We start from the raw sequence: 115343 nt of genomic DNA, 5'->3' as shown, positions 1-115343 counted from the left end.
ACCGGTTGCTTCAGCGTGCCCAGTTGTTGCCGCTAGCCCGCAGTGTCGAAGCCGATAAAGGGCGCATTCAGCTGGCGTACACCACCGAAGTGGTCGGCAGCGTTCTGGCATTGCTGCAGGACAGCGGCATTGCGGCGGAAATCAAGCTGCGGGATGGATTCTCGATGGTGGCGGTGGTGGGGGCCGGAGTGGTGAACAATGCCGTGCACTGTTACGGCTTCTATCAGCAGCTCAAGCGCCAGCCGGTGGAATTTATTGCCGAGTCGGAGTCTGGCCTGAGTTTGGTGGGCGTGTTGCGCCAGACTGACCTCGACCGTTTGATCCAGCAGATTCACCAGCATTTGTTCCAGGCGCAGAAACAGATTGGTCTGGTGCTGTGCGGTAAGGGCAATATTGGCAGCCGCTGGCTGGAGTTGTTTGCCCGGGAGAAGGTGGCGCTGGAAAAGCGGCACGGGATGTCATTTACCCTGATTGGGGTGGTGGACAGCCGCCGCTACTGGATTGATACCCGCGGGATTAACCCCGAGCAGGCGCTGACGGCCTATGAGGATGAAGCGGTGGAATCTGCCGCGTCTGGCGAATGGCTGAGTGTGCTGGCCAGCCACCCTTACGATGATGTGATTGTGCTGGATGTAACGGCCAGCAGCGAGTTGGCAGCGCGCTATCCGGCCATTGCCGAGGCGGGCTTTCACCTGATTTCGGCCAACAAGGTCGCCGGGTCGGCTTCCGGCGAGCAGTATCACGCGGTACAGGATGCCTTTGCCAAAAGCAGCCGTTTCTGGCTTTACAACGCCACCGTTGGTGCCGGCTTGCCGGTGAACCACACCGTTCGTGACCTGTGTGACAGCGGCGACACCATTATTGCCCTGTCGGGGATTTTCTCCGGAACGCTGTCCTGGCTGTTCCAGCAGTATGACGGTTCCGTGCCGTTTTCTCAGCTGGTGGAGCAGGCGTGGCAGCAGGGGCTGACCGAGCCGGATCCACGCAGTGACCTTGACGGCAGTGATGTGATGCGCAAGCTGGTGATCCTGGCCCGGGAGTCTGGGTTGGTACTGGAGCCGGAGCAGGTCAGGGTGGAAACCCTGGTGCCGGAAGCTCTGGCTGAGCTTAGTCTGGATGGGTTCTTTGAACAGGCTGCGGTACTGGATAACATCCTGGCGGAACGGCTCAGTAAGGCGCAGAAGGAAGACAAGGTGTTACGCTATATCGCCCGGCTGGATCGCCACGGTAAGGCCGTGGTCGGGGTCGAAGCGCTTTCTCGGGAGCATGCGCTGGCTAATCTGCTGCCGTGCGACAACATCTTTGCTATCGAAAGCCGCTGGTACCGTGATAACCCGCTGGTGATCCGGGGGCCGGGGGCCGGTCGTGACGTCACGGCCGGGGCGCTGCTGTCGGACATCAACCGGATGGCGACTATGCTTTAGGTGAGTGGGAGAAAGTGCGACCGAGACAGGTTATGCGGATCATGCTGCTTGTCAGGTTGCACGTGGTGCGATTCACTGACAATTTAATCAATGGTAGTAACGTGTGCTATCGAGCGCGAAAATAACCGGAAAAGCCCGCAAGTGCGGGCTTTTTGCGTTTTTGGCCTGCTTGAAGATCCTGCAATTATCAGTTGAGAAATATTCATGATCATCGTGTTGACATTAAATTGGTTACAAGACATTCTGTAGACATATAGACGTCTAAATGGATATTTCAGGACGTTACGGTTAAGGGAAAGGCCAAGGGGCCGAAAGAGGAAGGATTGGATTATGGGATATTCTTACGCAGGCCACTTGGATGCACTAAACCAGAATATTGCTGACCTGAATGGCAACATCAATGTGTCTTTTGAGTTTTTCCCGCCGAGCAGCGAGCAAATGGAGCAAACCCTGTGGCAATCCATTCATCGCCTGAAAACCCTGAAACCGAAGTTTGTGTCAGTGACCTACGGGGCTAACTCCGGCGAGCGGGATCGGACACACTCCATCATCAAAGACATTAAAGATCAGACCGGCCTGATTGCAGCGCCGCACCTGACCTGCATCGATGCCAGCCGCGATGAACTGCGGACCATCGCCCGCGATTACTGGAACAACGGTATTCGCCATATTGTCGCTCTGCGGGGTGACCTGCCAGAGAAAGGCATCAAGCCGGATATGTATGCGGTGGATCTGGTGGAACTGCTGCGCGCGGAAGCGGATTTCGATATCTCAGTGGCGGCTTACCCGGAAGTACACCCGGAAGCCAAAAGCGCACAGGCCGATCTGATTAACCTCAAGCGTAAAGTGGATGCCGGAGCAAGCCGGGCGATCACTCAGTTCTTCTTCGATGTGGAAAGCTACCTGCGTTTTCGCGACCGCTGTGTGGCGGCCGGGATTGATGTAGAGATTGTCCCAGGCATTCTGCCGGTGTCGAACATGAAGCAGGCCAAGCGCTTTGCCAGCACCAATAATGTAAAAATTCCGGGCTGGCTGGAGAAGCAGTACGAAGGGCTGGATGATGATCTGCTCAGCCGCCAGATGGTTGGGGCGAGCAATGCAATTGACATGGTGCGTGTCCTGAGCCGCGAAGGGGTAAAAGATTTCCACTTCTACACCCTGAACCGTGCAGAGCTGACCTACGCCATTTGCCATACTTTGGGTGTGCGGGCGGAAACGGCCTGATGTGACACCACATGGCTGACCGTTCGCCAGTGGCGTTGTCCGGGGCGGGGAACCAGCCAGATAAGCATAAAAAAGCCGCTGCATGTGCAGCGGCTTGTGTTTGTGGCGGGCTGCCGTCGGGCGGCGTTCGCGCGATATCGTATGAGCTTACAGGGCTACCGGGCTGTTAGGGGCATCCATGTCTTTCAGCTCGACCAGTACCTCTTCTGCCCAGTCGATCCATGCCTGACGATTATGGATAGCACGGCGCAGTGTCAGTCGGTCAAGACGGGACTGGCGATCCATGTTTTTGTAATCGGCGAAATGGACTTTTTCCAGCTCGGCATAGTGGTTCAGCAGCGTGTGTGATTCTTCAATCAGGCCTTCCAGCTGACGCTGCATCGGCTCAGAGTTGTGCACACTGCATACCACCAGTTTCGCAGAAAACTCATCGCGAATGGTTGGGTTACGTGCCGGCTCCTGGAACCACTCGAACAGCGCCTGGCGACCCAGATCCGTGATCGAGTACACCTTACGGTCCGGTTTGCCTTCCTGAGGTTCAAGCTTGCAAGTGACCTGATCGTTACCGGCCATCTTGTTCAGCTCACGGTAAACCTGCTGGTGGCTGGCTTTCCAGAAATAGCCGATACTGTTGGAAAACTCTTTAGTAATATCGTAGCCCGTTGCGTCGCGGTTGCTCAGCACGGTCAAAATAACGTGTGGTAGTGACATCTCTTCTATCCGTTAAAATACAACAAAAAGATAAAACCAATCAGACCTTTTACCCTTCGCTCTATGGCGTATTTATAATCGTGTTGTTGCAGTGCCTGATCGGGATCACGTAGCATACACATCAATTGACGACATTTCGACATCGGAGCGTGATATCGCAAAATAAAGATGCAACCAATTGTGAGTCTTGTGACGATTGTCTACATATTGACAAGGTTAAGAGTAAAAATGCACTGCACACGGTTTTGCTTCACCTGTGTTCACTGCATAAACATTAGCTGATGAGCGATCACAGGACTTGTCTCAAAGATGAGTCACTGGGCAGATTGACGGGAATAGCAAAAAGAAAAGGCCACATGACTGTGGCCTTTTTTGGATCTTCAGGGGCATTAACCGGTGTTACGCATCCCGGTTGCGATGCCGGCGATGGTAATCATCAAGGCTTCTTCCAGCATTGGTGAACCGCCGTCCTGCTGACGGGTCCGGTACAGCAGCTCAGCCTGCAACATGTTCAGCGGTTCCACGTAGATGTTACGCAGGCGGATAGACTCGGCCCCCCACGGGTTCTGCTCCATCAGGTGGGCGCTGTTTTCCACATTCAGCACCGCTTTAATATCGCTTTGCAGTTGCCCGCGCAGTTTCTGACCCAATGGCCACAGTGACTTGTCGGTCAGACGCTGGTCGTAGTATTCCGCAATGCCGATATTGGTTTTGGTGAACACCATTTCCAGCATACCAAGACGGGTGGAGAAGAACGGCCATTCGCGGCACATTTCCTCCAGCTGAGGTGCGTGGCCTTGGTCAATGGCGTGCTGGATGGCTTCACCGGCACCCAGCCAGGCTGGCAGCAGCAGGCGGTTCTGGCTCCAGGCGAAAATCCATGGGATGGCGCGCAGGCTCTCGACGCCGCCTTGCGGGTTACGTTTCGCCGGACGGGAACCCAGTGGCAGTTTACCCAGCTCCAGTTCCGGAGTGGCGGCGCGGAAGTAAGGCACAAAATCCGGTGTACCGCGCACCACGGCACGGTATGCCTCGCAGGAGACGTCCGACAGCATATCCATCACCTGGCGCCAGTTCTGTTTCGGCTCCGGTGGCGGCAGCAGGTTGGCTTCCAGGATTGCACTGGCGTACAGGCTCAGGCTGTTGATCGCCACTTCCGGCAGGCCGAGTTTAAAGCGAATCATTTCTCCCTGCTCCGTTACTCGCAGGCCACCTTTCAGGCTGCGCGGCGGCTGGGACAGCAGGGCGGCATGTGCCGGTGCGCCGCCCCGGCCGAGAGAGCCGCCGCGACCGTGGAACAGGGTCAGGTCGACACCGGCTTCATCACACACGGCCACCAGTGCTTCCATTGCGCGGTACTGCGCCCAGCCTGCGGCCATTACCCCGGCGTCTTTTGCCGAGTCTGAATAGCCAATCATCACCATCTGGTGATTCTGGATAAAGCCGCGATACCAGTCGATGTGCATCAGTTGCTTGATCACGGCTTCGGCGTTGTTAAGGTCGTCGAGGGTTTCGAACAGCGGGCAGACATCCATCCGGAAGCGGCAACCGGCTTCCTGCAGCAGCAGGTGCACGGCCAGGACATCAGAGGCGGTACGGGCCATGGAAATTACATAGGCCCCCAGCGCTTCGCGCGGTTGTTCGGCAATCGCTTTGCAGGTCTCGATGACTTCGCGAACTTCAGCGGACGGCTCCCAGTCGCGTGGCAGGAGCGGGCGCTTGGACGACAGCTCGCGCACCAGGAAGGCGATCTTATCCTGCTCGTTCCACTGATCGTAATCACCCAGACCCAGATAGCGGGTCAGCTCGGAAATCACGTTGCTGTGACGGGTACTTTCTTGACGGATATCAAGCCGTACCAGGTGGACACCGAAACATTTAATGCGGCGCAGCACATCCAGCAGCAGGCCGTCGGCAATAATGCCCATGCCACATTCGTGCAGCGACTGGTAACAGGCGTGCAGCGGGATCCACAGTTGATCGACATGGTCGATGATACCGGTGCTCGGTACATCCTGCCCTTTAATCCGGGCATCGAGTACGTCACGGGTGTTGGTCAGGCGGGTGCGCAGATCTTTGAGGATGGCACGGTACGGTTCGTGCTCCTCACCGGCCAGGGCGCGGACCGCGTCATTGCATTTGACCATCGACAGCTCGCTGACCAGCTCCTGGATATCCTGCAGATACAGATCGGCGGCTTTCCAGCGCGACAGCAGCAGGACTTCACGGGTCACGTCGGAGGTCACAAATGGGTTACCGTCGCGGTCTCCCCCCATCCAGGAGGAAAAAGTCACCGGGGCGGCATCAATCGGTAGCCCTTCGCCAAATTGCTCGGTCAGCTTTTCGTCGAATTGGCGCAGAAACTCGGGTACGGCCTGCCACAGGGAGTTTTCGACCACGGCAAAGCCCCATTTGGCCTCATCAAGCGGAGTCGGACGCTGTTGGCGGATGACATCTGAGTGCCAGGCCTGAGCAATCAGCTGCTCCAGGCGACGCTCAACCCGCTGGCGCTCACGAGGCGAGAGCTCGCTCAGTTCCAGCTTGGACAGGCAGTTGTTGATTTGCACCAGTTTGTGAATCATGGTGCGTCGGGCAATTTCAGTCGGGTGTGCGGTCAGTACCAGATCGATGTTGAGATCTCGTACCGCCTGAATGGTGTCAAACTGAGAAATGTCCTGGTTGCTGAGTTTGGCAAACAGGCCTTCCAGGGCGTCCGGTGTGCTGACATATTCCTCGCAGTGACGGGAGACCGTGTGGTACTGCTCGGCAATATTGGTCAGGTTCAGGAACTGGCTGAAGGCGCGGGCAACCGGGAGCAGCTCATCGTCAGGCAGGTTTTGCAGCTCTTCGATCAGCTTGGCGCGATCATCCTGATTTCCTGCGCGGGCAGATTTAGACAGTTTTCGAATGGCCTCGACTTTGTCGAGCAACTCTTCACCGTGCGCATCTTTAATGGTGGTGCCCAGCATGTGGCCAAGCATACTGACATTGCTACGCAGCGCGCTGTACTTTTCGTTCATATCGCATCCATCTCGTAAATTAATTACATCCAATTCATCCTGTATGAGGACAATCTAGCTGTGATCCCACTTTAAGGTCAACACGGATTGTATTTACCGGTAATAAAGCAACACTGCTTTGATATTTGTCATGCTATGCGACCTGTTTTGTAACAAATTTCCAAAAAAATGCCGTAATTGAGCACAAAGAACGCGTGCTGCTTATACGATCTGTGGTTTATCTGTCCACCTTGTCATTACGACAGAGCGATCTGCTGAAGCGAAAAGCTGGTGGCTTTGCGCTCCTGCCTGAATATCCCCTCGAAAACAGACTTTTTTTCTTTCAGCGGTTGACAGAGTAGGGAATTATAGGTAAACATACAAATGCAAAATAAATGAATACAAATTCCATTTGTATTTTTTCACGGACAACGTACTGAAGCAGCCACTTTCAGCCCAGTTAAGTAGGAAGTTGTTAACATGAGCCAAGCGAGCCTTCACAATCTGAATTCCCTCCGACGACGCTAAGTCTCATCGCTTGGTGCCATACCGTGCACCCCTCTATCTAGGTGGCAGCCCGTCTGCACATCGACCCGATATACATCATCACAAACGGATTAACTATGTTGAACACCCTGATTATTGGTGCCAGCGGCTATACCGGCGCAGAACTGGCAAAAATGGTGCACGTGCATCCTCATCTGGCACTCGCGGGTTTGTATGTCTCGGCGAACAGCGTAGATGCCCACAAACCAATCAGTGAACTGCATGGCCAGTTGAAAGGCATTGTTGATATGCCACTGCAGCCTCTGACGGATCCGGCAGAAATTGCGACTCAGGCGGACATTGTCCTGCTGGCAACAGCCCATGAAGTCAGCCACGACTTGGCGCCGGTTTTCCTGGCCGCCGGTTGTCAGGTGTTTGATCTGTCGGGTGCATTCCGGGTGCAGGGTGATGATTTTTATCCTCAGTATTACGGTTTCAGTCATCAACACCCGCAGTGGCTGGATCATGCGGTGTACGGCTTGGCCGAATGGAATGGCGCCGCTATTGCGCAGGCTCAGCTGATTGCGGTACCGGGTTGTTATCCGACAGCGTCGCAACTGGCGTTAAAGCCATTGATTGAACAAGGTCTGCTGGACGGCTCCATGCTGCCGGTGATCAATGCGGTTAGCGGTGTGTCCGGGGCTGGACGCAAAGCCAGCATGACTAACAGCTTTTGCGAAGTCAGCCTGCAGGCCTACGGGATTTTCTCCCACCGGCACCAGCCGGAAATTGCCAGTCACCTGGGACAGGACGTGATCTTCACGCCGCATCTGGGCAACTTTAAGCGCGGGATCCTGGCCACTATTACGGCCAAGCTGGCACCAGGGGTGACAGCGGCGCACGTAGCCGACGCGATGCAGAACGCTTACCCGACATCGGCAGACCCGCATGCAGTGCGTTTGCTCGGTGAGCAGGCGGCCAAACTGCAGAATGTTGTGAATACCTGCTTCTGCGATATTGGCTGGAAGATACAGCAAGAACACATCATTTTAACATCAGCAATCGATAATTTGCTGAAAGGTGCATCGTCGCAAGCGATGCAGTGCATAAATATTCGTAATGGTTTTCCGCAATTGACGGCATTGGTTTAGGAGAGTTGGCATGAATCAGGTTCCTTTGGTGATCAAACTCGGCGGGGCAGTGCTGTCTTGTGCTGAGACCCTGGAAAAGTTGTTTGGGGCTATCAGCCAGTATCAGGTAAAGGCACAGCGCCCGCTGGTGCTGGTACACGGTGGCGGGTCACTGGTTGATGACCTGATGACCAAGCTGCAGTTACCAACCGTGAAGAAGGAAGGGCTGCGGGTCACACCGGTTGAGCATATTCCATATATCGCCGGCGCGCTGGCCGGAACGGCAAACAAGCTGCTGCAGGGACAGGCGCTGAAATGCGGTGTCGCGGCAGTGGGCCTGAGCCTGGCTGACGGCGGCCTGTGTCAGGTGACTGAGCTGGATCCTGAGTTGGGGGCTGTCGGTAAGGCGGCACCGGGCAACAGCCAGCTGATTCACACCATGCTGGCGGCCGGTTACGTACCTATCATCAGTTCGATCGGGCTCGACAGCCAGGGACTGCTGATGAATGTCAACGCGGATCAGGCCGCGGTGGCGGTGGCTGCAGCACTTGATGCTGAGCTGGTGCTGCTGTCTGACGTCAGCGGGGTACTGGACGGCAAGGGTCGCTTAATCAGCAAGTTGACTGAGAAGGAAGCGGAAGCCCTGATTGCCCAGGCGGTGATCACCGACGGCATGATTGTCAAAGTCCGGGCCGCGTTTGAGGCGGCCAATGCGCTCGGTCGGCCGATTGAAATCGCGACCTGGCGTTACCCGGATAAGCTGGCGGCCCTGTTTGACGGCCAGAGTATCGGCACCAAATTTACGCCTCAGGCGGCATAGCCTGACCTTTCTTTAGACACGGATTTTTTCAATACCCATTTTAGAGCCATACGCCTGAGCGGGATGACCGCCGAGCGGGCAAGCAGGAGAAGTATTATGAGCAAGGTAAATAAAGTTGTTTTAGCCTATTCCGGCGGTCTGGATACATCGGCCATCATTCCTTGGCTGAAAGAAAACTATGACTGTGAAGTGATTGCGTTCGTGGCCGATGTGGGTCAGGGCGAAGAAGAGCTGGTTGGCATCGAAGAGAAAGCGCTGGCATCTGGGGCATCTGCCTGCTACATCGCTGATCTTAAAGAAGAGATGGTGAAAGACTACATTTTCCCAAGCCTGAAAACTGGCGCGGTGTATGAAGGTAAATACCTGCTGGGTACCTCCATGGCGCGTCCGATCATTGCCAAAGCGCAGGTTGAGTGTGCACTGGAAGTGGGGGCTGACGCTTTGTGCCACGGCTGTACCGGTAAAGGTAACGATCAGGTGCGTTTTGAAAGTGCCTATGCCGCACTGGCGCCGCAGTTGACTGTGATTGCGCCTTGGCGTGAGTGGGATCTGCGTAGTCGTGAAGCGCTGCTGGCGTACCTGGCCGAGCGTAACATTCCGACCACGGCGACCCTGGAAAAAATCTACTCCCGTGATGCGAACGCCTGGCATATCTCAACCGAAGGTGGCGTACTGGAAGATACCTGGAATCAGCCAAATGAGCTGTGTTGGGTGTGGACCAAAGATCCTGAGCAAGCCCCGGATCAGCCGGAGCTGGTATCCCTGACGGTTGAAAAAGGCGAAGTAGTCGCGGTGGACGGTCAGGCGATGAGCCCATATCAGGCACTGGTAGCGCTGAACCAGAAAGGCGCGGAGCACGGCGTGGGTCGTATCGACATCGTTGAGAACCGTCTGGTCGGCATCAAGTCTCGCGGCTGTTACGAAACCCCGGGAGGCACCATTATGATGGAAGCCCTGCGTGCGGTAGAGCAGCTGGTACTGGATAAAGATGCGTTTGAGTTCCGTGAAACGCTGGGCCTGAAAGCCTCTCACCTGATCTACGACGGCCGTTGGTTTACCCCGCTGTGTAAATCTTTGTTGTCTGCGGCAGAAGAACTGGCGCAGGATGTGAGCGGTGAGGTTGTCGTGAAGCTGTATAAAGGTCAAGCTACCGTTGTGCAGAAGCGTTCGGTGAACAGTCTGTACTCGGAAGAGTTTGCGACCTTCGGGGAAGACGAAGTGTATGACCACAGCCATGCTGGTGGCTTCATCCGTCTGTACTCGCTGGCCAGCCGTATCCGTGCGCTCAATGCACAGAAAAAACAGTAATCGCAACCTGACACAATAACAAACGAGCAAGTCGAGCAAGCAGCAAAGGAGAAGTACCATGGCACTCTGGGGCGGACGGTTCAGCCAGGCAGCTGACACAAGATTTAAGCAATTCAACGACTCATTGCGTTTTGACTACCGCCTGGCGGAGCAGGACATCGTGGGTTCCATTGCCTGGTCAAAGGCGCTGCGCCAGGTGGATGTACTGACCGAAGAAGAGCAACAGCGACTGGAGTTGGCGCTCAACGAGCTGAAGCTGGCGGTGATGGAAGATCCGGCGCAGATTCTGCAGTCGGATGCCGAAGACATTCATAGCTGGGTTGAGCAGCAGCTGATCAACAAAGTGGGCGACTTGGGCAAGAAACTGCATACCGGCCGTTCCCGTAATGATCAGGTGGCGACAGACCTGAAGCTTTGGTGCCGTCAGCAAGGTCAGCAACTGCTGCTGATGCTCGACCAGCTGCAAAATCAGTTGGTCACGGTGGCGCGCCAGCACCAGAACACGGTGCTGCCGGGTTATACCCACCTGCAGCGGGCGCAACCGGTGACGTTTGCGCACTGGAGCCTGGCGTACGTGGAAATGTTCGAGCGGGATTACTCCCGTCTGACTGACGCATTGGAGCGACTGGATACTTGTCCGCTTGGCTCCGGGGCGCTGGCCGGTACCGCGTACCCGATTGATCGGGAACAGCTGGCGCACAGCTTGGGTTTCCATCGGGCGACCCGCAACAGTCTGGATTCGGTGTCTGACCGGGATCACGTGATGGAGCTGCTTTCGACGGCGTCAATTTCGATGCTGCACCTGTCGCGGATGGCAGAAGATCTGATTTTCTACAATTCGGGCGAGTCCAATTTCATTGAACTGGCGGATACGGTGACTTCCGGGTCGTCGCTGATGCCACAGAAGAAAAATCCGGATGCCCTGGAGCTGATCCGGGGCAAGTGCGGCCGGGTGTATGGTTCGATGGCCGGGATGATGATGACAGTCAAAGCCCTGCCGCTGGCCTACAACAAAGACATGCAGGAAGACAAAGAAGGGCTGTTTGACGCGCTGGACACCTGGTATGAGTGCATGGAGATGGCCGCGCTGTGCTTTGATGGCATCAAAGTGAATCAGGAGCGGACGCTGGAAGCGGCGATGCAGGGTTACTCGAATGCTACCGAGCTGGCGGACTATTTGGTTGCCAAAGGCATCCCGTTCCGTGAAGCGCACCATATCGTCGGGGTCGCGGTTGTCGCGGCGATCGCGAAGGGATGTGCACTGGAAGAGCTGTCGCTGGAAGAAATGAAGGCATTTTCGGCTGTGATTGATGCGGATGTCTACCCGATCCTGACCATTGAATCCTGCCTTGAGAAGCGTTGTGCGCTAGGCGGGGTGGCCCCGAACCAGGTGGATTACGCTATCGGTCAGGCCGAGAAGCGGTTGGAAAAACGTTACACGCCGGGCGTTAAAGTGCGGGGCGCTCGTCTGACGGATCTGGATGCCATTGAAGGTATGGTGGCGTACTGGGCCGGACTGGGGGAAAACCTGCCCCGGATGCGTAACGAACTGGTGCGGGATATCGGCTCCTTCGCGGTGGCAGAGCATCATGGCACCGTCACCGGTTGTGCTTCGCTGTATGTCTATGACTCCGGGTTGGCAGAAATCCGCTCGCTGGGAGTGGAGGCCGGATGGCAACATCAGGGGCAGGGCAAGGCGATAGTCGAGCACTTGATTGAAAAAGCCGGCCAGATGGCGATTAAAAAGGTGTTTGTTCTGACTCGGGTGCCGGAGTTTTTCATGAAGCAGGGCTTTGTTCCAACGTCCAAAACACTGCTGCCGGAAAAAGTGATGAAAGACTGCGACCGTTGTCCGCGCCAGCATGCCTGTGATGAAGTGGCACTGGAAGTCCGACTGGATCAGGAGCAGATGATTCCGACCGTCAACGTGGCGTGAATAGCACTTTGATTGGTACTGTAAATAAACCACACCCGGCCTTTGTGCCGGGTGTTTTTTTGGTGTGGTTTGTGGGTATGAGTGATCGGCGGGTTTAACGCCAGCCCGGGAGCCGCGTATTTCTCGCCCTTTGGCCTATATTCTCTCATCGCTCACACTCATCTATCAACAGTCACAGCTGCGCCCGGAATTGCACTTGCTGGTCAGGATTCAGGGATGATCGTTGTCTGGTCGTGGCGTTGGGGGTGTACGTGGAGAGGCAGCGTGCCGGGATGCCGCACGGTGTAGTTGGCGGGCCCGAACTCCGTGTGCCAGCAGCAACAGGCTGAAACCGCTGGCTGCGACCAGCAGAGTAATGGCATTCAGGGTATGCGGGGTCTCGCGGTACAGCAGCCACCAGGCCAGCCAGCTGAGCGGCGCCAGCACTGACAACTGCACCATGCACCGGCGACAGCGGCCCAGTTTCTGGAAAAACACGGATGAGCGGCACGGTTGGCAGGCCATGCTGAGTCCTTACAGTGGTAATCGGAAAGCAAAATCCTAGCACTTGGCAACGTGCTGGGAAAGCGATGTCGGGATGGCTGGGGGATTGAGGCAGAACCCGGAACGAAAAAAGCCCTCCGTCAGGAGGGCGTGTCGGTAGTGCAAGAATATTGCAGGAGAGAGGGGGATTAACAGCCCGGACCGCAGTCCAGACAGTGCTTAATCATTTCAGGTCCCAGGTGCAGCTTGGCATTCAGGTCACGCAGGGCGGTACGAACTCCTTCCTCGATAACCGGATGGTAGAACGGCATGTCCAGCATCTGGGCAATGGTCATCTTGTTCTGGTGCGCCCAGGCCAGCAGGTGTGCCAGGTGCTCTGCGTTAGGACCCATCATTTCAGCGCCCAGGAAGCGGCCGGTACCGTGTTCGCCGTACACATGTAGCATCCCTTTGTTGCGCAGCATGACGCGGGAGCGGCCCTGATTTTCAAATGAAACTTCACCGGTTTCGAAACAGCCGCAGTTACCCAGGCGGTTGCTGATTTCGCGGTATGTTTCGCCAACCATTGCAATTTGCGGGTCGGAGAACACGGCAGAGATTTTCGAGCGACGCAGACCGGCGCGGATATCCGGAAAGCGACCAGCGTTGTCACCGGCAATACGGCCTTGATCTGCTGCTTCATGCAGCAGGGGGAGCTGGTTGCTGGCATCGCCTGCGATGAAAATCGAAGCCACAGATGTTTGTAGGGTGTAGTAATCCGCCATCGGGACGCCGCGCTGATCCAGCTCCAGATCCGTGTTCTCAATAGCCAGTTTGTCAACGTTTGGACGGCGGCCGGTCGCTGCCAGCACATAGTCCACGGTGATGGTGTCCAGGATGCCTTCTTTATTCAGGTACTGGATTTCCACGCTGTCGCCGATGCGCTTCATGCTTTCGACTTTAACGTCAGCGTCCAGATAAAACTCTTCATTAAAGGCTTTATCGGCGTAAGCCATGATTGCCGGATCAGTCAGTGGGCCGACCTGGCCACCCAGGCCAAACATCACGACTTCCACGCCCAGGCGTTTCAGTGCCTGGCCCAGTTCCAGACCAATGACGCCAGGCCCGAACACGGCCACTGACTGTGGCAGGTCATCCCACTCGAACACATCATCGTTGATGATCAGGCGATCGCCCAGCTCATTCCAGACTGCCGGGTAGGCAGGACGGGAGCCGGTGGCAATCACAATACGCTCGGCATGAATCAGGGTGTGGTCATCGACCTGTAGGGTATTGTTATCGATAAATTTGGCATAACCGGCAATTTTGTCTTCTGCCGGGATTTCATCCACCCCTTCCAGAACGAAGCCAACGAAACGGTCACGTTCACGCTTCACGCGGTCCATGACTTCACGACCATTGATGTGGATTTCACCTTGCGGGTAAACACCAAAAGCCGGGGCTTTTTCGATCTGGTGAACGCTTTCCGCTGCGGCAATCAGCAGTTTGGACGGCATACAGCCGACGCGGGCACAGGTGGTACCGTAAGGGCCGCCTTCAATCATGACGACATGCGGGGTGTGTGCTTTCGCCGCACGGTATGCGCCCAGTCCGGCAGTGCCTCCGCCGATAACAGCAACATCAACATTCAGGGTTTTCATAACATCTCTCCAATCAAATCTTGCCTGTCGGGCCCGTCGCGGCGGGCCCTGTTATCTTTGTAGGGGGCGCGATTTAGCCCAGGTACGCTTCCAGCTCTTCGCTGCCGCCGATGTGTTTACCACCGATAAATACCTGAGGCACAGTGCTGCGGCCGGTGACTGCGCGCAGAGATACGGTAGTCGCATCTTTACCCAGAATCACTTCTTCAAACTGCAGGCCTTTATCGATCAGGTTCTGCTTAGCTTTGGCACAGAACGGACAACCTGGCTTGGTGAACACTGAAATGGACTCCTGCAGCTGGACGCTCGGGGCGATGTATTTCAGCATAGTATCTGCATCAGAGACTTTGAACGGGTCTCCCGGCTCTTGGTTCTCGATGAACATTTTTTCAATCACGCCGTTCTTCACCAGCATGCTGTAGCGCCATGAACGCGGCCCAAAGCCCAGCTCTTCTTTCTCAACCAGCATCCCCATGCCTTTCGAGAACTCACCGTTACCGTCCGGGATGAACGTGATGTTGTCTGCTTCCTGATCGGCTTTCCACGCGTTCATCACAAACGTATCGTTCACAGAGACACACAGAATGTCATCAACACCGTGCTCAGCAAACACCGATGCCAGCTCGTTGTAGCGCGGCAGGTGGCTGGATGAACACGTTGGCGTGAACGCACCCGGCAGGCTGAAAACAATCACGGTTTTGTTGGCAAACAGATCCTGAGTCGTGACATCTACCCACTGGTCGCCTTGGCGAGTGTGGAACGTGACTTGTGGGACTGCGTGACCTTCTTTTGCTACGAACATAATTCTTATCCTTTTGTTTCAATCAGTAATGAGTGGTTATTGCAACCGGAGACTTATGCATTTGCTTGCTCCCTGTTGATGTGATGATTATGTGTTTTTGCGCTTGATAGTTCTAATCGTTTGCTGCTATGGTTTTGATAGTTTTTATCTATTGATTGGTGGTGAGCGATGAACATCCGCGATCTGGAGTATCTGGTTGCGCTTTCAGAGCATAAGCATTTTCGTAAGGCGGCTGAGGCCTGCTTTGTCAGCCAGCCCACCCTGAGCGGTCAAATCCGCAAGCTGGAAGATGAGCTGGGGGTTATTCTGCTGGAGCGAACCAGTCGCAAGGTACTGTTTACGGATGCCGGACTCAGCCTGGTGGCGCAGGCACAAAAGGTTTTGCTGGAAATAAAGGTGCTGACCGAGCTGGCCAGCCAGCAGGGCGGAAGCATGACCGGACCGCTGCATATCGGGTTTATCCCGACGGTCGGACCGTACCTGTTGCCGCTGATTATTCCGCATATCAAGGCGCAGTTTCCGGAACTGGAGTTGTTCCTGCACGAAGCACAGACTCATCAGTTGGTGCAGCAGCTGGAAGAAGGCAAGCTTGACTGTATCGTGCTGGCGGCGGTGAAAGAGTCGGAACCCTTTATCGAACTGCCGTTGTATCACGAACCGATGGTGCTGGCAGTCCCGGAAGATCACCCGTGGGCCGGGCAGGAGAGCCTGGCGATGGACAAGCTGAATGGTTCGACACTGCTGATGCTGGGTGACGGGCACTGTTTGCGGGATCAGGCGATGGGCTTCTGCTTTGCCGCCGGAGCGGCGGAAGACGGCAGTTTCAAGGCGACCAGCCTGGAAACCCTGCGCAATATGGTGGCGGCCGGCAGCGGGATTACCCTGTTGCCTAAGCTTGCCACTCCGAGTGAACGGCAGCGGGATGGAGTGTGCTACCTGCGGGCGGAAGATCCGGTGCCAAGCCGGTTGATCACACTGGCGTACCGGCCAGGGTCACCGCTCAAGGAGCGTTATGAGAAGCTGGCTGAGCTGATTCAGCAGCACATTGCCGCCAGCCATAATCTCTCCTGAGCCGCTGTGGTGCCCGCTGTGATGTCCGCTATGGTATATACGTAGTGTCTTGAGTTGTGATGCCCGAAGTTGTGATGTCTGTAGGCGCGGTATCTGTAGTGACAACCAGACCTCACAACAGGCTAAGTGGTCGCCGGTAAACTATCGGTCGCAGCGGGTCACAGGTGGAAAGAATCAGAAGCCGAGAATAAAAAAGAGCGCCTTGCGGCGCTCTTTGTCGTTGCGGGATTCGCTTAGTACGAATCGGAGCTGGGTCAGAACAGCTCGTCAGAGGCGTCGGACTCGAAAATGCCTTCTGAGGCGGTATCGCTGACCATTTCTTTCGGCTCGGTGCCTTCTTCGAAGTACTCAAACATTGACGACGCATCATTGCGGTTGCTGAGCTTGCCGCTTTCACGGTCAATCCGAACCTGAACAATATCGTCCGGCAGCTCTTTGCGCTGCTCCGGCACATCTTCCAGCGCCTTCTGCATGAATGCAATCCAGGCCGGCTGGGCGGTTTTCGCCCCTGCTTCGGTGCCTGAGGTCTGCTCTTTGCTCATGTTGTTGTTCCAGGCTACTTTACCCAGCTCACGGCTGTGCTTGTCAAAGCCCACCCAGACCGTAGCCACAATACCCGGCCCGAAGCCAGCGTACCATGCATCTTTTGAATCGTTAGTGGTACCGGTTTTACCGCCGATATCACGGCGTTTCAGCACCTGCCCACGCCAGCCGGTGCCGTTCCAGCCGCTGCCGTTGCGCCAGTCGCCGCCACCCCAGATGTTGCTTTCCAGCATTTCACGAACCAGGAAGGCGTTCTGCTCGGTGATCACCTGCGGTGCGAAGTGCGATGTCGGATCTTCCGGGCTGGTGTAGCCATCGTCGTTGCTCAGGGTCTCTTCACTCAGCGCAATGCCTTGCAGCACAGCACTGGTTGGCGCCGGCGCGGAAGCGGTCTGGCTGACCTGCTCGCGGCGGCAGGATTTGTTACAGGCCAGGCTTGGTGCTGCTTCGTACACGACATTGCCATAGGCATCTTCCACCCGCTCAATAAAGTACGGCTGCACGTAGTAGCCACCGTTGGCAAACACCGAGAAACCTTGTGCCATCTCCAGCGGGGTCAGGCTGCCAGCACCCAGCGCCAGCGGCTCCGCGCGAGGCAGATCTTTGCGTTTGAAACCGAAGCGGGTCAGGTAGCTGATGGTTTCATCCAGGCCGACACTTTGCAGCACGCGAACGGCCATCACGTTTTTCGACTGAGCCAGACCAATACGCAGGCGGGTAGGGCCGTTGTAGGTCGGTGGCGAGTTCTTCGGACGCCATGCGGTGCCCATGCTCTGATCCCAACGGTTAATCGGCGCGTCGTTGACCAATGTGGCCAGCGTCATGCCGTTATCCAGACCGGCAGAATAGATGAACGGTTTGATGCTCGAGCCCACCTGACGGACAGACTGTGTGGCACGGTTGAACTTGCTGTGCGTGAAGTTAAACCCGCCGACCATCGCTTTGACGGCTCCGTCCTGAGGCGATACCGCCACAAATGCTGTGTTGGCTTCCGGTACCTGACTCAGCACCCAATGCTCGTCTTTAGGCTGCACCCAGATCTGCTGACCGGCTGCCAGAATTTCCGTGGCCGAACGTGGCGCGCTGCCCTGGCGGTTGTCACTGATGAATTTACGCGCCCACTTCACACCGTCCCAGTCGAGGGTATGCTGGGCACCGTCTTTGGCAATGACCGCCGCCGATTTGGCGTCGACCTGGGTCACGACCGCCGGCATGAGATCGCCGTAAGTTGGTTGCTTGGCCAGGTGATCAAGAATTTGGGTCTGGGTCCAGGCCTGCTCGCCCTGTTTCCACAGTGTGGCTTCCGCTCCCCGGTAACCGTGGCGCTGATCGTATTCCATCAGGTTGTTGATCGCTGCTTGCTGGGCGGCGGCCTGCAGTTTCGGATCAACGGTGGTGTAAATGCGCATCCCGGAGGTGTAGGCATCTTCGCCGTAGCGGTTCACCATCCAGGCACGGGCCTGCTCGGCAAAGTACGGAGCACTCAGTTCGATTTCTGCCCCGTGGTAGCGGGATTTAATCGGTTCATTGCGGGCCTGATCGTATTCTGACTGGCTGATGTAGCCTTCCGCCAGCATCCGGCTCAGTACCACATTGCGGCGGTGAGTTGCTCGGTCCAGCGAGTAGATCGGGTTCATGGTCGACGGCGCTTTCGGCAGGCCGGCGATTGTTGCGATTTCACTCAGGGTCAGCTGGCCGACCTCTTTACCAAAGTAAACCTGTGCGGCAGCACCGACACCGTATGCACGGTAGCCGAGGTAAATCTTGTTGAGGTACAGCTCTAGGATCTCATCTTTGCTCAGCAGTTGCTCAATGTGTACGGCGATAAAAATCTCTTTCACCTTACGCATGATCTTCTTCTCGTTCGACAGGAAGAAGTTACGGGCAAGCTGCTGAGTAATGGTACTAGCCCCTTGCTTGGCACTGCCGGAAACCGCGACCACGAAGGCGGCCCGTGCGATACCGATCGGGTCAACACCCGGGTGCTCGTAGTAACGGCTGTCTTCGGTCGCGATGACCGCATTGATCATCTGCTGCGGGATCTCATTAAGAGAAAGAGGGATGCGACGCTTTTCGCCAAATTGGGAAATGAGTTTACCGTCGTGACTGAAAACTTGCATAGGTGTTTGTAATTCAACATTTTTCAGTGTCGCAACATCCGGTAACTCTGGTTTTACATAGAGGTAAAAACCAAAAATTGTAGTGACTCCAAGAATTATGCAAATTATTGCAAGTATAAGTAATCGCTTTATGAACTTCACTTGAGATTTCCCGTTACACCAACATTTCAGCGTTCAATAACTTAGCACCAATAGTATAAAGATAACGCTCAAAAATTAACGCTATAACCTGGTGTTTAAATAAATAACTTAGTTTGCTTTTCCGCTTACAGGGAGCATAGCACGGTATGTTTCGAAACCCACTCACTATTGGGATTGATATTGGTCATCACAGCATTAAGGCTGTTGTTTTGCGACAGAAGAAGACCTCGCTGGAACTGGCGGCTTTTGCCGAGGAGGTGCTGCCGACATCGGTGATCAATGAGCAGCATAGCGTGAATGCCCCGGGGTTGTTGTCAGCGATGCGTAAATTAAAAAAGCAGCTGCCGTTTGCTGCCCGTCACACGGTTTTGGCATTGCCGGACAGTGCCGTGATCAGCAAGGTGGTCCAGCTCGACAGTAACCTCAGCGATGAAGAGACGGTGTTTGCCATTGAGCAGGCCATGAGCGCGGCGTCACCGTTTCCGGTGGATGAGCTGCGGATGGACTTTTTCCCGGTCAACACGGACACCTTTGCCGTTGCCGGTCAGACCCGGCCGTATCAGGTCTTTGCCGCCCGGCGGGAAACCGTGGACAGCCGGGTTGATGCCCTGCGTAAAGTACGGCTTCAGCCCAAAGTGGTGGAGTTGCAGACCCATGCCCTGTTGTGGCTGGAGCAGTATCTGGCGGAACAGCTGGCTGTCGAAGGGCAGTGGGGAGTGGTGGATGTCGGTCAGCGGCGGACCGCATTTTGTGTCAACCCCGTTGGCGGCACTGCCTACCACCGCGAACTGGCATTCGGCTGTGAACAGTTTGCCCCTCGCAGTGATGAGCCCTCGCTGGAAGCCCTGTCGCCGGAGCAAATGGAAGTTTTTACTAAGCAGTTGGTCGACAATCTCAAACGGCAGTTGCAGCTGTATCAATCCACCCATCCCCGCGCAACGCTGCAGGGAGTCTGGCTCAGTGGTGGCGGCCAGAGCTGGGTGGTGGCCGATATCGTAGAACGTATGCTGGGACTGGAAGTGCGCTGGATGCACCCGCTGGCTTCATTTAACCGAGGACCCAAAATGGATGCCGAAATTGAACAAGGCAGTCTGGGACAATATGCCGTTGCGGCTGGTCTGGCCATACGGGGAGGACAACCGACATGATAGCCAAGCTGAATTTACTGCCTTGGCGTGAAGAAAAGAAACGGCTTCATCGTCAGCGTTTTGTTGGCCTGCTGGCCGCCTCTGCGGTAGCGGCGGCATTCGTGGTCCTGGGCGCGGGGAGTTTCATTGAGCGCCAGCAATCTATCCAGCACGCTCGCAACGCGCAAATCCAGCAGGAAATTCAGGCTCTTGAACACAAGCTGGCCATGCTGCCGGAAATGGATCGTCAGCGCGAGGCCCTAGTGCAGCGGCTGGCGGTGATCACCGACATTCAGAAAGGGCGCAACCACGTCACCCGGCTGATGAGCCTGATGCCGGGTATCGTGCCGCAGGGCGTGTATCTGGATGGGGTGTCTATGACCGGCAGTCTGGTCAAACTGGGCGGCGCAGGGGATTCCAATGGTCGCCTGGCAACCCTGCTGTCCAATGGCGAAACCTCGGAGTGGGTTGAGGATATAACCATGCACTCGATTGTAACCAAAACAGAAAAACAGAAGGAGCAAACTAACTTTAACGCTTCTTTTATTTTGCTGTCGCCGCCTCAGCGCACTGAAGAGGGAGGACGAGATGGCTGATTGGCAGGATCTGGAACTGGATGAAATGCTGGAATGGCCATTGCCCGCGCAGGGCGTGGTGGTGTTCTTGGTGGCGTGCGTGGTCGCGGCGCTGGGTTACTGGTACTGGATCATCCCGATGCAGGACGAGTTGGAAGGGTTGAAGCAGCAGGAGACCAGCTTGCGTCAGGATTTAATCCGGCGGGCCAACCAGGTGGCAGCCCTGCCGAAAGTGCAGGCGCAGGTTGAAGCGCTGCAGGCGCAATATCAGCAGGTTATTCGTCAGCTACCGGAAGAGCAGGAACTGGCCAGCCTACTGGCTGATGTGAATGACATTGGGGTGCGTAACGGGCTGTCTTTCCAGCGGATTGAGTGGGCTCCCCGGATTGATCATCCATTGTATATCGAATTGCCGATCAGCATCGAGCTGACCGGGGAATATGAAGACATCGGCAAGTTTGCCGAAGAGATTGCCAGCTTGTCGCGAATTGTGTCACTGAAAGATATTGATTTAAAAAGAATTGAAGAACAGCAGGAATTGCTGAGGCTGAAAGTGTCGGCCACGACCTATCGCTTCAAAGCACCGGCCAAGGAGCGCGCATGAACCTGAAATGGAGTGTGTGCAGCCTGTGCCTGTTGCTGGTGGGGTGTCAGGCCAATGATGATTCGATCGCGCAGTTTATCAACCAAACCCATCAACAGGCACAGGCAACCGTTGAGCCTTTGCTGGAGCAGCCAACGTTTGTCGCAGAAGCATTTGTCATGACCAGTCCGCGTTCACCGTTTATTCGTCCTCGGCCAGAACAAAGCGACATGCTTGCAGGTGACGGCGCCTGTTGGCAGCCGGATGAGCGGACCAACCGCTCCGCGCTGGAAAGTTACCCGATTGAACAGCTCAGTATGCGTGGAGTGATGGGAGATACCAAACAGTTGTGGGCATTGATATATACCCCTGAGGGCAAGCTGGTCAAAGTACGGGAAGGGCACTTCCTCGGGCTGAATCATGGCCGGGTATTGTCGGTGAGTCCGAAGAGCATCGATGTAGAAGAAGTATTACCGGATGGCGAAGGGTGCTGGCTGAAGCGGCCAATCAAACTCACCCTGGCGCAGCAAGCAGAAAAAGCAGTTTAAAAAGAGAAGTAGCAGGATATGGCAAGGAAGGCATTGCAAGTCAGTAAATGGGGATGGAGCAGAACGCTCCATTGGGGCGGGCTGATGTTATGGGCCCTGATGCAAAGTTCAGTCTCATTTGCTGCCGCAGAAAACCGAATTCAGGCAATCGACTTTACACGCAGTACGGCCGGGCACGGGGTCCTGAAAGTCGATCTGGCAAACGCCCGTTCCGTGGTCGATATGCGCCGGGCTGGCGAGAAGCTGTATGTTGATGTGCATGACACGGAGATTCCGGAGGACATGATTTATACCCTCGACGTGAAAGAGTTCGCGACCCGGGTACAAACCATCGAAACCTTCCGAACCGAGCGGGGGGTGCGTTTGGTGCTCTCAATGAACGGCACTTATGCCTATGACTACACCAGCAAGGATAAAGTGCTGACGGTGACCGTCGAGAAAGTGGCAAAACCAAGCTCAGCCAAGGCCGCGCCGTCATCGATTTCTTATAACAGCAAACCCATCTCTATCAACTTCCAGGATGTGCCAGTGCGAAACGTGCTGCAGCTGATCGCTGAGTACAACGATTTCAACCTGGTGGTCTCGGATTCGGTGCAGGGCAACCTGACGCTGCGGTTGGACGACGTACCATGGAAGCAGGTGCTGGATATCATTTTGAAATCCAAAGGGCTGGACAAGCGTGAACAGGGCAGTGTGGTCATGATTGCCCCGAAAGAAGAGCTGGCGCGAGAAGAGCAGAAGCAGCTGGAGTCGAAGCGTAAAGAAGAGGAACTGGCTTCACTGCGCTCGGAGATTATCCAGATTAACTACGCCAAGGCATCGGAGCTGGGCGAGCTGCTGCAGGGCAGCGGTGAAGGGGTGAGCATGTTGTCACCGCGTGGCTCACTGCATATTGATGAACGAACTAACTCTCTGATCATTAATGATATTGCTGAAAGTCTGGCGAATATCCGCGATATCGTGACGGCGCTCGATATCCCAGTGCAGCAGGTCCAAATTGAAGCCCGGGTGGTCACGGTGAACGAAGGTGATATTGACGAGTTGGGGGTTCGCTGGGGGATGCTGAGTCGTAATGGCAACAATACGATCGGTAGCTCCATTGAAGGCAATTTGGTGTCGGAAGGGCTGCTTGATCTGGCAGATAACCGGGTGGATCAGGTCGGGGATTTCCTCAATGTTAATTTGGGAGCCACCAAAGCGGGGGCGTCAAGCATCGCTTTCCAGGTCGCCAAAATCGGCGATGTGTTACTGGATCTGGAATTATCGGCCCTGCAGGCGGAGCAGAAAGCGGAAATCATTTCCAGTCCGCGCCTGATGACCACCAATAAAAAAATGGCCTATATCGAGCAGGGAACCGAAATTCCGTACTTGGAAGCATCATCCAGCGGCGCGGTATCGGTGGGCTTTAAAAAGGCCGTGCTCAGTCTGATGGTGACCCCGCAGATTACTCCGGACGGCAAGCTGGTGCTGGATTTGGTCGTTACCCAGGATAAGAAGGGGGATGTCGTAAAAACCGGGACCGGCGAAGCGATTGCGATTGATACCCAGCGTATCGGGACCCAGGTTCTGGTTGAAAATGGCGAGACCGTTGTTTTGGGGGGAATCTACCAGCATTCGCTGACAAACATGGTGCGTAAAGTGCCATTGCTGGGGGATTTACCGGTATTAGGCGCCTTGTTCCGCCATAAGCTGGAAGAGCTGGGCAAGCGTGAATTGCTGATTTTTGTGACGCCAAAGATTATTAATCAATAGGTTACCCCCATTGTTGACGGCGCCGCTACCTGGCTTAGCGGTGCCGACTCGGAATTAATCCCCCTCTAGCTATTGCCAAAAGAGGCTTTGTCCTGAGATAATTTTCGGTCTTAATCACGAATTAAAAGTGAGGAAGTTGGCGCCTCGGGCTTCATTTTGAAATAAGCCTGCGGGCGGTGTCGTTTTATTAACCGCGCGTAAATATTGCTAAACATGGCTGAAAAACGAAATATTTTCCTGGTCGGCCCAATGGGTGCCGGCAAAAGTACTATCGGTAGACACCTTGCACAGCAACTGCACATGGAATTCTTCGATTCTGACACTGAAATCGAGCAACGTACCGGTGCAGACATCAGCTGGGTATTTGATGTAGAAGGTGAAGATGGTTTCCGTGCTCGTGAAGAGAGCGTAATTGACGATCTGTCTCAGAAGCAGGGTATTGTCCTGGCGACGGGTGGTGGTTCGGTCAAGAGTAAGGAGAGCCGTAATCGTCTGTCTGCTCGTGGTATTGTTGTGTACCTGGAGACGACTATCGAAAAACAGCTTGCTCGTACTCAGCGCGATAAAAAGCGTCCTCTGCTTCAGACAGATACACCACGTGAAGTGCTGGAAGCACTTGCAGAAGAGCGCAATCCATTGTATGAAGAAGTAGCTGACTATGTAGTACGCACTGATGATCAGAGTGCTAAAGTGGTCGCGAACGAAATCATTAAAATGCTAGATGAGCGCTAATTCAATATAGAGAGCTGGCCATGGAACGGATCAACGTCAACCTTGGTGACAGAAGTTACCCAATCTCCATCGGCGCCGAGTTATTTGATAACCCGGCGCTCTTTTCCTCTGCCATTCCGGCAGGCCGACGTGTTGTCGTGGTCAGCAATGAAACGGTAGCCCCGCTCTATGCCGAGCAGGTGATCGGGACTATCCGTTCACTTCCTTGCGAAGTGTCCCTGCTGTCTTTAGCAGACGGTGAGCAGTACAAGACCCTTGATACCCTGAACCAAATCATGACTTTCCTGCTGGAAGGCAACTACGGGCGCGATGTGATCATCGTGGCGCTGGGTGGCGGTGTGATTGGTGACGTGGTGGGCTTTGCCGCATCCTGCTATCACCGCGGGGTCGATTTCATTCAGGTGCCAACAACGCTGCTTTCCCAGGTTGATTCTTCGGTGGGCGGTAAAACCGCGGTGAACCACCCGCTGGGCAAAAACATGATCGGGGCGTTTTATCAGCCGAAAGCCGTAGTGATTGACACTCACTGCCTGCGTACTCTGCCGGAGCGGGAATTTGCTGCGGGGATGGCGGAAGTGATCAAATACGGCATCATCGCGGATGCTGAATTTTTTACTTGGCTGGAAGAGAACGTGGAGCGCCTGCAGGCACTGGATACGGAAGCGCTGGGCTATGCCATTGCCCGTTGCTGTCAGATCAAAGCTGATGTCGTGGCTGCCGATGAGAAAGAATCCGGTGTGCGTGCCCTGCTGAATCTGGGCCATACTTTTGGCCATGCGATTGAAGCGGAAATGGGCTACGGTAACTGGCTCCATGGTGAAGCCGTGGCTGCCGGTACGGTTCAGGCTGCCCGTACGGCCCAGATCCAAGGGCTGATGAGCGAGCAGGATGTCGAGCGTATTATCCGTCTGTTGGAGCGAGCGAACCTGCCGGTTTCTGGCCCGCAGGGGATGGATTTTGACGCGTACCGTAAACACATGATGCGTGACAAAAAAGTGCTGGCGGGACAGTTGCGCCTGATTCTGCCAACCGGTATCGGTCAGGCTGAGGTCGTCGCGGGAGTACCTGAAGACGTGCTTCGTCGCGCGATTCAGGTTGCGTAACGATTTTCTATGAGTGCTGCGCTGCACCTCTCATCGTTGGACCTGGACTCCCAGGTCCAGTTGCTTTCCCGCTTACAGTTTCTTACCCGATTCAGTTCCCACCTTGTTCAAGTCACCGGCCCTGAGGGGGCAGGTAAAACCTGGCTGTCACAGCGTTATCTGGAGCACTGGGCGGATGCCGTACATCAGGCTCTGCTGATTTGTCATTCGAACCAAACAGACAGTCAGCATCGTCATTTTATCCTGCAGCAATTGGCACCCCGGGCGGTATTTAATGATCAGGATCCGTTGCAGGACAGTATCGAGCGCATTCTGGGCCACAGCCCGCTGAATGCCCTGATTGTGGTGGATGATGCTCATTTGCTGAGTCCGGTGCTGGTTGCCGAGTTATGGGCTCTGGTTCAGCAGGCAGCGCAGTTGCCCGGTTGGCAGGTCAATGTGGTGTTATTCAGTGTGCCGGGGCGATTAAATAAATCCCTGAGCCAGGTGTCCCATGGTCAAGCTGGTGCGCCGCTGGAGCTGGAAATCAGCCCGTTGGCGGAACCGGAAGTACAGACGTTTGTCGAAGTCATGGTTGCCGATGAGCCGCTGGATGCCCAGGGGCGACGCTGGTACCGAGAACAGGCTGCCCGTTGCCTGCCGCTACCGGGCGAACTTATCAAGCTGGAAGCCGAAGGGAGTTGTGACATGGAAACACAAGATGCACGCCGTTTATCACCCACTGTTATGCTGGTTGCGCTGATTGTTCTGATTGCGGCAGGTACGGCCTGGGTATTCTGGCCGGCTTCGTCACCGGAATCGGAGCGTCAGGCGCTTCCGCTGGATAATGCTGTGATGGTGCCGTTGTCAGACACCCCAGTGACAGAGCGTCCGGTTATCGAGGATGACAGTCAGAACCTGCCGCCGGAAGTCGCCTCTGAAGGGCTGACCGTCGGTCGCAGTGACGGGCAGCAACGTGTTGTCGTCCCGGCGGAGGTGGTGGATGCTATGCTGGATGAGCAGTCACTGGGTGGTTCCGGCGAGCAAGCCGTCGCCGACAACCAGGCCAGATTGCAGCCTGCATTGCCGGAAGGTGCAGTTGCGAGTCAGTCGACACAGGTCGCGTCACCATCGGTACCGACAGCGACAACTTCAGAAGCTTCGGCGCCTGACCAGAATGTTTCCGATGCCAAGCCTGAAGCTAAGCAGGCGGCAGTCCGTCAGCCTGCCAGCCCGACAATCAAGGAACGCGGCCATCAACTGCGTGCCGTTCCGGCGTCCCATTACGCCTTGCAATTGGCGGCCATGCACAGCATGACAGCGGCGAACCAGTTTTTGGCTGACTATCAGGTGGCGAATCTGGCGACTGTGTATCAGACCCGCCGCAGCGGAGAAATCTGGTATATCGTGGTAGCGGGCAATTATCCGAATGTGGCAGCGGCCCGTCGTGCCGTACAGCAGTTGCCGGCTAAAGTGCAAGGCGTGCAGCCGTGGGTAAAATCTTACCGGCAAATTCATCAGGAGATGGATCGGGCAAATTAAGCGGCCCCGATTGGGAGATATTTCCCCTCCAGCGGTATCAGAAACCGTATGAAATGGTGTACAATCCGCCACCTTTCGAAACAAAGTCGGTATTGGTGGTTAGCTGAATGAAAAAGCATCGTGCATTCCTGAAATGGGCTGGGGGAAAATATTCTCTGGTTGAGGAGATAAAGCACCGCCTGCCGCCTGCACGTAAACTGGTTGAACCTTTTGTGGGCGCCGGCTCGGTTTTTCTTAATACTGACTACGAGCAGTACCTGCTGGCAGACATCAATCCCGATCTGATCAACCTGTACAATATCCTGAAAACCCAGCCTGAGCAGTATGTCAAAGACAGCAAAGCCCTGTTTACGCCGGAGTACAACAAAAAAGGGGCGTATCTGGAGATCCGCGCGACATTCAACGCGACTCGCGATCCTTACCTGCGTTCCCTGTATTTTCTGTATATGAACCGCCACGGTTTTAATGGGTTGTGCCGCTACAATAAGCAGGGCGGTTTCAATGTCCCGTTTGGTTCCTACAAACGTCCGTACTTTCCGGAAGAGGAAATGTTTGTGTTTGCAGAGAAAGCCAAGCGCGCGATGTTTGTCTGCGAAGGCTACCAGCAGACTTTTTCTCGTGCCCGCAAAGGCAGCGTGATTTATTGTGATCCGCCGTATGCACCGCTGTCGACGACGGCGAACTTTACCTCGTATGCCGGTAATGGATTTAGTCTCGATGATCAGGCGGCCCTGGCCGATGTGGCTGAACGAGCCGCCACAGAGCGTCAGATCCCGGTCCTGATTTCCAATCACGACACCACGCTGACCCGTCGCCTGTATCACGGGGCCGACCTGTCCGTGGTCAAGGTCAAGCGCACCATTAGCCGTAATGGCAGTGGCCGCAACAAGGTCGATGAGTTGCTGGCCCTGTTTAAACCGACGACCGAAAGCTGACCCTTGCCTGAGGGGCCTGCTTTGTGTTCCTCATACCGACTTCCTCAAACTCAGCGTCATAGCGCCACGGTATCAGGCACTGACCCACTGACTGATCGCGATCAGAATCGCAACAAACAGCGCAATCGCCACCACTCCGGCCACAATAAACGGCAGGGGGTTGGGCTGATTGAAGTCGATTTCACGGTTGCGCTCTGACTGTATCCCAAACAGGGCACCGGCAATGCTCTTGCACAAATTCGGCGAGCGATGAGCCCTCGGTGGCTGGTCACGGGATGACGGCGGCTGGGTTTCTGTCTGGGTTGCTACCTGAGTGGGTGCGGTCGATTTCGTTTTTGTCATTGCTTCGTCCTTAGTTTTATTTCGTCCTTTTTTGGCCTCGTCCTTAGCATTATTGCCTCCTGACTGACGTTCCCCTGAATGCGACCTCTTCTTTAGTGTAGTGCCTTGTGCAGATTGTTTCGGCGAATCCGGTAAGGCAATTGTGGTAAGACAACACTGCCTGGATCGGGTAGAATTGCGCCAATTTCCGATATCGTTTTCGTAAATACCGTATAGAGGCTGAACATGAAGGATTTTTTGATCGCTCCATCTATCTTGTCTGCTGACTTTGCCCGTCTGGGGGAAGATGTTGAGAAGGTGCTGGCAGCGGGTGCGGATGTTGTGCACTTTGATGTGATGGATAACCACTACGTGCCTAACCTGACGTTCGGTGCGCCGATCTGTAAAGCACTGCGTGATTACGGTATTACGGCCCCGATTGATGTTCACCTGATGGTGAAACCGGTTGACCGCATCATTCCGGACTTTGCCAAAGCCGGTGCGACCATGATCACCGTGCACGCCGAAGCGACAGAGCACCTGGATCGCACCCTGCAGCTGATCAAAGAGCACGGCTGTCAGGCCGGTGTGGTGTTTAACCCGGCGACTCCGCTGCACTACTTGGACTACATCATGGATAAAGTGGACATGATTCTGCTGATGTCGGTCAACCCGGGCTTTGGCGGCCAGTCTTTCATCCCGGCCACGCTGGACAAGCTGCGTGAGGTGCGTAAACGCATCGATGCGACTGGCCGTACTATTCGCCTGGAAATTGATGGCGGCGTCAAGGTCGAAAACATCCGTGAAATTGCCGAAGCGGGTGCCGACATGTTTGTGGCAGGCTCGGCGATTTTCGGCCAGCCCGATTACAAAGCTGTGATTGATGAAATGCGCGCCGAGCTGGCGAAGGTGGCTCGTTAATGACGCAGTTCAACGACATTAAGTTCATCGCATTTGATCTGGACGGTACGTTGCTTGACAGCGTTCCGGATCTGGCTGATGCGGCGGAAAAAACCATGCAGGCGCTGGGACGTCCTTCAGTGACCGCCGAGCAGGTTACGACCTGGATTGGCAACGGTGCCGATATTCTGATTGGCCGTTGCCTGAGCCAGTCTCTGGACATCGACCCCGAGTTGGATCCGGCCCTGCACCGGGACGCACGTCAGCTGTTTGATCGCTTCTACGAAGAGGGCGGTCATCAGAAAAGTGCCCTGTACCCGGGCGTTAAAGAGACCCTGGCTGCGTTTCATGCTGCCGGTGTCCCGATGGCCATCGTCACCAATAAACCGGCGCAGTTCGTGCCTCATCTGCTGGAAGAGCACGGTATTGCCGGCTTCTTTGTGGACGTCATTGGCGGCGATACCTTCCCGAAGAAAAAACCGGATCCGTTTGCCCTGCACTGGTTGATGGAAAAACATCAGCTGGCAGCCCGCGATATGCTGATGGTCGGTGACTCGCGCAATGACATTCTGGCAGCTAAAGCAGCCACATGTTATGTTGTCGGTCTGACATATGGTTACAACTACGGCCAGCCAATCAGTGCCAGTGATCCCGATATTGTGCTGGATCACTTTAGCCAGCTGGCAGAAGTGGTTACACTAGGCAGCTAGTACAGTCAGCTGCCCTGACTGATCCCCGTTTTGATTTTAACAGCGGCCTCTGGCCGCTGCTTACTTGAGTGACATAGGATAATCTCATCATGACCAAACCCATTGTATTGAGTGGCGTCCAGCCTTCAGGCGAATTGAGTATCGGTAACTATCTGGGTGCGCTGCGTCAGTGGGAACAGATGCAGGATGATTATGATTGCCAGTACTGTGTGGTTGACCTGCACGCGATTACTGTCCGTCAGGATCCGAACGAGCTGCGTGAAGCGACCCTGGATGCGCTGGCAGTGTGTCTGGCGGTCGGTGTTGATCCGAAGAAAAGTACGCTGTTTGTGCAGTCCCATGTACCTGAGCACGCACAACTTGGCTGGTTGCTGAACTGCTACACCCAGATGGGTGAGCTGAGCCGCATGACCCAGTTCAAAGACAAGTCGCAGCGCCACGCGAATGATGTCAATGTGGGTCTGTTTGACTACCCGGTGCTGATGGCGGCCGATATCCTGCTGTACGGTGCCAACCAAGTGCCGGTGGGCAGTGACCAGAAACAGCACTTGGAGTTGGCGCGTGATATCGCGGTGCGCTTCAACAACATCTATACGCCGGATAACCCGATTTTCACCGTGCCTGAGCCTTACATCCCAACGGTTAATGCCCGCGTGATGAGTCTGCAGGACGCGACCAAGAAAATGTCGAAATCGGATGATAACCGTAAGAACGTGATCACCCTGCTGGAAGACCCGAAATCGATCCTGAAGAAGATCAATAAGGCCCAGACCGACACGGAAACACCGCCGCGTATTGCGCATGACATCGAGAACAAGGCCGGTATTTCTAACCTGATGGGCCTGTACTCGGCCGCGACTGGGATGAGTTTTGCTGAGATTGAAGCAAAATACCAGGGCGTGGAAATGTACGGTCCGTTCAAGAAGGATGTGGGTGAAGCTGTTGTGGCGATGCTGGAGCCAATTCAGGCTGAGTACCAGCGTATTCGTGAAGATCGCGCATACCTGGATGCTGTGATGAAAGCCGGTGCTGAAAAAGCCTCTGCCCGAGCGGCGGTGACGCTGAAAAAAGCTTTCGAAGCCGTAGGCTTTGTCGCTCGCCCGTAAGAGGCGTGCGGCGTAAGCTGGTAAGTGGTAGTGTGTCAGCCGGTATTGTGAATCAGCACCATGATTGTCAGTACCACGCTGATAAGTACCAGAGTTAATCAGTACCAGAATTAAGAAGAACCGGCCACTGGCCGGTTTTTTTTGGCCAAACCTTGCCTTTCTCCCTCTCTGCTGCACAATAGGCGCCTGAATTTTTCAGGGAGCTGATGTACCCATGCTGTTGATGATCGACAATTACGATTCTTTTACCTACAACCTTTACCAGTACTTCTGTGAGCTGGGGGCGGAAGTGAAAGTGGTGCGCAATGATGAAATCGACATCGCCGGGATTGAAGCACTGGCTCCGACGCACCTGGTGATCTCGCCGGGCCCCTGTACCCCGAATGAAGCCGGGATCTCGCTGGCGGCGATTCACCACTTCGCTGGTCAACTGCCGATTCTCGGGGTTTGCCTGGGGCACCAGTCGATTGCGCAGGTGTTTGGCGGCGATGTGGTCCGTGCCCGTCAGGTGATGCACGGTAAAACGTCCCCGGTGGTTCATACCAACCGCAGCGTGTTTGTTGGTCTTAACAACCCATTGACCGTCACCCGTTATCATTCCCTGGTGGTGAAAGCCGAGACTCTGCCGGATTGTTTTGAAATTACGGCCTGGACTGAACGTGACGGCCAACGGGATGAAATCATGGGAATTGCGCACAAATCACTGCCCATTGAAGGGGTTCAGTTTCATCCGGAAAGCATTCTGACCGAGCAGGGGCATCAGCTGCTGGCGAACTTTCTCAGTCGTAAGGTCTGATTATTTTGCCTAGGTAGCATTTTCTGCTGCCTGTTTCCCTTGATTTTCTCCCAAACAGGTTTTTTGTAGTTTTGTCGCACAAAAAACCTTGCTGTTCCCCGCCTCAAATGACGCCTTCGGCGCGATCTTTGTCACCTTTTTTAACATTTGCTTATTTTTTTCAACGCCAAGTGCGGAGAAAGATTATGCAAATATTGACCTCTGTCGCGATTTATTTCCTCGCAGGAAAAACACTTTTCCGCGCATAGGCCTTAATAAGTTTTCCCAAGTAGCGCATAAATATGTCTGAGCCAGAGGAATTGCCAGTCAAATAGCGGGAATAAAAAAATTTTCTGCTATTGGAATTGGTTAATAAAATGTAAATACTATGCTTAGGGCAAAAATGATAGAAGGAAAAGATAATGGCAAAGGAACACAACGTAGATCGTCAGCTATTTGATGAGGTCATGGTGCCTTGTTACGCGCCTATGCAGATGATTCCTGTTAAAGGTAAAGGTTCTCGTGTCTGGGACCAGGACGATCGCGAATATGTCGATTTTGCCGGCGGTATTGCGGTTAGCTGTCTGGGTCACTGTCACCCAGTAATGGTCAATGCCCTGAAGGAGCAGGCCGATAAGCTATGGCATTTGAGTAATGTCATGACCAATGAGCCGGCTCTGCGTTTGGCTAAGCTGCTGACTGAGCACAGCTTTGCCGAGAAAGTCTTTTTCGCCAACTCCGGTGCGGAAGCCAACGAAGCGGCGCTGAAACTGGCGCGTCGTTATGCGGCAGATAAATTCGGTCCGGAAAAATCTGAAATTATTTCATTCAAACAAGGTTTCCACGGTCGTACGTTCTTTACCGTCACCGTTGGTGGTCAGGCGGCATACTCTGACGGTTTCGGTCCGAAGCCGGGTGATGTAACGCATCTGCCATACAACGACCTGGAAGCGTTGGCGAGCCACATCTCTGATCGCACGTGTGCGGTGATGATGGAACCGCTGCAGGGTGAAGGTGGCATTGTATCGCCAACGCCGGAATTTATTCAGGGTGTTCGTGAACTGTGTGACAAACACAACGCGCTGCTGGTGTTTGATGAAGTGCAGACCGGTAACGGCCGTACTGGTGATTTCTACGCGTACCAGGGCCTGGGCGTCACGCCGGACATCCTGAGCACGGCCAAGTCGCTGGGTGGCGGTTTCCCTATCGGTGCCATGCTGACGACTACCGAGCTGGCGCAACACATGAAGGTCGGGACACACGGTTCGACTTACGGCGGTAACCCACTGGCATGTGCAGTGGCAGAAGCGGTGGTGTCTGAAGTGACTAAACCGGAAGTCATGGCTGGCGTGAAACAGCGTGAGCAATGGTTCCGTGACGGTCTGGCTGCCATCAATGCCAAATACCCAATCTTCGCGGAAGTGCGTGGTAAAGGCCTGCTGCTGGGTGCGGCACTGACAGAAGAGTGGCAAGGTCGCGCACGTGATGTGCTGCTGGCTGCAGGTGAAGAAGGCCTGATGATTCTGGTCGCCGGTGCCAACGTTGTGCGCTTCACACCGTCTTTGGTGATTGACAAAGCGGACATCGATGAAGGTATGGCTCGTCTGGAACGCGCTATCGCGAAAATCTACAAGTAATTCTGTAACACGCGTGCAGTGGTTGGCAGGAGCCTGGCCACTGCCAACCCGGCTTCGGCCGGGTTCAATTCTAATACGGTTCGCAGCGTGAGCTGCAACTCGCATCAGGAGGGAATTCGATGCTGGTTATACGTCCTATTACTGCCGCAGATCTGCCGGCGCTTTTGCAGTGTGCTGAAGAATCTGGCCACGGGTTTACTTCCCTGCCAGTGAATGAAGAGATCCTGGCAAACCGGATCAAGCATTCTGAACAAAGCTTTGCCAGTGAGGTAACGCACCCGGGGCCTGAAGGCTACCTGATGGTGGCAGAAGATACGGAAACCGGTGAAGTAGCGGGAACGACAGCGATTGAAGCTGCAGTCGGTCTGGACAACCCGTTTTACACCTATCACCTCAGCACCGTGGTGCATTCCTCTCGTCGTCTGAATGTTCATAATGTGGTTAAAGTACTGACTTTTGGTAATGACTATACCGGGGTTAGTGAGCTGTGCACCTTGTTCCTGCGTCCTGACTGGCGTCAGGGGCTCAATGGTCGCCTATTGTCCAAGTGCCGCTTCTTGATGCTGGCACAGCACCCAGAGCGCTTTGATAAAACGGTTATTGCCGAAATGCGCGGGGTTTCAGATGAGGAAGGTCACTCACCATTCTGGGAATGGCTGAAAGAGCACTTCTTCTCAATCGATTTCACACTGGCAGATTACCTGACTGGGATCGGCAAGAAAGGCTTTATCGCCGACTTGATGCCGAAGCTGCCAATTTACGTCAATCTGCTGAGTCCGGAAGCTCAGGCCGTTATTGGTGAGGTACATGAAAAAACTCGCCCGGCGCTGCGTCTGCTGGAGCAGGAAGGCTTTACCTGCAGGGGTTACGTGGACATCTTTGATGCCGGCCCAACGGTAGAATGTGATATTCGCAATATTGAATCGGTTCGCCATTCTAAGGTCTGCCAGGTCGAAATCGGCCAGCCAAGCGGTGACACTGACTGTATCGTCAGTAACACTTCGTTCAGTAACTTCCGTGCCGCAGTCGATAAAGTCGACGTCATGGATGGCGTGGCGGTGATTTCTGCCGAAATGGCAGCAGCGCTTCAGGTACAACAGGGAGATCAGGTACGCCTGATTGTCCAGTAAGGAGAACAATGATGACTCAATGGATCGCAGGCCGCTGGGTAGCGGGTGAAGGGGAAGCGATGCAGTCGCTGGACCCGTTTACAGGTAACGTGGTCTGGGAAGGCCGCGCGGCAACGGGTGAGCAGGTTGAGCAGGCGGTAGCCAGTGCGCGTCAGGCGCTGCTGAGCTGGCGTCATACCCCGTTTGCGGAGCGTCAGGCGATTGTCGAGCGTTTTGCTGAGCTGGTAAAAGAGAATGCAGAAGCGATTGCAACCGTGATCGCCGAAGAAACCGGTAAACCGCTATGGGAAACCCGCACCGAAGCTGGTGCGATGGTCGGCAAAATTGCCATTTCCCTGCGTGCTTACCACGAGCGTACCGGTGAAAAACAAAAAGATGTGGCGGGGACACAGGCTGTCCTGCGTCACCGTCCGCTGGGTGTTATGGCCGTATTCGGTCCTTACAACTTCCCGGGGCACCTGCCAAACGGTCACATCGTACCGGCGCTGCTGGCGGGGAATACCGTGGTGTTCAAACCGTCTGACCTGACGCCGAAAATCGCGGAAGAGACCATGAAACTGTGGCAACAGGCGGGTCTGCCAGCTGGCGTGCTCAACCTGGTTCAGGGTGCGCGAGCAACGGGTGAAGCGCTGGCAGGATCAAACGGGATTGATGGTCTGCTGTTTACCGGCAGTGCCAATACCGGCCACTTGCTGCACCGTCAGTTTGCTGGTCAGCCGGGCAAAATGCTGGCGCTGGAAATGGGCGGCAACAACCCGATGGTGATCTCCTCCCAGTATGGTGAGCTGGATGCAACCGTCTACACTATTATTCAGTCAGCGTTTATTAGTGCCGGTCAGCGTTGTACCTGTGCCCGTCGCCTGTACCTGCCGAAAGGGGAAGCTGGCGATGCCGTGTTGGCTCGTCTGATTGAAGTTGCCGGCAACATTAAAGTGGGTGGCCAGTTCGATGAGCCGGCACCGTTTATGGGGCCGCAGATTTCGGTTCAGGCCGCAGACAACATTATCCGTGCTCAGGCTAACCTGATTGAACTGGGTGGCAAACCGCTGCTGGAAGCGACTCGCGGCCAGGGCGCCGTGGTGACGCCGGGTATCATCGAAGTCAGTGATATTGCCGTGCTGCCGGATGAAGAATATTTCGGTCCGCTGCTGCAAGTGGCTCGCTATGATGATCTGGAGCAGGCGGTTGAGCTGGCAAACAACACCCGTTACGGCCTGTCTGCTGGTCTGGTTTCTACCGACGACAGCGAGTGGCAATACTTCATTGACCATATCCGTGCCGGTGTCGTGAACCGTAACCGTCAGCTGACGGGCGCAAGCGGTGATGCACCGTTCGGTGGTCCGGGGGCTTCGGGCAACCTGCGTCCAAGTGCGTACTACGCGGCAGACTACTGTGCCTACCCAATGGCATCAATGGAAGGCGACCACACTGAAGTTCCGGCGCAACTATCACCGGGGATCAGCCTGTAAATCCGGGCGCCTGAATTCACTTTAGTTAAGAGGATGGCAAACACATGGAAAGGGTAGAGAAACTGTTTGAAGGGCTGTGGCAGGATTACATTCAGCGTTTGTGTCCGTCAGCGGCGCAGGTTCATGACCTGCTGACCGAAGACGAACCGCTGCTTAATGATCATATTGCGTTGCGGACCTTCAACCTGCCCAAAGTGGGACTGGATCGCCTGGCGGCGCCGTTTATCGCGATCGGCTACAAACCGTGCGGCAAGTATCATTTCGAAGCGAAGAAGCTGTATGCTGAGCACTTTGAGCACCCGAACCCGCGTGCACCGAAAGTGTTCATCAGTGAGTTGATGGTTGGACAATTCAGTTCTGAACTGCAGCAAGCGGTGCGTGAGCTGGTTAACCAAGTACCGGAAGAGGCGCTGAATGATCCTGCGTTCCTGTACGGCGGCCGTTTGTGGGAGCTGGATTTTGCGACCTACGACATGCTGTCAGCAGAAAGTGAGTATGCAGGTTGGGTGGCTGCGCACGGTTACGGGGCTAACCACTTTACGGTCAGCATCAATCAGCTTGAGCAGTTTACCGAAGTGGTTGAGGTGAACCAGCTGCTGCGTCACAACGGGTTTGTCATCAATGAGTCAGGTGGTGAAGTCAAAGGCAGCCCTGAAGTGCTGCTGGAACAGTCATCGACCATGGCTGATCGGGTTGATGTCGGCTTTACGGATGGTGTTCACTCGATTCCGGGTGGCTTCTATGAGTTCGCTAAGCGTTACCCAATGCCTGACGGTGAGTTGTACTCGGGCTTTGTAGAAGCATCTGCCGACAAGATCTTCGAAAGTACGAACATGTAAAACGCCCATTTATCGCAGAATGGGTCACCAAGCCTTGAGGGTCTGACCTTCAAGGCTGCTCTCTGGTCAATAGCGATAACCGATCAGAATCCCAATGAGATGCTTTCCCTTTGCCCCGCAGCGGTTGTTGCAGGGCTTTTTTCGTTCAGGCTCTGCTGTTTCGTACCACATGTTTGTGGGATGGTGTTTAGTGCCAGCGCATGGCAGGCATCGGTTATCAGCGTCAGTGCTGGCAATCCAGCGGTGGCAACGGCAGGGCAGCCGGACAGCCGTCCTGTAAGGTTGTTTGCTCATGGTAATGGCGGTTGCCGCTAAAGCCGGTCAACTCGACGGTGGCAGGCAACGGGGCAATGATAGCCGGGCTCAATGAGGGCTGGTGCGGGGAAAAACGCTCGATATCCATATCTGTTATCCGTGTCAGGACCTTGCATCAGTTGCATAGGCGTCTCTCCTGAATGTAGCACTTGTCCGGCCGGAGGCAAGGGGGAAAAGGGTGAGCGTGTCGGCAACTCTCGGATGTATCGCGCCGCAACGCCGGGCGATCTCTCGCGCTGCTGGGTGTCGCGAGCATTCAAGTCCCGCCAATGTTGCTAAGTACGGTTCCTGGCAACACGGTAATGAGCGAGGGGGACGTCGTGAGAGGGACTCTGAAGCAGGGGGTGCATAAAGGGATAAGGGCTAGTTGGTATGCCGGTGGCTGATAATAAAAAAGCCGCTGAGCGCGGCTTTTTTCACTGACGTTGCAGCGGCATCTTAGCGCGTACCGTAAACCACGATGGTTTTACCGTGCGCAGAGATCAGGTTCTGCTCTTCCAGCATCTTCAGAATACGGCCAACCGTTTCACGGGAACAGCCAACAATCTGACCGATTTCCTGACGGGTGATCTTAATCTGCATGCCATCCGGGTGAGTCATTGCATCCGGCTGTTTTGCCAGGTTCAGAAGTGTCTGAGCAATGCGGCCTGTTACGTCCAGGAATGCCAGGTCGCCGACTTTCTGGCTGGTCACTTGCAGACGGCGAGCCATCTGTGCTGACAAGCGCATCAGAATATCAGGGTTAACCTGAATCAGCTGGCGGAATTTCTTGAATGAAATTTCTGCCACTTCGCATGGGGTCTTCGCGCGAACCCAAGCAGTACGCTCCTGGCCTTCTTCGAACAGGCCAAGCTCACCGATGAAGTCACCCTGGTTTAGGTATGACAGGATCATCTCCTTGCCTTCTTCATCCTTGATTAGGACAGCAACAGAACCCTTAACGATGTAGTAGAGTGTTTCCGCTTTTTCCCCTGCATGGATCAACGTACTTTTTGATGGGTACTTGTGGATGTGGCAATGGGAAAGAAACCACTCTAGAGTTGGATCTGTTTGAGGTTTACCTGGAACCATATTACTAACTTCCTCTGCGTTTGTTGCCCAACAACGACGTCCCTATAAGTTTGAGGCTGGGCCTAACAATAATTTGTTCGCCGTTTAGGATATTCAGTCAACCGCTGGGCTGCAAGCTCACGTGAATAATTAGTTCAGAGTTTATCTTTTTTCGGCGCGTATTTCTTGATATTGATCTATCGGAAAAGGCCATTTCGTGGTCATAAGTGTGCACATGATCACACAGTTGTCAGATAGTGCCAAAACACCCTATTTTAGAGAAGGAGAAAGCCATGCAATCACGAGTGAAATGGGTCGAGAATTTGACCTTTTTGGGTCAGTCAAATTCCGGCCACAGCGTGGTGATGGACGGAAACGGCGGAGAAAAAGCGCCAAGTCCGATGGAAATGGTTTTAATGGCTGCGGGTGGCTGCAGTTCGGTAGATGTGGTTGACGGCCTGAAATCTGCCGGGCAGAAAATCACGGCCTGCGAAGCGCAAATTACCTCAGTACGACGTGAGCAGGCCCCGCGTCTGTTTACTTCTGCCAACATTCATTTTGTGGTCGCCGGCCACGATCTGGATGAAGCGGTGGTCGCCAAAACCGTGGCTGATTCACTGGAAAAATACTGCTCGGTTTGCCTGATGCTGGGGGAAGGGGTAGAAATGACGCACTCTTATGAAGTGATCGCTCAGGATTAATCGGCTATCGTCAGTTAACTGACGAGAACGCCTGATATGTTAAATTGCCGCCCGCCCGGTGCAATGCACTGGGCGGGCGGTGTCTTGTCGGTACCGGGTGCGGCGCTGAGGACGGTTCGTTCACGCTGCTCGCTAAGCCAAGCTCAATAACACCTCGTCGTGATTAGCTGATCTTGCCGGTATCAATTAACTGCTGGATCAGTGGACGCATAATCAGCTCCATCGCAAAACTCATCTTGCCGCCCGGCACCACCAGGGTGTTGTGGCGTGACATGAAAGAGCCCTGAATCATCGCCAGCAGGTAAGGAAAATCGACTTTCTTGATACCGCGGAAGCGGATCACTACAAAGCTCTCATCCAGGCTCGGGATCGCCTTGGCACTGAGCGGGTTCGAGGTGTCGACCGTCGGGACGCGCTGGAAGTTGATATGGGTGCGGGAGAACTGCGGCGTGATGTAGTTCAGGTAATCATCCATTGAGCGGACAATTGAATCCATCACGGCTTCCCGTGAATGGCCGCGATCGCGGGTGTCGCGCACGATCTTCTGGATCCATTCCAGGTTGACAATAGGCACCATGCCGATCAGCAGATCCACATGCTGGGCAACATTGGTGTCGCCATCCACAACCCCGCCGTGCAGCCCTTCATAGAACAGCACATCGGTGTTTTCCGGTAAATCCTGCCACGGGGTGAATGTCCCCGGCATCTGGTTGTAAGGCACCGCCTCATCGAAGGTGTGCAGATAGCGGCGGAATTTCCCGCTACTATCCTCGCCGTACTGGCGGAAAAAAGATTCCAGCAGGGGGAAATCATTCGCTTGCGGGCCGAAGTAGCTGATGTGGCGGCCCTGCTCTTTGGCTTTACGGATTTCCACATCCATCTCCGGTCGGGTGAAGCGGTGAAAACTGTCACCTTCCAGCCAGGCGGCGTTGATGTTCATCATATTGAACATCTTACGAAATGCTTCCGAGGTGGTGGAGGTACCCGCCCCTGAGGACCCTGTTACTGCAATAATGGGATGTTTTGCAGACATGACAAACCCTGTCGTTAACATTAACGGAAAGAGTTATTAACAGGGTGGCGCGGTCAGGTCAAGCTGGATTGTGAAAAATGCCGACCAGAAAACGGAACGCGTAGAGGCAGTTAGCCCAGGTGACGGCGCAGTTTAATATCCACGGTTTCGTGCAGTTCGGAGTAGACAATCACGGCCTCACCCCGTTCCAGTTGCTGGCGAACCCGGCTGACTTTCTCATCCATGCTGAGCTCACGCTCACCGTAATCGGTCCCTTCACGCAGGACAAAATGCTCAATCAGGTTGTTGAGGGTTTCGGGATCAATCTCTTGCCAGGGAATAATCATAGGAAATACTCGGTAGTTGCGAAATCTGGCGAAATTATAGGGGGAATTTCGCCAGTTGTAGAGCGCTGGTGCTAGTCGTGGTCGGCGTCTGCTGGCAGGAAAGGGCTGAACCATTCCGGCACGGTGGTTTCCAGCCAGAAATCCGGTCGCCGCCAGCTGCCGGTCACAAACCCGACATGGCCGCCGTACGGGCAGAGATCGTACACGATGTGCGCCGGTAACGGCTGCGCCGGGATCACGGCCTCGGTCATGAAAGGATCATCTTTGGCGTGGATGATCCGCAGTGGCGTGGTGATGTCGGTCAGTTTGGTCAGGCCGCTGCAGCGCTGATAGTAGTCATCGGCATCCGCGAAGCCGTGCAAGGGGGCGGTCACCATATCATCAAACTGGCGCAGGGTACGGATCTGCTCAGCCTGATCCGGTGACAGCGGCATCGCGCCGGGCAACACGGCCAGTTTTTGGCTCAGGGTCCGCTTCATCGAGCCCAGCAGGTATTGTTGATACACCCGGGAAAAACCCTGTTCGATCCGGGCGGAACAGGCCGCCAGATCGAGCGGTGGCGAGATGGCCTGAGCTGCCAGTAAGTCGGATGAGGTGCCGGTTTCGGCCAGATAGTTAACCAGCATGTTACCACCCAGCGAAACCCCGACAGCAAAAAACGGCTGGCTTGGCAATTTTTCCCGCAGCCAGCGCAGGAAAAAACGGGCATCGCTGGTTTCCCCGGAGTGGTAGCTGCGGGGATGGCGGTTTATTTCCCCGCTGCAGCCGCGAAAGTGCATCATCACGCCCAACCAGCCCTGATTGTGGGCGGCGTGCAGCAGGCCATTGGCATACGGGCTGCGAAAGCTGCCTTCTAGGCCATGAAACAGCACCATGACCGGTTGCTCAGCACGGCAGGTATCCGGTGCTGCGGTCCAGGCCAGATCGAGAAAATCGCCGTCCGGCGTTTCTATCCGCTGCGTGACGGGGGTAAACAGAGGCTTGCGCCGCAGAAAGCGGGGCAGCAGGGTTTGCAGATGGGGGTTACGCAGCCCATTGGCCGGTTCAAACGGAGTCATGGGAAATCCTTCTAGACCTTTTGGGTAAGTGTACGCGCTCCTGACGCGAAAGATCATCTGCCCTCAGACGCTGCTCCCCGCAGCTGGTTGAGCAGGGTATCCGGTAAGCCGAGCTGGCGGGCGTAGTTGGCCAGATTAGGCGGCTGAGGATTGGGCTGATTGTCTGCGGGGTGAGGGACAGGGCAAGACCTTGCCAGCGCCGCCAGCAGATCGCGGTGCTGGCGTTTTTCCAGTGCCAGCTCAAAGTCGAGTAGCTTGCGGTAGGCGGTGGGCGCCAGCCCGGGTTTCAGCTCCCGGCGCAGTTGACGAAAATGGCTGAGCAGGGCGTCGGTATCTGTCAGGGCGGCCAACAAGGCCGGCAGAGCGTCTGCCGGCAGCGCCTGTGCCTGAGTGTCCAGCCAATGCAGCAGCAAGGCCAGGTTCACATTGCCCTGATAGCTGTCCTGTAAGCACAGGCATGCCTGTTCCACACCGAGGCGGGCATAATGCGTCAGAGCAAATTCCCAGAAAGCCTGGGTTTGGTCTGTCAGCGTATCAGGGGCAGGGTTTGGCATCACGGTTGTCCGGTTTAACTGATTAACGGGCCTGAAATTCCGCTTCCATGACTTCCAGCTGCTCATGCAGTTCCATCCAGGCCATTTCCACGTCTTCCAGCTCGGTTTTGGCGCTGGCTTGCAGTTGCATTTGTTCGTTCAGCCGGGCTTTGTTGTCCGCTTCATAGATACTGCTGTCAGAGAGCTGGGCCTCGGCATTCGCCAGTTTCTCGCCCAGCGTCTCCATCTGTTTGTCCAGCTTCTCAATTTGCTTGCGCAGTGGGGCTGTCAGCTTACGAAACTCCGCTTCCAGGCGTTTTTGTTCTTTCCGGGAGGCGGCGCTGTTGTCTTTCGATGCATCCGGCTTAATGGCCTGTTGTTCGCGGCGCTCGGTACGCTGCAGCTCTGTCAGCCATTTGTGGTAGTCGTTCAGATCGCCATTGAACGGCTCAACCTTGCGGTCATGCACCAGATACAAATCGTCAGTGGTCGCGCGCAGCAGGTAGCGGTCGTGGCTGACGATGACCATGGCCCCTTCGTACGATTGCAGGGCCAGAGTCAGGGCCTGACGCATGTCGAGATCCAGGTGGTTGGTCGGTTCATCGAGCAGCAACAGGTTTGGTCGCTGCCAGACAATCAGAGCCAGTACCAGACGGGCCTTCTCACCGCCCGAGAACGGGCCGACGGGCTCCAGAGCCTTGTCACCGATAAAACCGAAGCTGCCGAGGTAGTCCCGCAGTTGCTGCTCAGTGGCCTCTGGTGCCAAACGTACCATGTGCTGAACTGGGGTGTCGTCCATGTACAGGGTTTCCAGCTGATGCTGGGCGAAGTAGCCGATCTTTACCCCTTGCGAGTAGGTCAGCTCACCCGCTTTGGCCGGCAGCTCACCGGCCAGCATTTTAATCAGGGTCGATTTACCGGCACCGTTGCGCCCCAGCAGGCCAATTCGGCTGCCCGGGACCAGATTGAGGCGGATGTGTTCGAGAATCAGTTTGTCGGCATACCCGGCTGATACCTGTTCCATCATCAGGATTGGATTCGGCAGGGCGCTCGGCTCGCGAAACTCGAAGCTGAACGGGTTATCAAACTGGGCCGGCAGCACTTTTTCCATCCGCTCCAGCGCCTTGATCCGGCTCTGTGCCTGACGGGCCTTGCTGGCTTTATAGCGGAAACGGTCGATGTAGGACTGCATGTGGGCAATCTGTTTCTGCTGTTTCTGGAATGTGGCTTGTTGTTGCAGCAGTTTGTCTGCCCGCTGTGTTTCAAACGATGAGTAGTTACCGGTGTAGCTGTTCAGCCCCTGGTTCTCAATGTGAACAATGCGGTTCACGATTGGATCAAGAAAATCCCGGTCGTGGGAGATCAGCAGCAGCGTGCCGCGATAACCTTGTAGCCATTTTTCCAGCCACAGAACCGCATCAAGATCCAAGTGGTTGGTCGGTTCATCGAGCAGCAGCAGATCGGAGCGACACAGCAGCGCCTGCGCCAGGTTAAGTCGCATCCGCCAGCCACCGGAGAACTGGGTCAGGTTCCAGTCCATCTGGTCCTGGGAAAAGCCCAGCCCGTCCAGCAGCTCCGAGGCGCGGGCCCGGATGCTGTAGCCGCCGATGGCATCCAGCTTGCCGTGCAGTTCGGCGACCCGGGTACCATTATTGGCTTGTTCGGCTGCCAGCAGGTCTGCTTCCAGTTGGCGGTATTCCCGGTCACCGTCGATCACGTATTCCAGGGCACTGCGCTCCAGTGCCGGGGTTTCCTGGGCAACCCAGGCCAGCTCCCAGCCTGCCGGGTACTGGCAGTTGCCGGCATCCACGCTCAGTTCATGCTTCAGCAGCGCAAACAGGGTCGACTTGCCGCAGCCGTTCTTGCCGACCAGGCCGACTTTGTCACCCGGGTGAATCGTGGCGGTGGCTTTATCGAGCAGGATTTTGCCGCCGCGCAGCAGTTGAATATCGGAAAACGTGATCATTGATTGTGCCGGGGAGGTCCCCGCTCCGAGAAACTTGATACCTGTAGAGAGATGTGCGGCAGTCTAACGCAAAGCCGCCGTAACTGCTAATCCGTTCCGGCGGGTGAACCGCGGTGATAAATCCCTGCTCATACGAGCGTTATTATGTATTATGTGAGTATCAGGTAAGGTGAACAGGGCAGGCAGCCTCAACCGGTTTGTCTGCCGACAAGGAGTGTTATGACCTCACACGGACCCCCGCGCGTTCTGGTAATTTATGCCCACCCCGATCCTCAGGCCTCTATCGCCAACCGTGACATGCTCCGGGCGATTGCCGATCTGCCTCATGTGACGGTGCATGACCTGTATGCGGCCTACCCGGATTTTTTCATCGATGTTAGTCGTGAGCGGGCACTGGTGCAGCAGCATGATGTCATCGTGTTCCAGCATCCGCTGTATATGTATTCTTGTCCCGCGCTGCTCAAGGAATGGATGGATGTGATTCTGACCAAGGGGTTTGCCCACGGGGAAGGGGAGCAGACCCTGGGAAAGTACTGGCGGTCAGTGGTGACTACCGGCGGGGCGGCAGAAGCTTACACCCCGGATGGCTATAACCGCAGCTCGATAGATGACATTCTCCGTCCTTTTGAATTGTGTGCGGCCTTGTGCCGGATGGAGTGGATTCCCCCTCTGGTGCTGCACTGGGCAAGACGGGTGCCGGTGGCCGAGCGGGATGAGCATGCGCGCCTTTACCGAGCGTGGCTGAACGATCCGCTGGCTATGCTCAGGGAGGTGCGTGATGGCCAGTGATATTTTGTCCAGCAGCGTGGTTTTTCTGGCCGCGGCCGTGGTCGCTGTGCCGATTGCCCAGCGGCTGGGGCTGGGTTCCGTATTGGGTTATCTGCTGGCGGGGATCGCGATCGGCCCGTGGGGGCTGGGGCTGATCTCCGACGTAGACGCCATCCTGCACTTTTCCGAGTTTGGGGTGGTCCTGCTGCTGTTTCTGATTGGTCTGGAGCTGAACCCGAAAAAACTGTGGCAGATGCGTAAGCCCATTCTCGGGCTGGGGGGCAGCCAGGTGGTGCTGACCAGTTTGGTCATTGCCTCGCTATTGCTGCTCGCGCAGTCGTGGCTACCAGCCCTGAGCTGGCGGGATGCACTGGTGGTCGGTATGGGGTTGGCCCTGTCTTCGACCGCGATTGCTTTGCGGGTTATTGAAGAGCAGAACTTGGGCGGCAGCGAAACCGGACAGGCCGGATTCGCGGTGCTGCTGTTTCAGGATATTGCCGTGATCCCGATGCTGGCGTTCCTGCCGGTACTGGCCGGTGGCGGCGGCGGCAGCTGGCTTGATGGTGTCTGGATGCTGGGCGGGATCACGCTGCTACTGGTCGGCGGTCATTTCTTGCTGCGCCCGCTGTTTCGCTGGGTAGTGCTCAGTAACGTCCGGGAGCTGTTTAACGTGGCGGCGCTGTTGCTGGTCATCGGGATAGCACTCGGGATGCAGTCGCTCGGGCTGTCGATGGCACTGGGGACGTTTCTGGCCGGGGTCCTGCTGGCTGAAAGCGAATACCGGCATGAGCTGGAAATTGCGATTGAGCCGTTCAAAGGGTTGTTGCTCGGGCTGTTTTTTATTGCTGTCGGGATGGCGGTCAACCTTGGGTTGCTGTGGGAATACCCGCTTCAAATTGTGCTGGCGGTGGCGTTACTGATTTGCGTTAAAGGGCTGTTACTGTACGGACTGGCCCGGATTTTTGGGATCCGGGCTAAATCGCGCAGCCAAATGGCGGCGATTCTCAGTCAGGGCGGGGAATTTGCCTTCGTCCTGTTTACGGCCGCGCAAGGGGAAGGGCTGCTGGGGCATGAATTGACCTCATCGCTGCTGGTGGTGGTCAGCTTGTCGATGATGACCACGCCGCTGATTTTGGTGCTGCAGGACAAATGGTTTGCGCGCGGCTTTAAAGCCGCTGCCCCGGAGCAACCGCAGAGTGATGTGATTGATCGCGAGCCGCGGGTGATCATCACCGGATTTGGCCGTTTCGGCCAGGTGGTGGGGCGGCTGATGTTCGCCAATAAGATCAAGGTGACGATCCTGGAACGGGATCCCAGTCAGATCCAGTTTCTGCGTAAGTTCGGCTACAAGGTGTATTATGGCGATGCGACTCAGTTGGATTTGCTCCGTGCCGCCGGCGCGGACAAAGCGGAAGCCATTATCATCTGTACCGATGAACCGGATGAGGTGATGGAAGTGGTGGCGTTGTGCCAGCAATATTTCCCGCACCTGAAAATTCTCGCCCGTGCCCGCAGTCGGGTGGAAGCCCACCAGTTATTGAGTCACGGGGTCGAGCACTTTTCCCGGGAAACTTTTGCCGGTGCCCTTGATTTGGGGCGTCAGGCCCTCATATCACTGGGCATGCATCCCTACCAAGCCAAGCGGGCAGAAGCTCACTTCCGCAAGCTCGATACCACGGCGCTGCGGGATTTACTGCCGCAGCATTCAGAAGATGTCCACCTGGCGACGCGGGCCAAAGAAGCCCGCAAGGAACTGGAAGAAATTTTTGACCGCGAAATGCGCGGTGAGCGGGAGCGGCATAACGGCTGGGACTGAGCCGTTCCCATTAACACCCCACCGAGCGGCCGGAAGGCGGGTGCGGGTTGAAGGCAAGGAGCGATAACAATGGCGAAAAAACGGTTTATCGCCGGTGCAGTTTGCCCGTCGTGCAACAAGCAGGACACATTGCGCTGGTGGCAGGAAAATGACGTCGAGCGGGTAGAGTGTGTCGAGTGTGGCCATACCGATGTTCGTGCGCCTAAATCGGTTGAGCAGAGCGAGCAACTGTCTGCCCAGACGAAACAGCAAGTTATTGGGATCTTCAAGCCGGAAGACTGAATCCGGCTAGGAAACCCCACAGAGAATATTGGCATCTGAGTGCCATTATCCGGTATCATGCGCACATCCCTTGATACCCAGTTCAAAATTGGAGTAAACATGAAAGTCGCTAAAGACGTGGTAGTAAGCCTGGCTTACCAAGTGAAAACAGAAGACGGTGTAGTAGTTGATCAGTCAACTGTTGACGCACCACTTGATTACCTGCACGGTCACAACAACCTGATCGTAGGTTTGGAAAAGGCACTTGAAGGCCGTGAAGCTGGCGACAAGTTTGAAGTGACTGTTGCTCCAGAAGAAGCGTACGGCGAGCACATGGACGTTATGGTTCAGCGTGTACCTGCAGACGTATTCCAAGGCGTTGACGAGATCACTGTCGGCATGCGCTTCCTGGCGGATACTGACCAGGGTCCAATCCCGGTAGAAGTGACTGAAGTTGACGGTGACTTCGTGGTGGTTGACGGTAACCACATGCTGGCTGGCCAGACACTGAGCTTCAACGTTGAAGTTGTTGCAGTACGTGCTGCAACTGAAGAAGAAATCTCACATGGCCACATCCATCAGGGTGGCGGTTGTTGTGGCGGCGGCAGCTGTGGCGATCACGACCATGATCATGACCACGATCACGAAGGTGGTTGCTGCTCACACTAAGTGACCCGTCCCTGGCGGACCGCGTCGCTTAACCGCAAATAAAAAAGGAAGCCTCGGCTTCCTTTTTTGTTTTTATTGGGTATCAAACGGCAAGGCTCAGTAATGGGGCGGTGGTGTCTCTTCAGACTCCGAGGCCATCAGCGACGGCTGCATGCCTTTCACCTTGCCGACCAGAAACTGCATCTGGGTATGGATTTTATCAATCAGGAACTGTTGGGCCGTCAGTGCCTGATTCAGCTCCTCAATGGTTTGATCCTGAAACGCCTGCTTCATTTCCAGCTCATCAATCCGGGCCTGGAGTTGGTCAATGTCTTTCATTTACTTCTCTTCCGTCGTCCACAACTGGGCGATACCTGCCGAGGTACCAGAGGTCACGTTGCCCTCAGGTGTAATGGCGACATCATACACCACTGCTGCCGGTGGTCGAGTATCTTGTTGGGCGGCGGCTTCCCAGCGTCCCAGGTTTTGACCGCTACGGGTATCCCACAATTCGACCCGGCGTGCCGGGGTGCCGGTCACCAGGCGGCTGCCGTCATCGGAGAAACGGGCGCTCGACAGGTTCTGCTGCCGCAGCCGGACCGCCAGATCCGATTGTTTTTCGCCGGTGTGCAGATCCCAGATCGCAATGTCGTTGCCGCCGTCAGCCGTCATGGCCAGTTTGCCGTCCCGCTGCAGGGCCACCTGACTGATGCGGTGGGTATGCGGGAAGCGATAGACAATCTGGCCGCTTTGGGTATCCCACAGATAGGCATTATAGTCATTGCCGCCTGACAGGGCGAAGCGGCCATTGGGCGACAGGGCGACCGCATTGACTTTTTCCCGGTGAGCCAGGAACTCCAGCCGTCTTCCGCTGCCCAAATCGACGTAGAGTGCTTTACCGTTCGACAGCGCCAGCAGGACATGCTGGCCGTTGTTGGCTATCGCGACATCGCGAATGGTACCGTCGGAAACCGACCACAGACCTTCCGACTGGCCCCAAGCGAGATCCCAGACGGCAAAGTTCTGCGCCGTGGCAGTAATGGCAAAGCGGCCATTGTCAGCAATGGCACTGCTCAGAACGGTATTGTGATATGGATCTTGAGAACCAAAATCTGCTAACTTTTTGTTTTGCTGTAAATCCCACAGCACGATACCTTGTATGGCTGAGTGATAAAGCGCAAACCGACCGTCACGACTCAGGCTGAAGCTGGTCGCGCCTTCATCGGCCAAAGACCAGCGCTGCTGCTCTGCACCGGAAAAAAAACAACCGCTCAGAGTGAGAAGTGCCACAATGAAGATGGTTATGCATCTTTTTGTTTGCATTAAGGTCTGGTTCCGTTTGGCTTTGTTAAGTAAGCATATAAAGTGAGGTCACAGGGGGCTGTTGGCCAACCTATTACACGGGCCTCACAAAAGCGTGATAAACACGCGGCATACTGAGACCAGCGCTGAACGTCGGTCCGTCTGCACTGTCGCTATAGTAATACAGTTTGACCGGAGACCATACCGGCCCCGGTCGCCCCGGCATGATACCGGACAATATTGAGAGGGAGATCGCTCCCGCACGAACCGTTTTTAGGGGACTTTCCAGCGCTAGGTGGAGAGCCGAGAGCAATACACCTTCCCTCAACACATGATGGAGAAATACATGAAACCTGTTCTAAAGATGTCTGTTTTGGCCGCAACTATTCTGCTCGCCGTCGGCTGTCAAGATGAAAAAACTGCGGAAACGAAACCGGCTGAGCCTGCAAAAGTAGAGCAGGTCGCAACAGAATCTGCTGCACCGGCCACCTTTGCCACGGAAGATGATAAAGCGGCTTACGCCATTGGTGCGTCACTGGCACAATACCTGGCGGCTAACCTGGATCAGCAAAAAGAGCTTGGCCTGTCGCTAAGCCGCGATCAGGTTCTGGCGGGTGTGACTGATGTGTTTGCCGGCAACAGCCGTCTGTCTCAGGAAGAAACACAGCAAGCGCTGCAGGATTTGGATCACCGAGTTTCTGAAATGGTTCAGCAGCAAGCCAAAGCGGAAGCGGATAAAAACCTGAAAGCCGGTGAAGAGTTCCGCGCAGAATTTGAGAAAAAAGACGGTGTAGTGAAAACAGAATCTGGCCTGCTGTACCACGTAGAGACAGCGGGTGAAGGCGACAAGCCAGCTGCGACTGACACCGTAAAAGTGCACTACAAAGGCACACTGACCGACGGTACCGAGTTTGACAGCTCTTACAAGCGTAATCAGCCTGCGACGTTCCCGCTGAATCAAGTGATTCCGGGCTGGACGGAAGGTGTTCAGCTGATGCCGGTTGGTTCGAAGTACACGTTCGTTATCCCGCCAGAGCTGGCATACGGTTCACAGGCCAACCCAAGCATTCCGGCAAATTCAACGTTGGTGTTTGAAGTGGAATTGCTGGATATCGTGAAAGCCGATGCCCCTGCGGCAGAAGTACAGGAAAGTGCGGCACAGTAACACGCCCGCACCCTATTTAATGCGTCACTGGCAGCTAATCTGCTGGTGAACAATCCCAAAAACCCGGCTCAAGCCGGGTTTTTTGTGCATTACAGCAGGATTCGTGGCTATCAAGTATTCAGGCTCCTGTCATTATTCTGATAAACTTGCAAGCAAGATTTGAATTGTATGGTCCACTGCTGCATCAACCGGCAGGGCAGGACTAGCCCATTCTATTTATTTTCGTTTTCCCAGTCGGCAGCTGAAGCTAAATACAATGGGATTGAGCAAGGAAGAAGACGAGTGGTTTCTACAGACAACTTTGGCTCTGAGGTGATGGTCGAGAGTGACCTGATCGAGCCCCGTGCTTTCAGTGAGCATGATTACACGATTTTACGTTCTTACGAGGCGGTGGTAGATGGACTGGCCGCCCTGATCGGCCCGTTCTGTGAGATCGTGCTGCACTCGCTGGCGGATCTGAATACGTCAGCGATTAAGATTGCCAACGGTGAGAATACCGGCCGTAAAGTCGGCTCGCCGATCACAGACCTGGCACTGCGAATGCTGCGGGATATCGAAGGCTCGGAGCGCAATTTCTCCCGCGCCTACTTCACCCGGGCAAAAGGCGGTGCGCTGATGAAATCGATCACCATTGCCATTCGCAATGCGGATAACAGCATCATCGGTCTGCTGTGTATTAACGTCAATCTGGATGCGCCATTCTCGCAAATTCTGCAATCCTTCATGCCAACCGATGAAGCCAAGCAGGCCGCATCGACCGTGAACTTTGCCAGTGATGTGGATGAGCTGGTGGACCAGACCGTTGAGCGAACCATCGAAGAAATCAATGCAGATAAGAATGTGTCGAACAACGCGAAGAACCGTCAGATTGTGATGGAACTGTTCGATAAAGGGATCTTTGATATCAAAGATGCCATTAACCGCGTGGCTGATCGTCTGAACATTTCCAAGCACACCGTGTATCTGTATATCCGCCAGCGTAAAACCGAGGACGGCGAAAAATGAGCCTGACCTACGTGCTGGTCGTGCAGGGGCCGGCGTACGGTACCCAGGCCGCCCGTTCGGCCTATCAGTTTGCCGAGGCCGTGTTGGCGAAAGGCCATAGCCTGTCCCGGATCTTTTTCTACCAGGACGGTGTGCACAATGGGTCGGCACTGACGGCACCGGCGTCGGATGAGTTCGATCTGGTTGCGGCCTGGCAACAGCTAGCCCGCGGCCATGGCGTTGAGCTGCAAACCTGCGTCGCGGCTGCCCTGCGACGCGGTATTGTGGGTCAGCAGGAAGCCACTCAAAACCAGCTACCGACAACCAATCTGGCGGAAGGTTTTGAACAGGCCGGACTGGGCGGCTTGGCTGAGGGCATGCTGACCGCCGATCGCGTGATTCAGTTTTAACGGAACAACACATGAAAACACTGGGTTTTGTATTTCGCACCGCCCCGCACGGCAGTGCCAGCGGGCGAGAAGGACTGGACGCTGTATTGGCCACTTCGGCTTACAGCGAAGATATCGCGGTCTTTTTCCACGCCGATGGTGTGATGCAGCTGCTGGCAAACCAGACGCCACAAGCGATCCTGTCCCGCGACTATATTGCGACGTTCAAAATGCTGGATCTCTATGACATTGAGCAGATTTATGTCTGCCGCCGTTCACTGGAAGAGCGGGGTGTGGAACCGTCCAGTCTGCTTATCGACGTCACGGTCTGTGAGCCGGAAGTCTTTTCTGCCCACTTGCATGCCTGCCAGCGCATTCTGACTTTCTGAGGCCACTATGCTCCATATCTTCACCAGCTCCCCGTTTCAGAGCCGTGCACTTGAACAAAGTCTGTCGACGATCGTCGCGGATGACGCTGTTCTGCTGATTCAAGATGCAGTTTTAGCCATAACGGCGAATTTTGACGCGCTGACCGTCCTGCGCGACCAGGGCATCACAATTTCTGTCCTGTTACCGGATCTGCACGCCAGAGGGTTGGTGGGTCGCCTGAGAGAGGGTTTTGAAGGCGTTGATTATCAAGGTTTTGTTTCGCTAACTGAAGCTCACGAAACCCAGATGAAATGGGACTAAAACCCGCTAAAAACGGGCGAAACAACCACCGAATTAGCCTGCCTAAGAAATGATCATTTGATTGATCGTTGGTTATATCTTGACACGTTTAGGCGCGATGCCTAAAATTTCGCGTCCTCCTGTTGTTGGGAGGCGGATTTTTCACATTTACGAAAGTAATATTTTCAGGAGCTATTTAATGGCAACTATTAACCAGTTGGTACGTAAGCCACGTGCTAAGCAAGTTGTAAAAAGCAACGTGCCTGCACTAGAAGCGTGCCCACAGAAGCGTGGTGTATGTACTCGTGTATACACTACTACTCCTAAGAAACCAAACTCAGCACTACGTAAAGTGTGCCGTGTTCGTCTGACTAACGGTTTCGAAGTTACTTCATACATCGGTGGTGAAGGCCACAACCTTCAAGAGCACTCAGTTGTTCTGATCCGTGGTGGTCGTGTTAAAGACCTTCCAGGTGTTCGTTACCACACCGTTCGTGGTGCACTTGACTGTGCTGGTGTTAACGACCGTAAACAAGGTCGTTCTAAGTACGGTGTGAAGCGTCCTAAGTCTTAATGGATTTCCGTTAAGTAAGGCCAAACACAAATTATTTTATTTTTGAAGAAACTGAAAAGTTTTGGATAACCTGAAGAAGACAACGGAGAAAATCCATGCCACGTCGTCGCGTAATCGGTCAGCGTAAGATCCTTCCAGATCCAAAGTTCAAATCTGAACTGCTGGCAAAATTCGTTAACATCCTAATGGTTGACGGTAAAAAATCTACTGCAGAAAAAATCGTTTACACTGCACTAGACACAATGGCTGAGCGTTCTGGTGAAGAACAGCTAGCTATCTTCGAAAAAGCTCTTGAAAATGTTCGTCCAGCGGTAGAAGTTAAGTCTCGCCGTGTGGGTGGTTCAACTTACCAGGTTCCAGTAGAAGTACGTCCAGTGCGTCGTAATGCTCTGGCAATGCGTTGGTTGGTTGAAGCTGCGCGTAAGCGTGGTGAAAAATCTATGGCTCAGCGTCTGGCAGCAGAAATGCTGGATGCAGCTGACAACAAAGGTTCTGCTGTTAAGAAACGTGAAGACGTTCACCGTATGGCAGAAGCGAACAAAGCGTTCGCACACTACCGCTGGTAATATACCCGGTAATACCGACCAGGCGCAGCAAGCATGGCTTGCTGCGCCTCACCCGTATTCTAAGGTACCCCTTAGTAAGAGGATACTGCCGTGGCTCGTAAAACGCCTATCGAGCGCTACCGCAACATCGGTATTTGTGCTCACGTTGACGCCGGTAAAACGACAACTACCGAGCGTATCCTGTTCTACACAGGCTTGTCTCACAAGATTGGTGAGGTTCACGACGGCGCAGCTACCATGGACTGGATGGAGCAGGAGCAGGAGCGTGGTATCACAATCACATCTGCTGCAACTACGACCTTCTGGCGTGGTATGGAAGCGCAATTCCCTGAGCACCGCATCAACATCATCGATACCCCTGGACACGTTGACTTTACCATTGAGGTAGAGCGTTCACTGCGTGTGCTTGACGGTGCGGTAGTGGTTTTCTGTGGTTCATCCGGTGTAGAGCCTCAGTCTGAAACCGTTTGGCGTCAGGCTGATAAATACCATGTACCTCGTATGGTATTCGTGAACAAGATGGACCGTGCTGGTGCTGACTTCCTGCGTGTGGTCGAGCAGATTAAAAACCGTCTTGGCGCAAACCCAGTGCCGATTCAATTGAATATTGGTGCTGAAGACGAATTCAAAGGCGTTATCGATCTGATCAAGATGAAGTCTATCAACTGGAATGAAAGCGATCAGGGTATGTCATTTACCTATGAAAGCATTCCGGCCGATATGCTTGAACTTGCAGAAGAATATCGTCAGAACCTGGTAGAAGCTGCCGCTGAAGCCTCTGAAGAACTGATGGACAAATACCTGGAAGAAGGTGAACTGTCAGAAGCAGAGATTAAAGCTGGTCTGCGTCAGCGTACGCTGGCGAACGAAATCGTGCTGGCTACTTGTGGTTCTGCATTTAAGAACAAAGGTGTTCAGGCTGTTCTGGATGCTGTTGTTGAATTCCTGCCTGCACCAACGGACGTGAAATCGATTCGTGGTGAAGATGAGCACGGTAACGTAATTGAGCGTCATTCAAGCGATGACGAACCGTTCTCTGCGCTGGCATTCAAAATCGCTACTGACCCATTTGTTGGTAGCCTGACCTTCATGCGTGTTTACTCTGGGGTTGTGAATTCAGGTGATACTGTCTACAACTCTGTAAAAGAGAAACGCGAGCGTTTCGGTCGTATCGTACAGATGCACTCGAACAAGCGTGAAGAGATCAAAGAAATTCGCGCCGGCGATATCGCCGCTGCAATCGGTCTGAAAAATGTGACCACCGGTGACACACTGTGTGATCTTGACCATAAAGTAGTTCTAGAGCGTATGGAATTTCCAGAGCCGGTAATCCAGATTGCTGTAGAGCCTCGCTCCAAAGCTGACCAGGAAAGAATGGGTGTCGCGCTGGGTAAACTGGCTGCTGAAGATCCATCGTTCCGTGTTGAAACCGATGACGAATCTGGTCAGACACTGATTTCAGGTATGGGTGAACTGCACCTGGATATCATCGTTGATCGTATGAAGCGTGAGTTCAGCGTTGAATGTAACGTTGGTAAACCTCAGGTGGCGTACCGTGAAACTATCCGTGGTAAAACGGAAGTGGAAGGTAAATTTGTTCGCCAGTCTGGTGGTCGCGGTCAATATGGTCACGTATGGCTGAAAATCGAACCTTCAGAACCAAATGAAGGCTTCGTATTCGTGGATGAAGTTGTTGGTGGTGTGGTACCAAAAGAGTACATCGGTGCTGTTGCTAAAGGTATCGAAGAGCAGATGAACAACGGTGTGTTGGCGGGCTATCCTGTACTGGATGTCAAAGCGACCCTGTTTGACGGCTCTTACCACGACGTTGACTCCAACGAAATGGCATTTAAGATTGCCGGTTCTATGGCCTTCAAGAAGGGTGCCCTGCAGGCGTCCCCAGTGATTCTTGAGCCATTGATGAAAGTTGAAGTAACAACTCCAGAAGATTGGATGGGTGATGTTGTTGGTGACCTGAACCGTCGCCGCGGCATGATCGAAGGTATGGATGAGGGCCCAGCAGGTCTGAAGATCATCCGTGCTAAAGTACCATTGTCTGCGATGTTTGGTTACGCAACTGACCTGCGTTCAGCGACTCAGGGTCGTGCGTCATACTCTATGGAATTTTGTGAATACGCCGAAGTTCCTAAGAATATCGCCGACGCTATCATCGCAGAGCGTGGTTAATCGCAATATCTGTATTGCGCCAATGGCTGTTGGCGCATAAAATAGCAACTTCTGACGCGCCCCATATTTAATCCGGTGGGGCGTATCACAACTAGGAAGGAACACGATCGTGTCTAAAGAAAAATTTGAACGTACGAAACCGCACGTTAACGTTGGTACAATCGGCCACGTTGACCACGGTAAAACTACTCTGACTGCTGCTATCTGTACTGTACTGGCTAAAGTATACGGCGGCGCAGCGCGTGACTTCGCATCTATCGATAACGCGCCTGAAGAGCGTGAGCGTGGTATCACAATCTCTACTTCTCACGTAGAGTACGATACTCCTACTCGCCACTACGCACACGTAGACTGCCCAGGACACGCCGACTACGTTAAGAACATGATCACCGGTGCTGCTCAGATGGACGGTGGTATCCTAGTTGTTGCTGCTACTGATGGCCCAATGCCACAGACTCGTGAGCACATCCTGCTAGGCCGTCAGGTTGGTATCCCTTACATCATCGTGTTCATGAACAAGTGTGACATGGTTGATGACGAAGAGCTGCTTGAGCTGGTTGAGATGGAAGTTCGTGAACTTCTGTCTGAGTACGACTTCCCAGGCGACGACTGCCCAGTAATCATGGGTTCTGCTCTGGGCGCGCTGAATGGCGAAGCTCAGTGGGAAGAGAAAATTGTTGAGCTGGCTGAAGCACTGGATTCATACATCCCAGAGCCAGAGCGTGCAATCGACAAGCCGTTCATCCTGCCAATCGAAGACGTATTCTCAATCCAAGGCCGTGGTACTGTTGTAACTGGTCGTGTTGAGCAAGGTATCGTTCGCGTAGGTGACGAAGTAGCAATCGTTGGTATCAAAGATACTATCACTACTACTTGTACTGGCGTTGAGATGTTCCGTAAGCTTCTGGACGAAGGCCGTGCTGGTGAGAACGTTGGTGTTCTTCTGCGTGGTACTAAGCGTGACGAAGTTGAGCGTGGTCAGGTTCTGGCTAAACCAGGTTCAATCACTCCACACACTACTTTCACTTCAGAAATCTACGTTCTGTCTAAAGATGAAGGTGGCCGTCACACGCCGTTCTTCAAAGGCTACCGTCCACAGTTCTACTTCCGTACTACTGACGTGACTGGTACTATCGAACTGCCAGAAGGCGTTGAGATGGTAATGCCAGGCGACAACGTATCTATGACTGTAACTCTGATCGCGCCAATCGCGATGGACGAAGGTCTACGCTTCGCAATCCGTGAAGGTGGCCGTACAGTTGGTGCTGGTGTTGTTGCTTCGATCATCGCTTAATTTGCGATTGTCTTAAAGACATACCTGAAAAAGGGAGCTTCGGCTCCCTTTTTTGTATTTGTGCCATATGATTCTTCTTTCTTCTTTCTTCAGCGGTTTTGCTTAGGCTGTAATGGCTGTAATGGCTGTAATGGCTGTAATGGCTGCGTGGCGGTACTCATCGTCTTTGTTACTGATGAATGCACTTCGTTAAAGGCATCGCTGCATGACACATATCCACTCTCTAACTCGCAATTAGGGGCACTTTTTATGCTGATGTTAGACTGATACCGTCAATACCAAAACGTGTCTTGGTTAGTCTACATAGATGTAGTTATATTCTTCTGGGGAATAATTCGGGAGATATCTATCTTAAATAGTATAAAAACTCACCATCCTATAACTAGTAATGAAAACAATTCTTGTTTATATTTGCTGTGTTAATTAAGGCGATGGAGTGAGTATGTACGTTTGTCTTTGCCACGGTATTTCCGATAAAAAAATTATTAAACTGACTCAGCAAGAAGGAATTACTGACATTCGTGGAATCCGTCAGGTGACTCCGCTGGGTTCGCAGTGTGGCAAGTGCATTCGCCAGGCTAAAACGATTATTGAACAGACCTTAACCCCCAGTTATAAAAAAGCCTGCTAATCAAACGGCTGCTTTTTGACACTCAACTGATCGGTTCTATGCTTTATAGAACTGACAGAGGAGTGTTTTGTAATGAAAGCTGATCCGAAAATCATCCAACACCTCAACAAGGTCCTCGGCAACGAACTCGTTGCAATCAATCAGTATTTCCTTCATGCCCGGATGTACAAGGACTGGGGGCTAAAGCATCTGGCTAAAAAAGAATATGATGAGTCTATTGATGAGATGAACCATGCGGATCATCTGATTGAGCGGATTTTATTTCTCGAAGGTATCCCAAACTTACAAGACCTCGGAAAGCTTAATATTGGCGAAGACACTCAGGAAATGCTGGAGTGTGACTTAGCATTAGAGATGGCGGCTATACCTGATTTGAGAGATGCCATCGCCTATGCAGAAGAAGTGCGGGATTATGTGTCTCGCGATCTGTTCCAGGACATTCTTGAAGATGAAGAAGAGCATGTCGACTGGTTGGAAACTCAGCTCGATCTGATTGAGCGGATGGGTATTGCAAATTACAACCAGGCTCAGATTGTCGACGAGGATTAACGGTCAGCCGAGCGACATTGTATTCGTGCCATATAGTCGAATCCAACAGTGGGGCAGGGCAGCGATTATCGCTGCCCTGTTTCTTTATGGCCGATAGCGGTTACTGAGGCGCATTCGGGCAAGGCCTCGTAAGCGATATCCATTGGTTGACGATTATTTTTGCAGCATTACTTGCGTTCCTTTTTGTGACCTGTATAATGCTCGCCACTGCTGAGGTAAACCTCCTAAGTGTGCAGTTGTGAACCAATGAGCGTTGAGGAAGAGGTCGCTAGTCGATCTGGTTAATGTATACTCTGACTTATGTTCGCAGTCATTTAATTGACTGACAATGTGTCCGATATGGATGCTACGTTCACATAAATCAATCGGCATTCTCTCGTCTTAACGAGTCTGAGTGGCGATATTGTTTGTGTAAATTTTTATATTTGGAGCTCTGTCTCATGCAGAACCAACGTATTCGTATCCGCCTGAAGGCGTTCGATCACCGTTTGATCGATCAGTCAACTGCGGAAATCGTTGAAACAGCTAAGCGTACTGGCGCGCAGGTTAAGGGTCCAATCCCTCTACCTACTCGCAAAGAGCGTTTCACTGTTCTTATTTCTCCACACGTTAATAAGGACGCACGTGACCAGTACGAAATCCGTACTCACAAGCGCCTTATCGACATCGTTGAGCCAACAGACAAGACTGTTGATGCTCTTATGCGTCTAGACCTAGCTGCTGGCGTTGATGTTCAAATCAGCCTAGGTTAATGGGGAGATAAGAGAATGATTGGTCTAATCGGTCGTAAAGTGGGCATGACCCGCGTATTTACCGAAGATGGCGTTTCTATCCCAGTAACTGTGGTTGAAGTTGAAGCGAACCGTGTTTCTCAGGTTAAAACTGTTGAAACTGACGGCTACAACGCAATCCAGGTAACTGCTGGTGCAAAGAAAGCTAACCGTGTTTCTAAGCCAGAAGCTGGCCACTTTGCGAAAGCAGGTGTTGAAGCTGGTCGCGGTCTTTGGGAATTCCGTCTAGAGAACAACGAAGAGTTCGCTGTTGGCGCTGAGCTGACTGTTGAGCTGTTCAACGAAATTCAGAAAGTAGACGTTACTGGTACATCTAAGGGTAAAGGTTTCCAAGGTGCTGTTAAGCGCTGGAACTTCCGTACTCAAGATATGACCCACGGTAACTCCTTGTCTCACCGTGCTCCTGGTTCTATCGGTCAATGTCAGACTCCAGGTCGCGTATTTAAAGGCAAGAAAATGGCTGGTCACATGGGTGCTGAGCGTGTAACGACTCAAAACCTAGAGATCGTACGTGTTGACGCTGAGCGCAACCTGCTTCTTATTAAAGGTGCAGTCCCAGGCGCAACTGGCGGTAACGTGATCGTTAAACCAGCTGTTAAAGCGTAACGTCGAGGAGTTAGTAATGGAATTGGTAGTCAAAGGCGCTGACGCGCTAACTGTCTCCGAAACTACTTTTGGGCGTGAGTTTAATGAAGCGCTTGTACATCAGGTAGTTGTTGCTTATGCAGCAGGTGCTCGTCAAGGTACTCGTGCTCAGAAAACCCGTTCTGACGTTTCTGGTGGTGGCGCTAAGCCATGGCGCCAGAAAGGTACAGGTCGCGCTCGTGCAGGTACAATCCGTAGCCCACTATGGCGTACCGGTGGTGTAACTTTCGCTGCTCGTCCACAAGACCACAGCCAGAAAGTTAACAAGAAAATGTACCGTGGTGCGATGAAGAGCATCCTGTCTGAACTAGTACGTCAAGAGCGTCTGGTTGTTGTAGACAGCTTCTCAATCGAAGCACCAAAAACTAAAGCGCTGGTTGCTAAGCTGAAAGAGCTTGAGCTGACTGACGCGCTGATCGTAACTGGCGAACTAGATGAGAATCTGTTCCTGGCTGCACGTAACCTATACAAAGTAGACGTTCGTGATGCTAAGGCAATCGACCCAGTTAGCTTGATCGCTTTCGATAAAGTTGTGATGACTGCTGATGCAGTTAAACAAGTTGAGGAGATGCTGGCATGATCACTGAAGAGCGTATCCTGAAAGTTCTGCGTGCTCCGCACATCTCTGAAAAAGCGACTATGGCTGCAGAAAACGGTAACACTATCGTTTTCAAAGTAGCGATGAACGCAACTAAGAAAGAGATCAAAGCAGCAGTTGAAAAACTGTTCGAGGTTGAAGTTAAGTCTGTAAATACTCTTATCACTAAGGGTAAGACCAAGCGTCAAGGCATGCGTCAAGGCCGTCGTTCAGACGTGAAGAAAGCGTATGTGATCTTGAAAGAAGGTCAAGACATCGACTTCGCTGGTAGTGCAGAGTAAGGCTAGGAGCAAAGAAGAATGGCTATTGTAAAATGTAAGCCGACTTCCCCAGGTCGTCGCCACGTAGTTAAAGTGGTTAACTCTGACCTGCATAAGGGTAAGCCGTACGCACCACTGCTAGAGAAAAAATCTAAGACTGGTGGTCGTAACAACAACGGTCGTATCACAGTACGTCACATCGGTGGTGGTAACAAAAATGCTTACCGTATCATCGACTTCAAACGTACTAAAGATGGCATCCCAGCGAAAGTTGAGCGTCTAGAATACGATCCAAACCGTAGTGCAAACATCGCTCTGGTACTATACGCAGACGGTGAACGCCGCTACATCATCGCGCCTAAAGGCCTGCAGGCTGGTGACGCTATCCAGTCTGGTGAAGATGCTGCGATCAAAGTTGGTAACACTCTACCAATGCGCAACATCCCAGTAGGTTCAACAGTACACTGTGTTGAACTGAAGCCTGGTAAAGGTGCTCAGCTGGCTCGTTCAGCTGGTGCATACGCTCAGATCGTTGCTCGTGCAGGCACTTACGTGACTCTGCGTCTGCGTTCTGGTGAGATGCGTAAAGTTCTTGCTGATGGTCGTGCGACTCTTGGTGAAGTTGGTAACGCAGAACACATGCTACGTGAACTAGGTAAAGCTGGTGCTTCACGTTGGCGCGGTGTTCGTCCAACTGTACGTGGTGTTGTAATGAACCCAGTTGACCACCCACACGGTGGTGGTGAAGGTCGTACTTCTGGTGGTCGTCACCCAGTGACACCATGGGGTGTACCGACTAAGGGTTACAAAACTCGTAAGAACAAACGTACCGACAAGTACATCGTACGTCGTCGTAACAAGTAATTTATATCAGAGGATAAGCCATGCCACGTTCTCTCAAGAAAGGTCCTTTTATTGACCTGCACTTGCTGAAGAAGGTAGAGAAAGCGGTGGAAAGCGGTGACAAGAAGCCTGTTAAGACTTGGTCCCGTCGCTCAATGATCATCCCTCAGATGATCGGTTTGACCATCGCTGTCCATAATGGTCGTCAGCACGTTCCTGTTTTCGTTTCTGAAGAAATGATCGGTCACAAGCTAGGCGAATTTGCACCAACACGCACTTACCGCGGTCACGCTGCGGATAAGAAAGCTAAGAAGCGCTAAGAGGAGTATAGGTAATGGAAGCTATCGCTAAACATCGCTTTGCTCGCATCTCACCGCAGAAAGCACGTTTGGTTGCAGATCAACTGCGCGGTAAGCCAGTTGCACAAGCTCTAGAAATTCTGACTTTCAGCAACAAAAAAGCTGCTGATCTGATCAAGAAAGTTCTAGAGTCTGCTATCGCTAACGCAGAACACAACGAAGGCGCAGACATCGACGATCTGAATGTTGCGAAAATCTTCGTTGATGAAGGTCCTACCATGAAGCGTATTATGCCTCGTGCTAAAGGCCGTGCCGATCGCATCTTGAAGCGTTCTAGCCACATCACTGTTGTTGTAGCAGACCGCTAAGAGACTAGGAGAGAAAGCAATGGGTCAAAAAGTACATCCTAATGGTATTCGTCTTGGCATCGTTAAGCCATGGAATACCACTTGGTTTGCTAACAGCCAAGAGTTCGCTGACAACCTAGACGGCGACTTCAAGGTACGTCAGTTCCTAACTAAGGAACTAGCAAAAGCGTCTCTGTCACGCATCGTTATCGAGCGTCCTGCTAAGAGCATTCGTGTAACTATTCACACTGCTCGTCCAGGCGTTGTAATCGGTAAGAAAGGCGAAGACGTAGAAAAACTACGTGCACGTGTTGCTCAGATCGCTGGTGTTCCAGCTCAGATCAACATCGCAGAAGTACGTAAGCCTGAGCTAGACGGTCAACTAGTTGCAGACAGCATCGCGTCTCAGCTAGAGCGTCGCGTTATGTTCCGTCGCGCTATGAAGCGTGCAGTACAGAACGCTATGCGCCTTGGCGCTAAAGGTATCAAAGTAGAAGTAAGCGGCCGTCTAGGCGGTGCTGAAATCGCACGTTCTGAGTGGTACCGTGAAGGTCGTGTACCTCTACACACTCTTCGTGCTGACATTGATTACGCAACTTCTTCGGCTCACACCCAATACGGTGTAATTGGCGTTAAAGTTTGGATCTTCAAAGGTGAAGTTCTGGGCGGCATGCCAGTTGAAGAGCCAAAGGCTGACAAGCCTAAGAAGCAGCGCAAAGGCCGTAAATAAGGAGTTTATTGATGCTGCAACCTAAACGCACTAAATTCCGCAAGACTCATAAGGGTCGTAACCGCGGTCTAGCGAACGGTACTGACGTAAGCTTCGGTACATTTGGTCTTAAAGCAGTTGGCCGTGGCCGTATTACTGCTCGCCAGATCGAAGCAGCTCGTCGTGCGATGACTCGTCACATCAAACGTCAGGGCCAAATCTGGATTCGTATCTTCCCAGACAAACCAATTACATCTAAGCCTCTTGAAGTTCGTCAAGGTAAAGGTAAAGGTAACGTTGAGTACTGGGTAGCTCAAATCCAACCTGGTAAAGTTCTGTACGAAATGGATGGTGTTCCTGAAGCACTGGCTCGTGAAGCATTCGATCTTGCTGCACGTAAGCTACCTATCAAGACAACATTCGTAACAAAGGCGGTGATGTGATGAAAGCACAAGATCTGCGCGCTAAAAGCGTTGAAGAACTGAATGCTGAGCTTGTGAACCTGCTGCGCGAGCAGTTCAACCTGCGCATGCAGGCTGCAACTGGTCAGCTTCAGCAAACTCACACTCTGAAAGCTGTACGTCGCGATATCGCACGTGTTAAAACCGTTCTGACTGAGAAGGCGGACGCATAATGAGCGAGAAAATTCGTACTCAGCTTGGTCGCGTAGTTAGCGACAAGATGGACAAGTCTATCGTTGTTGCAATCGAGCGTAAGGTGAAACACCCAATCTACGGTAAGTACATCACTCGCACGACTAAGCTTCACGCACATGATGAGAACAACGAGTGTGGCATCGGCGACACAGTTGAGATTCGTGAGTGCCGTCCACTGTCTAAGAACAAATCTTGGACTCTGGTACGTGTAGTAGAAAAAGCTCGCATCTAAGCGGTCTTAGCTACGACATAACTGAGCGGCCCCGAAAATTTTTGGGGCCGTTTATTTTTTGTCTACCCATCGGGCGAAAAGAGTGTTATCATTCGCCGCCTTTGTAGAAAAGGCAAAGCGACCCGTGATGGGTCTAGATGTTTTAAATTAGCGGAGCACTAACATGATCCAAATGCAAACTATGCTGGATGCAGCCGATAACTCCGGCGCACGTAGCGTAATGTGTATTAAGGTTCTGGGTGGTTCACACCGTCGCTATGCACATATCGGTGACATCATCAAAGTTACTGTTAAGGAAGCGATTCCACGCGGTAAAGTTAAAAAGGGTGATGTACTGAAAGCGGTGGTTGTGCGCACTCGTAAAGGCGTACGTCGTCCAGACGGCTCTGTCATTCGTTTTGACCGTAATGCTTGCGTACTGTTGAACAACACAACTGAGCAACCAATCGGTACTCGTATTTTTGGCCCTGTGACTCGCGAGCTTCGTGGCGATAAGTTCATGAAGATCGTTTCACTAGCGCCTGAAGTACTGTAAGGAGTAACTCAAATGGCAGCTAAAATCCGTCGTAACGACGAAGTTATCGTTCTTACTGGTAAAGATAAAGGTAAGAAAGGTAAAGTAACTAAGGTTCTAGCAACCGGTAAAGTTATCGTTGAAGGTATCAACCTGGTTAAGAAGCACCAGAAGCCTGTTCCGGCTATGGGCATCCAGGGTGGCATCGTTGAAAAAGAAGCGGCAATTGAAGCTTCTAACGTTGCAATCGTTAACGGTGAAGGTAAAGCGGACCGTGTAGGCTTCCGATTTGAAGACGGCAAAAAAGTACGTTTCTTCAAGTCGACTGGCGAAACTATTAAGTAATTTTGGAGTAGTACTATGGCGAAACTGCATGATTACTACAAAGAGACTATTGTAAAAGAACTTGCTGAAAAGTTCGAATACAAGAGCATCATGCAAGTCCCAAGGATCGAGAAAATCACACTTAACATGGGTGTGGGTGACGCGATCAACGACAAGAAACTTCTTGAAAACGCAGCTGCTGACATGACTGCAATCGCAGGTCAGAAACCGCTAATCACGAAGGCTCGTAAGTCTGTTGCTGGCTTTAAGATCCGTGAGGGCTACCCTATTGGCTGTAAAGTAACTCTACGTGGCGAACGTATGTGGGACTTTTTCGAGCGTCTAATCACTATTGCTGTACCTCGTATTCGCGATTTCCGTGGTCTAAACCCGAAATCATTCGATGGTCGTGGTAACTACAGCATGGGCGTTCGTGAGCAGATTATCTTCCCAGAGATCGATTACGATAAAGTTGATCGTGTACGTGGTCTAGACATCACTATCACGACTTCAGCTAACTCTGACGAAGAAGCTCGTGCTCTGCTATCTGCTTTTAACTTCCCATTTCGTAAGTAAAAGTAAGGGTTACTAATGGCTAAAGAATCCATGAAGGCGCGCGAAGTAAAACGCGCCAAGCTAGTAGCTAAGTTCGCTGAAAAGCGTGCAGCGCTTAAAGCTCTAATTAAAGACGTGAATGCGTCTGAAGAAGATCGCTGGGATGCAGTGCTAAAACTTCAGTCACTACCACGTGATTCTGCTAAGTCTCGTCAGCGTAACCGCTGTAACCAGACTGGTCGTCCACACGGCTACCTACGTAAGTTCGGCCTATGCCGTATCAAGGTTCGTGAAGCTTGCATGAAAGGCGAGATTCCGGGTCTGCGTAAAGCAAGCTGGTAATTTGTTTACCAAATTTGAATCACGGAGTAATTGACTTATGAGCATGCAAGATCCGATTTCGGATATGCTGACCCGCATTCGTAACGGTCAGGCAGCGAAAAAAGTTGCTGTTAAAATGCCATCTTCTAAGCTGAAAGTTGCTATTGCAGAGCTGCTGAAAGAAGAAGGTTATGTGGCTGACTACACTGTATCTGGTGAAGTTAAGCCTGAGCTAGAAGTGACTCTTAAGTACTTCGAAGCTAACCCAGTTATCGAGCAAATCCAACGTGTATCACGTCCTGGTCTGCGCATCTACAAGAAAAAAGATGCTCTACCATCAGTGATGGGCGGCCTAGGTATTGCCGTTGTATCCACTTCCAAGGGTCTGATGACCGACCGCGCTGCTCGTAAAGCAGGTCTTGGCGGTGAGATTATCTGCTACGTAGCTTAATAGGAGTAGGAAATGTCTCGTGTTGCAAAAGCACCAGTAGTTATTCCTGCCGGCGTAGAAGTTAAGCTTAACGGTCAGGAAATCACTGTGAAGGGTGGTAAGGGCGAACTAACTCGCACTATCCACGAAGCAGTTGTTCTTTCTCAAGAAGAGAACAAGATCTCTTTCGGACCTCGTGAAGGTTTCGAAAAAGCTTGGGCACAAGCAGGTACTGCTCGTGCACTAGTTAACAACATGGTTGTTGGTGTTACTGAAGGCTATACCAAGAAGCTAGTTCTTAAGGGTGTAGGTTACCGTGCTGCTATCAAAGGCAACGCTGTAGGTCTGACTCTTGGCTTCTCTCACCCAGTAGAGCACGAACTACCAGCAGGCATCAAAGCTGAATGTCCATCTCAGACTGAAATCGTACTGACTGGTACTGATAAGCAGCTGATCGGTCAAGTAGCTGCTGATATTCGCGCTTACCGTAGCCCTGAGCCTTACAAAGGTAAAGGTGTTCGTTACGCCGACGAAGTTGTGCGTACTAAAGAAGCTAAGAAGAAGTAAGGTAACACTATGGATAAGAAAGCATCTCGTATCCGTCGTGCGACCCGTGCACGTCGTAAGATTGCTGAACTGGGTGCAACTCGCCTAGTTGTACACCGTACTCCACGTCACGTGTACGCTCAGGTTATCGCACCAAACGGTTCTGAAGTTATCGCAGCCGCTTCTACAGTAGAAAAAGCGATCCGTGAGCAAGTTAAGAGCACCGGTAACAAAGACGCTGCTGCAGTTGTAGGTAAAGCTATTGCTGAGCGCGCGATTGAAAAAGGCATCTCTAACGTTGCATTCGATCGTTCTGGTTTCCAATACCACGGCCGTGTCGCTGCACTAGCAGAAGCTGCTCGTGAAGCTGGTCTGAAATTCTAAGGTAGGCGGAAGATGGCTAACGAAAAAACTCAATCAGATTTGCATGAAAAGCTGATCGCTGTTAACCGTGTATCTAAGACGGTTAAAGGTGGTCGTATTTTCAGCTTTACTGCACTAACTGTTGTTGGTGACGGTAACGGTCGCGTTGGTTTCGGTTACGGCAAGGCACGTGAAGTTCCTGCTGCAATCCAGAAAGCGATGGAAAAAGCACGCCGTAACATGGTTACTGTAGCTCTGAACGAAGGTACTCTACACCACGCTGTTAAAGGTCGCCACACTGGTTCTAAAGTGTACATGCAGCCTGCATCAGAAGGTACTGGTATCATCGCCGGTGGTGCTATGCGTGCAGTGCTGGAAGTTGCGGGTGTTCGTAACGTTCTGGCGAAAGCATACGGCTCTACAAACCCAATCAACATCGTTCGCGCGACTATTGACGGTTTGAGTGGCATGAACTCTCCAGAAATGATCGCTGCGAAGCGTGGTCTTTCTGTTAAAGAAATTCTGGAGTAATCGACATGGCTAAGACTATTAAAGTGACGCAGACCAAGAGCTCAATCGGTCGTCTGCCGAAGCACAAAGCTACTTTGCGTGGCCTGGGCCTTCGTCGCATCAACCACACTGTAGAACTTGAAGATACACCGTGCGTACGCGGTATGATCAACAAGGTTTACTACATGGTTAAAGTTGAGGAGTAATCAGAATGCGTTTGAATACTCTATCACCGGCTGCGGGCTCTAAGCCTTCTGCGAAGCGCGTAGGTCGTGGTATCGGTTCAGGTCTGGGTAAAACTTGTGGCCGTGGTCACAAAGGTCAGAAATCACGTTCAGGTGGTTCTGTACGTCCAGGCTTTGAAGGCGGTCAAATGCCTTTGAAACAGCGTCTACCAAAATTCGGTTTTACTTCTCGTAAGAGCCTGGTAACAGCTGAAGTTCGTCTAGCTGAGCTAGCGAAAGTTGAAGGTGACGTAGTAAGCCTAGAAACACTGAAAGCAGCGAACGTTATCACTAAGAACATCGAAGTAGTAAAGATTGTTCTGTCTGGTGAAATCGCTCGTTCAGTAACAGTGAAAGGTCTACGCGTTACTAAAGGCGCTAAAGCTGCGATCGAAGCTGCAGGCGGTAAAATCGAGGAATAATTAACTCGAGGATGAGGTACAGATGGCTAAACAACCAGGACAAGATTTTCGTAGTGCCAAAGGTGGCCTAGCAGAGCTTAAGTCCCGCCTATTCTTTGTATTAGGTGCGATCTTAATTTTCCGAGCAGGCTCTTTTGTGCCTATTCCTGGTATTGACGCTGCTGTACTTGCCGATCTGTTCGAACAGCAAAAAGGCACCATCATTGAACTGTTTAACATGTTTTCTGGTGGTGCTCTTGAGCGTGCTTCCATCTTAGCACTGGGTATCATGCCGTATATTTCGGCATCGATTATTGTTCAGTTGCTGACGGTTGTTCATCCGGCACTGGCCGAATTGAAGAAGGAAGGGGAGTCTGGCCGACGTAAAATCAGTCAGTACACCCGCTACGGCACGCTCGTTTTGGCAACCTTCCAAGCAATTGGTATTGCAACAGGGTTACCAAGTATGATCCCTGGCTTGGTCATTAATCCAGGCCTTGGATTCTACTTTGTTGCGGTTGTGAGTTTGGTTACTGGTACCATGTTCTTAATGTGGTTAGGTGAGCAAATTACAGAGCGTGGCATTGGTAACGGTATATCTCTGATTATCTTCACAGGTATCGTTGCAGGTCTGCCGCCAGCTATTGGACAGACAGTGGAGCAAGCGCGTCAAGGTGAATTGCACGTACTTCTTCTGCTTTTAATTGCAGTAATTTCTTTCGCTGTAATCTACTTTGTAGTGTTTATGGAACGTGGTCAGCGTCGTATCGTCGTTAACTACGCTAAGCGTCAACAAGGCCGTCGTGTCTTCGCCGCACAAAGCACTCACCTGCCGTTGAAAATCAACATGGCAGGCGTAATTCCAGCGATTTTTGCATCAAGTATTATTCTGTTTCCGGGTACACTAGCTCAGTGGTTCGGTCAGAATGAAAACCTAGGCTGGCTAAGTGATATTTCGCTGGCATTGAGCCCAGGTCAACCACTTTATGTGATGCTTTATGCAGCTGCGATTATCTTCTTCTGTTTCTTCTATACCGCGTTGGTGTTCAACCCTCGCGAGACAGCAGATAACTTGAAGAAGTCTGGTGCATTCGTACCTGGTATTCGCCCGGGCGAACAGACCGCAAAATACATTGATAAAGTGATGACTCGCCTGACATTGGCTGGCGCGTTGTATATCACCTTTATCTGTCTGATCCCCGAGTTTATGATGATTGCATGGAATGTCCGCTTCTACTTTGGCGGTACTTCACTACTGATTGTAGTTGTAGTCATTATGGACTTCATGGCTCAAGTTCAGACACATTTGATGTCTCAACAATATGAGTCTGTGTTGAAAAAGGCTAATCTTAAAGGCTCAAGCCGTTAAGAGTGGTTTATCCTATTTACGGAGTTTAGCAATGAAAGTTCGTGCTTCCGTTAAGAAAATCTGCCGTAACTGTAAAGTTATCAAGCGCAACGGTGTTGTGCGTGTAATTTGCAGTGAGCCAAAGCACAAACAGCGCCAAGGCTAATTAGCAGAAATATTTCTTGCAAATTGAAGGTAGGTTGGCTAAATTAGCCAACCAATCTTTTGTGTGTGCAAAAGAATTGTTCCACCGCTGCGTATCCTAAACGGGCTTTGCAGCGGTTATTCTTGAAAAGTACTAGGAGTGAATAGTGGCCCGTATTGCAGGCATTAACATTCCTGATCATAAACATTCTGTAATCGCTCTTACTGCGATCTACGGTATCGGTAAAACTCGCTCAAAAGCTATTCTAGCTGAAGCGGGTATCGCTGAAAGTGTTAAGATCAGTGAACTATCTGAAGAGCAGATCGATCTACTGCGTGATGGTGTAGCTAAGTACACTGTAGAAGGTGATCTACGTCGTGAAGTTTCCATGAACATCAAGCGTCTAATGGACCTTGGTTGTTACCGTGGTCTTCGTCATCGTCGCAGTCTACCACTACGTGGACAGCGTACTAAAACCAACGCACGTACCCGTAAGGGTCCGCGCAAGCCGATCAAGAAATAATCGGAAGGGTAGAGTACAATGGCTAAACAACCAACTCGCGCTCGTAAGCGCGTACGTAAGCAAGTTGCTGATGGCGTTGCGCACATCCATGCTTCTTTCAATAACACAATCGTAACCATTACTGACCGTCAGGGTAACGCTCTATCTTGGGCTACTGCAGGTGGTTCTGGCTTCCGTGGTTCTCGTAAATCTACTCCGTTCGCTGCACAGGTTGCTGCTGAGCGTTGTGGTGAAATGGCCAAAGAATATGGCGTTAAGAACCTGGAAGTTATGGTTAAGGGCCCAGGTCCAGGTCGTGAGTCTACTATCCGCGCTCTAAACGCTGCGGGTTTCCGTATCACTAACATTGTTGATGCGACTCCGATCCCTCATAACGGTTGTCGTCCACCTAAGAAACGTCGCGTATAACGTTTGCGTTTCTAGGAAAACTGGAGAAAGAACATGGCAAGATATTTGGGTCCTAAGCTGAAGCTTAGCCGTCGTGAAGGCACAGACTTGTTCCTTAAGTCTGGTGTACGCGCGATTGATACCAAGTGTAAAATTGATAATGCACCGGGTATGCACGGTGCGCGTCGCGGTCGTCTGTCTGACTACGGCGTTCAGCTTCGTGAGAAGCAAAAAGTTCGTCGTACTTACGGCGTACTAGAGAAGCAATTCCGTAACTACTACAAAGAAGCTGCTCGCCTGAAAGGCAACACTGGTGAAAACCTGCTGCAACTTCTAGAAGGTCGTCTGGATAACGTAGTTTACCGCATGGGCTTTGGCGCAACTCGCGCAGAAGCACGTCAGCTGGTAAGCCACAAAGCGATCCTAGTTAACGGTAAAGTCGTAAACGTTCCTTCTTTCAAGGTAGCGGCAAACGACGTTGTTAGCGTTCGTGAGAAAGCTAAGAACCAAGCACGCATCAAAGCAGCTCTTGAAGTTGCTACTCAGCGTGAACTACCAACTTGGGTCGAAGTAGACAGCAGCAAGATGGAAGGTACGTTCAAGCGTCTTCCAGAGCGTTCTGATTTGTCTGCCGACATCAACGAACACCTGATCGTCGAGCTTTACTCTAAGTAAGGCTATAGTTAAGAGAGGACACAATGCAGGGTTCTGTAACAGAATTTCTTAAGCCACGTCTTGTTGATATTGAACAAGTTAACACGACGCACGCAAAAGTAACTCTTGAGCCACTAGAGCGTGGTTTTGGCCACACTCTGGGCAACGCTCTACGTCGTATTCTTCTATCTTCTATGCCGGGTTGTGCCGTTACTGAAGTAGAAATCGACGGTGTGTTACACGAGTACAGCACCAAAGAAGGAGTACAAGAAGATATTCTTGAAATCCTTCTAAACCTTAAAGGCCTAGCCGTTAAGGTTGAGGGTAAAGATGAAGTTATCATTACTCTGAACAAATCTGGTGCAGGCCCTGTTGTTGCAGGTGACATCACCCACGACGGTGATGTTGAGATTGCGAACCCAGAACACGTAATCTGCCACCTAACTGATGACAATGCTGAAATCAGCATGCGCATCAAGGTAGAGCGTGGTCGTGGCTACGTACCGGCGTCTGCTCGAATTCACACAGAAGAAGACGAGCGCCCAATTGGCCGTCTGTTAGTTGACGCAACTTTCAGCCCAGTTGACCGTATCGCATACAGCGTAGAAGCAGCACGTGTTGAACAGCGTACTGACCTAGATAAGCTAGTTATCGATATGGAGACTAACGGTACTCTTGACCCTGAGGAAGCTATTCGTCGCGCAGCTACTATTCTGGCTGAGCAACTGGATGCATTCGTAGATCTGCGTGATGTACGAGTTCCTGAAGAGAAAGAAGAGAAGCCGGAGTTCGATCCGATCCTACTGCGTCCTGTAGACGATCTTGAACTAACTGTTCGCTCTGCTAACTGTTTGAAAGCAGAAGCGATCCACTACATCGGTGATCTCGTTCAGCGTACTGAGGTTGAGCTTCTTAAAACGCCTAACCTGGGTAAGAAGTCTTTGACAGAAATCAAAGACGTGCTGGCATCACGTGGCCTATCTCTGGGTATGCGCCTAGAAAATTGGCCGCCAGCATCAATTGCTGAAGATTAATAGTTACTGATATCTAGTTAGAAGGATTAGGTCATGCGCCATCGTAAGAGTGGTCGTCAACTCAACCGCAACAGCAGCCATCGCAAAGCGATGTTCAGCAACATGGCTGGCTCTCTGGTACGTCACGAACTTATCAAGACTACCCTGCCTAAGGCAAAAGAGCTGCGTCGCGTAATTGAGCCATTGATTACCCTAGCTAAGACTGACAGTGTTGCTAACCGTCGTCTGGCATTCGCACGTACTCGTGACAACGAAGTAGTTGCGAAACTATTTAACGAACTAGGTCCACGCTTTGCTCAGCGTCCAGGCGGTTACACTCGCATCATGAAATGCGGTTTCCGTGCTGGCGATAAAGCTCCTATGGCTTACATCGAGCTAGTAGACCGTCCTGAAGTTCAGGAAGAAGCAGCTGCTGAATAAGCACTAGCTACTAGTTAAATATAAGAAGCCGAGTCATCTTGACTCGGCTTTTTTATATAACTCTACTTATCTACTTATCTACTTATCTACTTATCTACTTATCTACTTATCTACTTATCTACTTATCTACTTATCTATCTAGCTATTCATTCCTCTTCTTTCACTTTAGCCAATCCTTTTTCTTTCGGAACAGGGCTTCAGAATGGTTCATCGTTCAAAAGTATTTAAAAGCCTGAATAGGGGAGTGGTGGGCTTTTTGTGTGCTGATTTCAGCTTGTTGCATGTTATTTCGCCTGTTGGCGTTTTTTCTTATTTTTCTTGTTGCCATTTGTTCTTTGCTCTCTATAATGCCGCCTCACTGACACGGAATAACTCGAAGTTAAACGTGTTAGCCGGCAGCAGAATCGGTTGAAAAAAAGTGTTTGACACTGAAGTCTGATTCGCTAGAATGGCTGCCCTGTTCAACGTGATGCGAAAGCAAAGCTTGGATATGTTCTTTAACAATTTGACCATGCAATCTGTGTGGGCACTCGTGAACTGATAGTCAAAAAGATTTATCGATGAACTGAGTGACCAATTCAAAATAGCTTCGGTTATTTTGGCACAGTCAATTTAATTCAGTATTCATCGAGCCAAAACTTTAATTGAAGAGTTTGATCATGGCTCAGATTGAACGCTGGCGGCAGGCCTAACACATGCAAGTCGAGCGGCAGCGACAACATTGACCCTTCGGGGGATTTGTTGGGCGGCGAGCGGCGGACGGGTGAGTAATGCCTGGGAACATGCCTTAGTGTGGGGGATAACCATTGGAAACGATGGCTAATACCGCATAATCTCTACGGAGCAAAGAGGGGGACCTTCGGGCCTCTCGCGCTAAGATTGGCCCAGGTGGGATTAGCTAGTAGGTGGGGTAACGGCTCACCTAGGCGACGATCCCTAGCTGGTCTGAGAGGATGATCAGCCACACTGGAACTGAGACACGGTCCAGACTCCTACGGGAGGCAGCAGTGGGGAATATTGCACAATGGGGGAAACCCTGATGCAGCCATGCCGCGTGTGTGAAGAAGGCCTTCGGGTTGTAAAGCACTTTCAGCAGTGAGGAAGGCGGTATCGTTAATAGCGGTATTGTTTGACGTTAGCTGCAGAAGAAGCACCGGCTAACTCCGTGCCAGCAGCCGCGGTAATACGGAGGGTGCGAGCGTTAATCGGAATTACTGGGCGTAAAGCGCATGCAGGCGGCTTGTTAAGCCAGATGTGAAAGCCCGGGGCTCAACCTCGGAATCGCATTTGGAACTGGCAGGCTAGAGTCTTGTAGAGGGGGGTAGAATTTCAGGTGTAGCGGTGAAATGCGTAGAGATCTGAAGGAATACCGGTGGCGAAGGCGGCCCCCTGGACAAAGACTGACGCTCAGATGCGAAAGCGTGGGGAGCAAACAGGATTAGATACCCTGGTAGTCCACGCCGTAAACGATGTCTACTTGGAGGTTGGTGTCTTGAACACTGGCTTTCGGAGCTAACGCGTTAAGTAGACCGCCTGGGGAGTACGGTCGCAAGATTAAAACTCAAATGAATTGACGGGGGCCCGCACAAGCGGTGGAGCATGTGGTTTAATTCGATGCAACGCGAAGAACCTTACCTACTCTTGACATCCAGAGAACTTAGCAGAGATGCTTTGGTGCCTTCGGGAACTCTGAGACAGGTGCTGCATGGCTGTCGTCAGCTCGTGTTGTGAAATGTTGGGTTAAGTCCCGCAACGAGCGCAACCCTTATCCTTGTTTGCCAGCACTTCGGGTGGGAACTCCAGGGAGACTGCCGGTGATAAACCGGAGGAAGGTGGGGACGACGTCAAGTCATCATGGCCCTTACGAGTAGGGCTACACACGTGCTACAATGGCATATACAGAGGGCAGCAAGACCGCGAGGTGGAGCGAATCCCACAAAGTATGTCGTAGTCCGGATTGGAGTCTGCAACTCGACTCCATGAAGTCGGAATCGCTAGTAATCGTGGATCAGAATGCCACGGTGAATACGTTCCCGGGCCTTGTACACACCGCCCGTCACACCATGGGAGTGGGCTGCACCAGAAGTAGATAGCTTAACCTTCGGGAGGGCGTTTACCACGGTGTGGTTCATGACTGGGGTGAAGTCGTAACAAGGTAGCCCTAGGGGAACCTGGGGCTGGATCACCTCCTTACCTAAAGACTGCGCTTTGCGTAGTGTCCACACAGATTGCTTGGTCGAAATGTAAAAGACAGATGTGTCCCATTCGTCTAGAGGCCTAGGACACCGCCCTTTCACGGCGGTAACAGGGGTTCGACTCCCCTATGGGACGCCACTTTCTAACTGCACTTGTGAGTGTGATTAGAAAGTGGCTGCCGAAAGGCAAACACATGCTCTTTAACAATCTGGAAAGCTGACTAGTAATTCGATTCATACGAATCGAAATTATTGTTTCTCGAAAGAGAAACGAGTTCTCAAGCAATACACATTCAAGTGTCTTGTGTAAGAAGAGTCCGGCAAAACAAACTAACCATCTTAACTCAGATGGAAACCTTGGTTGTTTGCCATACGAAACCTCTTGGGGTTGTATGGTTAAGTGACTAAGCGTACACGGTGGATGCCTGGGCAGTCAGAGGCGATGAAGGACGTACTAACTTGCGATAAGCGTAGATGAGGCAGTAAGAGCCACTTGAGTCTACGATTTCCGAATGGGGAAACCCAGCTGCATAAGCAGTTATCATCAAGTGAATACATAGCTTGATGAGGCGAACCGGGGGAACTGAAACATCTAAGTACCCCGAGGAAGAGAAATCAACCGAGATTCCGGCAGTAGCGGCGAGCGAAACCGGATTAGCCCTTAAGCGCTTTAGGTGTCAGGCGAATGAGCTGGAAAGCTCAGCGATACAGGGTGACAGCCCCGTAGCCGACAACACATTTGGCGTGAAAACGAGTAGGACGGGACACGTGTTATCTTGTCTGAAGATGGGGGGACCATCCTCCAAGGCTAAATACTCCTGACTGACCGATAGTGAACCAGTACCGTGAGGGAAAGGCGAAAAGAACCCCTGTGAGGGGAGTGAAATAGAACCTGAAACCGTGTACGTACAAGCAGTAGGAGCAGGCTTTGTCCTGTGACTGCGTACCTTTTGTATAATGGGTCAGCGACTTAATTTCAGTAGCAAGGTTAACCGTATAGGGGAGCCGTAGGGAAACCGAGTCTTAACTGGGCGTGCAGTTGCTGGGATTAGACCCGAAACCGAGTGATCTAGCCATGGGCAGGTTGAAGGTGCGGTAACACGCACTGGAGGACCGAACCGACTAATGTTGAAAAATTAGCGGATGACTTGTGGCTAGGGGTGAAAGGCCAATCAAACTCGGAGATAGCTGGTTCTCCCCGAAAGCTATTTAGGTAGCGCCTCGGACGAATACTACTGGGGGTAGAGCACTGTTAAGGCTAGGGGGTCATCCCGACTTACCAACCCTTTGCAAACTCCGAATACCAGTAAGTACTATCCGGGAGACACACGGCGGGTGCTAACGTCCGTCGTGGAGAGGGAAACAACCCAGACCGCCAGCTAAGGTCCCAAAGTTATCGCTAAGTGGGAAACGATGTGGGAAGGCTCAGACAGCCAGGATGTTGGCTTAGAAGCAGCCATCATTTAAAGAAAGCGTAATAGCTCACTGGTCGAGTCGGCCTGCGCGGAAGATTTAACGGGGCTAAGCGATACACCGAAGCTGCGGCAATGCGCATTAGCGTATTGGGTAGGGGAGCGTTCTGTAAGCCGCTGAAGGTGTCCTGTAAGGGGCGCTGGAGGTATCAGAAGTGCGAATGCTGACATGAGTAACGATAAAGGGGGTGAAAAACCTCCTCGCCGGAAGACCAAGGGTTCCTGTCCAACGTTAATCGGGGCAGGGTGAGTCGACCCCTAAGGCGAGGCCGAAAGGCGTAGTCGATGGGAAACGGGTTAATATTCCCGTACTTCTTGCTATTGCGATGGGGGGACGGAGAAGGCTAGGTGGGCCTGGCGACGGTTGTCCAGGTTCAAGGGTGTAGGCTGATGGTTTAGGCAAATCCGGACCATCTTAAGGCTGAGACCCGATGTCGAGGCACTACGGTGCTGAAGTCATTGATGCCATGCTTCCGGGAAAAGCCTCTAAGCTTCAGATAGCAAGAAATCGTACCCCAAACCGACACAGGTGGTCGGGTAGAGAATACCAAGGCGCTTGAGAGAACTCGGGTGAAGGAACTAGGCAAAATGGTACCGTAACTTCGGGAGAAGGTACGCTGCCGGCGGTGAAGAGACTTGCTCTTGGAGCTGCTGGCAGTCGCAGATACCAGGTGGCTGCAACTGTTTATTAAAAACACAGCACTGTGCAAAATCGAAAGATGACGTATACGGTGTGACGCCTGCCCGGTGCCGGAAGGTTAATTGATGGGGTTATCCTTAGGGAGAAGCTCTTGATCGAAGCCCCGGTAAACGGCGGCCGTAACTATAACGGTCCTAAGGTAGCGAAATTCCTTGTCGGGTAAGTTCCGACCTGCACGAATGGCGTAATGATGGCCACGCTGTCTCCACCCGAGACTCAGTGAAATTGAAATCGCAGTGAAGATGCTGCGTACCCGCGGCTAGACGGAAAGACCCCGTGAACCTTTACTACAGCTTGGCACTGAACATTGACCCTACATGTGTAGGATAGGTGGGAGGCTTCGAAGCAGGTACGCCAGTATCTGTGGAGCCGTCCTTGAAATACCACCCTTGTAGTGTTGATGTTCTAACGTCGCCCCCTTATCGGGGGTGCGGACAGTGCCTGGTGGGTAGTTTGACTGGGGCGGTCTCCTCCCAAAGCGTAACGGAGGAGCACGAAGGTGGGCTAATCACGGTCGGACATCGTGAGGTTAGTGCAATGGCATAAGCCCGCTTGACTGCGAGAATGACGGTTCGAGCAGGTGCGAAAGCAGGTCATAGTGATCCGGTGGTTCTGAATGGAAGGGCCATCGCTCAACGGATAAAAGGTACTCCGGGGATAACAGGCTGATACCGCCCAAGAGTTCATATCGACGGCGGTGTTTGGCACCTCGATGTCGGCTCATCACATCCTGGGGCTGAAGTCGGTCCCAAGGGTATGGCTGTTCGCCATTTAAAGTGGTACGCGAGCTGGGTTTAGAACGTCGTGAGACAGTTCGGTCCCTATCTGCCGTGGGCGTTGGATGATTGAGAGGGGCTGCTCCTAGTACGAGAGGACCGGAGTGGACGAACCTCTGGTGTTCGGGTTGTGTCGCCAGACGCATTGCCCGGTAGCTAAGTTCGGAATCGATAACCGCTGAAAGCATCTAAGCGGGAAGCGAGCCTCAAGATGAGTCATCCCCAGAGCTTTAAGCTCTCTGAAGGGTTGTTCGAGACTAGAACGTTGATAGGCAGGGTGTGTAAGCGCTGTGAGGCGTTGAGCTAACCTGTACTAATTGCCCGTGTGGCTTAACCATACAACACCCAAGGGGTTTTACGGACTCCACGAGCACTTGAATGGTGTGCTTGAACTTTAGTCAGTTTTTTCCAAGATTGTGATTTGCGGCCTGCGGGCGGTGAATCAAAGAATTTGCCTGGCGACCATAGCGCTGTGGACCCACCTGATCCCATGCCGAACTCAGACGTGAAACGCAGCAGCGCCGATGGTAGTGTGGGGCCTCCCCATGTGAGAGTAGGACATCGCCAGGTTTTATTTGAAGTTTCCATCATTTATAAAAAGATGGGAACATACAAGTAAAGCAATAATAGTAAGACTTTATTTGTAACGCAGAATTGCGTGCTGGTATAGCTCAGTCGGTAGAGCGCACCCTTGGTAAGGGTGAGGCCCCCAGTTCAAATCTGGGTACTAGCACCACGCTTTTGTTCAGCGACAATAGCACAATGGAACCACCTGATCCCATGCCGAACTCAGTAGTGAAACGTTGTAGCGCCGATGGTAGTGTGGGGCCTCCCCATGTGAGAGTAGGACATTGCTGAACACTTCTTCCTAAACCCAGCCTAATGGCTGGGTTTTTTCATTTTAGCCTTTCTCATTTCTTTTTTTATCACATCTCCCTTTTTGATGAATCATGAGTTTTATTCAACTCATGGCACTCAGCTTTAAATCTTTTAATCTTCTTTTGCTTGCGCGGTCGACTAATATTCTATAGTTTTAGTTAGATATCTGGACGTCTACACATCTTTTAATGGGATTGTTCGCTGGATTTTACGTTTAAGGAGCAAACTAAGATGCCGATAAAAATTCCTGATAAGCTGCCAGCCACGGATATCTTGCGCAGTGAAAATATCTTTGTGATGTCGGAAGCGCGTGCAGCTAGCCAGGAAATCCGCCCGTTGAGAGTTTTGCTGCTCAACCTGATGCCGAAGAAGATTGAAACTGAAACCCAATTTATGCGGTTGCTTTCTAACTCTCCGCTGCAGGTTGATGTGGAGTTATTGCGGATTGATAACCGTCCCACGAAGAATACGCCTACCGAGCATTTGGATACCTTCTACCGCCAGTTTGATACGGTGAAGCACCGGAATTATGATGGGCTGATTGTCACTGGTGCGCCGCTCGGGTTAGTGCAGTTTGAAGATGTACTGTACTGGGAAGAGATACAAGCAATCATGAATTGGGCACGGGAGCATGTGACCTCGACCATGTATGTGTGCTGGGCTGCGCAGGCGGGCTTGAAGTTGTTGTATGATTTGCCGAAACGAACCCGCAAAGAAAAGCTGTCAGGCGTGTATTTTCACCAGATTCATGATTGTCATCACCCTGTGCTACGGGGCTTTGATGATACGTTTCTCGCCCCTCATTCCCGTTATGCGGATTTTTCCCCGGATTATCTGGCTGAGCACACGGATCTTGATATCCTGGCAACTTCTGAGCAGGCGGGTGTCTATCTGGCCGCGACCAAGGATAAGCGTAATCTGTTTGTCACTGGTCACCCGGAATATGACGTCAATACATTGCACAATGAATATATCCGGGATGTCGGAGAAGGTATGGAGCCCAATATTCCGGTGAACTATTATCCGGACAATAATCCGGAGAAGCCGCCGGTAGCCAGTTGGCGCAGTCATGGACATTTATTGTTTTCTAACTGGCTTAATTACTGTGTTTACCAGCAGACACCGTATGATTTGGATCATTTCTCTGTGGCTAATTTTACGCGCGACGAGTAAAAAAAAGACCTGCCGATGCAGGTCTTTTTTTGTTGTTAGTAAGGTGCTTTAGCTATTTTTGATTCTGTGCTTCCCACGCTTTGGCTTTTTGAATCAGTGGGGTAATGGTTGAGCCCTGAATCAGGATAGAGAACACCACCACCGCATAGGTCATCACCAGAATGATTTCCCGGACGTCGATGTTTTTATCCGGAATAACCATCACACCAGCCGGAATGGCCATGGCCATGGCCAATGCCAGGCCGCCGCGTAATCCGCCCCAGGTCAGGATCTTGATCGATAGCGGGTTGTAGTCTCGGTAGCGCTGGAAGCCGAAGTAGGAAAACTTGATGCTGAGATAACGGCTGAGCAGTACCAGAGGCACGGCGATAACCATTAGCACCCAGTCTTCTTCATGGAATCGGAACTGCAGCATACTCATACCGATTAATAGGAACAGAACGCCATTGAGGAACTCATCGACCAGCTCCCAGAAGTGGTCGAGGTGGTCCTCACTCTCTTTTGAGAAACCAATATAGCGGGTCCAGTTACCAATCATAATCCCGGAAACCACCATCGCCAGCGGGCCGGAGACATGGATGACTTCGGCAAAAGCGTAACCGGCAGTTGGGATACCGAGTGTTAGCAGTAGCTCCATAGAGTGGTCGTTGGTTGAGCTGATCAGATAATGGAACAACAGACCCAGCGCAAACCCGTAGGCAATACCACCAATAGCTTCCTGCAGGAACAACTGGCTGACGCCCAGCACTGTTGGGGCTTCATGGCCGAAAGCAATGGTGAACAAAGTAACGAAAATCACCAGACCAAAGCCGTCGTTAAACAGCGATTCGCCTTCAATCTGGGTGGAAATTCGTTTGGGAGCATCCAGCTTTTTGACAATTGCCAGTACAGCGATGGGGTCGGTAGGAGAGATCAGTGCGCCGAACAGCAGGCAGTAAATCAGTTGAAGTTGGATTCCGATGGCTTGGCAGATCCCCCAGAGGGCAAAGCCGATGAAGAAGGTCGAGAACAGGGTAGCGAACAGGGCGAGTATTGTGATTTCCCATTTCTGATCTTCGAGGTGAGGGAGTTTAATCCCGAGGCCACCAGCAAAGAGAAGGAAGCCTAAAATCCCTTTAAGCAGGAAGTTCTCGAAGTTGACTTCTCCCAGTTGCTCGGCGGCGATTTCTTCAAGGTGGAACCAGCCATTATGACCAGCGATGATGATACCTAAAGAGAGGATCAATGCGCCGGCGGTAATGGCGATTGTGGTCTGCATTTTTCCTATCTTACTGTTGATAAAGGCGATGAGCATGGCTGCCGCCGCCAGGAAGCAGAGGGTGCTGTAGACTGACATCCCGTGACCTCGATGGTGATTTAAAGTAAAGCGCAAAATTGTGTCAAAATATAAAGCGAACCTGCCTTGATATCTATCACTATTTTCCTACCTGTCCGACATAATTTAATCTTCGAAAAGGCATTTGGACGTCTAGATTTCCATCTGTGCTGTGGTAGGATGTTATTCAGCTGTGAAATATTACATAAGGAAGTAGTGCGGTGTTGAAGGGTAAGGAATTCATACAAGAGCGTTTGGCGCAGCAAATCCTGATCATCGATGGCGGGATGGGCACCATGATCCAGGGGTATAAACTGGAGGAAGCAGACTACCGGGGTGAGCGTTTTGCCGATTGGCCCTCGGATCTGAAAGGGAATAACGATCTGTTGGTACTGACCCAGCCTCAGCTGATTCGTGATATCCATAGTGCCTACCTCGAAGCCGGGGCGGATATTCTCGAAACCAACACCTTTAACGCCACAACCATCGCGATGGCAGACTACGGGATGGAAGCGCTCAGTGCCGAGATTAACCTTGAAGCTGCCCGCCTTGCGCGGCAGGTGGCTGATGAGTGGACGGCAAAAACACCGCATAAACCAAGATTTGTGGCCGGGGTCCTTGGCCCGACAAACCGGACCTGTTCCATTTCGCCGGACGTGAACGATCCCGGCTACCGCAATGTGACGTTTGATCAGCTGGTTGCAGCGTATGCTGAATCGACCCGGGCATTGATTGAGGGGGGATCCGATCTCATCTTGATCGAGACCATTTTCGATACCCTTAATGCCAAGGCCTGTGCCTTTGCGGTGGACACTGTTTTCGAAGAGCTGGGCTTATCCCTACCGGTGATGATTTCCGGTACCATTACCGATGCATCCGGTCGTACGCTGTCCGGCCAGACGACTGAAGCTTTCTATCATTCCTTACGCCACGTCAAACCGATTTCCTTCGGCCTTAACTGTGCCCTCGGACCTGATGAATTACGCCAGTATGTGGAAGAGTTATCCCGCATTGCGGAATGTGCCGTCTCTGCGCACCCGAATGCGGGTCTGCCGAATGCATTTGGTGAATACGACCTCTCGCCGGAAGAGATGGCCGCGCACATCCGGGAGTGGGCACAAAGTGGGTTCCTGAATCTGGTCGGCGGCTGTTGTGGTACGACCCCTGAGCACATCCGTCAGATGGCTGAGGTGGTGGCTGACCTGGCTCCGCGCCAGTTGCCTGACCTACCGGTTGCCTGCCGTTTGTCCGGTCTTGAACCGTTAATCATCGAAAAAGATACCCTGTTTGTGAACGTGGGCGAACGTACCAATGTGACCGGCTCGGCCCGTTTTAAGCGCCTGATTAAAGAAGAGCAGTATGACGAAGCGCTCGATGTGGCCCGTCAGCAGGTGGAAAACGGTGCCCAGATCATCGATATCAACATGGATGAGGGCATGCTGGATGCGGAAGCATGCATGGTGCGCTTCCTTAATCTGTGTGCGTCAGAGCCGGAAATTTCCAAGGTGCCGATCATGGTCGACTCCTCCAAATGGGAGGTCATCGAAGCCGGTCTGAAATGTATTCAGGGTAAGGGGATCGTCAACTCGATCTCGCTTAAAGAAGGCAAAGAAAAGTTTATTGAGCAAGCTAAGCTGATCCGTCGTTATGGCGCCGCGGTGATCGTGATGGCTTTTGATGAAGTCGGTCAGGCGGACACCCGGGCGCGTAAGCTGGAAATTTGTACCAATGCTTACCGGATTTTGGTGGACGAAGTAGGCTTTCCGCCGGAGGACATCATTTTTGACCCGAATATTTTTGCGGTGGCAACCGGTATCGATGAGCACAATAACTACGCGGTTGACTTTATTGAAGCGGTCGGCGACATCAAGCGGGATCTGCCTCATGCGATGATTTCCGGCGGGGTGTCGAATGTTTCTTTCTCGTTCCGCGGCAATAACTATGTGCGTGAGGCAATCCATGCCGTGTTCCTCTATCACTGCTTCAAACGCGGGATGGACATGGGGATCGTTAATGCCGGTCAGCTGGAAATTTACGATAACGTTCCGGATAAATTGCGTGAAGCGGTGGAAGACGTGGTGCTCAACCGCCGTGATGATGCGACCGAGCGCCTGCTCGACATTGCAGATGAGTACCGTGATAACGGGGTTGGCAAGCAGGATGACGGCGCAGCGCTGGAATGGCGCAGCTGGCCAGTCGCTAAACGGCTGGAGCATGCTCTGGTCAAAGGGATCACGGAGTTCATTGTCGAGGATACTGAAGAAGCTCGAGTGAACGCCAGCAAGCCGCTGGAAGTGATCGAAGGGCCGTTGATGGACGGCATGAATGTGGTCGGTGACCTGTTTGGTGAGGGCAAGATGTTTCTGCCCCAGGTGGTGAAGTCTGCCCGGGTGATGAAACAGGCCGTGGCCTACCTGGAACCGTTCATTGATGCTGAGAAACAGAGTGGCCGCTCAAACGGCAAGATTCTGCTGGCGACGGTCAAAGGGGATGTCCACGATATTGGCAAAAACATTGTCGGGGTCGTTCTGCAATGTAATAACTACGACATTATCGACCTCGGGGTCATGGTGTCGTGTGAGCAGATCCTTAAGGTCGCGCGGGAAGAAAACGTCGATATCGTCGGTCTGTCCGGACTCATTACTCCGTCGCTGGATGAGATGGTGCATGTTGCCAAGGAAATGGAGCGCCAGGGCTTTGAACTGCCGCTGTTGATTGGCGGTGCGACAACCTCAAAGGCGCATACCGCAGTGAAAATTGAGCAGAATTACCGCCATCCGGTGGTGTATGTTAACAATGCGTCGCGGGCGGTGGGGGTTTGTACCTCGTTGCTGTCGGACGAACTGCGTCCGGCGTTTGTGGAGAAACTGGATGTCGACTATGAGCGGGTCCGGGATCAGCACAGCCGTAAACAGCCTCGAACCAAACCGGTCTCGCTGGAGAGGGCCAGAGCCAATAAGGTCGCGATTGACTGGGCAACCTATACGCCGCCAGTACCGGCGAAGCCCGGTACTCATGTGTTTGATGATTTCGATGTCAGCATCCTGCGCAACTATATCGACTGGACCCCGTTTTTCATGACCTGGTCGCTGATGGGCAAGTACCCGGCCATTCTGGATCATGAGGAAGTAGGAGATGAAGCCCGCCGTTTGTTCCAGGATGCGAACGAGTGGCTGGATCGCATCGAGCGGGAAGGTCTGATGAAGGCCCGGGGTATGTGTGCCTTGTTCCCGGCGAACAGTATAGGGGACGACATTGAGGTCTATACCGATGAGTCCCGCAGCCAGGTAGCGCATGTGCTGTATAACCTGCGCCAGCAGACGGAGAAACCGAAAGGCTATAACTACTGTCTGTCGGATTACATTGCACCGAAGGACAGCGGGAAGCCGGACTGGATTGGCGCGTTTGCGGTTACCGGCGGCATCGGGGAGCGAGAGTTGGCCGATAAATTTAAAGCCCAGGGTGATGATTACAATGCCATCATGGTACAGGCGGTGGCTGACCGTTTGGCTGAAGCGTTTGCCGAGTATCTGCATGAGCAGGTGCGTAAAGAGATTTGGGGATACTCGCCGGACGAAGCCCTGTCGAATGACGAACTCATTCGTGAGAAATATCAGGGGATCCGTCCGGCGCCCGGCTACCCGGCGTGTCCGGAACATACCGAGAAAGGCACCTTGTGGGAGATGCTCAATGTCGAAGAAGCCATTGGGATGTCACTCACCACCAGCTATGCTATGTGGCCGGGAGCGTCGGTCTCAGGCTGGTACTTCTCACATCCGGACTCACGCTATTTTGCTGTGGCACAAATTCAGGAAGATCAGCGTGATAGCTATGCCGAGCGCAAAGGCTGGGATCTGGTTGAAGCGGAAAAATGGCTGGGGCCGAACCTGTCATTGTAATGCAGCAAAGGCGTAATGACTCAAAGGCCCCGGATGCCACAGCTGCGGGGCCTGTTTTTTTACAGGTGACACCCATCGGGAACACCAACACGGCAACAATCATACGCTGATATGAAAAAGGCGCTCATCATGAGCGCCTTTTTTGTGTCCCGAACTTGGGTTACTTCGCGGCCTCAAACAGGGCGGCGTGGAGGGTTTTAACCACTTCGCGCGATTCGCTGGTTTTGACCAGGAAACACAGGTTGTGCGGGCTGGCGCCAAAGCAGATCATGCGCGGACTGTAGTTGTCCAGCTTGCCAAAGACCTGAGTGGCTGCTCCCGGGGCTTCGCCCAGTTTGTTGCCGATAAGTGCAACCAGGCACAGATCCTGTTCCACTTCCACACGGCACAGCTTGCTGAGAGCCTCTGTTGCTGCGGCTGGCAGGCTTGGTGCACCGCCGCCGGTGTTGGTCTGATCCAGGGTCAGTGAAACGCTGACTTCAGACGTTGTGATCAGATCAACAGACACCTTATGTTCACCAAGGATGCGGAAGACTTCTGACAGGAAGCCGTAGGCATGGAACATATTCAGGCTGGTCAGGGTGACCAGGGTCTGGTTGCAGCGCAGGGCCAGTGCCCGGAATTTTGGTGGCTGGGCCACGTGCTGGCGAATCCAGGTTCCACCTTGTTCCGGTGCTTTTGAAGAACCGATGAACACCGGAATTTGCTGGCGGATGGCTGGCAGCAACGTCGACGGGTGCAGAATTTTTGCCCCGAAGTTAGCCATTTCAGAGGCTTCACTGAAGCTGATTTCCTGGATTGGCATGGCGTTGGCTGTAATACGCGGATCGGTGCTGTACATCCCCGGAACGTCGGTCCAGATCTCCAGAATTTCTGCACTGATAGCTTCGGCAACCAGTGCTGCACTGTAATCGCTGCCGCCACGGCCCAGCGTCGTTGTCTGGCCGGTTTCATCAGAACCGATAAAGCCCTGAGAGACAATAATTTGATCAGACTGGAGCAGCGGTTGCAGTTGCTCACTGGCCAACTGGCGAATTGCATCCACATCCGGTACGGCTTTGCCGAACTGGCTATCGGTACGCATTACCGGGCGAATATCAAAACGGGTAGCTTTAGCCCCCATTTCGTTAAGAATTTGGGTAAAAAGAAAAGTCGACAGTAATTCGCCGTGGGCGACCAGCTGATCGGTCAGTTGCACGGAAGGGGCGCTGGCAGTTTGCTTGGCCAGGGCTTCAACGTCTGTCAGAAGTTGGTCGATCTCAGCTGCTACCGCTTCCGGGTGAGTCAACTGATCAATGATCGATTGGTGAATCGTTCGAAGTTGTTGTAGCCGTTGTGAGCGCTGCTCGTTGTCGGCAATTCCATTTGCTAATTCAACCAGCAGATTGGTTACGCCGGAACACGCACTGATTAATACCACTTTAGCAGCTGGGTTGTCCTTGATAATCGTTGCGCTTCGACTCATGGCGGCATGATCGGCTACACTGGTGCCGCCAAATTTCGCTACAGTAATTGGTGGAGGAACAGTAAAGTTAGTATTTACAAAGCTCAAAACAAGGTCTCCCAATCAGAAGTGTAAAAACGTTCTTAAATTTAGGGGGAATGACCCGGGATCAAGATCCCGACGCAAATGTCAGGAGAGCAATAAGGTAGGATGTAGTCAGGTACAACAACCAGAAGCTCCCCACCTTTCCACTACCTATATCGTCTGGAAAGGTGACAGCCAGAAGGATTCAACCTTCCAAGCCGATATGCCATGCCCCCTGTCACAACATATCTCGGCGCTACTCCCCCTCTCCAGACTGCCTTGGGGTGGGGCCCCGCAATCCTAGATACCTGGGTAACGCTCCTCTTCTGTCTGCCCCTGAGATAAGGTGCATCTCAGGATGAACAAAAAACGTGCTCTATTGAAGCGGATTTGAGAGTCTTTTGTCAATCATGGCGGGGCAGAATATGCAAAATAATTGCAAATTTTTTGTCTTTCCCGGACGGAGGAATCGCAGGGGGCAAAAACAGCGCTGTCACAAGAGACGCAACTTGCGATCAGACCTGATATAGTCAGTACGTACCTTACACCAACAGGCCTTACCATCAGGGAGAAATAATAATGACAATTGGTAGTTTTTATCCGCCACAGCGTACACTCATGGGACCGGGTCCATCAGATATTTATCCGCAGGTGTTACAGGCCCTGAGTCGTCCGACCATCGGTCACCTGGATCCGCTGTTCATCGGGATGATGGATGAGCTGAAACAGCTGCTGCAATATGCTTTCCAGACAACTAACCCGTTCACGATTGCGGTCTCTGCGCCTGGCAGTGCCGGGATGGAGGCTTGCTTTGTGAACCTGGTTGAGCCGGGCGACAAAGTGATTGTCTGCCGCAACGGTGTGTTTGGTGACCGGATGCGTGAAAACGTGGAACGCTGCGGCGGTGTTGCGGTGATGGTGGACAACGCCTGGGGTGAACCGGTTGATCCGCAGTCAGTGGCTGAAGCCCTTGAGGCACACCCGGATGCGAAGATTGTCGCGTTTGTCCACGCTGAAACGTCGACCGGTGCGCTGACTGATGCCGAGGCAATCGCTAAGCTGGCACGTCGGCACGATTGTCTGACTATCGTGGATGCGGTGACCTCGCTGGGTGGCGTACCGCTGCTGGTGGATGAATGGCAACTGGATGCGGTGTACTCCGGCAGCCAGAAATGCCTGTCCTGTGTGCCTGGTCTGTCGCCTCTGACGTTCTCTCCGCGTGCGGTGGAGAAAATTCAGAGCCGTCAAAGCAAAGTACAAAGCTGGTTTCTCGATCAAAGTCTGGTTCTGGGCTACTGGAGCGGCGAAGGTAAACGCAGTTACCACCATACAGCGCCGGTAAACAGCCTGTATGCCCTGCATGAAGCGTTGGTGCTGCTGAAAAATGAAGGGCTGGAAAATGCCTGGCAGCGTCACCGTGACGTCCATCTGGAATTGCGTGAAGGATTGGAACAACTGGGTATCGAGTTTGTGGTTGATGAGGCATACCGCTTACCACAATTGAATGCGGTGCATATTCCTGCCGGGGTAGATGATGCGCAGGTGCGTAAAACCCTGCTGGAACGTTATAATCTGGAAATTGGTGCCGGACTGGGCGCGCTGGCAGGTAAAGCCTGGCGGATTGGCCTGATGGGCTATGCTGCACGCAGCGAGAACGTTGCGCTGTGCCTGAAAGCGCTGGAGTCGACCCTGAAATAAGTGTCGGCCTGTTCAGTCAGGCTCTTTCGTTTTGCTACTGTTCGGGCAGGCGCTGCCCGGAACAGGCAGGTCGAGACCAAAACGGCTACCTTCCGGTAGCCGTTTTTTATGGCTGTGTCCTATGGAGCGGATGCTTGCTCCGGGGGCACCTAGTCAGTGACTGCGGGAGGAGCCGTCAGGACGACCGCACCCGATGTGACAGGTTCTGCTTTAGCGGCTGGCGCAAAAATCTGCCCTGGGAACAGGTAGCGGGCTTCCTGTTGTACCTGCTCGGCCAGCGCGGTTTCACCGAGATGCTGGTACGCAGCAATCAGGTTTTGGTACAGCGTGGGGCGTGGCCAGATCAGGGCTTTTTGGCGAGCCCATGCAATATACGTCTGAATCAGTGCCGGGTTGGCGGTGGCAATCCCAACCTGCAGCTGGGTGACGTGCAGATCCCACTCAAATCGATCCTGCCAGGCCCATGGATTGTTGACCTTCAGCAGGTAGTCAATATTGGCCGGTTGGCGGGTCTCAAACTGGGTTAATTGATGGCCCGAGTACAGGGTAGTGGTCATGAAACCAGTGGTGAGCACCGGCAGGATCAGAACCAGTCCCCGAATGGACAGCACATACTCCACCTGACGGCGGTAGTATTTGGCGGTCAGATTGTCCACCCAGTAGATCAGGATAATGAACATCACCCAGTGCGGTAGGGAGTGGTAAAACGGATACTCCAGCTGGGTATGTAGGGTAATCGGCAAGAACAGGCCAACCAGTGCTAATTGGGTGCCAGCCCGGGCTTTGCGGATTTTCAGAAAGACGGCGGCGGCGGCCAGCAACAGTCCCAGTAACGGCAGGATGCCCCCTTCTGCAGCCCAGTAAGCCAGTTCATTATGCGGGTGATCCAGCGAAGGCATACCATAGGGCTTGCTCGGGTCCTGATGGTGCCACTGCGCTGTTTGGGTCACATAACTGGTTTCGAACCGGCCATAGCCATAGCCTGACAGCGGTTTGGCCAGGAACATATTCACGGCCTGAGGAATGTGCATGGCACGCGGGCTGATCAGGCTGAGGCGTTCTTCCTTGGGGGCCCAGCCGGTGTGCTGGTTTACCTGCCAGGAAACACTCAGTCCCATTACCACCATCAGCAGCCACATTCGCCACTGGGCTTTGGCGGCAAACCGGCGCAGGTAAGGAATCATCAGCACCACACCCACGGTGGCTCCCAGCCAGCCGGTGCGGGAACTGAGTACCACCAGGATAGGTAGGGTAACCACCGGCGTCAGTAGCAAGATCAGCTGCAGCCAGGACCATTTCCCCCGATACATAGGCAGCCTTGCCAGCAGATAAGCCGAGAGCACCAAGCCGGTTGCCAGAAAACTGGCCATCACATTGGGTTGCTGAAAAATACCGTACGGGCGGTTTTCTAGCGTGTTGTAGCCGATCGGGTTGCCCGGCTCCAGCCACAAAAACTGTACCCAGCCAAAGCCCGCTTCGAGCCAAACGCCCAGCAAAATCAGCCACAGCAGACGCTGCCGCTGTTTATGGGAAAACGCAAACTGCTGCAGGCCGACAAAAAACAAAAAGCCGGCCCATAAGCCAATCAGACGAGGCAGGGCAGTAGCGCTATTGGCCTGCGGAAACAGCACCGGAATAGTCAGCAGCAAACAGCAGACGAACAGCACCAGGGTTAGGCGGGAATAGCGCCATACCCGCTGGCGACAGATTTCCAGCAGGCCGAAGGCGATAGCAAAGCTGAACGGGATCCAGCTCATCGCATTGAATGGCAAGTTCAGGCCAGCACCGCCCGGGTTGTGCTGAAAATAATGCATGGCCAGCAGGAACAGGAAGCCCAGTGAGGCCAGAAACGGTTTGACCATGGGTTTGCTGATCCCCTGCTCGGCAAGTCGCGTGCCTTTTACATGTAAAACAGTCATGGCTGTTCCGTCTGTCACAGGGTGAAAGAAATAAAACCGGGCATCATGGGCCCGGTTGTCCTATCTGAATGTTGGAAGCGGCCAGCTTCAGCTCGCCGCAGTGAGTGCCGGTAACAGCGGCTTCAGGAAGCGGGCGGTATGCGAGCCTTCAACCAGTGCCACCTGCTCCGGTGTCCCGGTTGCAATAATTTCACCGCCGCCACTGCCGCCTTCTGGTCCCAAATCGATGATCCAGTCTGCCGTTTTAATAACATCAAGGTTGTGCTCAATCACCACGATGGTGTTGCCGTGATCTCGCAGGCGGTGCAGCACGGTCAACAGCTGCTGAATATCATGGAAATGCAGGCCGGTAGTCGGCTCATCCAGAATATACAGTGTTTTACCTGTATCGCGTTTGGACAGCTCACGTGCCAGTTTGACCCGTTGGGCTTCCCCGCCGGATAAGGTGGTCGCGGCCTGACCGAGACGGATATACGATAACCCGACATCGATCAGCGTCTGTAATTTTCGCGCAATCGCTGGAACTGCATCAAAAAATTCGCGGGCATCCTCGACGGTGAGCTCCAGCACTTCATCGATGGTTTTGCCTTTATAGCGAATTTCCAGGGTTTCGCGGTTATAGCGCTTGCCCTTACAGACATCACACGGCACATACACATCCGGCAGGAAGTGCATTTCCACTTTGATCACCCCGTCGCCCTGGCAGGCTTCACAGCGTCCACCTTTCACGTTAAAGCTGAATCGACCTGGCTTGTAGCCGCGGGAGCGGGATTCCTGCGTACCGGAAAACAGCTCGCGGATCGGAGTGAAGATCCCGGTGTAGGTCGCCGGGTTGGAGCGTGGGGTCCGGCCGATCGGGCTCTGATCAATGTCGATCACTTTGTCGAAGTGCTCCAGATCGCGGATCTCGCGGTAAGGAGCCGCATCGCCACCAGCTGCGCCGTTGAGCTGGTGGTGAGCGATCTTAAAGAAGGTGTCATTGATCAGGGTTGACTTGCCGGAGCCGGAGACCCCAGTCACGCATGTCAGCAGACCGACCGGAATCTCTGCGTCGACCTGCTTGAGGTTGTTGCCGCTGGCCCCCAGCAGTTTTACGGTGCGGGCCGGATCCATCTCCACCCGCTGTTTGGGCACGGCGATCATCTTTTTGCCACTCAGGTACTGGCCGGTCAGCGAGTCGGCGTTGCTGAGAATGTCATCCAGTTTCCCTTCGGCAATGATGTTGCCGCCGTGCACCCCGGCCCCCGGGCCAATATCTATGATGTGATCGGCAGTACGGATGGCATCTTCGTCATGCTCGACCACGATCACGGTATTGCCGAGATCTCTGAGATGAGTCAGGGTTTTGAGGAGTCGCTCGTTGTCGCGCTGGTGGAGACCGATAGACGGTTCATCAAGGACATACATGACACCGACCAGACCGGCACCAATCTGGCTGGCCAGGCGGATTCGCTGAGCTTCCCCGCCCGACAGGGTGTCGGCACTGCGGGACAGGTTGAGGTAGTTCAGTCCGACGTTGACCAAAAAGTGCAGGCGATCTTTGATTTCTTTCAGGACTTTTTCGGCAATTTTCGCTTTCTGGCCGGTCAGGCTCAGCTCGTCGAAAAATGTCAGCGCGCCGTTGATGCTCATCTCACTGATCTGAGGCAGTGTGGTGTTGGCGATGAACACATTGCGGGCTTCCAGACGCAGGCGTGAGCCGCCACAGCTGCTACACGGTTTGGTGGAGACAAATTTAGCCAGTTCTTCTCGGACGGAGTTGGATTCGGTCTCGCGGTAGCGGCGCTCCATGTTGTTGAGGATACCCTCAAACGGGTGGCGGCGAACCGTGATATCTCCGCGATCATTGATGTATTTGAATTCGATCTCGGTGCGCCCGGAGCCGTTCAGAATGACGTCCTGCACTTTTTTCGGCAGCTCACCAAACGCTGCTTCCACATCAAACCCGTAATGATCCGCCAGCGATTTCAGCATCTGGAAATAATAAAAATTGCGCTTGTCCCAGCCGCGAATCGCACCGCCGGCAAGGCTCAGCTCATCATTCTGGACGACCCGGCCCGGATCAAAAAACTGCTGTACGCCCAAGCCGTCACAGGTGCCGCAGGCACCGGCCGGGTTGTTGAAGGAGAACAGGCGGGGCTCCAGCTCCTGCATGCTGTAACCACAGTGCGGGCAGGCAAAATTGGCAGAGAATACGATTTCCTCATGTTCACCGTCGGTCATCGGGCTGACCACGACGGTGCCGCCGGACAGCTCCAGTGCGGTCTCAAAGGATTCTGCCAGTCGCTGCTGCAGATCGTCGCGCACCTTGAAGCGATCCACCACCACTTCAATGGTGTGTTTTTTGTGTAACTCCAGGGTCGGAGGATCGGACAGATCGCATACCTCGCCGTCGATCCGTGCCCGGATGTAGCCCTGAGCAGCCAGGTTGGCGAGGGTTTTAACGTGCTCCCCCTTGCGCTCTTTGACTATCGGGGCCAGCAGCATCATCTTGCTGCCTTCCGGCAGTTCCAGCACTTTATCGACCATCTGGCTGATGGTTTGCGCGGCCAGTTCGACGTTGTGGGTCGGACAGCGCGGCTCACCGACGCGAGCATAAAGAAGGCGCAGATAATCGTACACTTCCGTGATGGTGCCAACAGTAGAACGCGGGTTATGGGAGGTCGATTTTTGTTCAATCGAAATCGCCGGCGACAACCCCTCAATGTGGTCGACATCCGGTTTTTCCATCAGTGACAGGAACTGGCGGGCGTAAGCCGAAAGGGATTCGACATAGCGGCGCTGTCCTTCGGCATACAGGGTATCAAAGGCCAGAGAGGATTTCCCCGAACCCGACAGGCCGGTAATAACAATCAGCTGATCCCGTGGCAGAGTAAGGGAAATGTTCTTCAGGTTATGGGTCCGGGCACCCCTGACTTCAATTTTGTCCATAATGATGCGCTTAGTGACTGACGTAGTTGTCCGGCATTATTGCATAGCCGCCGGGGGCTTAAAAGAGAAGGCTGTATAAAGATACAGTGAAGTGTATGCAAATCCACCGTTCGTCTGGTATGCTTAGCAGCTAGAATTTGCGGCGCAATACCCAGCTTCAGCCCTGTTCGCAATGGGGGGAAGCATGATAGACTGCGCGATTAAGTATAAACTTTCAATAACGGTGCTTGTGGTAAAAGCAGGCCCGATAATGAGATCGGAGTGAACTATGGCCAGTCGTGGCGTAAACAAGGTTATCCTGGTTGGTAACTTGGGTAATGATCCGGAAATCCGTTACATGCCGAGTGGTGGTGCAGTTGCAAATATTACCGTTGCCACCTCTGAGACTTGGCGTGACAAAAACACCGGCGAGCAGCGTGAAAAAACAGAATGGCACCGTGTAGTGCTGTTCGGTAAGCTGGCGGAAGTGGCGGGTGAATACCTGCGCAAAGGTTCGCAAGTTTACATTGAAGGTCAGCTGCAAACGCGTAAATGGCAAGACCAGAGCGGCCAGGATCGCTTCTCGACTGAAATCGTCGTGCAGGGTTACAACGGCATTATGCAAATGCTGGGTGGCCGTCAGGGTGGCCAGGGTATGGGCGCCCCTATGGGTGGTCAGCAGCAGCAAGGTGGTTGGGGACAGCCGCAGCAGCCAGCTGCCGCACCACAGCAGCAGAGCTACGCGCCTCAGCAACAGTCTGCCCCACAACAGCAGCCTGCGTCTCAGCCTCAGTACAATGAGCCGCCAATGGATTTCGATGACGATATCCCATTCTGATTTAGAATGTGCGAGCCATACAAAACCCCGTTACGACGGGGTTTTTTGTTATCTGGACAAGAGAAATTCTGAGGTGCTAGGTGCTAGGTGCTAGGTGCTAGAGGCTGATTTTGGCTTCTGGCTCACCGATTTTCGGTTGACGACTCACTCAAAGAAAATGAAGTAGCCATACGCTACCACCAGAGCAGGAACCGATGAGTAGAGAGTTGCCACCAAAGCGGCTTTGGGGGCCAGTGCAATGGCAGGGAATAAAGCATCCCCGTCATTGCTGATGGCGTTCCCAAGCTGTGCTGAGAGCGGAATGGAACCGGACAGATACAGACTGGTGACCAGAATCTGTGGGCCACAGCCGGGCAGCAGGCCGATGGCTACGCCCATCAGTGGCAACAGCAGGGCCCAGTTAGCGAAGATCTCTGACAGATTGATACCGGTCCAGTAGATAGTGAGCTCAAACAGCAGGAAAGCGCCGATGACCCAGCTGGTGACAAAGTTGGTGTCCTGTGCCACGCGCTGAAAAAGGTTGGCGGTTCGCGCTTTGGGATCCTCAGAAACGGCGGACTCATAGTCGGTGATATCGCGGCTGGTGGCCCACAGCAGCATGGCGCAAAGTGCGGCTGCGGCTCCCGCGATATTGGTGGTGTTGGCTGGCAGGCTGAACAGCTGATCCGGGTCGATCTGCAGCGATCCCAGGATAGCAATGGCGCTGGCTGGCAGTAGCAACCACTGCCAGAACCGGCCTTGCAGGCGGCTGACCGGTTCGCTGATTGGGGCAATGTGGCGTGAGTGGCCATCAGCCGTTGACTGTGTATCACGAACCGGACGCATAAATGCGGTGCCGTGCAGGCGATCGACAATCATGCCGGAAATCAGACCCACCACAAAACCGACGGCGATGACAGCCAGCGCAGTAGACGGCTCTGCCGCCAGTAACAGGAAGGCGGCATCGCCCATGGTCGCAGTCAGCACCGCCACGACCGCCCCAAAACTGAGTTTGCCCCTGACAAACTGGGTGATCACCACAATGGCGCCACCACAGCCGGGTAAGGCCCCCATCGCTGAGGCAAACAGCACCTGAAAGCGGGCGCTCTGGGCCAGCATCAGACTCAGTTGGTTATTGTCTTTGTTCAACCTAGCGGCAATGGCGTGGTACAGCGTCAATGTAGCAGCTACATACGCTGCTACCTGCCAGAATGCATCAGCCATGACTCCGACAGTGATTGCTCGGGTGGTGGGCGAAGCGGTAAGTAATGCGATCAGAATCACCGGAAGGATCAGGCGTTTGTTGGCCAGTCGCCATGAATGCTGCTGTATGTGCCGACTGAGTGTCTGCTGAAAAGATGTCATTGCCGCCTCCGGAGCCTGTTTGTGATTCCTTATCATTTAAACGCAACTGATAATTATTATCAATTGGTTTTTGTGGTTATTGTGTCGAATAACGGGTCGCCCTGTTGGTGAGCAGGGCTCTATCACAAATTGTAGGGGCTGGTGGGCGAACAGGCCGATTATTCCTGGTCTCTGAGCCTGTTTTACCGACGTCTGAGTGTCAGTGATCACGACCGGCTCAGACTCGGACGGCATGGCTTCAGTCAATCTATTGATTTACCCATGTATCCATTTATTCATAACCGGTTATCTGTTACTGGATGACTGGCATTACTGCATCATGCGAACTGGTACTGGGCTAATTAGCCGGATTGGCTTTGGCCTTGATGAAGTCAATGAACAGCTTTGTTTTGACATGGTTATAGTCGAGTTTGGGGTAATAGGCATACGCGGAGCTGACCGGCTGCTTCAGCTGCGGCAGTACCGGCACCAGCAGGCCCTTACTCAGTTCACGGCGAACCGTATTTTCACCAATCAGAATGATCCCCATCCCGGCGACTGCTGCGGCAACCAGGGCTTCCGGATTCTGGGTGGTGAAATTGCCCGTCAGCCGCAGACGCAGGTTGTTCTCGAACACATGCTCCTGTTCATGGCCGTGCGTGCCGAACAGCAGGCAGTTATGCTCTGCCAGTTGTTCAGGAACCTCGATGGCCGGACGACCTTCCAGATAGCTCGGGGCGGCATAAAAGCCGGGCTGGAAATCAAACAGTCGGGTTGCGATATAGCTGGAAGAATTAAAGTCCGTCAGTGCCTTACTGATAAAAACATCCAGATTGAGGTCCGGCAGCTGGCCCGGGGTCACGGTATGCAGCTCCACCTGAATTTTCGGGTAGGCCTCAATGAACTCAGCCAGGTAGTGCACCAGCAGGCGGCTACCGGTTGCCAGCGGCGCCCCGATGCGTAGCACCCCGCTGACTTCACCATAGGTTGAGGTGGTTTCTGCCAGCAACTGGTGCCAGTCATCCAGCAGGCGGGCGCTGCGTTGATAAAACAGCTTTCCGGCGTCGGTCATGGTCAGGCTGCGGGTGGTGCGCTTGAGCAGTTGCACGCCCAGCTGTTTTTCCAGCCAGGACAGGCGTTTCGACAGTGCAGAGCTGGAGGTGTTGAGCTTGTTCGCGGCCTGTGCCAGAGAACCCTGGTTAACGACCATGACAAAGCTGTTGGTGCAGGTGATCCAATCCATGTTTTGACGTACCTATTTTGACGTAGCTATGTTGACATTGCTATCTGACGGCGAGCGGCCGGGTGGTTGCGGGAACGGAATGGGGAACGATTTGCCTATTCTGTGCGGGCAACTATAGTCTGTGCGGCAACTATAGCATGCGTAAGCACAACCTGAACGCGGCTTCCGGTGCCGGAAGTGAACGCCGCATGCATTTCGCGTCAATCAACCGGATAAAGTATTAATAAATTGTTAATTTGTCGACCGTGGCACTGACAAATTGACCATGATAATGGTACTTTGCACGCCAGATCCTGCTTGATGCTGACCGGAACCAATGTCGAGCAACCCCTTCTACAACTTACTGATATTTATCTGCCTATGAGAAAAGCGTCAGGAATGAGACTGACCAACCGGTTGGTTGCTTTTGTTACCGTCATTGTGATCTGTGCGATGTTCGTCATTTTTATCGGCGGCGCCGTCAGTTTCCGTAAACTGGGCCAGGACTACCTCACCCACTACCTTGATGGGGTGGTGGAAGTGATTGATCAGGAAATGGCCGATCCTCAGGGAGCGCAGTCCCTGTCGCGCTGGCTGCCTAAATTGCTCAAAGCCAGCAATGTAATGGAACTGGAAGTCAGCAGCGAAGCCGGGGTGATCTACAGTTTTAAAGGGCTGCAGACCTTAAACGATCCCTCCATTCTGTATCGGAGCCGGTATGAGCTGCAGCACAACCCAGGCTACTTCGTGGACATGAAGTCTATCCCGCCATACACCGAATTTACCTATTCTATCGGGGCGATGTCGTCCATCAGTCTGGCCATCGCAATTATTATCGCCGGGCTGATATGGGGCATGGACTGGCTGCGTCGCCAGCTGCTCGGCTCTGAATTACTGGAGCACCGAGGCCGGATGATTCTGGCCGGACGGGTCGAAGAGAACGAAATTGGCGATGAGCGGGAGTGGCCGGCCACGGCCAGTTTGGCCCTGGATAAGATGATAGCCGAGCTGAAAGATGCCCGGCAGGAGCGTAGCCGGTTTGATACTTTTATCCGTACCCATACTTTCCTGGATCAGCTGACGGGCGCGGCCAACCGGGTGATGTTCGACAGCCGTTTGCAGTCCATGCTGCAGGATCAGGAAACCCACGGGGCCGTGATTTTGGTGCGGATTGCAGACTGGGAAGAGCTGTTGGCGGAGAAAGGCAAAGAAGAAGCGGATGAACTGATTCAGGACGTCGGCGGCATCTTGTCGAACTTGGTGCAGCGCTATCCCGATACCGTACTGGCGCGCTATTTCGATGCCGAATTTGCGATTTTGCTGGGACAACAGTCGGTGAAAGAGGTTAAACAGTTCGCCAATACCATGATGAACGCCCTCGACCGGCTCAGCCCGCCCACACCACTGGACAAGGAAAATTGGTGCCACATTGGTGTGACTTCCTGGGTCAGCGGGGAGCGGCGAGGCCGTATCATGGACGAAGCCGACATGGCGCTGCGCAGTGCCCAGCTGCAGGGCACGAATGGCTGGTTTGCCTTTAAAAAGGATCAGCAGGTGGAAGACGCCCGCGGCAGTGTGCGCTGGCGGACTCTGCTTGACAGTATTTTCAGCAGCGGCGGTCCACTGCTGTACCAGCAACCGGTGATCATGGCTGATGGCACGACGCTGCACCGTGAGCTGTTGTCCCGGATCCGGGATGAAAACGGCATGCTGATCAAGGCCTCGCGTTTCCTCAGCGCGGTGGAGCAGGTGGGATTCAATGCCCGCATGGATCAGCAGGTGATCAGCAAGACGTTAAATATGTTGCGCAATGAACCGGTAGAAGATGCACTGTCGGTCAATGTGAGTGTGGAGGCGCTGCTCGACAAGGCTTTCGTCAAATGGCTGCGGGACGAGCTGCTGCAGACGCCGCGGACGGTGCTGAACCGGCTGTCGTTTGAGATCCCGGAAAGTGGCCTGGTTAAGCATCTGGATGCAATTCGTCCGGTGGCCCGAATTCTGGTCGGCCTTGGCTGTAAGCTGGTGGTCGATCAGGCCGGACGCACGATTGTCAGTACCCATTACATCAAGGATATCAAGGTCGATATCATCAAGTTGCACCGTGGGCTGGTGCGGGAGATTGACTTGCGGCAGGAGAACCAGCTGTTTGTCCGCAGTATGCTCGGTGTTTGTGCCGACTCGGCGGTGCAGGTGGTTGCGGTCGGGGTAGAAAATCAGAATGAATGGCAGGTATTAAAGCAGTTGGGCGTCAAGGGCGGCCAGGGACGTTATTTTGCCGCAGAGTTGTCACTGGAAAAGCCGGAAAGTCCCCGTAAACAAAAATAGACAAAAGACTTAATAAAAGTGTTTCTATTAATTAAAAAACACTATTAAATCAATATAATTTATTTATAATGGTCAAATAATTGACGCAGGTAAGGCAAATTTATGCAAGTCGCAAAATTTGCCGTTTTTTTTTTGGGGCCGTTTATTACGGCCATAGACATTGAATATGTTAGTTACCCAATTTTTTAAAAAGAAAAGCAAGCGCCAGACAGCCTGCATTGCGCTGTTTTCTGACACGCTAGCCCTCGCTTACCAATTCGAAAATCAATGGCATACCGATGAGCACCCTGTCGCTGACAGCCATCAGTGGGGCGATGCCATCAAGGCGCTGATCAGTCGCAACCAACTTAAGGGAGCGGCCCTGCGTCTGGTACTCGAACACGGCTACTACCAGAGCATGATGATCGAAAAGCCGGAGTTGCCGCAGGAGGAATACCCGACCGCGTTGCCTTTCCTGGTCAAAGAATTGGTCAATGAATCTCCGCAGGAGCTGGTGGCGGATGGATTTCTGGCACCGCTGAAGCAGCGTTTGCAGGTGTTTGTCGCTAATCGGCGTTTACTCGAAAAACTGGCGGCGGCCTGCCGCGATGCCGGTTGTGACCTGACTGTGGTATCCGCGGAAGACGTGGTCTGGGGTCAGTTGACGGCGGCGACGCAGAGCCAGGTGATTCTGCATCGTCGCAGCCAGGGGAATTTACAGTTAACGGCGTTCAAAGAGCAGGTGTTGTGTTTTCAGCGCCAGCTGCGTGGTTTCGCTGCCCCTTTACTGGTCGGGCAGGCGGATGATTTGTCCTCCGGCTTGCAACTGGACGGCCTGGCGTTGGAGTTACAGCGCTCGCTGGATTTTCTGAGTGCGCAGCTGCGTGAAACCCCCGTGACTCAGATGCTGGTGTCCTGTGATGATGATGACGATAGTCGATTGGCGCAGGCGCTGGGTGAACGTTTGAGTGTGCCGGTAGTGGCACTGACACCGGCGCAACCCGCTCTGCTCAGTAACGCACTGCGGGTCGCTCAGGCCGGTGCCGCTTACGGAACCGGGGCGATCAACCTTTACAACGAGACCCTCAAACCCAAAACCGAATTGCTGACCCTGCCGAATATTGCGGCCAGCTGGTTGGCAATTGCCATTCTGCTGGGGGCTTTCAGCGGTTGGTGCAGCTGGCAGAATCACCAGCAGCAACTGGCCCTGCAGGCGGAACAACGTCAGCTGGATGAAAAGCGCCAGCAACTGGATCGGGCGAAAGCCGCGTTGGCACGGCATCTGCCGAGCGTCCTGAAAGTGGAATCCGCAGACGGACTGGAGCAGCACCTGGCAGCCAAGCAAGCGACGCTGGCAGCGATTGCCCAGCATGATGACAGCCTGAAGGTAGGCTACGCCGGTATGCTCCAGCAACTGTCGGATGCCGCCAGCGGGGATATTTCCCTGCAGCGGATCAGTGTTGCTGGCCGTCGCCTGGATCTGGAGGGTCTGGCTCGTTCACCGGACTCCGTGCCGAGCTGGCTGCAGGCTTTCAAAACCTATCCGGCGCTGTCTGACCGTCGCTTCGAGCTGATGTCGTTGGGCCGCACCGAAGACAACATTGTGACGTTCAAACTGCTGGCAGAGCGGAGCCAGCCCGGCTCCGTGGCACCATCCGTGAAGCAGGGGAATCAATCATGAATCGCTGGTACGCGTTGTGCGATAAATTTGCGGTGCTGACCGAACGTGAGAAATGGCTGATCGCGATTTCCGGCTGGGTGGCCTTGATCTTTGCCGGTTATTTGCTGGTGGTTGAGCCGGTCCTGATGAAACAGGAATCACTGCAGCGGCAGCGAGCATCAATCAGTAATGTACTGACCGCCAGCATGGACCAGATTCAGGTGATTGAGCGCAAGCTCCGGACCGATCCGGACCAAGAAATTGATGAGAAAATTGCGCGCCTGACCCGTGAAAACCGGGCACTGGACGATGAGCTGGGCGAGCGTGTGGCGAGCCTGGTCAGCCCGGTGCAGATGTCGGCGCTGATGGAGCAGGTTCTGCAGCGCACCAAGCAGCTTAAGCTGGTGGCGCTGACCTCGCAGCCGCCGGTTCAACTGATCAGCGGTAACGATCAGGGGTACTACATTCATCCGGTGAGCCTGACCCTGCGTGGACGTTACTTCGATGTGGTGGCGTATCTGCAGCAGCTGGAGGCGTTGCCGGTGAAATATTACTGGCGCAGCCTGAATTATCAGGTCGATACCTATCCATGGGCGGACATTCAGTTGGATGTTTATACCCTGGGCGAGAGTAAGGACTTTATTGGTGGCTAAATCTCTATTTATTGCTCTGGGTCTGATGGTTCTGGCCGGTGCGGCCAACGCCACTCAGGACCCGACCGCTCCGCTAGGGTGGCAGGCACCGGCGGCCAAACCGTCTGTATCGCAGAGCCGGTTACCGAGCCTAGAAGGCATCTTCTGTGACAAAGCCAGCCAGGATTGCACTGTGGTTCTGAGCGGCAAAATGGTCAGCCAGGGTGGCAGTGTTAATGGTTATCAGGTCGCGGCTATTTACGATGATGCGGTTATCGTAAAACGCGGCGGTCGGCAGTGGCGGCTGGAAATGTTTGCCGACAACATCAAGTCAGATTTTTAAATAAGTGGTTAAGATGCGTGGATTAGTTGTAGCAGCGGTCATTGCCTCCCTGGTCGGATGCTCGACCAACATGGGGCACCGTGACCCGGTTGAGGTGAAAGGGGCGTTAAACGAGGCGGCCAATCAGGCGAACAGCCGACCGTTGATGGATTTGCCGGCGTCGGTGAATGCGGATCTGATGCCAAGCCTGGACGGCAGTGATTATGTCAGTCCGGTGGCGGTGGAGAAGCGATTCCGGGTCAGTGCCCGCAATGTCGATGCCAAAGCCTTTTTTGGCAGTTTGGTTAAAGGGACGCCGTTTAACATGGTGATCCATCCTAACGTGCAGGGCCGTATTTCGCTGACGCTGCAGGATGTCACGCTGGATGAAGTGCTGGAAGTGGTCTCTGACATTTATGGATACAGCACGACCCGCAAGGGCAATATCATTCAGATTTTGCCGGCGACCCTGCGCACTGAAGTGATGCCGGTCGATTACCTGCAGCTGAAACGCCGTGGGATCTCGCTGACTTCTCTGACAACTGGCTCGATTTCGGATACCGGCAGCGACAGCTCCCGGAATAACCGCTCAAGCAGCAATCGTAATAACAATAACGATTCCGAGCAGAACAACAGCAGTTCCAGTTCCAGTAAAGCGACCGGCGGGACACAGATTGAAACCTTGTCGGAAAGTGATTTCTGGCAGCAGCTGGAGCGTGCCGTGCAGGCGATGATCGGCAGTGGCCAGGGACGCAGCATTGTGGTGTCACCGCAGGCCAGCCTGATTTCGGTGCGTGCGTACCCGAATGAGTTGCGTGAAGTGAAGGAGTTCCTCGGGGTGTCGCAGCAGCGCCTGAAGCGTCAGGTGGTGCTGGAAGCCAAAATCATGGAAGTAACCCTGAGTGACGGTTATCAGCAGGGTATCAACTGGAGCAACATCACCAAGAGTATCGGCGGGACCGATATTACGTTTGGCACCGGTCAGGTGGTCAGAGATCTGGCGGGCAACATTGTGCCTCAGCTGCTGCCGGGCGGAAATGAAATCTCTAACCTGCTGAACGGTCAGACTAACGTGACGATCTCAGACGGTAACTTTGATGCGGTACTGAGCTTCCTTGATACTCAGGGCGATCTGAATGTGCTGTCCAGCCCTCGGGTAACGGCGGCTAACAACCAGAAAGCCGTGATTAAAGTCGGCGGTGATCAGTACTTTGTTACCGATATCTCCGGCGGCGAAGTAAACAGCGATGGCGGTACGGCATCGCCGGATATCGAACTGACCCCATTCTTCTCGGGTATTTCCCTGGACGTGACGCCGCAGATTGATGATGAGGGCGGCGTGCTGTTGCACGTGCATCCGACCGTGGTGGATGTGAGTACCGAGATCAAAGACATCGCCTTGGGCGATACATTCGGCACCTACAGACTGCCATTGGCAAAGAGCTCGGTACGTGAGTCAGATTCTGTCATCCACGCCCGCTCCGGCGATGTGGTCGTGATCGGCGGCCTGATGAAATCATCGGTGCACGATCAGGTCAGCAAAGTGCCGTTACTGGGAGATATCCCTATGCTAGGCCATCTGTTCCGTAACGTGAATCAGCTACAGACTAAAACCGAGCTGGTGATTTTGCTTAAACCAACCGTGGTGGGTGAGCAGACGTGGCAGAAGGAAATTGAGCGTTCGCGTGCCCTGGTTAACGAGTGGTTTCCTGAAGAGGGATAATCATGTACCAGTCCCATTTTGGTCTCACGTCAGCGCCGTTTGCGCTGACGCCCAATACCCGGCTTTTTCATGCTTTGCCTCCGCACCTGGAGGCAATTGAAACGACTTTGGCGGCACTGGCCATGGGAGAAGGTATCATCCAGATCTCCGGTGAGGTCGGGACGGGAAAAACGCTGGTGTGTCGGATGCTGATTAACCAGCTGCCGACGCAGTTTGAGCTGGCCTATCTGCCGACACCGGCCCGAAGCGGCAAAGAGCTGCGAATCGCACTGGCCCGGGAGCTGGCGCTCGAGACCGATGGTGACGAGGCATTACTGGCTGACGGTCTGCAGCAGGCGCTGCTGGCCCGAAAAGCGGCCGGGAAAACCGTGGTAGTGCTGATAGACGAGGCGCAGGCCCTGCCGGACGATGCGCTGGAAGTGGTCCGCTTGCTGGGCAACCTAGAGACCGAGCAGGAAAAGTTGCTGCACATCATTCTGCTGGGGCAGCCTGAGCTGGATACTCGGCTGGCGCAGCACCACTTGCGTCAGTTTCGTCAGCGAATCACGTTCCGCAGTTGTCTGCGGCCGCTGGATCTGTCTGAAACCGCAGCCTATATCATCCACCGTCTTGCCGCTTCAGGCTGTGAGACGGAACTTTTTCATCTGGCCGAGATAAAAGCGATCTGGTCTGCCAGCCGGGGGATTCCGCGGCTGATTAACCAGTTGTGTCATAAGTCTTTACTCGCAGCCTGTAGTGAACAACGCCAGCACATTGATCGTCAGGACGTGCTGCTGGCAATCCGAGATACTTTGGGCGCGCGCCAGCCTCGCTGGACGTTTCCGGTATTGTGGGGATGGCAATAACACCCATGAGTGAACTGAATAAAAAATTAAGTGCGTTGCACCAGCAACAGGCGCAACAGACATCCGCTGCGGCAACGCTGCAACCTGCCGCTGTGACTCCGTTGCCGCAGCAGAAACCTTGGCGCTGGGGCGTGGTCGGTGTTTGCTGCCTGCTGGCAGCCGGTGGTGTTGGTTGGTGGCTGGGAAGCGGTCAGGTACAAACTGTTACCGATAAAACAGCCATGGGCATCGCTGCTACCGACGCAACGGTTGATGATTCGGTTGCCACGGCTACTGAAACGACAGCGAAAACAGCGGCAGTTAAAGCCCCGGAAGCTAATGTCCCAGAAGCTAATGTCCTAGAAACTAAAGCCCCGGCGGGCAAGGTAACAGCGACCGAGGACGAGGCCATCGAGGAAATAGCCGTCGGGGAAACCGCTGGCGGAAAAATAGCTGCACAGAAAATGGCGGCGAAAGATAGCGCCATAGCAAAAACCACGAGCAAGAGCACGGCTCAGGCCGAGGATTCGGCGACCGTGGCGCAAGTTGTGAACTCCCGTGTTGCCGCTGGCCGTTCGGCGGTGACGCCTGAGCCGGAAGTCCAGACAAAGCCGGCCCCACTGGTGGCCGTGCGCCAAGCGCCGGTGTCTCGACAGGTGAACGACGAGCCTGTGACGGTGGCCAGTGCGTATGATGACGAAGACGTTGACGCGTTTGAGTCTTATGACGACATGCCGGACACGGACGAACAACCAGCCGAGCTGGAGATTGAAACCGTTGAGCTGGATGCCGGCCAGCTGGCACAGGTGGAATACAACCGTGCCCAGAAGGCCATGAAAGAAGGGAATACCCGCAAAGCCATCGGCTATTACGAAGCGGCCCTGAAATACCAGCCGGAATGGGTGTCGGCTCGTCAGAAACTGGCGGCGCTGTACTATGGCCGAGGCGATGCGCGCCATGCCCTCAACACGCTGCAAAAGGGGCTGGAATTCAACCATACCCAGCCGGACCTGCGTCTGACGCTGGCCAAGCTGCTAATGAATGAGTCGCAACCCCAGGCCGCACTGAATGTGCTGTCGGCGATGCCGGAAAAAGATCACAGTGGTTATCTGGCCATGCGCGGGGCGCTGGCCCAGCAGTTACAGAACAATGCGATGGCGAAAAGCAGTTATCAGCGCCTGAGCCAGACAGAGCCGTATGACGGACGCTGGTGGCTGGGACTGGCCATTGCGCTTGAGCGCAGTCATGACGCCGAGCAAGCACGTGAGGCCTATCAGCAGGCATTGCTGATGGGGCGGATCTCCGCGACCTCGCAACAGTTTATTCAGCAGCGCTTAACCGTGCTGAGCCAAACAGAGGGTTAACCATGCCGATCAGACTTCGAAAACGCCTGGGTGACCTGCTGGTCGAAGAAGGCATTGTGGATCAGAGCCAGCTTGAGCAGGCACTGGATCAGCAGCAAACGACCGGCCGCAAGCTGGGCGCCACCCTGATTAGCATGGGGTTCCTGACCGAGCAGCAGATGCTGCAATTCCTGTCCCGTCAGCTGGATATCCCGCTGGTGGATCTCAACCGGGTGACGGTCGAGATGGAATCCGTCACTTTGCTGTCAGAAGTGCATGCCCGCCGGCTGCGGGCACTGGTTATTGGCCGCCGGGACGACACGGTTCGGGTGGCGATGAGTGACCCGGCAGATCTGGCAGCACAGGAAGCGGTCTACAACCAGCTGGCGCAATATCGGGTGGAGCTGGTGATTGCGCCGGAGCGCCAGCTGATTGCGGCGTTCGACCGTTACTACCGCCGGACTCAGGAAATTGTTTCTTTTGCCGAGCAGCTGAAAGCCGAGCATCAGCAGGAATCGGATTTCCGGTTCGGGTTTGATGATGCCGATAACGATGAAGTCACGGTCGTCAAACTGATCAATTCCCTGTTTGAAGACGCGATTCAGGTCGGCGCATCCGATATTCACATTGAGCCGGACAGCGATGTGCTGCGTATCCGTCAGCGTATCGACGGGGTGCTGCATGAAACTCTGCTGAACGAAACCAGCGTGGCTTCGGCACTGGTGCTGCGCCTGAAACTGATGAGCGGGCTGGACATTTCCGAGAAACGCTTGCCTCAGGATGGCCGTTTTAATGTGAAAGTGCGTGGCAACTCCGTCGATGTGCGGGTCTCGACCATGCCGGTCCAGCACGGTGAATCGGTGGTGATGCGTTTGCTCAACCAGTCGGCGGGTATTCTGAGTCTAGATCAAATCGGTATGCCGGAGGCGATCCTGCATCGCTTCCGCCGTCAGCTGAAGCGCCCGTACGGCATGATTCTGGTTACCGGGCCAACAGGCTCAGGGAAAACCACCACGCTGTACGGCGCGCTGAGTGAACTCAATAAGCCGGGCAAGAAGCTGATCACGGCGGAAGACCCGGTGGAATACCGCCTGCCGCGGGTCAATCAGGTGCAGGTGAACACCAAGATTGGCCTGACGTTCTCGTCGATTCTGCGGACGTTCCTGCGCCAGGACCCGGATATTATTCTGGTGGGTGAGATGCGTGATCAGGAAACGGTGGAAATTGGTTTGCGTTCGGCCCTGACCGGTCACCTGGTCTTGTCGACCCTGCACACCAACGACGCGATTGACAGTGCGCTGCGCATGATGGACATGGACGCGCCGGGCTATCTGGTTGCCAGTGCTGTGCGCGCCGTGCTCGCACAGCGTCTGGTTCGCCGGGTGTGTCAGGATTGCGCTGAAAGTGTGATGCCGGATGCCGCTAAACAGCAATGGCTGATGGCTCGATTCCCGCAGCATGCCGGGGTGCCGTTCCGTCAGGGGCGGGGCTGTCAGAGCTGTAACTTTACCGGCTACAAAGGCCGGGTTGGCGTCTTCGAACTGCTGGAAATGAATACGGACATGATGGATGCCCTGCGTGCCGGAGATGCGGTGCTGTTTGCCCAGATCGCCCGTCAGACACCGGGATACCAGCCTCTGATTGAATCTGCGATGGCGCTGGCTCAGGACGGGGTCACCAGCCTGGAGGAAGTGCTGATGCTGGGTGAAGGTGATGACCACGACGGTTTTGTACTGTAACCGGCACTGGTGCTGTGAATAAAAGGATCCGGGTATGCCTGTATTTAACTACCGCGGTCGTGGCGCTCAGGGCGAACTACGACGCGGACATATTGAAGCGGCCAGTCAGGATGCGGCGGCCGACCTGCTGCTGAGACAGGGAATCATCCCGCTGGAACTCCGTCAGTCGAATGCCCGTAGCAACGGGCTGGATCTGAACCAGTTGTTTAAGAGCACCATCCCGCTGGAAATGCTGGTGATTTTTTGCCGTCAACTGTACAGCCTGACGAAAGCCGGGTTGCCATTGCTGCGATCCATGAAAGGATTGGGACAGAGTGCGACGCATCCCTTGATGAAAAGCACACTGGAATCCGTTGTGGCGGAAATGACCAATGGTAAGCCGCTGTCGGTGGCGATGAAGCAGCATCCACGGGTCTTCAATACCTTGTTTGTCTCGATGATTCAGGTCGGGGAAAACACCGGTCGGCTGGATGACACCTTGCTGCAGCTGGCGCATTACTACGAGCAGGAAATGGAAACCCGTCGCCGCATTAAATCCGCGATGCGTTATCCGATGTTTGTCATGAGTGCCATTATGCTGGCGATGGTGATCCTGAATATCAAAGTGATCCCGCAGTTTGCATCTATGTTCAGCCGGTTTGGCGTGGAGTTGCCGTTGCCGACCCGCATCCTGATTGCCAGCTCGAACTTTTTTGTCGGTTACTGGCCGTTGATGCTTGGGGGATTGGTGGTGGCTTGGATGGGGGTGCGCCTGTGGCGGCAAACACCGGCGGGTAGTGAAAAGTGGGATCTGTGGCGTCTGAAAGTGCCTATTGTGGGCGATATTGTTAATCGCGCCCAGTTGTCCCGTTTTTCCCGCACTTTCTCATTAATGATTCGGGCGGGGGTGCCGCTTAATCAGGCGATTCAGATGTCCGCGGAAGCGCTGGGCAACCGCTACCTGGAAACCCGGCTGATTGACATGAAAATGGGGATTGAATCCGGTAACAGTATTGCGGCCACAGCCAGTCAGTCAGGGGTCTTTACCCCACTTGTCCTACAGATGATTGCGGTAGGGGAAGAAACTGGTCAGGTTGACGAATTGCTGTTTGAAGCGTCGGAATTTTATGATCGCGAAGTGGACTACGACCTGAAAACTTTAACGGCGCGTATTGAGCCTATCTTGTTGTTAATTGTGGCAGCCATGGTGCTGTTGCTGGCACTCGGCATCTTCCTGCCGATGTGGAGTCTGCTCGATGTGGCCAGAGGTGTATAAGTGGCTTCAGCAGCGGCGGCTCTATGTCTTTTTGTGGGGGAGTTTGTTGCTGCTTACGGTCACAATATTAATGGTGCAGGGTGAACATTTTGTTGATCGGGCGGAAGAGATCCAAGTCAAAGTTTTGACTCAAACTATGGTGAAAAGTGCGGCCTCCATTCGTCAGAAATGGGAGCTTGAAAACCGCCCTGAATACAGTTCAATTAACGGAATAAATTACGGCTTTACTCAATATGGCTGGCCTATTATTCGTTCTGAAAGGGGAATTGATTGCTCCCAAACGTGGAATTTGCTGTCGTCGAGAAATTCGGAATTGGAATATTTAAATTTCGAACGTAAAAGTACTGTTACATCATATTCTTATGACTCGTGTTTTTATCAAATTAGCCATGGAAAATGGGTGGCATTATTTTATGAAAATGAGACAATACGAATTAACGGTTTTTTGACGCATTACGAAAAGTGATGACGTTGATTTGACAAAAAATAATAAAAGGTAAAGCCCAAGATGAAAAAGCAAACCGGATTTTCCCTGGTGGAATTAGTCATCGTAATTATCGTTGTCGGTTTGTTGGCTGTTGCTGCATTACCACGTTTTCTTAACGTGACCGACGAAGCGAAGAAAGCGTCCATTGAAGGGGTTGCTGGTGGTTATGCCACCGCTGTGCTGTCAGTACGCGCCCAATGGGAAGCGTATGGTCGACCAAAAAGCGATAACCGTAACATGGTTAACTATGACGGTACTGATATTTACCTGACTCAGGCCGAAGATGCGAACAACCCGAGTGTGGGATACCCGATTGCCCTGACAAATAAAGCGGTTGCCGCTTTGTCAGCAACCGACTGCGTCGCTTTGATGGATAACCTGTTACAGAATCCGCCGAAAGTGACCAGTGACAGCAGCGAAGCGCAGGGCGGTAAATACCTGTTCTTTGTATCACTGACTCAGGAAAATAACCAGAATGCTTGCCGCTATTATCAACTGGCCTCTGCCAGCAGTAACGGCGGTGGTAACTCAGATGTGACCTCCGGTCACTACTTCACTTACCAGCCTGCCAAAGGTCTGGTGCAGACTGTAATACGTTAATCGTATAGAAACATAAAAATTAGGAGAAACTTATGAAACGTCAAGGCGGTTTTACGCTGATTGAGCTGGTTGTGGTTATCGTGATTCTGGGTATCCTGGCCGTTACTGCAGCCCCTCGTTTTCTGAATTTGCAAGGTGATGCTCGTCACTCTGCGCTAACCGGTCTGGAAGGTGCAATGAAAGGCGCTGCGGGCATTGTTTACGGCAAAGCGGCCATTCAAGGTCTGGAATCTCAGGCAAGCGATTCTGTAAGCGCAGCAGGTAAGACAGTTTCAACCGTATATGGTTATCCGGCGGCGACTGAAGCGGGTATTGTGGCTGCGCTGACTGGCTTTGAAGCCAACGGCGACTGGGTTATCGTGAAAGACAGCGCTAAAGATAAGGCCATTCTGCTGACTTTCTCTGAGTACAAAGATCAAAATCAGAAAGATTTAGACGATAACAACCGTAAATGTTACATCCAATACACAGAAGCTGCAGATAAAAATAGCGAGCCGACAATCACGCTATCAGCTGACGCTTGTAAATAATATTTCATATAGAGCTCTGCGGAGCTCTATTTACTCAGGGCATTCCCGATGTATGTCCTGAGTAAATAGCCTGTCCTTCCCAGTTAGATTTTCAGGGTGCACTTATGCCCGCCAGTCAACGTGGCTTTACCTTAATTGAGCTTATTGTGGTGATTCTGCTGGTCGGCATCCTTGGTGCCACAGCGGCTTCTCGCCTCTTTGGTCGCAGCCATTTTGATGCCTTTGTCGCCCGCGATCAGGCCATGACCATTACCCGTCAAATCCAGTTAAGTGCGATGCAGGCGCAAGACTCGGAAATCCAGCGTATCCGTTATCCGCTGCGCATCATTGCGGGGAGCAGTGAGAAAGATTCTTGTCTGGGGCGAATGGTGGACACCGTCTGTCCTACAGCGTCCAGCCTCAACAGTGACGTACTGTTAGGAGCAACCAGCCAGACCCAATTCACGGTAACGAGCCCGCATCCGACCCCTTCAGTTTTGTATTTTGACCTGCTGGGCCGTCCTGTCGATAGCCTGGGGCGTATTGTCTGCGATCAGGGGTGCGAAATTTCGCTGACAGCCAGGGATAACACTCAACTGAGTTTTTGTATTAATCGTGAAGGATTTATCGGCAAGGGAAGCCTGAGCGAAGGAGCTTGTCAATGATCCCGTATCAACGCGCCAGAGGCTTTTCGCTGATTGAGGGGATCATTGCCATTGTGGTAATGGGAATCGCCATGGTCACGTTAACCAGCTTCCTGTTTCCTCAGGTGGAACGGTCTGCGATTCCGCAATATCAGGCCCGGGCTGCAGCTATTGGCCATGCCATGCTTAATGAAATTCTGGCCCGGAAATTTGACAGTCGCTCAGATCCGAATGGTGACAGCCTGATTCGGTGCGGGGAAAAATTGCCTGTCATAGACACATTTATCGAATGTACGGCACCGGAGCTGCTGGGGGCTGATAGTGGTGAAACAGACCCTAAGGGTAGCCTGAATACCGCCCTTGCTGATGATGTGGATGACTTTAAAGGATGTTGGGGCACGAGATCTCAATGTAAAGGAAAAGTCTGGCGTGGTTCGCTCAGTCAATTTGTGCCTGGTGATGAATATGCCAATATCTGGGCTGAAGTCGATGTCTTTTATGATGAAGGCTTTGTCGGAACGCCGCATGAGCAGGTAACTGCTCATAAGCGAATCACTGTCACCATCAAGACAACACGCTATGGGGAATATGTTTTCATTGCCTACAGGAGTAACTACTGATGCGGGCAATGAAAGGGTTTACGCTCATTGAGTTACTGATAGCACTGGTGATACTAGCCATCATTTCACTGGGGATAGGCAGTTTTCTGCGCTTTGGCGCTGATGGTTATGTCAGTACGGTTGAGCGTGAACGGTTACAGTCCGAGGCTCGATTTGTCACGGAACGCCTGAGCCGTGAAATCCGTCATGCCGCTCCCAACAGTGTCGCGGTCAAGGATGGTTGCCTGTCGTTTTTCCCTATTTACCTGAGTAGCTTTTATCTGCAGCAACCTACCGCATCAAGCCATTCGATTGGGTTCATACCACGGCAGCAGGACGTTTCAATGTGGACAGCAGAAGCGGACGGCCAGCCAGCGATTAAAAATCTGGGGGTGGCCGTGGGCTTGATGAATCCCGCTCAGTATCAGGAAGTTTTATTACCGCGAGCTGAGCGGGCAATGATAGCCAATGGCCAGGGAACGCTGACCTATAAGCATTCACTGACGACGCAGTCTCCAGGAAAGCGCCTTTATCTGGTTGGAAAACAAGTGGCGTTTTGTTTTGATGGTGTGTCGCTGACGCGTCAGGTGCAGGGAAGCGATGCCTACGTAATCAGTAAAAAGCTGACTCAATTTGCAGCGGTATCAGAAGGCGCGGCGCTAAACAGTAATGGGTTGGTGCATTTAGAAATGACGTTTACCGATCCGCGCAGTGGCGAAAGGGCGCATTACAATCACAGCGTACAGGTGATCAATGTTCAGTAATTCCCCTCGACATAAACAACATGGCAGCGCACTTATTGTGTCGCTGTTTGTGATTGTTGTGATGTCTTTATTGGCCGCCGCCATGATTCGAGTTGACTGGGCCAATCAAGATATCACCACCAAAGAAGTGTTGGGTACCCGCGCCTGGTTCACTGCGCACTCCGCCAATGAAGTAACGTTGAGCGAGCTGTTCCCGTTAAATCAACCGCCTAATACGGCAGCGTGTACAAATACCCATTTTGCACCGGCAAATAATTTTCATTGCAGTGCAGACGTGGCCTGCACGCTGCACGCAGTATCTGGTGCCGAAGGCACAATCAACACCTTTTATCTTGTCAGTACCGCCACGTGTGGCAGTGGAAAAGTGCAAGTCAGTCGTACTCAGGAAGCCTGGGCGAAGGAAATACAGTAATGTTCAGACATATTTTCGTTGTTTTGTTTCTGCTTGCAGGCTTTTTTAGTGTATCGGTAGAGGCATCACCACAGTTTGAATTCGGTAAACTGGATTTCCAAGACTGTTTAACTCAATCTTGTACCATCAAGTTTAAAACGGATTTTAAAACGGTTCCTTATGTCTTTGTCATGCCGACGATTGGCATGAACGATTGGCAAAGCGCTCCTTCATCGGTTCGAATCATGAGCCGAACCCAAACAGAAGCTTCATTCAAACAGTTTATTGCGCCATACAGAGCGGTCCATAACTCCTCGAATGGTCACTACCGTTCAATTAAGCCCACCAAAATGACTGGCTTCCATTATCTGGCGATTGAAAAAGGGGTCATTGATCTGGGTACTGCCGGTAAAATTGTCGCAGGTGAGGTCAATACTACCGGTTTTTATTGGCAGGGCGTGAAGTGGAATGACATCAATAAAGACAATAATGACTATGGCGTACCAGCGATAAATTACTCCGACTTTGGCTTCAATAGCCGGTTTGATAATCAGCCGGGAATTTTGACGCAAATCCAGTCTACCCATAACACTTATCAACAGTCACTTTTGCCTTTTTACCATGAGGGGGAGCCGATTTGGCTGACGTCATTGGGGTGGCATTTAGAAACGTCAGGAAATCGCCAAAAAATCAAAATAGCGATGGATACCTCAGAGGTACATACCAATAAGCAGACGGCAAAACCACCTTTGGCTTTTCGTCCTCAGGTGCCTGAGACGATTGCCTTTGTGGCTGCTGAAGGGAGCGGTTTTGTTAACGGTAAAAAGTTTTGGATGGGGAGCATCGAAACGAAAAATACGCATAAAGATCCCGAGAATGGCTATAAAGACCTCACTAATACGCCTCAGGATAATGTGCAAAAACCGACTACGATTGCATGTAAATACAATAGTCTGGATTTCGTTGAAGACTTCCCGTCAGCACCCGTCGTACTGATCGGGAAAAACTCCCGAAAAGGGCCCAATGGTGGCTGGATTCGCCGATGTCAGCTAACTAAAGATAAAGTAACGGTTCAAATTGAAGAAGATTTGGATCGCGACTCTGAAAGAAAACATGCTTCGGAGTTAACTGGCGTTTTTATTTTCGAAGGCAGCAAGCAAGCCCCTTACTGTGATTTGTTCCCAGGGCCGGCACAAACCTGGCGTCACAAGCAATCTCTGAAATATATAGCACCTGCGCGAGGGGTTTATATTGCAAACAATGCGCAAATTCTGGGAGCCAGAAAGGTTAACAATGAGCGTGTTCTTGGCTTTGAAAGCATTTCAGGCCAAGGTGTTGCGTCAGGGTGTGATGGGAGTGAGTGTACGTTAAATGACGGTTTGATCGTCTCTGCGACTGAATTAGGTACATTCCCGGCGCTACCCAATGCTTTGTATCCGGTTGATGGCAATATGACGTTTACTCAAGCCGAACACGGAGTGTTGGGCGCGGTATCCGTGAATAAGCATGCGACGCTGTATTTAAACTCTGGCACATACTGGTTTGATAGCTTGGATGTCAGGGGCGACATACGTATTAGAAAAGGGCAGAAAGTTATTATTCATACCAAAGCAATGGCTGTGAATAATAACAGTGTGGTCATGATGGATGATGATTCATCGCTGGATAATTTACTTATTTATGTCCATGACAAACCTTTCAGTACTTCTTGGTCTAGAATTCATCGCCGTGTTGATTTCAACAATAATGCTGTATTTCGAGGGTTAATCTATAGCGAAATAGAGACTGCGTTGAGCAACAACGTACATGTCTATGGGGCTATTACGACTCTCAGCCTGGACATGCATAACAACTCGATCATTCATGGTGAAAGTGCCTGCTTTTCTTCTGTTGAAGACTACCAGATTTCCGTGACACCAGACGTTGATTTCTCCCTGACCTGTGATGCACAAGAAGTGACATTTACTGTGACTAATGACGGCAGTGTGGCAGAAAACTTCGATGGTCAGGTACGGATTTCCACCAGTTTAACCAAGCAAGGGTTGGCTGCCTGGCATGAAAATGCCGGCGGAACAGGCGCGGGCTCTGATGCCTCATTAAGCTACACAACGACTCCCCAAAATGGTCAGGTGACACTCTGGCTGAAGAGTGACTATGTCGGCACTATCAATGTGCAAGGTGAAATTGTTAATGACGATGCCGAACCCGCGACAGCCGCTTACACCTTTGTGCCGTTCAAGTTTGATATTGATAATGCCAATGTCAACGTGGTCGCCGGAAGGCCGAAACCGATAGTCATCACGGCTCGCTCGTGTAAAAGCAGTATCCGGTCAGATGTGGCTAAAGGTTATCAAGGTAAGCGAACACTTATCCTTAATACCCGTTACCTGGCTCCTGAAAATGGCCAACAGCCCGCAATTCAGCTTTCCTCGTGCTCGACCAGTGCGTGTGATGATGCAGAAGATTGGAAAGGTGACCGAATTGATTTGCGCTTCAGCGAAGGAGTGGCTCATGCCAAGCTGAAATATGAAGAAGCAGGCAAAACCGAGCTGACAATAGCGGATGAAAACTGCACCGTTGAAAAAGGCTGTGAACTCCTTCCGGCTACTTTCAAGGCTGCTAAATCTGACTTAGGTGACTGGAAGCGCCTTGAGGGCAAACGAGAGGTCTGGGCTCGGCCCTATACGTTTGCGTTGTGTAAGGTTGCCGGACAGCGAAGCATCGAAGAGGCCAGCGGTACTTCGGCGCAAGGTGCGGCATTTACTGCTGCCGGCCGCGAGTTTCAAACGCAGATCAGACCGGTAATCTGGATGGCGAGTGATGGTTTTACAACGGTAAACAGCAGCATGAATGCCCTCACAGATGTTGATAGTAGCGCTATGTGTCAGCGTCAGGAAACTCGCAACTTCTATCACCCTGATGCTCCTAAGACATCGGTACGACTGACTCACCAATTAGCAACACCAGCTGCAGGGGAGCAGGGAGTGTTGAGCGGTATGACAGAGCTCGCCCATACTCAGTTAAGTGATCCCGTTTCACTAAGCTGGAGTGAAGTCGGAAGTATTCGATTATATGCCGATACCGCGGGGAATTACCTTGATATGGATGTCAACGCAGGGTACCGCGAGGTTGGCCGTTTCTACCCAGCGTATGTTGAAATCCAAAATGGCAACAGCTACGCCTATCCATCAGGACAACGTGGTTTTGCCTATCTGGGGCAGGAATTTGATGCCCGTTTTTCGGTACTGCCCAAATCACAAGATGGCGCGCTTGTGCAGAATTACGCCAAGTTTAGTGAAAGCCTGCAGGTGAGACTTGGGCTGGATGCCATTGATAAGAAAGGCATCAGTTTTGGTGATCGCCGTAAACCGCTTAGTACCTGGCGTGACTGGAGCAATACGACCACTGAGATGCCCTGGAAGCTGGAACGTGCCGGTTTTAACTCGGCTCCCCTAACCACGATACCGGAAGCGCCTTGGCATGAAAGCAACAGTCATTGGGGGCTTTATATTGCGGAAGGGGTCGATCCTACCGGGCTGAAAGCGCAAAACGGGGCAACGGCGTTGCCTGTAAATGGCAGTGCGCTGACTGAGGAAATTGTCCCGTTTGCCAATACGCCTGAGCTGCGCTATGGCCGGATGACCTTAGAGGACGCGGCGGGGAGAAATGACTCGCCGATTGCGATTCCGCTGAGGGTGGAATATTGGGATGGCGCGCGCTTTATCACTAACAAAGACGACAGTGTGTCTTGGTTTGACGGCCAATATTACTGCCGCCAAGTGGTGACGCAGTCTGATACTTCCGTAATCAGTACAAGTGACACTCAGGGAGAAGGTCAGGTTAAGGATGGAGAGACCCGCTCCGGTGACTTTATTGCGCGGCCGACGCCGGGGGTTAACTATCGGGAGCAGGTACGTTTTTGGCAAAAACTGATCGCAGATAAGCCGTCGCAAGCTGTGTCCGACGATGGCGATATTCACTGTGAGAATGGGTTTAGCGGAAGCAATGAGCAACCCTGGCTGACCTATGACTGGCGCGGCCTGGGCGATGAAAACCCGTCAGCTTTGGTGACGTTCGGGGTGTATCGCGGGAACGATCGCGTCATCTACCGGGGCGAGAAAGGTATTAATACAATGCTCAATTAAATAAAATGCGGTTCTGAAGCAGGTTTGACAATCCTTGCCTTGTCTCGATCCGTGCCCCCTGATACATTTAGCGCAATTTAACGAATTTGT

Annotated in this window: 111 protein-coding genes, 2 tRNA genes, 4 rRNA genes and 1 riboswitch (1 of these 118 running past the window's edge); of the genes, 95 read left to right on the top strand and 22 right to left on the bottom strand. The window is 53.1% G+C overall.

Annotated features, from left to right (window positions below; translation table 11 throughout):
• Nucleotides 1-1424 carry the 3' portion of a bifunctional aspartate kinase/homoserine dehydrogenase II gene (locus PGW97_RS15275; RefSeq protein ID WP_273857653.1) on the top strand. It extends 1000 nt beyond the left edge of the window, so only the last 1424 of its 2424 coding nucleotides appear in the window; the start codon falls outside the window, past its left edge; its stop codon occupies nt 1422-1424.
• 330 nt (nt 1425-1754) lie between these two features.
• A complete protein-coding gene (metF, locus tag PGW97_RS15270; protein ID WP_047887172.1) occupies nt 1755-2648 on the top strand; it encodes a methylenetetrahydrofolate reductase in 894 nt (297 codons plus the stop codon).
• Nucleotides 2649-2795: 147 nt separating this feature from the next.
• On the opposite strand, the gene PGW97_RS15265 is transcribed toward metF, so the two are convergent.
• Together PGW97_RS15265 and ppc are read right to left on the bottom strand one after the other, a co-directional pair.
• Nucleotides 2796-3359: a PadR family transcriptional regulator gene (locus PGW97_RS15265; RefSeq protein ID WP_047887171.1), complete on the bottom strand. Its 564-nt coding sequence runs from the start codon at nt 3357-3359 to the stop codon at nt 2796-2798.
• Nucleotides 3360-3748: 389 nt separating this feature from the next.
• On the bottom strand, nt 3749-6379 hold the full coding sequence (ppc, locus tag PGW97_RS15260; RefSeq protein ID WP_207103440.1) for a phosphoenolpyruvate carboxylase: 2631 nt from the start codon (nt 6377-6379) through the stop codon (nt 3749-3751).
• Between the two features lie 602 nt (nt 6380-6981).
• Here ppc and argC point away from each other — a divergent pair.
• The 4 genes from argC (at nt 6982) to argH (ending at nt 12038) form a co-directional block, all read left to right on the top strand.
• A complete protein-coding gene (gene argC / locus PGW97_RS15255; RefSeq protein WP_047887169.1) occupies nt 6982-7995 on the top strand; it encodes an N-acetyl-gamma-glutamyl-phosphate reductase in 1014 nt (337 codons plus the stop codon).
• A gap of 10 nt (nt 7996-8005) precedes the next feature.
• Complete coding sequence (gene argB / locus PGW97_RS15250; protein WP_047887168.1) at nt 8006-8794, top strand: acetylglutamate kinase; 789 nt, start codon at nt 8006-8008, stop codon at nt 8792-8794.
• A 96-nt stretch (nt 8795-8890) separates the two neighbouring features.
• On the top strand, nt 8891-10102 hold the full coding sequence (locus tag PGW97_RS15245; protein ID WP_047887167.1) for an argininosuccinate synthase: 1212 nt from the start codon (nt 8891-8893) through the stop codon (nt 10100-10102).
• Nucleotides 10103-10160: 58 nt separating this feature from the next.
• Nucleotides 10161-12038, top strand: coding sequence for an argininosuccinate lyase (gene argH / locus PGW97_RS15240; protein WP_047887166.1), 1878 nt, complete (start codon nt 10161-10163; stop codon nt 12036-12038).
• Nucleotides 12039-12248: 210 nt separating this feature from the next.
• Here the strand turns inward: argH and PGW97_RS15235 are convergent, their stop codons facing one another.
• From PGW97_RS15235 to PGW97_RS15225, 3 genes are all read right to left on the bottom strand, one after another.
• Entirely contained in the window at nt 12249-12542 is a 294-nt protein-coding gene (locus PGW97_RS15235) for a DUF3624 domain-containing protein (RefSeq protein WP_273857651.1), read from the bottom strand.
• Between the two features lie 167 nt (nt 12543-12709).
• A complete protein-coding gene (locus PGW97_RS15230) occupies nt 12710-14161 on the bottom strand; it encodes a dihydrolipoyl dehydrogenase (protein WP_217392187.1) in 1452 nt (483 codons plus the stop codon).
• A gap of 73 nt (nt 14162-14234) precedes the next feature.
• The gene (locus PGW97_RS15225; protein WP_047887164.1) at nt 14235-14963 is read right to left on the bottom strand and encodes a glutathione peroxidase; all 729 of its coding nucleotides are present in this window, start codon (nt 14961-14963) and stop codon (nt 14235-14237) included.
• Between the two features lie 168 nt (nt 14964-15131).
• On the opposite strand from PGW97_RS15225, the gene oxyR reads away from it, so the two are divergent.
• Nucleotides 15132-16034: a DNA-binding transcriptional regulator OxyR gene (oxyR, locus tag PGW97_RS15220; RefSeq protein ID WP_217392188.1), complete on the top strand. Its 903-nt coding sequence runs from the start codon at nt 15132-15134 to the stop codon at nt 16032-16034.
• A gap of 254 nt (nt 16035-16288) precedes the next feature.
• Here the strand turns inward: oxyR and PGW97_RS15215 are convergent, their stop codons facing one another.
• Entirely contained in the window at nt 16289-18838 is a 2550-nt protein-coding gene (locus tag PGW97_RS15215) for a penicillin-binding protein 1A (RefSeq protein WP_273857648.1), read from the bottom strand.
• A 146-nt stretch (nt 18839-18984) separates the two neighbouring features.
• On the opposite strand from PGW97_RS15215, the gene pilM reads away from it, so the two are divergent.
• From pilM to PGW97_RS15170, 9 genes are all read left to right on the top strand, one after another.
• Nucleotides 18985-19986: a type IV pilus biogenesis protein PilM gene (gene pilM / locus PGW97_RS15210; RefSeq protein WP_273857647.1), complete on the top strand. Its 1002-nt coding sequence runs from the start codon at nt 18985-18987 to the stop codon at nt 19984-19986.
• Nucleotides 19983-20561: a PilN domain-containing protein gene (locus PGW97_RS15205; RefSeq protein ID WP_047887160.1), complete on the top strand. Its 579-nt coding sequence runs from the start codon at nt 19983-19985 to the stop codon at nt 20559-20561. The genes pilM and PGW97_RS15205 overlap by 4 nt, the downstream gene beginning before the upstream one ends.
• A complete protein-coding gene (locus PGW97_RS15200; RefSeq protein ID WP_273857644.1) occupies nt 20554-21144 on the top strand; it encodes a type 4a pilus biogenesis protein PilO in 591 nt (196 codons plus the stop codon). The genes PGW97_RS15205 and PGW97_RS15200 overlap by 8 nt, the downstream gene beginning before the upstream one ends.
• Complete coding sequence (locus PGW97_RS15195; RefSeq protein ID WP_047887158.1) at nt 21141-21671, top strand: pilus assembly protein PilP; 531 nt, start codon at nt 21141-21143, stop codon at nt 21669-21671. The genes PGW97_RS15200 and PGW97_RS15195 overlap by 4 nt, the downstream gene beginning before the upstream one ends.
• Before the next feature lie 84 nt (nt 21672-21755).
• Nucleotides 21756-23423 (top strand): type IV pilus secretin PilQ, encoded by a 1668-nt coding sequence (locus PGW97_RS15190; protein WP_047887157.1) that lies wholly within the window; start codon nt 21756-21758, stop codon nt 23421-23423.
• A 213-nt stretch (nt 23424-23636) separates the two neighbouring features.
• Entirely contained in the window at nt 23637-24155 is a 519-nt protein-coding gene (aroK, locus tag PGW97_RS15185) for a shikimate kinase AroK (RefSeq protein WP_047887156.1), read from the top strand.
• 20 nt (nt 24156-24175) lie between these two features.
• On the top strand, nt 24176-25258 hold the full coding sequence (gene aroB / locus PGW97_RS15180; RefSeq protein ID WP_273857641.1) for a 3-dehydroquinate synthase: 1083 nt from the start codon (nt 24176-24178) through the stop codon (nt 25256-25258).
• A 9-nt stretch (nt 25259-25267) separates the two neighbouring features.
• Nucleotides 25268-26779, top strand: coding sequence for an AAA family ATPase (locus PGW97_RS15175; RefSeq protein WP_273857640.1), 1512 nt, complete (start codon nt 25268-25270; stop codon nt 26777-26779).
• A gap of 107 nt (nt 26780-26886) precedes the next feature.
• Nucleotides 26887-27714 carry a Dam family site-specific DNA-(adenine-N6)-methyltransferase gene (locus tag PGW97_RS15170; protein ID WP_217391482.1) on the top strand — a complete coding sequence of 276 codons (828 nt, stop codon included), beginning with the start codon at nt 26887-26889 and terminating at the stop codon, nt 27712-27714.
• 72 nt (nt 27715-27786) lie between these two features.
• On the opposite strand, the gene PGW97_RS15165 is transcribed toward PGW97_RS15170, so the two are convergent.
• Entirely contained in the window at nt 27787-28056 is a 270-nt protein-coding gene (locus PGW97_RS15165) for a DUF2970 domain-containing protein (protein ID WP_273857637.1), read from the bottom strand.
• A gap of 225 nt (nt 28057-28281) precedes the next feature.
• On the opposite strand from PGW97_RS15165, the gene rpe reads away from it, so the two are divergent.
• From rpe to PGW97_RS15125, 8 genes are all read left to right on the top strand, one after another.
• A complete protein-coding gene (rpe, locus tag PGW97_RS15160; protein ID WP_047887151.1) occupies nt 28282-28956 on the top strand; it encodes a ribulose-phosphate 3-epimerase in 675 nt (224 codons plus the stop codon).
• Nucleotides 28956-29645, top strand: a complete 690-nt coding sequence (locus PGW97_RS15155) for a phosphoglycolate phosphatase (protein ID WP_047887150.1) — start codon at nt 28956-28958, stop codon at nt 29643-29645. Before rpe ends, PGW97_RS15155 begins: the two co-directional genes overlap by 1 nt.
• A gap of 89 nt (nt 29646-29734) precedes the next feature.
• Nucleotides 29735-30751 (top strand): tryptophan--tRNA ligase, encoded by a 1017-nt coding sequence (trpS, locus tag PGW97_RS15150; protein WP_047887149.1) that lies wholly within the window; start codon nt 29735-29737, stop codon nt 30749-30751.
• Between the two features lie 214 nt (nt 30752-30965).
• A complete protein-coding gene (locus PGW97_RS15145; protein WP_273857633.1) occupies nt 30966-31547 on the top strand; it encodes an aminodeoxychorismate/anthranilate synthase component II in 582 nt (193 codons plus the stop codon).
• A 401-nt stretch (nt 31548-31948) separates the two neighbouring features.
• The gene (locus tag PGW97_RS15140) at nt 31949-33163 is read left to right on the top strand and encodes an aspartate aminotransferase family protein (RefSeq protein ID WP_217391477.1); all 1215 of its coding nucleotides are present in this window, start codon (nt 31949-31951) and stop codon (nt 33161-33163) included.
• A gap of 119 nt (nt 33164-33282) precedes the next feature.
• A complete protein-coding gene (gene astA, locus PGW97_RS15135; protein ID WP_047887146.1) occupies nt 33283-34293 on the top strand; it encodes an arginine N-succinyltransferase in 1011 nt (336 codons plus the stop codon).
• A gap of 11 nt (nt 34294-34304) precedes the next feature.
• The gene (gene astD, locus PGW97_RS15130) at nt 34305-35762 is read left to right on the top strand and encodes a succinylglutamate-semialdehyde dehydrogenase (RefSeq protein WP_047887145.1); all 1458 of its coding nucleotides are present in this window, start codon (nt 34305-34307) and stop codon (nt 35760-35762) included.
• Nucleotides 35763-35806: 44 nt separating this feature from the next.
• The gene (locus PGW97_RS15125; protein ID WP_047887144.1) at nt 35807-36601 is read left to right on the top strand and encodes a DUF1338 domain-containing protein; all 795 of its coding nucleotides are present in this window, start codon (nt 35807-35809) and stop codon (nt 36599-36601) included.
• A gap of 223 nt (nt 36602-36824) precedes the next feature.
• On the opposite strand, the gene PGW97_RS15120 is transcribed toward PGW97_RS15125, so the two are convergent.
• Nucleotides 36825-37004 (bottom strand): hypothetical protein, encoded by a 180-nt coding sequence (locus PGW97_RS15120; protein WP_273857631.1) that lies wholly within the window; start codon nt 37002-37004, stop codon nt 36825-36827.
• A 350-nt stretch (nt 37005-37354) separates the two neighbouring features.
• A complete protein-coding gene (gene crp / locus PGW97_RS15115; protein WP_027250650.1) occupies nt 37355-37987 on the bottom strand; it encodes a cAMP-activated global transcriptional regulator CRP in 633 nt (210 codons plus the stop codon).
• 272 nt (nt 37988-38259) lie between these two features.
• Between crp and PGW97_RS15110 the strand changes: the two genes are divergently transcribed.
• Nucleotides 38260-38667, top strand: a complete 408-nt coding sequence (locus tag PGW97_RS15110) for an OsmC family protein (RefSeq protein ID WP_217391476.1) — start codon at nt 38260-38262, stop codon at nt 38665-38667.
• A gap of 163 nt (nt 38668-38830) precedes the next feature.
• On the opposite strand, the gene PGW97_RS15105 is transcribed toward PGW97_RS15110, so the two are convergent.
• The 5 genes from PGW97_RS15105 to PGW97_RS15085 all read right to left on the bottom strand — a co-directional run bounded on the left by PGW97_RS15105 (nt 38831) and on the right by PGW97_RS15085 (nt 43583).
• On the bottom strand, nt 38831-39700 hold the full coding sequence (locus tag PGW97_RS15105; RefSeq protein ID WP_047887141.1) for a phosphoribulokinase: 870 nt from the start codon (nt 39698-39700) through the stop codon (nt 38831-38833).
• A 110-nt stretch (nt 39701-39810) separates the two neighbouring features.
• Nucleotides 39811-40026: a YheU family protein gene (locus tag PGW97_RS15100; protein WP_047887140.1), complete on the bottom strand. Its 216-nt coding sequence runs from the start codon at nt 40024-40026 to the stop codon at nt 39811-39813.
• 71 nt (nt 40027-40097) lie between these two features.
• A complete protein-coding gene (locus PGW97_RS15095) occupies nt 40098-41084 on the bottom strand; it encodes a hydrolase (protein ID WP_273857625.1) in 987 nt (328 codons plus the stop codon).
• Nucleotides 41085-41137: 53 nt separating this feature from the next.
• Nucleotides 41138-41638 carry a TIGR02444 family protein gene (locus PGW97_RS15090; protein ID WP_273857623.1) on the bottom strand — a complete coding sequence of 167 codons (501 nt, stop codon included), beginning with the start codon at nt 41636-41638 and terminating at the stop codon, nt 41138-41140.
• A 22-nt stretch (nt 41639-41660) separates the two neighbouring features.
• A complete protein-coding gene (locus PGW97_RS15085; RefSeq protein ID WP_273857621.1) occupies nt 41661-43583 on the bottom strand; it encodes an ABC transporter ATP-binding protein in 1923 nt (640 codons plus the stop codon).
• A gap of 219 nt (nt 43584-43802) precedes the next feature.
• On the opposite strand from PGW97_RS15085, the gene kefG reads away from it, so the two are divergent.
• The 4 genes from kefG (at nt 43803) to slyD (ending at nt 47097) form a co-directional block, all read left to right on the top strand.
• On the top strand, nt 43803-44372 hold the full coding sequence (kefG, locus tag PGW97_RS15080; RefSeq protein WP_047887136.1) for a glutathione-regulated potassium-efflux system ancillary protein KefG: 570 nt from the start codon (nt 43803-43805) through the stop codon (nt 44370-44372).
• Nucleotides 44362-46167 carry a glutathione-regulated potassium-efflux system protein KefB gene (gene kefB, locus PGW97_RS15075; RefSeq protein WP_273857618.1) on the top strand — a complete coding sequence of 602 codons (1806 nt, stop codon included), beginning with the start codon at nt 44362-44364 and terminating at the stop codon, nt 46165-46167. The genes kefG and kefB overlap by 11 nt, the downstream gene beginning before the upstream one ends.
• Nucleotides 46168-46236: 69 nt before the next feature.
• Nucleotides 46237-46449: a YheV family putative zinc ribbon protein gene (locus PGW97_RS15070; protein WP_047887134.1), complete on the top strand. Its 213-nt coding sequence runs from the start codon at nt 46237-46239 to the stop codon at nt 46447-46449.
• A 99-nt stretch (nt 46450-46548) separates the two neighbouring features.
• Complete coding sequence (gene slyD, locus PGW97_RS15065) at nt 46549-47097, top strand: peptidylprolyl isomerase (RefSeq protein WP_047887133.1); 549 nt, start codon at nt 46549-46551, stop codon at nt 47095-47097.
• A 96-nt stretch (nt 47098-47193) separates the two neighbouring features.
• Here slyD and PGW97_RS15060 read toward each other — a convergent pair whose 3' ends face one another.
• Nucleotides 47194-47415 carry a SlyX family protein gene (locus PGW97_RS15060; RefSeq protein WP_047887132.1) on the bottom strand — a complete coding sequence of 74 codons (222 nt, stop codon included), beginning with the start codon at nt 47413-47415 and terminating at the stop codon, nt 47194-47196.
• Nucleotides 47416-48399, bottom strand: coding sequence for a WD40 repeat domain-containing protein (locus PGW97_RS15055; RefSeq protein ID WP_217391748.1), 984 nt, complete (start codon nt 48397-48399; stop codon nt 47416-47418).
• Between the two features lie 325 nt (nt 48400-48724).
• Between PGW97_RS15055 and fkpA the strand changes: the two genes are divergently transcribed.
• The 46 genes from fkpA to metA all read left to right on the top strand — a co-directional run bounded on the left by fkpA (nt 48725) and on the right by metA (nt 78660).
• The gene (gene fkpA, locus PGW97_RS15050; protein ID WP_217391749.1) at nt 48725-49543 is read left to right on the top strand and encodes an FKBP-type peptidyl-prolyl cis-trans isomerase; all 819 of its coding nucleotides are present in this window, start codon (nt 48725-48727) and stop codon (nt 49541-49543) included.
• Between the two features lie 282 nt (nt 49544-49825).
• Nucleotides 49826-50548 carry a helix-turn-helix transcriptional regulator gene (locus PGW97_RS15045; protein WP_047887129.1) on the top strand — a complete coding sequence of 241 codons (723 nt, stop codon included), beginning with the start codon at nt 49826-49828 and terminating at the stop codon, nt 50546-50548.
• Nucleotides 50545-50937, top strand: a complete 393-nt coding sequence (tusD, locus tag PGW97_RS15040) for a sulfurtransferase complex subunit TusD (RefSeq protein ID WP_273857612.1) — start codon at nt 50545-50547, stop codon at nt 50935-50937. Before PGW97_RS15045 ends, tusD begins: the two co-directional genes overlap by 4 nt.
• An 11-nt stretch (nt 50938-50948) precedes the next feature.
• A complete protein-coding gene (gene tusC / locus PGW97_RS15035) occupies nt 50949-51305 on the top strand; it encodes a sulfurtransferase complex subunit TusC (RefSeq protein WP_047887127.1) in 357 nt (118 codons plus the stop codon).
• A gap of 7 nt (nt 51306-51312) precedes the next feature.
• On the top strand, nt 51313-51606 hold the full coding sequence (gene tusB, locus PGW97_RS15030) for a sulfurtransferase complex subunit TusB (RefSeq protein ID WP_273857610.1): 294 nt from the start codon (nt 51313-51315) through the stop codon (nt 51604-51606).
• A gap of 178 nt (nt 51607-51784) precedes the next feature.
• Nucleotides 51785-52159 carry a 30S ribosomal protein S12 gene (gene rpsL, locus PGW97_RS15025; protein ID WP_004399892.1) on the top strand — a complete coding sequence of 125 codons (375 nt, stop codon included), beginning with the start codon at nt 51785-51787 and terminating at the stop codon, nt 52157-52159.
• Nucleotides 52160-52254: 95 nt separating this feature from the next.
• Nucleotides 52255-52725, top strand: coding sequence for a 30S ribosomal protein S7 (rpsG, locus tag PGW97_RS15020; RefSeq protein ID WP_047887125.1), 471 nt, complete (start codon nt 52255-52257; stop codon nt 52723-52725).
• A 90-nt stretch (nt 52726-52815) separates the two neighbouring features.
• A complete protein-coding gene (gene fusA / locus PGW97_RS15015; protein WP_273857586.1) occupies nt 52816-54912 on the top strand; it encodes an elongation factor G in 2097 nt (698 codons plus the stop codon).
• A gap of 109 nt (nt 54913-55021) precedes the next feature.
• Entirely contained in the window at nt 55022-56206 is a 1185-nt protein-coding gene (gene tuf / locus PGW97_RS15010; protein WP_107193913.1) for an elongation factor Tu, read from the top strand.
• 442 nt (nt 56207-56648) lie between these two features.
• Nucleotides 56649-56837: a (2Fe-2S)-binding protein gene (locus PGW97_RS15005; RefSeq protein WP_047885231.1), complete on the top strand. Its 189-nt coding sequence runs from the start codon at nt 56649-56651 to the stop codon at nt 56835-56837.
• A gap of 72 nt (nt 56838-56909) precedes the next feature.
• Nucleotides 56910-57386: a bacterioferritin gene (gene bfr, locus PGW97_RS15000; protein ID WP_047885230.1), complete on the top strand. Its 477-nt coding sequence runs from the start codon at nt 56910-56912 to the stop codon at nt 57384-57386.
• Between the two features lie 440 nt (nt 57387-57826).
• Nucleotides 57827-58138, top strand: coding sequence for a 30S ribosomal protein S10 (gene rpsJ / locus PGW97_RS14995; protein WP_002541412.1), 312 nt, complete (start codon nt 57827-57829; stop codon nt 58136-58138).
• Between the two features lie 15 nt (nt 58139-58153).
• Nucleotides 58154-58783 (top strand): 50S ribosomal protein L3, encoded by a 630-nt coding sequence (rplC, locus tag PGW97_RS14990; protein ID WP_047885229.1) that lies wholly within the window; start codon nt 58154-58156, stop codon nt 58781-58783.
• 16 nt (nt 58784-58799) lie between these two features.
• Complete coding sequence (gene rplD / locus PGW97_RS14985) at nt 58800-59402, top strand: 50S ribosomal protein L4 (protein WP_047885228.1); 603 nt, start codon at nt 58800-58802, stop codon at nt 59400-59402.
• Nucleotides 59399-59701: a 50S ribosomal protein L23 gene (gene rplW / locus PGW97_RS14980; RefSeq protein WP_047876489.1), complete on the top strand. Its 303-nt coding sequence runs from the start codon at nt 59399-59401 to the stop codon at nt 59699-59701. The genes rplD and rplW overlap by 4 nt, the downstream gene beginning before the upstream one ends.
• 18 nt (nt 59702-59719) lie before the next feature.
• Nucleotides 59720-60544: a 50S ribosomal protein L2 gene (gene rplB / locus PGW97_RS14975; RefSeq protein ID WP_047885227.1), complete on the top strand. Its 825-nt coding sequence runs from the start codon at nt 59720-59722 to the stop codon at nt 60542-60544.
• Between the two features lie 20 nt (nt 60545-60564).
• Nucleotides 60565-60843, top strand: a complete 279-nt coding sequence (rpsS, locus tag PGW97_RS14970; protein ID WP_007469141.1) for a 30S ribosomal protein S19 — start codon at nt 60565-60567, stop codon at nt 60841-60843.
• Between the two features lie 14 nt (nt 60844-60857).
• Nucleotides 60858-61190, top strand: a complete 333-nt coding sequence (gene rplV / locus PGW97_RS14965) for a 50S ribosomal protein L22 (protein ID WP_047885226.1) — start codon at nt 60858-60860, stop codon at nt 61188-61190.
• A 19-nt stretch (nt 61191-61209) separates the two neighbouring features.
• Nucleotides 61210-61899, top strand: coding sequence for a 30S ribosomal protein S3 (rpsC, locus tag PGW97_RS14960; protein ID WP_047885225.1), 690 nt, complete (start codon nt 61210-61212; stop codon nt 61897-61899).
• A gap of 11 nt (nt 61900-61910) precedes the next feature.
• Nucleotides 61911-62321 carry a 50S ribosomal protein L16 gene (gene rplP, locus PGW97_RS14955; protein WP_047885224.1) on the top strand — a complete coding sequence of 137 codons (411 nt, stop codon included), beginning with the start codon at nt 61911-61913 and terminating at the stop codon, nt 62319-62321.
• Nucleotides 62321-62512, top strand: a complete 192-nt coding sequence (gene rpmC, locus PGW97_RS14950) for a 50S ribosomal protein L29 (RefSeq protein ID WP_047885223.1) — start codon at nt 62321-62323, stop codon at nt 62510-62512. Before rplP ends, rpmC begins: the two co-directional genes overlap by 1 nt.
• Complete coding sequence (gene rpsQ, locus PGW97_RS14945) at nt 62512-62766, top strand: 30S ribosomal protein S17 (RefSeq protein ID WP_047885222.1); 255 nt, start codon at nt 62512-62514, stop codon at nt 62764-62766. The genes rpmC and rpsQ overlap by 1 nt, the downstream gene beginning before the upstream one ends.
• A 163-nt stretch (nt 62767-62929) precedes the next feature.
• The gene (rplN, locus tag PGW97_RS14940; RefSeq protein WP_047885221.1) at nt 62930-63301 is read left to right on the top strand and encodes a 50S ribosomal protein L14; all 372 of its coding nucleotides are present in this window, start codon (nt 62930-62932) and stop codon (nt 63299-63301) included.
• Nucleotides 63302-63313: 12 nt separating this feature from the next.
• A complete protein-coding gene (gene rplX / locus PGW97_RS14935) occupies nt 63314-63625 on the top strand; it encodes a 50S ribosomal protein L24 (RefSeq protein ID WP_047885220.1) in 312 nt (103 codons plus the stop codon).
• A gap of 15 nt (nt 63626-63640) precedes the next feature.
• Nucleotides 63641-64180, top strand: coding sequence for a 50S ribosomal protein L5 (gene rplE / locus PGW97_RS14930; RefSeq protein WP_047885219.1), 540 nt, complete (start codon nt 63641-63643; stop codon nt 64178-64180).
• A 15-nt stretch (nt 64181-64195) separates the two neighbouring features.
• Nucleotides 64196-64501, top strand: coding sequence for a 30S ribosomal protein S14 (gene rpsN / locus PGW97_RS14925; protein WP_047885218.1), 306 nt, complete (start codon nt 64196-64198; stop codon nt 64499-64501).
• 37 nt (nt 64502-64538) lie between these two features.
• A complete protein-coding gene (rpsH, locus tag PGW97_RS14920) occupies nt 64539-64931 on the top strand; it encodes a 30S ribosomal protein S8 (protein WP_047885217.1) in 393 nt (130 codons plus the stop codon).
• Between the two features lie 12 nt (nt 64932-64943).
• The gene (gene rplF, locus PGW97_RS14915; RefSeq protein ID WP_047885216.1) at nt 64944-65477 is read left to right on the top strand and encodes a 50S ribosomal protein L6; all 534 of its coding nucleotides are present in this window, start codon (nt 64944-64946) and stop codon (nt 65475-65477) included.
• 9 nt (nt 65478-65486) lie between these two features.
• Nucleotides 65487-65840, top strand: coding sequence for a 50S ribosomal protein L18 (gene rplR / locus PGW97_RS14910; RefSeq protein ID WP_007469105.1), 354 nt, complete (start codon nt 65487-65489; stop codon nt 65838-65840).
• 12 nt (nt 65841-65852) lie between these two features.
• Nucleotides 65853-66350 carry a 30S ribosomal protein S5 gene (gene rpsE, locus PGW97_RS14905; protein WP_047885215.1) on the top strand — a complete coding sequence of 166 codons (498 nt, stop codon included), beginning with the start codon at nt 65853-65855 and terminating at the stop codon, nt 66348-66350.
• Nucleotides 66351-66355: 5 nt separating this feature from the next.
• Entirely contained in the window at nt 66356-66535 is a 180-nt protein-coding gene (gene rpmD / locus PGW97_RS14900; RefSeq protein ID WP_047885214.1) for a 50S ribosomal protein L30, read from the top strand.
• Nucleotides 66536-66540: 5 nt separating this feature from the next.
• Nucleotides 66541-66975, top strand: coding sequence for a 50S ribosomal protein L15 (gene rplO, locus PGW97_RS14895; protein WP_047885213.1), 435 nt, complete (start codon nt 66541-66543; stop codon nt 66973-66975).
• A gap of 22 nt (nt 66976-66997) precedes the next feature.
• Nucleotides 66998-68323: a preprotein translocase subunit SecY gene (gene secY / locus PGW97_RS14890; RefSeq protein ID WP_047885212.1), complete on the top strand. Its 1326-nt coding sequence runs from the start codon at nt 66998-67000 to the stop codon at nt 68321-68323.
• Nucleotides 68324-68354: 31 nt separating this feature from the next.
• Nucleotides 68355-68468, top strand: a complete 114-nt coding sequence (gene rpmJ, locus PGW97_RS14885; RefSeq protein ID WP_000868186.1) for a 50S ribosomal protein L36 — start codon at nt 68355-68357, stop codon at nt 68466-68468.
• A gap of 145 nt (nt 68469-68613) precedes the next feature.
• Nucleotides 68614-68970 carry a 30S ribosomal protein S13 gene (gene rpsM, locus PGW97_RS14880; RefSeq protein ID WP_047885211.1) on the top strand — a complete coding sequence of 119 codons (357 nt, stop codon included), beginning with the start codon at nt 68614-68616 and terminating at the stop codon, nt 68968-68970.
• Nucleotides 68971-68988: 18 nt separating this feature from the next.
• A complete protein-coding gene (rpsK, locus tag PGW97_RS14875) occupies nt 68989-69378 on the top strand; it encodes a 30S ribosomal protein S11 (protein ID WP_005370963.1) in 390 nt (129 codons plus the stop codon).
• 33 nt (nt 69379-69411) lie between these two features.
• Nucleotides 69412-70032 (top strand): 30S ribosomal protein S4, encoded by a 621-nt coding sequence (rpsD, locus tag PGW97_RS14870; RefSeq protein WP_047885210.1) that lies wholly within the window; start codon nt 69412-69414, stop codon nt 70030-70032.
• Between the two features lie 23 nt (nt 70033-70055).
• Nucleotides 70056-71045 (top strand): DNA-directed RNA polymerase subunit alpha, encoded by a 990-nt coding sequence (locus PGW97_RS14865; RefSeq protein WP_047885209.1) that lies wholly within the window; start codon nt 70056-70058, stop codon nt 71043-71045.
• 33 nt (nt 71046-71078) lie between these two features.
• On the top strand, nt 71079-71465 hold the full coding sequence (rplQ, locus tag PGW97_RS14860; RefSeq protein WP_047885208.1) for a 50S ribosomal protein L17: 387 nt from the start codon (nt 71079-71081) through the stop codon (nt 71463-71465).
• Nucleotides 71466-72106: 641 nt separating this feature from the next.
• Nucleotides 72107-73658: ribosomal RNA gene (locus PGW97_RS14855) — 16S ribosomal RNA — on the top strand.
• A 65-nt stretch (nt 73659-73723) separates the two neighbouring features.
• Nucleotides 73724-73799 (top strand) — tRNA-Glu (locus PGW97_RS14850).
• Between the two features lie 255 nt (nt 73800-74054).
• Nucleotides 74055-76946, top strand: a 23S ribosomal RNA gene (locus tag PGW97_RS14845).
• A 116-nt stretch (nt 76947-77062) separates the two neighbouring features.
• Nucleotides 77063-77178: ribosomal RNA gene (gene rrf / locus PGW97_RS14840) — 5S ribosomal RNA — on the top strand.
• A 90-nt stretch (nt 77179-77268) separates the two neighbouring features.
• A tRNA-Thr gene (locus tag PGW97_RS14835) sits at nt 77269-77344 on the top strand.
• 8 nt (nt 77345-77352) lie between these two features.
• Nucleotides 77353-77468: ribosomal RNA gene (rrf, locus tag PGW97_RS14830) — 5S ribosomal RNA — on the top strand.
• Together the 16S, 23S and 5S rRNA genes with 2 tRNA genes alongside form the textbook arrangement of a ribosomal RNA operon.
• A 250-nt stretch (nt 77469-77718) precedes the next feature.
• On the top strand, nt 77719-78660 hold the full coding sequence (metA, locus tag PGW97_RS14825) for a homoserine O-acetyltransferase MetA (RefSeq protein WP_217392319.1): 942 nt from the start codon (nt 77719-77721) through the stop codon (nt 78658-78660).
• A 52-nt stretch (nt 78661-78712) separates the two neighbouring features.
• Here the strand turns inward: metA and PGW97_RS14820 are convergent, their stop codons facing one another.
• Nucleotides 78713-79996 (bottom strand): cation:proton antiporter, encoded by a 1284-nt coding sequence (locus PGW97_RS14820; protein WP_047887878.1) that lies wholly within the window; start codon nt 79994-79996, stop codon nt 78713-78715.
• 200 nt (nt 79997-80196) lie between these two features.
• Here PGW97_RS14820 and metH point away from each other — a divergent pair, with 200 nt between their 5' ends.
• Entirely contained in the window at nt 80197-83874 is a 3678-nt protein-coding gene (gene metH / locus PGW97_RS14815; protein ID WP_273857584.1) for a methionine synthase, read from the top strand.
• Between the two features lie 160 nt (nt 83875-84034).
• Here metH and lysC read toward each other — a convergent pair whose 3' ends face one another.
• Nucleotides 84035-85339 carry a lysine-sensitive aspartokinase 3 gene (gene lysC / locus PGW97_RS14810; protein ID WP_242551874.1) on the bottom strand — a complete coding sequence of 435 codons (1305 nt, stop codon included), beginning with the start codon at nt 85337-85339 and terminating at the stop codon, nt 84035-84037.
• 204 nt (nt 85340-85543) lie between these two features.
• Nucleotides 85544-85736: riboswitch (Lysine riboswitch) on the bottom strand.
• 245 nt (nt 85737-85981) lie between these two features.
• Between lysC and PGW97_RS14805 the strand changes: the two genes are divergently transcribed.
• Complete coding sequence (locus PGW97_RS14805; protein WP_273857583.1) at nt 85982-87100, top strand: pyridoxal-phosphate-dependent aminotransferase family protein; 1119 nt, start codon at nt 85982-85984, stop codon at nt 87098-87100.
• 149 nt (nt 87101-87249) lie between these two features.
• Here PGW97_RS14805 and PGW97_RS14800 read toward each other — a convergent pair whose 3' ends face one another.
• Nucleotides 87250-89019 carry a PglL family O-oligosaccharyltransferase gene (locus PGW97_RS14800; protein WP_273857582.1) on the bottom strand — a complete coding sequence of 590 codons (1770 nt, stop codon included), beginning with the start codon at nt 89017-89019 and terminating at the stop codon, nt 87250-87252.
• Nucleotides 89020-89106: 87 nt separating this feature from the next.
• Nucleotides 89107-91950 (bottom strand): excinuclease ABC subunit UvrA, encoded by a 2844-nt coding sequence (uvrA, locus tag PGW97_RS14795; RefSeq protein WP_273857581.1) that lies wholly within the window; start codon nt 91948-91950, stop codon nt 89107-89109.
• A gap of 268 nt (nt 91951-92218) precedes the next feature.
• Here uvrA and PGW97_RS14790 point away from each other — a divergent pair, with 268 nt between their 5' ends.
• Nucleotides 92219-92767, top strand: a complete 549-nt coding sequence (locus tag PGW97_RS14790) for a single-stranded DNA-binding protein (protein ID WP_207103448.1) — start codon at nt 92219-92221, stop codon at nt 92765-92767.
• Nucleotides 92768-92911: 144 nt separating this feature from the next.
• Here PGW97_RS14790 and PGW97_RS14785 read toward each other — a convergent pair whose 3' ends face one another.
• Together PGW97_RS14785 and PGW97_RS14780 are read right to left on the bottom strand one after the other, a co-directional pair.
• Nucleotides 92912-94111, bottom strand: a complete 1200-nt coding sequence (locus PGW97_RS14785; RefSeq protein WP_273857580.1) for a putative manganese transporter — start codon at nt 94109-94111, stop codon at nt 92912-92914.
• 337 nt (nt 94112-94448) lie between these two features.
• Nucleotides 94449-95333, bottom strand: coding sequence for a LysR family transcriptional regulator (locus PGW97_RS14780; RefSeq protein ID WP_047887022.1), 885 nt, complete (start codon nt 95331-95333; stop codon nt 94449-94451).
• A gap of 360 nt (nt 95334-95693) precedes the next feature.
• Between PGW97_RS14780 and csrD the strand changes: the two genes are divergently transcribed.
• The 17 genes from csrD (at nt 95694) to PGW97_RS14695 (ending at nt 115253) form a co-directional block, all read left to right on the top strand.
• A complete protein-coding gene (csrD, locus tag PGW97_RS14775; RefSeq protein WP_217391848.1) occupies nt 95694-97637 on the top strand; it encodes an RNase E specificity factor CsrD in 1944 nt (647 codons plus the stop codon).
• Nucleotides 97638-97803: 166 nt separating this feature from the next.
• A complete protein-coding gene (locus PGW97_RS14770) occupies nt 97804-99297 on the top strand; it encodes a PilN domain-containing protein (protein WP_273857579.1) in 1494 nt (497 codons plus the stop codon).
• On the top strand, nt 99294-99929 hold the full coding sequence (locus tag PGW97_RS14765) for an MSHA biogenesis protein MshJ (RefSeq protein ID WP_273857578.1): 636 nt from the start codon (nt 99294-99296) through the stop codon (nt 99927-99929). The genes PGW97_RS14770 and PGW97_RS14765 overlap by 4 nt, the downstream gene beginning before the upstream one ends.
• On the top strand, nt 99922-100251 hold the full coding sequence (locus tag PGW97_RS14760; protein ID WP_047887019.1) for a hypothetical protein: 330 nt from the start codon (nt 99922-99924) through the stop codon (nt 100249-100251). The genes PGW97_RS14765 and PGW97_RS14760 overlap by 8 nt, the downstream gene beginning before the upstream one ends.
• 13 nt (nt 100252-100264) lie before the next feature.
• Nucleotides 100265-101953, top strand: coding sequence for a pilus (MSHA type) biogenesis protein MshL (mshL, locus tag PGW97_RS14755; protein WP_047887018.1), 1689 nt, complete (start codon nt 100265-100267; stop codon nt 101951-101953).
• 2 nt (nt 101954-101955) lie between these two features.
• Complete coding sequence (locus PGW97_RS14750) at nt 101956-102798, top strand: ExeA family protein (RefSeq protein ID WP_047887017.1); 843 nt, start codon at nt 101956-101958, stop codon at nt 102796-102798.
• A gap of 5 nt (nt 102799-102803) precedes the next feature.
• Entirely contained in the window at nt 102804-104141 is a 1338-nt protein-coding gene (locus PGW97_RS14745) for a hypothetical protein (RefSeq protein ID WP_273857577.1), read from the top strand.
• A 2-nt stretch (nt 104142-104143) separates the two neighbouring features.
• Nucleotides 104144-105859, top strand: a complete 1716-nt coding sequence (locus PGW97_RS14740; RefSeq protein ID WP_217391854.1) for a GspE/PulE family protein — start codon at nt 104144-104146, stop codon at nt 105857-105859.
• A gap of 34 nt (nt 105860-105893) precedes the next feature.
• On the top strand, nt 105894-107114 hold the full coding sequence (locus tag PGW97_RS14735; protein ID WP_273857576.1) for a type II secretion system F family protein: 1221 nt from the start codon (nt 105894-105896) through the stop codon (nt 107112-107114).
• Entirely contained in the window at nt 107095-107580 is a 486-nt protein-coding gene (locus PGW97_RS14730; protein WP_273857575.1) for a hypothetical protein, read from the top strand. Before PGW97_RS14735 ends, PGW97_RS14730 begins: the two co-directional genes overlap by 20 nt.
• A gap of 42 nt (nt 107581-107622) precedes the next feature.
• On the top strand, nt 107623-108201 hold the full coding sequence (locus PGW97_RS14725) for a prepilin-type N-terminal cleavage/methylation domain-containing protein (RefSeq protein ID WP_273857574.1): 579 nt from the start codon (nt 107623-107625) through the stop codon (nt 108199-108201).
• 32 nt (nt 108202-108233) lie between these two features.
• Nucleotides 108234-108731 (top strand): type II secretion system protein, encoded by a 498-nt coding sequence (locus PGW97_RS14720; protein WP_273857573.1) that lies wholly within the window; start codon nt 108234-108236, stop codon nt 108729-108731.
• A 104-nt stretch (nt 108732-108835) separates the two neighbouring features.
• Nucleotides 108836-109375 carry a type II secretion system protein gene (locus PGW97_RS14715; RefSeq protein WP_273857572.1) on the top strand — a complete coding sequence of 180 codons (540 nt, stop codon included), beginning with the start codon at nt 108836-108838 and terminating at the stop codon, nt 109373-109375.
• A complete protein-coding gene (locus PGW97_RS14710; protein WP_273857571.1) occupies nt 109372-109974 on the top strand; it encodes a type IV pilus modification PilV family protein in 603 nt (200 codons plus the stop codon). Before PGW97_RS14715 ends, PGW97_RS14710 begins: the two co-directional genes overlap by 4 nt.
• Complete coding sequence (locus tag PGW97_RS14705; RefSeq protein ID WP_273857570.1) at nt 109974-110717, top strand: PilW family protein; 744 nt, start codon at nt 109974-109976, stop codon at nt 110715-110717. The genes PGW97_RS14710 and PGW97_RS14705 overlap by 1 nt, the downstream gene beginning before the upstream one ends.
• Nucleotides 110707-111129 carry an MSHA biogenesis protein MshP gene (locus PGW97_RS14700; protein WP_273857569.1) on the top strand — a complete coding sequence of 141 codons (423 nt, stop codon included), beginning with the start codon at nt 110707-110709 and terminating at the stop codon, nt 111127-111129. The genes PGW97_RS14705 and PGW97_RS14700 overlap by 11 nt, the downstream gene beginning before the upstream one ends.
• Nucleotides 111129-115253 (top strand): DUF6701 domain-containing protein, encoded by a 4125-nt coding sequence (locus PGW97_RS14695; RefSeq protein ID WP_273857568.1) that lies wholly within the window; start codon nt 111129-111131, stop codon nt 115251-115253. The genes PGW97_RS14700 and PGW97_RS14695 overlap by 1 nt, the downstream gene beginning before the upstream one ends.
• The last annotated feature ends 90 nt before the right edge of the window (nt 115254-115343 follow it).

Origin of the sequence: Photobacterium sp. GSS17, assembly GCF_028621875.1 — a bacterium.
GTDB classification, from domain to species: Bacteria; Pseudomonadota; Gammaproteobacteria; order Enterobacterales; family Vibrionaceae; genus Photobacterium; species Photobacterium ganghwense.
The sequence above is the reverse complement of the archived record's forward strand: the minus strand, read 5'-3'. Positions and strand labels throughout refer to the sequence as shown.

Coding starts and splice junctions, on each gene's coding strand:
- PGW97_RS15060 (WP_047887132.1), bottom strand. CDS start 47,415: ATGAAAGACATTGACCAACTCCAGGCCCGGATTGATGAGCTGGAAATG.
- PGW97_RS15265 (WP_047887171.1), bottom strand. CDS start 3,359: ATGTCACTACCACACGTTATTTTGACCGTGCTGAGCAACCGCGACGCA.
- PGW97_RS15055 (WP_217391748.1), bottom strand. CDS start 48,399: ATGCAAACAAAAAGATGCATAACCATCTTCATTGTGGCACTTCTCACT.
- mshL (WP_047887018.1), top strand. CDS start 100,265: ATGCGTGGATTAGTTGTAGCAGCGGTCATTGCCTCCCTGGTCGGATGC.
- kefG (WP_047887136.1), top strand. CDS start 43,803: ATGACCTCACACGGACCCCCGCGCGTTCTGGTAATTTATGCCCACCCC.
- rplF (WP_047885216.1), top strand. CDS start 64,944: ATGTCTCGTGTTGCAAAAGCACCAGTAGTTATTCCTGCCGGCGTAGAA.
- PGW97_RS14770 (WP_273857579.1), top strand. CDS start 97,804: ATGTTAGTTACCCAATTTTTTAAAAAGAAAAGCAAGCGCCAGACAGCC.
- PGW97_RS15120 (WP_273857631.1), bottom strand. CDS start 37,004: ATGGATATCGAGCGTTTTTCCCCGCACCAGCCCTCATTGAGCCCGGCT.
- PGW97_RS15095 (WP_273857625.1), bottom strand. CDS start 41,084: ATGACTCCGTTTGAACCGGCCAATGGGCTGCGTAACCCCCATCTGCAA.
- PGW97_RS15100 (WP_047887140.1), bottom strand. CDS start 40,026: ATGATTATTCCCTGGCAAGAGATTGATCCCGAAACCCTCAACAACCTG.
- PGW97_RS15145 (WP_273857633.1), top strand. CDS start 30,966: ATGCTGTTGATGATCGACAATTACGATTCTTTTACCTACAACCTTTAC.
- rplO (WP_047885213.1), top strand. CDS start 66,541: ATGCGTTTGAATACTCTATCACCGGCTGCGGGCTCTAAGCCTTCTGCG.
- PGW97_RS15245 (WP_047887167.1), top strand. CDS start 8,891: ATGAGCAAGGTAAATAAAGTTGTTTTAGCCTATTCCGGCGGTCTGGAT.
- PGW97_RS15195 (WP_047887158.1), top strand. CDS start 21,141: ATGAACCTGAAATGGAGTGTGTGCAGCCTGTGCCTGTTGCTGGTGGGG.
- PGW97_RS14735 (WP_273857576.1), top strand. CDS start 105,894: ATGCCTGTATTTAACTACCGCGGTCGTGGCGCTCAGGGCGAACTACGA.
- PGW97_RS14730 (WP_273857575.1), top strand. CDS start 107,095: ATGTGGCCAGAGGTGTATAAGTGGCTTCAGCAGCGGCGGCTCTATGTC.
- PGW97_RS15090 (WP_273857623.1), bottom strand. CDS start 41,638: ATGCCAAACCCTGCCCCTGATACGCTGACAGACCAAACCCAGGCTTTC.
- rplE (WP_047885219.1), top strand. CDS start 63,641: ATGGCGAAACTGCATGATTACTACAAAGAGACTATTGTAAAAGAACTT.
- oxyR (WP_217392188.1), top strand. CDS start 15,132: ATGAACATCCGCGATCTGGAGTATCTGGTTGCGCTTTCAGAGCATAAG.
- PGW97_RS14745 (WP_273857577.1), top strand. CDS start 102,804: ATGAGTGAACTGAATAAAAAATTAAGTGCGTTGCACCAGCAACAGGCG.
- PGW97_RS14820 (WP_047887878.1), bottom strand. CDS start 79,996: ATGTCAGTCTACAGCACCCTCTGCTTCCTGGCGGCGGCAGCCATGCTC.
- fkpA (WP_217391749.1), top strand. CDS start 48,725: ATGAAACCTGTTCTAAAGATGTCTGTTTTGGCCGCAACTATTCTGCTC.
- PGW97_RS15230 (WP_217392187.1), bottom strand. CDS start 14,161: ATGAAAACCCTGAATGTTGATGTTGCTGTTATCGGCGGAGGCACTGCC.
- rplQ (WP_047885208.1), top strand. CDS start 71,079: ATGCGCCATCGTAAGAGTGGTCGTCAACTCAACCGCAACAGCAGCCAT.
- rpmJ (WP_000868186.1), top strand. CDS start 68,355: ATGAAAGTTCGTGCTTCCGTTAAGAAAATCTGCCGTAACTGTAAAGTT.
- rpe (WP_047887151.1), top strand. CDS start 28,282: ATGAAGGATTTTTTGATCGCTCCATCTATCTTGTCTGCTGACTTTGCC.
- PGW97_RS15175 (WP_273857640.1), top strand. CDS start 25,268: ATGAGTGCTGCGCTGCACCTCTCATCGTTGGACCTGGACTCCCAGGTC.
- pilM (WP_273857647.1), top strand. CDS start 18,985: ATGTTTCGAAACCCACTCACTATTGGGATTGATATTGGTCATCACAGC.
- trpS (WP_047887149.1), top strand. CDS start 29,735: ATGACCAAACCCATTGTATTGAGTGGCGTCCAGCCTTCAGGCGAATTG.
- ppc (WP_207103440.1), bottom strand. CDS start 6,379: ATGAACGAAAAGTACAGCGCGCTGCGTAGCAATGTCAGTATGCTTGGC.
- PGW97_RS15170 (WP_217391482.1), top strand. CDS start 26,887: ATGAAAAAGCATCGTGCATTCCTGAAATGGGCTGGGGGAAAATATTCT.
- PGW97_RS14865 (WP_047885209.1), top strand. CDS start 70,056: ATGCAGGGTTCTGTAACAGAATTTCTTAAGCCACGTCTTGTTGATATT.
- uvrA (WP_273857581.1), bottom strand. CDS start 91,950: ATGGACAAAATTGAAGTCAGGGGTGCCCGGACCCATAACCTGAAGAAC.
- rpsJ (WP_002541412.1), top strand. CDS start 57,827: ATGCAGAACCAACGTATTCGTATCCGCCTGAAGGCGTTCGATCACCGT.
- PGW97_RS14720 (WP_273857573.1), top strand. CDS start 108,234: ATGAAACGTCAAGGCGGTTTTACGCTGATTGAGCTGGTTGTGGTTATC.
- lysC (WP_242551874.1), bottom strand. CDS start 85,339: ATGAGTCGAAGCGCAACGATTATCAAGGACAACCCAGCTGCTAAAGTG.
- PGW97_RS15005 (WP_047885231.1), top strand. CDS start 56,649: ATGTACGTTTGTCTTTGCCACGGTATTTCCGATAAAAAAATTATTAAA.
- astD (WP_047887145.1), top strand. CDS start 34,305: ATGACTCAATGGATCGCAGGCCGCTGGGTAGCGGGTGAAGGGGAAGCG.
- csrD (WP_217391848.1), top strand. CDS start 95,694: ATGAGAAAAGCGTCAGGAATGAGACTGACCAACCGGTTGGTTGCTTTT.
- PGW97_RS14800 (WP_273857582.1), bottom strand. CDS start 89,019: ATGACTGTTTTACATGTAAAAGGCACGCGACTTGCCGAGCAGGGGATC.
- PGW97_RS14750 (WP_047887017.1), top strand. CDS start 101,956: ATGTACCAGTCCCATTTTGGTCTCACGTCAGCGCCGTTTGCGCTGACG.
- secY (WP_047885212.1), top strand. CDS start 66,998: ATGGCTAAACAACCAGGACAAGATTTTCGTAGTGCCAAAGGTGGCCTA.
- PGW97_RS15155 (WP_047887150.1), top strand. CDS start 28,956: ATGACGCAGTTCAACGACATTAAGTTCATCGCATTTGATCTGGACGGT.
- rpsK (WP_005370963.1), top strand. CDS start 68,989: ATGGCTAAACAACCAACTCGCGCTCGTAAGCGCGTACGTAAGCAAGTT.
- PGW97_RS15225 (WP_047887164.1), bottom strand. CDS start 14,963: ATGTTCGTAGCAAAAGAAGGTCACGCAGTCCCACAAGTCACGTTCCAC.
- rpsE (WP_047885215.1), top strand. CDS start 65,853: ATGGCTAACGAAAAAACTCAATCAGATTTGCATGAAAAGCTGATCGCT.
- aroB (WP_273857641.1), top strand. CDS start 24,176: ATGGAACGGATCAACGTCAACCTTGGTGACAGAAGTTACCCAATCTCC.
- PGW97_RS15140 (WP_217391477.1), top strand. CDS start 31,949: ATGGCAAAGGAACACAACGTAGATCGTCAGCTATTTGATGAGGTCATG.
- rplB (WP_047885227.1), top strand. CDS start 59,720: ATGGCTATTGTAAAATGTAAGCCGACTTCCCCAGGTCGTCGCCACGTA.
- PGW97_RS14765 (WP_273857578.1), top strand. CDS start 99,294: ATGAATCGCTGGTACGCGTTGTGCGATAAATTTGCGGTGCTGACCGAA.
- rplP (WP_047885224.1), top strand. CDS start 61,911: ATGCTGCAACCTAAACGCACTAAATTCCGCAAGACTCATAAGGGTCGT.
- metF (WP_047887172.1), top strand. CDS start 1,755: ATGGGATATTCTTACGCAGGCCACTTGGATGCACTAAACCAGAATATT.
- rpsL (WP_004399892.1), top strand. CDS start 51,785: ATGGCAACTATTAACCAGTTGGTACGTAAGCCACGTGCTAAGCAAGTT.
- bfr (WP_047885230.1), top strand. CDS start 56,910: ATGAAAGCTGATCCGAAAATCATCCAACACCTCAACAAGGTCCTCGGC.
- PGW97_RS14780 (WP_047887022.1), bottom strand. CDS start 95,333: ATGGATTGGATCACCTGCACCAACAGCTTTGTCATGGTCGTTAACCAG.
- PGW97_RS14700 (WP_273857569.1), top strand. CDS start 110,707: ATGTTCAGTAATTCCCCTCGACATAAACAACATGGCAGCGCACTTATT.
- argC (WP_047887169.1), top strand. CDS start 6,982: ATGTTGAACACCCTGATTATTGGTGCCAGCGGCTATACCGGCGCAGAA.
- PGW97_RS15105 (WP_047887141.1), bottom strand. CDS start 39,700: ATGTCTGCAAAACATCCCATTATTGCAGTAACAGGGTCCTCAGGGGCG.
- rpsQ (WP_047885222.1), top strand. CDS start 62,512: ATGAGCGAGAAAATTCGTACTCAGCTTGGTCGCGTAGTTAGCGACAAG.
- rpsN (WP_047885218.1), top strand. CDS start 64,196: ATGGCTAAAGAATCCATGAAGGCGCGCGAAGTAAAACGCGCCAAGCTA.
- tusC (WP_047887127.1), top strand. CDS start 50,949: ATGAAAACACTGGGTTTTGTATTTCGCACCGCCCCGCACGGCAGTGCC.
- PGW97_RS15165 (WP_273857637.1), bottom strand. CDS start 28,056: ATGACAAAAACGAAATCGACCGCACCCACTCAGGTAGCAACCCAGACA.
- PGW97_RS14740 (WP_217391854.1), top strand. CDS start 104,144: ATGCCGATCAGACTTCGAAAACGCCTGGGTGACCTGCTGGTCGAAGAA.
- rpsH (WP_047885217.1), top strand. CDS start 64,539: ATGAGCATGCAAGATCCGATTTCGGATATGCTGACCCGCATTCGTAAC.
- rpsS (WP_007469141.1), top strand. CDS start 60,565: ATGCCACGTTCTCTCAAGAAAGGTCCTTTTATTGACCTGCACTTGCTG.
- tusB (WP_273857610.1), top strand. CDS start 51,313: ATGCTCCATATCTTCACCAGCTCCCCGTTTCAGAGCCGTGCACTTGAA.
- metA (WP_217392319.1), top strand. CDS start 77,719: ATGCCGATAAAAATTCCTGATAAGCTGCCAGCCACGGATATCTTGCGC.
- aroK (WP_047887156.1), top strand. CDS start 23,637: ATGGCTGAAAAACGAAATATTTTCCTGGTCGGCCCAATGGGTGCCGGC.
- argB (WP_047887168.1), top strand. CDS start 8,006: ATGAATCAGGTTCCTTTGGTGATCAAACTCGGCGGGGCAGTGCTGTCT.
- rplX (WP_047885220.1), top strand. CDS start 63,314: ATGGCAGCTAAAATCCGTCGTAACGACGAAGTTATCGTTCTTACTGGT.
- rpsG (WP_047887125.1), top strand. CDS start 52,255: ATGCCACGTCGTCGCGTAATCGGTCAGCGTAAGATCCTTCCAGATCCA.
- astA (WP_047887146.1), top strand. CDS start 33,283: ATGCTGGTTATACGTCCTATTACTGCCGCAGATCTGCCGGCGCTTTTG.
- PGW97_RS14785 (WP_273857580.1), bottom strand. CDS start 94,111: ATGACATCTTTTCAGCAGACACTCAGTCGGCACATACAGCAGCATTCA.
- PGW97_RS14705 (WP_273857570.1), top strand. CDS start 109,974: ATGCGGGCAATGAAAGGGTTTACGCTCATTGAGTTACTGATAGCACTG.
- PGW97_RS15110 (WP_217391476.1), top strand. CDS start 38,260: ATGCAATCACGAGTGAAATGGGTCGAGAATTTGACCTTTTTGGGTCAG.
- PGW97_RS14790 (WP_207103448.1), top strand. CDS start 92,219: ATGGCCAGTCGTGGCGTAAACAAGGTTATCCTGGTTGGTAACTTGGGT.
- PGW97_RS14710 (WP_273857571.1), top strand. CDS start 109,372: ATGATCCCGTATCAACGCGCCAGAGGCTTTTCGCTGATTGAGGGGATC.
- rpsD (WP_047885210.1), top strand. CDS start 69,412: ATGGCAAGATATTTGGGTCCTAAGCTGAAGCTTAGCCGTCGTGAAGGC.
- PGW97_RS15205 (WP_047887160.1), top strand. CDS start 19,983: ATGATAGCCAAGCTGAATTTACTGCCTTGGCGTGAAGAAAAGAAACGG.
- PGW97_RS14805 (WP_273857583.1), top strand. CDS start 85,982: ATGACAATTGGTAGTTTTTATCCGCCACAGCGTACACTCATGGGACCG.
- PGW97_RS15190 (WP_047887157.1), top strand. CDS start 21,756: ATGTTATGGGCCCTGATGCAAAGTTCAGTCTCATTTGCTGCCGCAGAA.
- argH (WP_047887166.1), top strand. CDS start 10,161: ATGGCACTCTGGGGCGGACGGTTCAGCCAGGCAGCTGACACAAGATTT.
- kefB (WP_273857618.1), top strand. CDS start 44,362: ATGGCCAGTGATATTTTGTCCAGCAGCGTGGTTTTTCTGGCCGCGGCC.
- rplN (WP_047885221.1), top strand. CDS start 62,930: ATGATCCAAATGCAAACTATGCTGGATGCAGCCGATAACTCCGGCGCA.
- PGW97_RS15235 (WP_273857651.1), bottom strand. CDS start 12,542: ATGGCCTGCCAACCGTGCCGCTCATCCGTGTTTTTCCAGAAACTGGGC.
- crp (WP_027250650.1), bottom strand. CDS start 37,987: ATGGTTCCAGGTAAACCTCAAACAGATCCAACTCTAGAGTGGTTTCTT.
- PGW97_RS14715 (WP_273857572.1), top strand. CDS start 108,836: ATGCCCGCCAGTCAACGTGGCTTTACCTTAATTGAGCTTATTGTGGTG.
- slyD (WP_047887133.1), top strand. CDS start 46,549: ATGAAAGTCGCTAAAGACGTGGTAGTAAGCCTGGCTTACCAAGTGAAA.
- rplV (WP_047885226.1), top strand. CDS start 60,858: ATGGAAGCTATCGCTAAACATCGCTTTGCTCGCATCTCACCGCAGAAA.
- PGW97_RS15070 (WP_047887134.1), top strand. CDS start 46,237: ATGGCGAAAAAACGGTTTATCGCCGGTGCAGTTTGCCCGTCGTGCAAC.
- tusD (WP_273857612.1), top strand. CDS start 50,545: ATGAGCCTGACCTACGTGCTGGTCGTGCAGGGGCCGGCGTACGGTACC.
- PGW97_RS14725 (WP_273857574.1), top strand. CDS start 107,623: ATGAAAAAGCAAACCGGATTTTCCCTGGTGGAATTAGTCATCGTAATT.
- PGW97_RS15200 (WP_273857644.1), top strand. CDS start 20,554: ATGGCTGATTGGCAGGATCTGGAACTGGATGAAATGCTGGAATGGCCA.
- PGW97_RS15085 (WP_273857621.1), bottom strand. CDS start 43,583: ATGATCACGTTTTCCGATATTCAACTGCTGCGCGGCGGCAAAATCCTG.
- rplW (WP_047876489.1), top strand. CDS start 59,399: ATGATCACTGAAGAGCGTATCCTGAAAGTTCTGCGTGCTCCGCACATC.
- rplC (WP_047885229.1), top strand. CDS start 58,154: ATGATTGGTCTAATCGGTCGTAAAGTGGGCATGACCCGCGTATTTACC.
- rpsC (WP_047885225.1), top strand. CDS start 61,210: ATGGGTCAAAAAGTACATCCTAATGGTATTCGTCTTGGCATCGTTAAG.
- PGW97_RS15125 (WP_047887144.1), top strand. CDS start 35,807: ATGGAAAGGGTAGAGAAACTGTTTGAAGGGCTGTGGCAGGATTACATT.
- rplD (WP_047885228.1), top strand. CDS start 58,800: ATGGAATTGGTAGTCAAAGGCGCTGACGCGCTAACTGTCTCCGAAACT.
- rplR (WP_007469105.1), top strand. CDS start 65,487: ATGGATAAGAAAGCATCTCGTATCCGTCGTGCGACCCGTGCACGTCGT.
- PGW97_RS14695 (WP_273857568.1), top strand. CDS start 111,129: ATGTTCAGACATATTTTCGTTGTTTTGTTTCTGCTTGCAGGCTTTTTT.
- rpmC (WP_047885223.1), top strand. CDS start 62,321: ATGAAAGCACAAGATCTGCGCGCTAAAAGCGTTGAAGAACTGAATGCT.
- rpmD (WP_047885214.1), top strand. CDS start 66,356: ATGGCTAAGACTATTAAAGTGACGCAGACCAAGAGCTCAATCGGTCGT.